The sequence below is a fragment of the bacterium genome (genome assembly GCA_030685015.1).
Lineage (GTDB): Bacteria > CAIWAD01 > CAIWAD01 > CAIWAD01 > CAIWAD01 > CAIWAD01.
Map to the genome: position 1 here is coordinate 57672 of JAUXWS010000067.1, position 83725 is coordinate 141396.

70 protein-coding genes and 1 pseudogene (1 of these 71 running past the window's edge) are annotated in these 83725 nt (G+C 70.1%); 55 read left to right on the forward strand and 16 right to left on the reverse strand.

All coding sequences use genetic code 11. The features are described from left to right. The 9 genes in view from Q8O14_09650 to Q8O14_09690 are tightly spaced (at most 37 nt apart) and all read left to right on the forward strand, a layout consistent with a single transcriptional unit that may run on beyond the window. Positions 1–3378 carry the 3' portion of a hypothetical protein gene (locus Q8O14_09650; GenBank protein MDP2361003.1) on the forward strand. The gene continues 702 nt to the left of window position 1, outside the view, so only the last 3378 of its 4080 coding nucleotides appear in the window; its start codon lies off the left edge, out of view; its stop codon occupies positions 3376–3378. Further along, a complete protein-coding gene (locus Q8O14_09655; GenBank protein ID MDP2361004.1) occupies positions 3375–5084 on the forward strand; it encodes a hypothetical protein in 1710 nt (569 codons plus the stop codon). The genes Q8O14_09650 and Q8O14_09655 overlap by 4 nt, the downstream gene beginning before the upstream one ends. A 37-nt stretch (positions 5085–5121) precedes the next feature. Next, a complete protein-coding gene (locus Q8O14_09660; protein ID MDP2361005.1) occupies positions 5122–5895 on the forward strand; it encodes a MotA/TolQ/ExbB proton channel family protein in 774 nt (257 codons plus the stop codon). A gap of 7 nt (positions 5896–5902) precedes the next feature. Continuing rightward, complete coding sequence (locus tag Q8O14_09665; protein ID MDP2361006.1) at positions 5903–6283, forward strand: hypothetical protein; 381 nt, start codon at positions 5903–5905, stop codon at positions 6281–6283. Further along, on the forward strand, positions 6280–6729 hold the full coding sequence (locus tag Q8O14_09670) for a hypothetical protein (protein MDP2361007.1): 450 nt from the start codon (positions 6280–6282) through the stop codon (positions 6727–6729). The genes Q8O14_09665 and Q8O14_09670 overlap by 4 nt, the downstream gene beginning before the upstream one ends. Continuing rightward, the gene (locus tag Q8O14_09675; GenBank protein MDP2361008.1) at positions 6726–7580 is read left to right on the forward strand and encodes a hypothetical protein; all 855 of its coding nucleotides are present in this window, start codon (positions 6726–6728) and stop codon (positions 7578–7580) included. The genes Q8O14_09670 and Q8O14_09675 overlap by 4 nt, the downstream gene beginning before the upstream one ends. Continuing rightward, positions 7577–9088: a hypothetical protein gene (locus tag Q8O14_09680; protein MDP2361009.1), complete on the forward strand. Its 1512-nt coding sequence runs from the start codon at positions 7577–7579 to the stop codon at positions 9086–9088. Before Q8O14_09675 ends, Q8O14_09680 begins: the two co-directional genes overlap by 4 nt. Next, entirely contained in the window at positions 9085–9789 is a 705-nt protein-coding gene (locus Q8O14_09685) for a hypothetical protein (GenBank protein ID MDP2361010.1), read from the forward strand. Before Q8O14_09680 ends, Q8O14_09685 begins: the two co-directional genes overlap by 4 nt. Next, positions 9786–11795, forward strand: a complete 2010-nt coding sequence (locus Q8O14_09690; GenBank protein ID MDP2361011.1) for a hypothetical protein — start codon at positions 9786–9788, stop codon at positions 11793–11795. Before Q8O14_09685 ends, Q8O14_09690 begins: the two co-directional genes overlap by 4 nt. 62 nt (positions 11796–11857) lie before the next feature. Here the strand turns inward: Q8O14_09690 and Q8O14_09695 are convergent, their stop codons facing one another. The 3 genes from Q8O14_09695 to Q8O14_09705 are packed head-to-tail and all read right to left on the reverse strand — an operon-like array spanning position 11858 to position 16222. Next, positions 11858–12328 carry a histidine phosphatase family protein gene (locus Q8O14_09695; GenBank protein MDP2361012.1) on the reverse strand — a complete coding sequence of 157 codons (471 nt, stop codon included), beginning with the start codon at positions 12326–12328 and terminating at the stop codon, positions 11858–11860. Further along, a complete protein-coding gene (locus Q8O14_09700; protein ID MDP2361013.1) occupies positions 12325–13164 on the reverse strand; it encodes a DUF1460 domain-containing protein in 840 nt (279 codons plus the stop codon). Before Q8O14_09700 ends, Q8O14_09695 begins: the two co-directional genes overlap by 4 nt. Before the next feature lie 10 nt (positions 13165–13174). After that, positions 13175–16222, reverse strand: coding sequence for a M1 family metallopeptidase (locus tag Q8O14_09705; protein MDP2361014.1), 3048 nt, complete (start codon positions 16220–16222; stop codon positions 13175–13177). Between the two features lie 177 nt (positions 16223–16399). Here Q8O14_09705 and rfaD point away from each other — a divergent pair, with 177 nt between their 5' ends. The 8 genes from rfaD (at position 16400) to Q8O14_09745 (ending at position 26431) form a co-directional block, all read left to right on the forward strand. After that, positions 16400–17383, forward strand: a complete 984-nt coding sequence (gene rfaD, locus Q8O14_09710; GenBank protein MDP2361015.1) for an ADP-glyceromanno-heptose 6-epimerase — start codon at positions 16400–16402, stop codon at positions 17381–17383. Positions 17384–18031: 648 nt separating this feature from the next. After that, positions 18032–19108 (forward strand): alanine--glyoxylate aminotransferase family protein, encoded by a 1077-nt coding sequence (locus Q8O14_09715; protein ID MDP2361016.1) that lies wholly within the window; start codon positions 18032–18034, stop codon positions 19106–19108. A gap of 10 nt (positions 19109–19118) precedes the next feature. Further along, a complete protein-coding gene (locus Q8O14_09720; protein ID MDP2361017.1) occupies positions 19119–20033 on the forward strand; it encodes a D-2-hydroxyacid dehydrogenase in 915 nt (304 codons plus the stop codon). Between the two features lies 1 nt (position 20034). Beyond that, the gene (locus Q8O14_09725) at positions 20035–21285 is read left to right on the forward strand and encodes a DUF1015 family protein (protein ID MDP2361018.1); all 1251 of its coding nucleotides are present in this window, start codon (positions 20035–20037) and stop codon (positions 21283–21285) included. 288 nt (positions 21286–21573) lie between these two features. After that, positions 21574–22800: a hypothetical protein gene (locus tag Q8O14_09730; GenBank protein ID MDP2361019.1), complete on the forward strand. Its 1227-nt coding sequence runs from the start codon at positions 21574–21576 to the stop codon at positions 22798–22800. 182 nt (positions 22801–22982) lie between these two features. Then, the gene (locus tag Q8O14_09735; protein MDP2361020.1) at positions 22983–24932 is read left to right on the forward strand and encodes a hypothetical protein; all 1950 of its coding nucleotides are present in this window, start codon (positions 22983–22985) and stop codon (positions 24930–24932) included. 64 nt (positions 24933–24996) lie between these two features. After that, positions 24997–25563, forward strand: coding sequence for a hypothetical protein (locus Q8O14_09740; GenBank protein ID MDP2361021.1), 567 nt, complete (start codon positions 24997–24999; stop codon positions 25561–25563). A gap of 4 nt (positions 25564–25567) precedes the next feature. Then, positions 25568–26431 carry a cytochrome c3 family protein gene (locus Q8O14_09745; GenBank protein MDP2361022.1) on the forward strand — a complete coding sequence of 288 codons (864 nt, stop codon included), beginning with the start codon at positions 25568–25570 and terminating at the stop codon, positions 26429–26431. Between the two features lie 169 nt (positions 26432–26600). Here Q8O14_09745 and Q8O14_09750 read toward each other — a convergent pair whose 3' ends face one another. Further along, positions 26601–26969, reverse strand: a complete 369-nt coding sequence (locus Q8O14_09750; GenBank protein ID MDP2361023.1) for a hypothetical protein — start codon at positions 26967–26969, stop codon at positions 26601–26603. 404 nt (positions 26970–27373) lie between these two features. Here Q8O14_09750 and Q8O14_09755 point away from each other — a divergent pair. From Q8O14_09755 to Q8O14_09775, 5 genes and pseudogenes are all read left to right on the forward strand, one after another. Continuing rightward, a pseudogene (locus Q8O14_09755) lies at positions 27374–27463 on the forward strand (helix-turn-helix domain-containing protein). A gap of 131 nt (positions 27464–27594) precedes the next feature. Then, entirely contained in the window at positions 27595–28503 is a 909-nt protein-coding gene (locus Q8O14_09760) for a formylglycine-generating enzyme family protein (GenBank protein MDP2361024.1), read from the forward strand. A 144-nt stretch (positions 28504–28647) separates the two neighbouring features. Next, positions 28648–29163 (forward strand): HRDC domain-containing protein, encoded by a 516-nt coding sequence (locus Q8O14_09765; protein ID MDP2361025.1) that lies wholly within the window; start codon positions 28648–28650, stop codon positions 29161–29163. Continuing rightward, the gene (gene avd / locus Q8O14_09770) at positions 29156–29497 is read left to right on the forward strand and encodes a diversity-generating retroelement protein Avd (protein ID MDP2361026.1); all 342 of its coding nucleotides are present in this window, start codon (positions 29156–29158) and stop codon (positions 29495–29497) included. The genes Q8O14_09765 and avd overlap by 8 nt, the downstream gene beginning before the upstream one ends. Continuing rightward, the gene (locus Q8O14_09775) at positions 29481–30557 is read left to right on the forward strand and encodes a reverse transcriptase domain-containing protein (GenBank protein ID MDP2361027.1); all 1077 of its coding nucleotides are present in this window, start codon (positions 29481–29483) and stop codon (positions 30555–30557) included. The genes avd and Q8O14_09775 overlap by 17 nt, the downstream gene beginning before the upstream one ends. Positions 30558–30815: 258 nt before the next feature. Here the strand turns inward: Q8O14_09775 and purB are convergent, their stop codons facing one another. Next, complete coding sequence (purB, locus tag Q8O14_09780; protein ID MDP2361028.1) at positions 30816–32258, reverse strand: adenylosuccinate lyase; 1443 nt, start codon at positions 32256–32258, stop codon at positions 30816–30818. A gap of 276 nt (positions 32259–32534) precedes the next feature. On the opposite strand from purB, the gene Q8O14_09785 reads away from it, so the two are divergent. The 19 genes from Q8O14_09785 to Q8O14_09875 all read left to right on the forward strand — a co-directional run bounded on the left by Q8O14_09785 (position 32535) and on the right by Q8O14_09875 (position 52695). Next, positions 32535–32852: a hypothetical protein gene (locus tag Q8O14_09785; protein ID MDP2361029.1), complete on the forward strand. Its 318-nt coding sequence runs from the start codon at positions 32535–32537 to the stop codon at positions 32850–32852. A 59-nt stretch (positions 32853–32911) separates the two neighbouring features. Next, positions 32912–34195 (forward strand): phosphopyruvate hydratase, encoded by a 1284-nt coding sequence (gene eno / locus Q8O14_09790; GenBank protein ID MDP2361030.1) that lies wholly within the window; start codon positions 32912–32914, stop codon positions 34193–34195. Beyond that, positions 34195–34569 (forward strand): hypothetical protein, encoded by a 375-nt coding sequence (locus Q8O14_09795; protein MDP2361031.1) that lies wholly within the window; start codon positions 34195–34197, stop codon positions 34567–34569. Before eno ends, Q8O14_09795 begins: the two co-directional genes overlap by 1 nt. Before the next feature lie 3 nt (positions 34570–34572). Next, complete coding sequence (locus Q8O14_09800; GenBank protein MDP2361032.1) at positions 34573–35232, forward strand: DUF502 domain-containing protein; 660 nt, start codon at positions 34573–34575, stop codon at positions 35230–35232. After that, a complete protein-coding gene (locus Q8O14_09805) occupies positions 35229–37169 on the forward strand; it encodes a hypothetical protein (GenBank protein MDP2361033.1) in 1941 nt (646 codons plus the stop codon). The genes Q8O14_09800 and Q8O14_09805 overlap by 4 nt, the downstream gene beginning before the upstream one ends. Positions 37170–37645: 476 nt before the next feature. Further along, positions 37646–38797, forward strand: a complete 1152-nt coding sequence (locus tag Q8O14_09810) for a cysteine desulfurase family protein (GenBank protein ID MDP2361034.1) — start codon at positions 37646–37648, stop codon at positions 38795–38797. Continuing rightward, positions 38794–39891 carry a tRNA 2-thiouridine(34) synthase MnmA gene (mnmA, locus tag Q8O14_09815; GenBank protein ID MDP2361035.1) on the forward strand — a complete coding sequence of 366 codons (1098 nt, stop codon included), beginning with the start codon at positions 38794–38796 and terminating at the stop codon, positions 39889–39891. The genes Q8O14_09810 and mnmA overlap by 4 nt, the downstream gene beginning before the upstream one ends. Before the next feature lie 11 nt (positions 39892–39902). Further along, positions 39903–40715 (forward strand): 3-methyl-2-oxobutanoate hydroxymethyltransferase, encoded by an 813-nt coding sequence (gene panB / locus Q8O14_09820; protein ID MDP2361036.1) that lies wholly within the window; start codon positions 39903–39905, stop codon positions 40713–40715. A 75-nt stretch (positions 40716–40790) separates the two neighbouring features. Beyond that, positions 40791–41687, forward strand: a complete 897-nt coding sequence (gene panC, locus Q8O14_09825; protein MDP2361037.1) for a pantoate--beta-alanine ligase — start codon at positions 40791–40793, stop codon at positions 41685–41687. A gap of 19 nt (positions 41688–41706) precedes the next feature. After that, positions 41707–42477, forward strand: a complete 771-nt coding sequence (locus tag Q8O14_09830; protein ID MDP2361038.1) for an NTP transferase domain-containing protein — start codon at positions 41707–41709, stop codon at positions 42475–42477. Continuing rightward, the gene (locus Q8O14_09835) at positions 42474–42986 is read left to right on the forward strand and encodes a hypothetical protein (GenBank protein MDP2361039.1); all 513 of its coding nucleotides are present in this window, start codon (positions 42474–42476) and stop codon (positions 42984–42986) included. The genes Q8O14_09830 and Q8O14_09835 overlap by 4 nt, the downstream gene beginning before the upstream one ends. 24 nt (positions 42987–43010) lie before the next feature. Further along, positions 43011–43676 carry a LytR C-terminal domain-containing protein gene (locus Q8O14_09840; GenBank protein ID MDP2361040.1) on the forward strand — a complete coding sequence of 222 codons (666 nt, stop codon included), beginning with the start codon at positions 43011–43013 and terminating at the stop codon, positions 43674–43676. 10 nt (positions 43677–43686) lie between these two features. After that, on the forward strand, positions 43687–44124 hold the full coding sequence (gene rsfS, locus Q8O14_09845; GenBank protein MDP2361041.1) for a ribosome silencing factor: 438 nt from the start codon (positions 43687–43689) through the stop codon (positions 44122–44124). Between the two features lie 54 nt (positions 44125–44178). Then, the gene (locus Q8O14_09850; GenBank protein MDP2361042.1) at positions 44179–45093 is read left to right on the forward strand and encodes a PfkB family carbohydrate kinase; all 915 of its coding nucleotides are present in this window, start codon (positions 44179–44181) and stop codon (positions 45091–45093) included. After that, positions 45093–46166: an S-methyl-5-thioribose-1-phosphate isomerase gene (mtnA, locus tag Q8O14_09855; protein MDP2361043.1), complete on the forward strand. Its 1074-nt coding sequence runs from the start codon at positions 45093–45095 to the stop codon at positions 46164–46166. The genes Q8O14_09850 and mtnA overlap by 1 nt, the downstream gene beginning before the upstream one ends. Continuing rightward, positions 46163–47353 (forward strand): tetratricopeptide repeat protein, encoded by a 1191-nt coding sequence (locus Q8O14_09860; protein MDP2361044.1) that lies wholly within the window; start codon positions 46163–46165, stop codon positions 47351–47353. The genes mtnA and Q8O14_09860 overlap by 4 nt, the downstream gene beginning before the upstream one ends. Positions 47354–47434: 81 nt before the next feature. Next, positions 47435–48166: a polyprenyl diphosphate synthase gene (uppS, locus tag Q8O14_09865; protein ID MDP2361045.1), complete on the forward strand. Its 732-nt coding sequence runs from the start codon at positions 47435–47437 to the stop codon at positions 48164–48166. Next, the gene (locus Q8O14_09870; protein MDP2361046.1) at positions 48163–52356 is read left to right on the forward strand and encodes a hypothetical protein; all 4194 of its coding nucleotides are present in this window, start codon (positions 48163–48165) and stop codon (positions 52354–52356) included. The genes uppS and Q8O14_09870 overlap by 4 nt, the downstream gene beginning before the upstream one ends. A 99-nt stretch (positions 52357–52455) precedes the next feature. After that, the gene (locus Q8O14_09875; GenBank protein ID MDP2361047.1) at positions 52456–52695 is read left to right on the forward strand and encodes a CDGSH iron-sulfur domain-containing protein; all 240 of its coding nucleotides are present in this window, start codon (positions 52456–52458) and stop codon (positions 52693–52695) included. A gap of 57 nt (positions 52696–52752) precedes the next feature. On the opposite strand, the gene Q8O14_09880 is transcribed toward Q8O14_09875, so the two are convergent. Both Q8O14_09880 and Q8O14_09885 read right to left on the reverse strand, forming a co-directional pair. Continuing rightward, the gene (locus tag Q8O14_09880; GenBank protein MDP2361048.1) at positions 52753–53559 is read right to left on the reverse strand and encodes a DUF6252 family protein; all 807 of its coding nucleotides are present in this window, start codon (positions 53557–53559) and stop codon (positions 52753–52755) included. A 323-nt stretch (positions 53560–53882) separates the two neighbouring features. Then, a complete protein-coding gene (locus Q8O14_09885) occupies positions 53883–58523 on the reverse strand; it encodes a C25 family cysteine peptidase (protein ID MDP2361049.1) in 4641 nt (1546 codons plus the stop codon). Positions 58524–58684: 161 nt separating this feature from the next. On the opposite strand from Q8O14_09885, the gene Q8O14_09890 reads away from it, so the two are divergent. From Q8O14_09890 to Q8O14_09900, 3 genes are all read left to right on the forward strand, one after another. Continuing rightward, positions 58685–59524: a ZIP family metal transporter gene (locus Q8O14_09890; protein MDP2361050.1), complete on the forward strand. Its 840-nt coding sequence runs from the start codon at positions 58685–58687 to the stop codon at positions 59522–59524. A gap of 218 nt (positions 59525–59742) precedes the next feature. Then, entirely contained in the window at positions 59743–63588 is a 3846-nt protein-coding gene (locus Q8O14_09895) for a C25 family cysteine peptidase (protein MDP2361051.1), read from the forward strand. Positions 63589–63870: 282 nt separating this feature from the next. Further along, entirely contained in the window at positions 63871–64485 is a 615-nt protein-coding gene (locus tag Q8O14_09900; GenBank protein ID MDP2361052.1) for a cob(I)yrinic acid a,c-diamide adenosyltransferase, read from the forward strand. Positions 64486–64518: 33 nt separating this feature from the next. On the opposite strand, the gene Q8O14_09905 is transcribed toward Q8O14_09900, so the two are convergent. Both Q8O14_09905 and Q8O14_09910 read right to left on the reverse strand, forming a co-directional pair. Next, complete coding sequence (locus Q8O14_09905) at positions 64519–65232, reverse strand: hypothetical protein (protein MDP2361053.1); 714 nt, start codon at positions 65230–65232, stop codon at positions 64519–64521. 35 nt (positions 65233–65267) lie between these two features. Continuing rightward, positions 65268–66173, reverse strand: coding sequence for a cation diffusion facilitator family transporter (locus tag Q8O14_09910; GenBank protein ID MDP2361054.1), 906 nt, complete (start codon positions 66171–66173; stop codon positions 65268–65270). A 385-nt stretch (positions 66174–66558) separates the two neighbouring features. On the opposite strand from Q8O14_09910, the gene Q8O14_09915 reads away from it, so the two are divergent. After that, a complete protein-coding gene (locus Q8O14_09915; GenBank protein MDP2361055.1) occupies positions 66559–67203 on the forward strand; it encodes a fatty acid desaturase CarF family protein in 645 nt (214 codons plus the stop codon). 18 nt (positions 67204–67221) lie between these two features. Here the strand turns inward: Q8O14_09915 and Q8O14_09920 are convergent, their stop codons facing one another. Then, positions 67222–68688 carry a C10 family peptidase gene (locus Q8O14_09920; protein ID MDP2361056.1) on the reverse strand — a complete coding sequence of 489 codons (1467 nt, stop codon included), beginning with the start codon at positions 68686–68688 and terminating at the stop codon, positions 67222–67224. Positions 68689–68922: 234 nt separating this feature from the next. Between Q8O14_09920 and Q8O14_09925 the strand changes: the two genes are divergently transcribed. From Q8O14_09925 to Q8O14_09955, 7 genes are all read left to right on the forward strand, one after another. Next, entirely contained in the window at positions 68923–70140 is a 1218-nt protein-coding gene (locus Q8O14_09925) for an ATP-binding protein (protein ID MDP2361057.1), read from the forward strand. A gap of 139 nt (positions 70141–70279) precedes the next feature. After that, a complete protein-coding gene (gene ffh / locus Q8O14_09930) occupies positions 70280–71695 on the forward strand; it encodes a signal recognition particle protein (GenBank protein MDP2361058.1) in 1416 nt (471 codons plus the stop codon). A gap of 16 nt (positions 71696–71711) precedes the next feature. Beyond that, positions 71712–72206 carry a 30S ribosomal protein S16 gene (gene rpsP / locus Q8O14_09935; GenBank protein ID MDP2361059.1) on the forward strand — a complete coding sequence of 165 codons (495 nt, stop codon included), beginning with the start codon at positions 71712–71714 and terminating at the stop codon, positions 72204–72206. A 36-nt stretch (positions 72207–72242) separates the two neighbouring features. Then, positions 72243–72809 carry a ribosome maturation factor RimM gene (gene rimM, locus Q8O14_09940; protein ID MDP2361060.1) on the forward strand — a complete coding sequence of 189 codons (567 nt, stop codon included), beginning with the start codon at positions 72243–72245 and terminating at the stop codon, positions 72807–72809. Continuing rightward, complete coding sequence (gene trmD, locus Q8O14_09945; GenBank protein ID MDP2361061.1) at positions 72806–73525, forward strand: tRNA (guanosine(37)-N1)-methyltransferase TrmD; 720 nt, start codon at positions 72806–72808, stop codon at positions 73523–73525. Before rimM ends, trmD begins: the two co-directional genes overlap by 4 nt. 12 nt (positions 73526–73537) lie before the next feature. Next, positions 73538–73885 (forward strand): 50S ribosomal protein L19, encoded by a 348-nt coding sequence (gene rplS, locus Q8O14_09950; protein MDP2361062.1) that lies wholly within the window; start codon positions 73538–73540, stop codon positions 73883–73885. A 74-nt stretch (positions 73886–73959) separates the two neighbouring features. Next, the gene (locus Q8O14_09955) at positions 73960–76026 is read left to right on the forward strand and encodes a hypothetical protein (protein MDP2361063.1); all 2067 of its coding nucleotides are present in this window, start codon (positions 73960–73962) and stop codon (positions 76024–76026) included. Between the two features lie 162 nt (positions 76027–76188). Here Q8O14_09955 and Q8O14_09960 read toward each other — a convergent pair whose 3' ends face one another. From Q8O14_09960 to Q8O14_09985, 6 genes are all read right to left on the reverse strand, one after another. Beyond that, positions 76189–77394 carry a YeeE/YedE thiosulfate transporter family protein gene (locus tag Q8O14_09960; GenBank protein MDP2361064.1) on the reverse strand — a complete coding sequence of 402 codons (1206 nt, stop codon included), beginning with the start codon at positions 77392–77394 and terminating at the stop codon, positions 76189–76191. Next, positions 77391–77900 carry a YeeE/YedE thiosulfate transporter family protein gene (locus Q8O14_09965; GenBank protein ID MDP2361065.1) on the reverse strand — a complete coding sequence of 170 codons (510 nt, stop codon included), beginning with the start codon at positions 77898–77900 and terminating at the stop codon, positions 77391–77393. Before Q8O14_09965 ends, Q8O14_09960 begins: the two co-directional genes overlap by 4 nt. An 80-nt stretch (positions 77901–77980) precedes the next feature. Continuing rightward, positions 77981–78946 (reverse strand): NrfD/PsrC family molybdoenzyme membrane anchor subunit, encoded by a 966-nt coding sequence (nrfD, locus tag Q8O14_09970; GenBank protein MDP2361066.1) that lies wholly within the window; start codon positions 78944–78946, stop codon positions 77981–77983. A 9-nt stretch (positions 78947–78955) separates the two neighbouring features. Beyond that, positions 78956–79483: a 4Fe-4S dicluster domain-containing protein gene (locus tag Q8O14_09975; protein MDP2361067.1), complete on the reverse strand. Its 528-nt coding sequence runs from the start codon at positions 79481–79483 to the stop codon at positions 78956–78958. A gap of 17 nt (positions 79484–79500) precedes the next feature. Continuing rightward, positions 79501–81738: a molybdopterin-dependent oxidoreductase gene (locus tag Q8O14_09980; protein MDP2361068.1), complete on the reverse strand. Its 2238-nt coding sequence runs from the start codon at positions 81736–81738 to the stop codon at positions 79501–79503. Next, positions 81735–82046, reverse strand: a complete 312-nt coding sequence (locus Q8O14_09985) for a helix-turn-helix domain-containing protein (protein ID MDP2361069.1) — start codon at positions 82044–82046, stop codon at positions 81735–81737. The genes Q8O14_09980 and Q8O14_09985 overlap by 4 nt, the downstream gene beginning before the upstream one ends. 207 nt (positions 82047–82253) lie before the next feature. Between Q8O14_09985 and Q8O14_09990 the strand changes: the two genes are divergently transcribed. From Q8O14_09990 to Q8O14_10000, 3 genes are all read left to right on the forward strand, one after another. Beyond that, positions 82254–82403: a hypothetical protein gene (locus tag Q8O14_09990; GenBank protein MDP2361070.1), complete on the forward strand. Its 150-nt coding sequence runs from the start codon at positions 82254–82256 to the stop codon at positions 82401–82403. Between the two features lie 14 nt (positions 82404–82417). Beyond that, positions 82418–82591 carry a hypothetical protein gene (locus tag Q8O14_09995; protein MDP2361071.1) on the forward strand — a complete coding sequence of 58 codons (174 nt, stop codon included), beginning with the start codon at positions 82418–82420 and terminating at the stop codon, positions 82589–82591. A 206-nt stretch (positions 82592–82797) separates the two neighbouring features. After that, complete coding sequence (locus Q8O14_10000; protein MDP2361072.1) at positions 82798–83562, forward strand: hypothetical protein; 765 nt, start codon at positions 82798–82800, stop codon at positions 83560–83562. Positions 83563–83725: the final 163 nt, after the last annotated feature.

Genomic DNA, 83725 nt, shown 5'->3' on the forward strand with positions numbered 1-83725 from the left:
GGCGTGCGCGTGCTGGCCCGCACCGGGGCGGACAACAGCCCCGTCTTCACCCAACAGGTGCTGACGGACGGCTCCTACGCCGGATCCCCCAAACTGGCCCGGCCCATCCGCATGGTGCCCGGCCATCTCTGCCAGGACCTGCTGGTGGCCACGCGCGGCGGCGACCTGGTCCTCTTCCCCGCCCGGGACGACTGCGCCCAGATCGAGGCGGACTCCGCCCGCGTCCTGGCCGGCGGCATGGGCGACCCCCTCGACCTGCTCATCATCCAGGGCACGGCGCTGGCGCCCGGCGCTTTCCGCGACTACGTCCTGCTGCTCGAGGCCTCGCCCACGCCCCTGCGCATGCTGGTCTGGAACGGTTCGACCCTGACCCAGGCCTGGAGCGCCCCGCCCGACACCCTGCAGGGCATGGAGCGCCTGGAGCCGTGGAGCGACGGCGACGCGGCGGGCTGGCCGGATCTCATCGCCTGGAACGGGGACGGCCAGGTGGTGGTGGTGAGCAACATCGACGTGGCCAACCAGCGCGCCGCCGTCCACGCCTGGACCTACCCGGAGCCGCTGCGCGACGTGGAGGCGCTCCCCGACGGGCGCGTCGTCTTCGCCGGCTGGTCCTCGCTGACGGTGGCGATGGATCCGCGCACCGGCGAGCTGCAGCCGCTTCTGGCGGAGCTGCCCGCCGCGCCCCGGCGCCTGCGCGCCTACGACGTCAACGCCGACGGCGGCCATGACCTGGCCCTGCTCTATCAGGACGGCCGCCTGGACATCCTGCTTGACGAGCCGGTGGGCGCCGCCCGCCTCGAGCTGCCCACCCGTCTCGAGTGGCGGGAGGTGGCGGCGGGCGACACCCTGCGCGAGACAATCACGCTGCGGCACCGCGGCCATGCCGGCACGATGGTGGTGGATGTGTCGGCCCCGCCCGCCCATCCCGCCTTCCCCTTCTCCTGGGATGACCTGCCCCCCGCCGCCCTGCAACCCGGCGACAGCCTGGCCGTGGAGCTGCGCGTGCACCCCGCCCTTCCCCTGGACAGCTGCTGGAGCCAGGCCCAGTTCAACGCTTGGTGGAGTTTCCCCGACTGCCCCGGCCAGGTGGGACAGGCCTGGACGGTCCTCTGCCTGCAGGCCGGACTGGCGGCTCCCGTGGCGTCCGTGGACAGCCTCGACCTGGGGGTCGACTGCGGCGGACATGCCCAGTGCGAGCCGGAATGCCCCGCCGCCGACTTCTGGCTGCGCAACACGGGCACGGCCGTGCTGCGGCTCGGCCAGCCCATGTTCGAGGCCCATCCCGACGACTCCCTCAGCGCCCCGGAGAGCTTCTGCCTGCTCGAGTGGCCATCGGCGCCCATCGCCGTGGGCGACAGCGCCCGCCTGCGCCTCTCCTTCTGCCCGCCCATGACCGGGCCGTGGCCCTGGCGCCAGGGCGCCCTGCTCGCCCTGCCCACCAACGCCCCGGGGGCGGACAGCCTGCTCATGCTGCCCGTGCTGGGTCTGCTCAGCTGTCCTTGGGCGGCCGAGTTCACGGACGATCTGCCGCCCATGACCGAGGACATCGCCGCCTGGCTGGACCTGGCGCCCATCATCCGCGACCTCGATGACGAGATCGCCACCCTCCAGCTGACGGTGCACGGCGTGACGGGAAGCGGGGGCCTGCCCGCCGACAGCCTGCTGACCGTAACGGGGCAGGACGGGCTGCGCCTGCATTTGCGCCCCGGACGCGACGTCAACAGCCAGCGCTTCCCGCAGCTGGGCCTGGACCTGGAGTTGCTGGACGGCTCGGGCAACCTGACACGGGACACCCTGCTCTGCCGCATCCTGCCCGTGGACGATCCGCCGGCCTGGGCCGCCCGCCCGGACACGCTGCTGACGGTGCGCGAGGGACGGACCCTCCGCCTTGACTTCACCTGGCGCGAGGTGGACGGCGATCCCCTGGCGCGCAGTTTCGGCCTCTACCGCGACGCCGCCCATCTGCAGCCCGTTGAGGAGCTGGCCTTCGGCGGCGAGGGCCAATGGCGCTACGAACGGCCGCTGGCCGAGGGGGATTCCGCCCTCTTCGGCGGCCGCCTGTGGTGGACCTGCCGGCTGGCCGACCTGGCCGGGACGCAGGGTTATTGGATCGGCGCGGGCGGCCGGCTGGATCTCACCAGCCGACGCGACACCCTGCGCATGACGGAGGACCAGGAGCTGGTGCTCAATCTGGCCGACTGGCTGCTCAGTCCGGGCGAGGATGCGGCGGGCGCCACCTCCCGCCTGCTGGGCATCTTCGGCAGCGGGGATCTGCCACCGGCGGAGGCCCTGGACGTGGAGGACCTGGGCGGCCTGCTCTACCGGGTGCGGCCCGCCCCCGACCTCAACCGCCACCGGGTGCCGGGACTGGGCCTGCTCTTCGAGCTGGTGGAGATGCAGGGCACCCGGCGCGACAGCCTCCAGGTCGCGCTGGCCCCCGTCGACGACGCCCCCCGCCTGGTCGTGCGGCCGGCGGCCGACACGCCGCTGCGCGAGGGCGTGGAGACCATCCTCTCCTGGGAGCTGGCCGAGGTGGACGGCGACGGCTTCACCGGCCACCTGCTGCTGGGCCACGACGCCGCCTTCAGCGACACCCTCCTCCTGGCCGGGCTGGATCCGGACCAGACCGGCCTCACCCTGGCCTACCGCCCCGAGGTGGGGGACTCGCTGCGCCTGGGCGGCCGCCTGCACTGGCGGGTCAGCGCCGCCGACCTGCCCCCCGGGGCGGGCCTCCTGCACGTCCAGGAGGCCATCGCCATCACCCAGTCGCCCCAGGACCTCCGCCTCAACCTGGCCGCGGCGCCGCGCCAGACGGCGCACCACGGCGACACGCTGGCCCTGGCGGCGCGCATCTTCTCGGCCACCGGCTACGTGGGCGGACTTGTCCTGCGCCTGGAGCAGGACCTGCAGGAGGTGGCCCGCGCCGACTGGCCCTGGACCGACCTGGCGGCGGGGGAGGCGATGGACACCACCCTCGTCCTGGTCATGCCGCTGGGCGGGGCCCGCAGTTGCTGGGTCCTCACCCTCCATCCCGCCAACCCGGCGGAGGATCCGGCCAACAACCGCCTGGAGGAGTGCGTCGAGCTCTCGCGCGAGCCGGTGGGCGTCGAGCGCGCCGCCTTCTCGCCCAATGGCGACGGAATCAACGACCAGCTGCGCTTCCTCTTCGGGGCCCATCCGCCGGCCCGCGGCTTCCGCGTGGAGATCTTCGAGGCGGGCGGGCGGCGGGTCGTCGCCCACGACCTGGCCCCCGGCGCCCAGGAGTGGTCCTGGGACGGCCGCTCGGGCGGCCGCGAGCTGCTGCCCGGCGCCTACGCCTGGATCCTGCTGGACGGCGAGCGGGTGCTGGCGCGCGGCCAGCTGGGGGTGGTGCGATGAAACACCTGCTGCTGGTCCTCACCCTGTTGTGGTCCGCCAGTGGAGCCCGCGCCGAGCTGCGCTTCCCCGGCAACCCGGCCTTCGTGGAGCGCGCCGACGCCATGCGCGTCAACCCGGCCCTGGCCGCCTGGCAGCCCCTGGCCTTCACGGCGGACTGGCAACTGCTCAACTCCGGCCTGGCCGGCGGCCCGGCCGCCATCGGGCAGGGCGGCTTCCAGCTGAGCGCGCCCCGCTACAACCTGGTCCTCCTCGCCGACCTGCGCGACACCGACCTGCTCGCCGAGAGCGAGATCTGCCTGGACTGGGGGATCGCCCTGCGCCCCAACCTGTCGCTGGGCCTGGAGGCGGGTCTGCGCCGCTTCGGCTGGAATCGGGACCGCCTGGGGGCCGATGTGCTGGACGATCCCGTCTTCCGCGACGGCCTGGACCGGCTCCAGCCCGTGCTGGGGGCCGGCGCCTTCTGGTCGCCGCTGGTGGGTCTCAAGGCGGGCCTGGGTTTGAAGCGGCTGAACCGGCCCAGCCTCTCCCTTGTCTCCGGCGCGCCCCGCGCCCCGGTGCGCGGCTACGCCGGCGTGGCCTGGAGCGGTGAGCAGCTCAGCCTGGGCCTGGCCGTGGACAACCTGCGCCTGCAAACCACGGGCGATGGCCTGGCCGACGAGCTGGGGCGCGATCTCCAGCCCAGCCTGCAGGCCGGCTGGCGCGCCCTGTCCGAGCTGGACCTTCACGCCGACCTGCGGCGCGAGGGCGTCGCCCTCGAGTTCGCCGCCCGGCCGGGGGGCGGACACGAGGTGGCCTATGCCTACACCTTGCCCCTGGGCGAGTTGGCCGACCGCTCCGAGGGGAGCCACCGCCTCTCCTGGCGCTACAGCCTGGGCGGCGCCTTGACGCCGGGCGGCCCCGACGCGCTGCGTCCCTCCACCCTGCCGGCCGACCGCTGGCGGGAGGGACCCTCCTGGCTGGACGCCCTGCGGCGCCGCTGGCGTCCGGAGCGCGCCCCCCTCCTCCTGACCAGCCGCAGCCATGCGATCGAGACGGTGGAGTTGCACCTCCACGTGGAGCCCGCCCTGCTCGAACGCCTGCGCCAGATCGGCACCGACCCGGCCTCCCTCGCCGCGGCGGGCCTGGGCGGCGACGGGCGCGCGCTGGCGCCCGGACAGTCGGGCGTGGTGCGCGGCACCTGGTCCGGCGCCTGGTGGGAGCTGTCGGGCTGGCTGGAGCGCCTGGCCTGGGAGGAGGGCCTGCGGCCGGTCATCCATGTGGGCAAGCGCGAGGAACGCCTGGAGGACCTGGCCAACCTGCTGGGGGCCACGCTGGAGGTGCAGCCCCTGCCGGCCCTGCCCCGCGACGGGCGCCTGACCACGCCGGACAGTCTCTGGCTGGATCTGGCCCTGCCCGAGGAGCTGGCCCGGCTGGCGGGAGGCTGGCGGCTGCTGGCCCGGCTGCCGGGGGCGGACTACAAGATGGACGGCCATGGCTTCGCGCCGCCGGCGCGGCTGGCCGTGCCGCTGGCGGGCTTCACCCTGGTCCCGGGCGAGGCCCACTTCCGGCTGGAGGTCGAGGATCGGCGCGGTCGCCTGCTGGCGGTGCGCGAGTTGAACGTGCCGGTGGTGCGCCGCGTGCGCAGCGTGCGGCTGAGCGAGCAGCCGGCCGGGGCCGTGCCGCCCGGCGGGGTGGACGGCATCCGCATCCACCTGAGGGAGGAGTGACCGCGCCGCCCGCGGGCGGCGGGTCGAGGACAAGCGCATGGACAATCACATCTGGAAGAAGAGGTGTCCGATCATGCTGAACGACCTGCGTCGCGGCGCAAGGGCCGCCGGGCTGACCCTGGCGCTGGCGGGAGCGCCCGCCGCCCTGGCGCAATCCCCCCTGGAGAGCGCGCCGGCCTCCACCATGCCCGTGCTGGAGATCCTGGCGATGGGCGGCTGGATCATGTGGCCCATTTACGCGGCCTTGGCCGCGGGGCTGGCCCTCAGCATCTCCCGCTTCCTCATGATCCGCCTGGACCAGGGGCGCGAGGCCCCGCTGCAGGAATGGAGCCCCTGCGCCAAGAGCGCGGCCGACGCCCTGCAGGCGCTGAAGGGCTTCGAGAGCGGCACGCTCAGCCGGGCCGCCCTCGACATGCTGACCCAGTTCCGGGCCACGCGCAACCCCGAATCCATGAGCGCCCAGATCGAGCGGCACCAGACGGTGCGCCAGGACTGGTTCAAGCCCTACCAGAACTGGCTCTTCTTCCTGAGCGAGAGCGCCGGGGCGCTGGGCTTGCTCGGCACCGTCCTGGGCATGTTCCAGACCTTCTTCGGGGGGACGCTGGACAAGGACAAGGTGCTCCACGGCATGGGCCTGGCCCTCATCACCACCCTCACCGGACTGGTGGTCAGCCTCATCCTCAATTTCACCATGACCGTGGTGCGGAACTACTTCGACCGCAGCCTGGACCGCCAATTCCAGAAGCTGACGGAGATCCGCCAGGCCATGCTCGAGGCGGGCGCCCTGACGGAAACGGAGCGGAAGAACTGAGGATGCGATGCTGCGCCTGATCGACATCGTGCTCATCCTGCTCTTCGGGTTCATCTCGATCAGCCACTTCGACCGCGGGCTGGAGGTGGACCTGCCGCGGGCCGGCCATCTGCCGCGCCTGCAGGCGGATTTCGAGAATCTGGTCCTGATCAGCCTTGACGAGGCGGGCGGCATCGTCTGCGGCATGGAGCGCCGTCCCGCCGCCGGCGAGGAGGAGCTGCGCGCCTGGCTGGCCGGGGAGAAGGCGGCCGGCGCCGTCCAGGTGCGGCTGCGGGCGGACCGCGCCCGGCCCTCGGCCGAGGTGGCCCTGGTGCGCGACCTCTGCGCCGAGCTGGACTTGGGCCTGACCCTCGAGGTGATCCGCCAGCGCGAGGAGGAGCGGCCGTGACGCTGAAGCGGGGCTACATGACGCGGTTGATCGACGTCACGCTGATCATCCTCATCGGCTTCCTCGCGGTGGCCGATCTGGACGACCGCGCCGCCCTCCAGCTGCCGCGCGGCATCAGCGAGGCGCTGGACACGCTGGACCTGGGCCAGCGCCGCCTGACGATCACGGCGGCCGGCCCCGCGCGCTTCCTGCTCGAGCTGCAGAGCGCCACCGGGCTCAACCGACCCCTGGGCGCCGTGAGCGGGGCCGACACCCTGCGCGCCGTGCTGCTGCGCCTGAAGAGCGAGCACGGCCTGGGCGCCGCCGACGTGGAAGTGCTGGCCCACGCCCCGGTGCAGACGGCGGTGGACGCCGTGGACGCCTGCGACCTGTGCGAGCTGCCGCGCGAGATCCGTTTCCAGCGCCGCTGGACGGAAGCGGCCGACGGGCAGGGGGAAGCGCCGTGACCGCCTGCGACCAGCGCGAGCGCCAAGTGCGCCTGGCGGGCTGGGGCACCAGCGGCGCCTTCATGCTCGTCCTCTGGCTGATCCTGGCCCAGCTCAGCGTCGACCGCCCGCGCCAGAGCGCGCCACCCACCGAGGAGATGCTGAGCTGGGTGCGCACCATCATTCCCACCCCGGCGCGGGACCAGGTCATGCGGCAGCGGGTCCGTGAACGGCTGGAGCGGCAGCTGACCCGGGTGGCGCCGCGCCCGCTGACGGAACCGGAGCGCGCCCTGGTGCGCCCCCGCCCCGACTTCGGCGGCGAGCGGACGGGCGGCGTGGAGCGCCGTGCCCTGGATCTGCCCAGCCTGCCCGGGCGCGAGGGTGTGCGCGGCCTCAGGCTGGAGCGGGAGTCGGGCGGACGGGCCCTGGCCCCGGAGCGGGAGGGCCTGCGCGGCGGCGGCGGCCTCGACCTGCGCACGGAAGCGGTGGAGCGTCCCCAGGTGCGGGTGGCGGCGGGGGCCGGTCCGCGCGAGCGGGCCCTGGCCATGCCGCGGCAGGGGCTGGACCCGGTGCTGGCCAATTTCCTGGGCTGCCCTTCCCGCGACCTGCCCGGGGCGATGCTGGCCCTGGCCGGCGGCAGTTGGCAGGCCTGGTTTTGCGGCGAAGGGGGCGGCTTGCGCGTCCTGCTGCGACAGGGGGATGATCTGCGGCTGCTGGTGCTGACGGGGGCCGATCTGCACCTGCAGGGCTTCCAGCGCGGCACCGTCTCCCGCGGGCGCGGCGACCTGATCGTGCAGTCGGAGCGGGCCCGGGCGGGAGAGGGGACGGGCCTGCGGGACGGCCTCCTCGAAGCGCTGGAGGAATGGCGATGAATGGGAAGAGAGCTCCCGCCTGGCTGCCGGCCCTGGCGGCCATCCTGCTGCTGGCGCTTGGCCCGCCGCCGGCCGCCGCCCAGACAGGCGGCCAGGGCGGTGGCGTGACCCGGCGCGTGGACGAGATCCTGGCGGGCAGCGAGGGGCAGGTGCCCCGCGTGGGCGCCAAGCGCCGCGCCGAGGCCCGGGCCCGGTTGAACGAAGCCGCCGAGCTGCGGCGCAAGTCGCAGGACCAGGCCTGGGTCGTCTGGCGCCTGGATTCCCTGCGGCGTGCCGGCCACACGGATTCCACCGCCTGGTACGACCTCTACGACCAGGCCCTGCGCCAAGTGCAGGGCGCCCTCAGCCTGACGGGCGACCGTTATCCGGGCGACATGTCGGCCCGGGAGCTGGCCGCCGTCAAGGAGTCCCTGCGGCGGCAGGCGGCCGAGGGCTATCGCCAGGCCCTCGCCACGCTGGAGGCGGCGCTGGCCGCCAACCCCTGGGACGACTCGGTGCTGGCCGCCATCGGCGGCGTGCTCGAGGACCTGGCCCGCCTCTACACCAGCCTCAATTTCCGCGACCGCGCCATCGAGCTGACCCAGAAACGCCTGGCCCTGGACGCCTCCAACTATTTCGCCCACTGGGACCTGGCGGACCTGCTGCGCGCCGCCGGCCGGCGCGAGGTGGCGCTCGAACGCTACCAGAAGGCCTGCCGCGCCCTGCGCGCCTTCGCCTGGGAGGACGAGGGTGGCAGCGAGGAGCGTCCGGTGGGGCGGCGCCGGCAGGATCTGATCCTGCTGCTGCGCGAGCGGGTCTCCCTGGCGATGGAGCTGCAGGACGAGGCGGAGTTCCGGCGGGCGGTGGGCGAGTGGGAGCCCCTGGCCGAAGCCTCCGACCAGAAGGAGCTGACCGAGCTGAAGCGCTGGCTGCAGCGGGGCGGCGGCAGCCTGGGCCAGGCCCTGCGCATCGACCGCGCCTGGAAGCTGATCGAGCAGGGGCGCGGCATCGAAGCGCGCGAGCTGCTGCAGAAGGCGGTGGAGGAGAGCGGCAGCCCGACCGACCGCGCCCGCAACACCCTGGCCCTGGCCGATCTGGAGTTCAGCCGCCTCGACCTGCAGGAGGTTGGACTGGAGCGGGTGCGCTCCCTGTTGGCCTCCGGGGACCTGGGCCGGGGCGACAGCCTGCGCGCCGAGGCGCTGGACTCCCGCTCCCGCATGACCCTGGAGCTGTCCGCCACGCTGGAGGAGGAGGATCCGCAGCGCGCCTGGACCCTGCTCGAGGAATGCCTGGCCGAACCCGGGCGCTGGGAGGCGGCCCTGGCCCTGCGCCTGGCCGGCCTGCTGCTCAACCGGCCGGAGGAGGCCCTGGCCTGGCTGCGCCGGGCGGAGGCGGCCTGCCGCGGCGGCGCTTGCCGCGCCGAGGAGCAGGTCGAGCTCCATCACCTGCAGGCCGAGGTCTACCGTCGCCTGGGCCGGTCCGAGGAGGCCCGCGAGGCCATGCGCCAGGCGCGGGAGCTGAGGCCATGAGCGGGCGGCGGCCTTGGCGTGGGCGGCCGGCGGCTCCGGCCCTGCTGGTCCTGGCGCTGCTCTGGCCCGCCGCCGTGCGCCCGCTGGGGGCGGCGGGGCCGCAGGTGGAGGCGCGCATGCTGCTGACGGCGCGGGTGGAGGATCCCGTGCTGGTGGAGCGGATTCTTGACCAGCAATTGCTGGACCTGGCGGCGGACCGCGTCGACGCCCTCGAGTTGACGGACCTGACGAGCGACGGCTTCGGCGAGGGGGATCTCCTCGTCGCCCGCCCGGGCGGCCAGACACAGCTCCTGCGTCCCCTCAGCCGCGAACTGCGCGAGACCCTGGCCGGCTGGAGTTTCGCCTCCCACCATGAGATCCATGCCTCGGCCGGTGTGCGCGAGGAGGACCTGCGCCGCCTGGAGCAGCCCACCGCCTCCATGCTGGCCGACCTGCTGGCCGCGGCACGGCGCCATCTGGGCCTCTCCCGCTTCGAGTTGGCCCTGGACGTGGCGGAGGGCGGGCTCACCCTGCGCGTCTGGGATTATCCGGGAGACAGCCTCTACGCGCGGCCCGGCGGCGAGGGCCGGCGCGTGATGGACGTGGTGCAGATCCTGCGCCAGGATACCACCTACGTTGTCGATCGCGTGCTGCGCGACCTGCTCATTCTCGAGAGCCAGGTGGTGGACACCGTCTACCTGCAAGCCCGACCACGCCCATGAGCGCGCGAGCCGGCGCCCTGCTGCTCCTGCTGGGGATGGCGGCCACCACCCAGGCGGCCACAACCGTGCAGGTCCAGGGCTGCGACAGCCTGCGCCTGGTCGGGGCCCATCCCGGCTGGCAGTGGCTGGAGGCGGACGAGGGGGAGGGCTTCCTGCCCCTGGCCGACCTGCCCGCCGACGGCGCCTTCCGCCTGACCCGTCCGCTGCCGCCCCATGGCCGCACCATCGCCTGGCGCCCCGCCCGCCTGGACGCCCAGGGCCTGCCCGACTACGGCGACGAGGAACTCTGGAGCCGGCCCTTCCCGCCGCTGGAGGCCCGGCTCAACGGCGACCGCCTGAGCGGACGGGTGGCGGAGGACGGATCCTGCCCGCGGCCGGACCTGCTGCTGCGCATCGAGCGGGACGGGCGCGTGGTCGATCTGCTGCGCCTGCCCGCCGGTCCCGAGTTCAGCCTGAACCTGGCCGGCCGCGCCTACAGCGCCCTGCGCCTCTCCTGGAGCGGGCAGGATTGCGCCCTGCGCCTGGAGCGGCCCGGCCAGCCGCCGGCGGCGGCCTTGCCCTTCCTGCCGGCGGAAGAGACGCCGGCCGCCCCCGACCTGCTCGCCCTCGAGGAGGAGACCCTCCTGCTGGGCAGCGCCCTGCCCCTGGTCATCACCCAGGGGGAGGGGCGGCTCGAGCCGGCCGGAAGCGGGCGCTGGCGTCTGCGGCCGGGGCGCGGACCCCTGGCCGTCGCCGCCCAGGATGCCCGCGGCGTCCGCTCCCTGCCCTTCCTCTGGGAGGGCGAGTCCGATGAGGCGCGGCCCCTCGTCACCCGCAGCGGACCCGGCTCCCTCCATGTGAAGGCCCCCGCCGGGGCGGAGGGCCTCGCCCTCGCCTGGCTGGACGGCCGGGGCCGGCAGGGCCGCGCCCAACTGGAGGCGGAGGGATTGAGCCTGGAGGGCCTGGGCGGCCTCTGCCGCCTGCAGCTCCTGCGCGGCGATGAGCCGGTCTGGAGCCAGACAGTGGACCTGGAGTGGCCGGCGCCTCTCGGCCTGCGGCCCTCCTCTCGCAGCGACACGCTCCTCTTCCTGGAGTTGGAGGATCCCCGTGGCTGGAGCGCCAGCTGGGAGCTGGAATGGCGGGAGGACGGCACCCTCCGTCGGCAGCCCCTGGCCGCCTCGCACCAGCTGCGGCCTGGCGAGGCCGACCAGATCTGGCTGCGCTGGCGCGCAGGTTTGCCGCCCGCCCAGAGCCGCTGGTCGTCCTGGCACAGCTTGTCGCTGCAGCCCGATCCGCCCCGCGGCCTGCGGGCCCGCCCCGCCCCGGGGGGCATCGCCCTGGCCTGGGAGCCGGGTCCCTGGCTGCAGGACCGCCTGGAGCTGCAGCGGGTGGCGGCGGGCGACACGCTGCGCAAGGTGCTGCCCGCCCAAGCGGGACAGTGGCTGGACGCGGCCCCCGCCGACCTGGTGGTCGAGTACCGCCTGCGTTCCCTTTGCCATCGCCGCGCCAGTGAGTGGAGCGCGCCCCTCCACGGCGCCCGCCCGCTGGAGTGGCCGGCCGGCGCCGGCCCCCGGCTGGCCCGCCGCGCCCTGTCGCTGGCCGAGTACCAGGCCTATGCCGACGAGACGGGGCGCGAGCTGCCGCCCATTGCGGAGATGGCGGAGGGCTGGTCGCCCTCGCTCCGGGCGGACCGGCGCCTGACCGGGCTAAGCCCGCGCGAGGCCATGGCCTACGCCAATTGGCTGAACGAGCGGCTGGGGATGGACGGGCGTGGCGACCCCGCCACCGGCCGCTGGCTGCCCGGTCGACGCGGCGGCTATCGCCTGCCCCAGCACGAGGGCGAGCTGGGTGGCGGCGATGCCGTGGAGCGCTGCTGGCTGCTGGGTCCGGATGGTGCCCGCGCCCCGGGTCGCTCCCTGCTGCGGCCGGATGGATCCAGCCGGCGCCTCTACAGCCTGGACGCCCGCCAGCCGGACGTGGGCGCGGCCTTGGTGCTCGACACCAATCCCCAGGGGACGGCTCCATAGGAAGCGCGACCGGCCGGTGGTCGGGTGGGAAGAATCTGCTTCCTGTTCCATTTCCTGGGGGATCAGCCCTGCAGCAAGCGCCAGGAGCGCGCCGCGAGGTCCACGTAAAGACCCTGGCCGCGGGCGAGGCCCGGTGGCAGAACTCCCGGCAAGCCAACATGCTCGGCCAGCAGGGAAGGCAGGGTGGCGCAGATTTCGAGATGGGTGATCACGACCAGCAGATCCACATCACGACCCCAGGCTTCCATGCGGTCAAGCAGCCACCATGGATCATTCTCCCAACTATCCGGCGCGCCGTCCGGTCCACTCCACAGGCGGCGTTCTTCCAGGGGCCCGGAAAGGCCCAGGAAGGAGCAGACTAGAGAGGCGGTCTGCCGGGCGCGGGGGGCCGGACTGGTCACCACCCGGGGCTGCCGCGGCGTCGGCTCCAGGTCGCGCAACTGGCGGCCCAGCGCCGCGGCCTGGCGCTCGCCCAGGGGGGACAGGTCGCGACCCGAGCTGTCTCCGTGGCGGAGGAGCGCCAGGCGGGTCACTTCAGCCTCCCGGGTGATGCGGGGTCGTCCGCGGATGTGCCCGGGCCGGTCTGCCCGGGCAGACGGAAGACGAGGATCCCTCTCTTCCACGCAGGGTGCTCCGCCAGGGGCTCCAGGCGGACCCGCATGGCGCGGCTGGAGGCGTTGAGCAGCATGACGCGGCCCTCCTCGCGCACGATGATTCCCACATGGGTCACATCCAGCCCGGGCTTGGCCGCCCATAGGCCGATGAGGTCGCCGTCGCGCAGGCTGTCCAGGGTGCCGGCGGCGGGCGGCACCCACCACAGCTCCTGCCGGCGGCAGGGCAGACCCTTGACCCAGGGCTTGGCCGCCCCGCGGTTGAGATCAAGCACGCGCCGCTCGCTGCCGCGGAAGGAAGGGCCGGCGTCGACCAGGCGGGGGCCGGAGTCCAGCCAGTCCCCGAAGAAGTGGTGGCGCTCCAGATGGTTGGCGCGTCCGTGCCGGAAGCGCACCTGGAGCAGGGCGCGGGCCAGGCTGTCGGCCCGTCCCGCCCCCGGCCGTCCGGCCAGGGTGTTGCCGGCCAGCAGCCACTCGAGCAGGATCATGCAGTCCACCTGCTCGAGGCTGAGCACCAGCCCGGTGGCGGGATCCTTCGGTCCCCGCAGGGCGCCCTTCAGGTAAGGCGTTCCCAGCAGGCCGCGCCCCAACTCCACCAGCGTGGCGGGACCCGGTCCGGGCAGGGCGGCGGCGCGGGCGGCGAAGGCTTCCACCGAGGTCTCCGCGGCCAGGGCCGGCGCCCGGAAAGGCAAGAAGGCCGCCAGGCCCAGGAGGAGGACGAGCGCCGCCCGGGCGCCCGTCCAATGATCGATGTCCATTCGATCCATCCTACTGCAGCAGCATGAGTTTCTGCGTGGCCGCATGGCGGGCGCCGTCCCGCGTCTCCAGGACAAGGCGCGCCAAATAGAGGCCGCTGGCCAGGCCCGTCGGCTGCCAGCTGAGGGAGCCGCTTCCGGCGCCCACCTGGCGCGGCTCGAAACTCGCCACCCGCTGGCCGGCCAGGTTGAAGACCTCGCCGCGCAGGGAACCGGGCACGCGGCTTTCCCACACGAGGCGGGTCGTCGGGTTGAAGGGATTGGGCTGCGCCCCCGCCAGGCTGAAGAGGGAGCCGGGCCGCGCGAGGGCCGGCGGCTCGACGGAGGTCTCGCCGCGGCTCCAGGCAACGAGGCGCTCCAGGGTCTGGTTCAGGGTGAGGCCGTTGCCGATGGGAGCCACGCCCTCCAGGCCGAAGCCGAACACCATCAGCCCGCCGTCGCCGCAGAACAGCTCCTCGGCGGCGCTGCCCGTGGCCAGGTTGTGGTAGGTGGCCTGGGGCGCCATGCAGTCCAGCAGGCCGCTGATCACATCCATCTCGCTCTGGTTGCCGGCGCCGCCATTGAACAGGTATAAGGTCCGATCCGCGAAGATGCCGCCCGCCGTGCCCACCGCGGCGTTGTTGTCATAGGAGGGGTTGAGCACCTCCACGCCGCAGTGCGAGGCAAGGGCGGCCGCGTCCTGGGCGTCGGCGAAGTTCTGGCCGGTGAAGACGAGATGGCCGCCGCCGTCGACGTAGTCCGACACCACGGCCCATTCGCCAGCCGCGAGGGCGCGGCGGTTGTTTCCGGTCATCCACACGACCAGCCCGTAGCCGGTCAGGTCGGCGGGCAGCTCCTCCGTCGTCACCGTGACAAAGTCGATGGCGCCGCTCATGGCGTCCTCGAACCAAGTCTGGTAAGAGGCGCCACCGTCGTCGTCCACCAGCAGCACCTCGGGATGGCCGGCGGGGAAGAGCCAGGAACGGACCAGATCGCCTCCCTCCCAGGCGACGGAGAGGGCCACGTTCACCATGCCGCTGAGGCCGGCCTGGGTCGAACCCTCCACCAGGAAGGCGGCATTCGCGGCGAAGCCCAATCCCGGGTGGGCGGGAATGGGCAGGAACTCCACGCCGGGATGGGTCGATTGGACGCTGAGCTGCAGCGGCCCCGAGAGGGCGCCCATGTTGGCCAGCTCGAAAGCGAAGCGGAAGGCGCCGCCTTCCGGCAGGCGGTCCAGGGGCTGGCCGGCCCCGTCCTCCAGATGGCCGTTCGTGACGACGATCTGCGTGGGCGGCGGCGAGGCCAGCTCCGTGACCTGGCGCAGGATCCAGCGGTCGGGATCCAGATCCACGTCCACCGGGGCGGAAGGCAGCAGGAGCTGGAAGCTCTGCGCGGCGCGGTCGTTGAAAAGGACGAAGGTCTCGCTGCCGCCACCGGCAAAGGTGACGCGCAGGTCGATGGGCATGGTGAAGGTCTGGCGCGCCGGCACCTGGGTCTGGACGAGGGCCACGGTGAGCAGCTGCCCGCCGCCCTGGGGCTCCACCGTCCAGTGGTAGGAGTAGTTGGGCCAGTACTCGCCCATGATCCACTGGTCGAAGAACCAGGAGAGGTCGTCGCCGTGCTCGGCCTCCATGAAGGCGCGGAACTCGTCGGTGTCGGCCGTGCGGTGGAAGGCCCGCTCGTTGGGCCCCAGGTAGGCGTGGACGGCGGCCCAGAAGGCCTCTTCCCCCATCACGTGACGCAGCATGTGCACGACCCAGCCACCCTTGGCGTAGCTCAGGTTGCCGTCGAAGATGTTGTCCGTGTAGGGGTTCTCCACGAAGATGGTGCCCGGTCCCCAGTAGGCCTCGTAGCTCATGTACTCGTGGAGGGCGTCCTGGCCCAGGAAGTGTTCGAAGTAAAGGGCCTCGCTGTAGGTGGCCCAGCCCTCGTTGAGCCAGATGTGGTGGAAGGTGTCGCACGTGATCTTGTCCCCGAACCACTGGTGCGACAGCTCGTGGGCGATGACCGCCTCGTTGTAGAAGCCCATGGAGCTGCAAGTCTGGTGCTCCATGGCGCCGCCCCAGGTGTACTGGGCGTGGCCGTACTTCTCGTTCCAGAAGGGATAGAGGCCATACCAGTCCGAGAGCGCGTCCAGGGCCATCAGCCCCGCCGCCAGCACCGTCTGCTGGTCCCCCGTGCTGAGGCCCCAGGACCAGTCGTGCAGGGGCATGCTCACCTCGTTCCAGGTCCAGGTGGTCTGCTGGTGGTTGTACTCCGTCACGCAGAGGGAGACGAGGTAGGTGACCATGGGCCAGCCCTCGAACCAGGTCGCCGTGCGCGTGCCGTCGCCGTTGTCCACGTTGGAGCGCAGCACGCCGTTGCTCACCACGGTGTTGAAGTTGTTGGTGGTGACGCGGATGAGGGTGGAATCAGCCTTGTCGCGCGTGTCATCCTTGCAGGGCCACCAGCAGCGGGCGTCGAAGGGCTCGGCCTGGGTCGTGATGGTGTGGACGCCCTGGCCGGTCTGCACGTTGGTGCGCCAGGTGCTGAGCACGCCGCAGCCGCTGAACTGGGCCGTGTAGGCGATCTCCAGCGCGGTCGTCCCGCCCTCGTCCAGCACGTCGGCCAGCTGGACCGTCAGCACCTGGCCGCTGCGCGTGAAGGGAACCCCGACGTTGTCCTGCAGCACACTTGTGATGCTGAGATTGGAGGCGGCGTGGAGCAGCACCTCGGACAGGCCGTCCACGCGGCTGGCCAGGCGCAGGGTGACCACCCCGTTCAGGGCGGTGGCGCCCTGGAAGACCTCCAGGTCCAGCTCGTAGAAGGTGATGTCGGTCCAGGTGAAGGGGTCGTCCTCGCGGCTCGCCTCGGCCACGGGGTCGGACAGGTCGGGACGCAGGCCCTGCTTGCCGTGGATGCAGGCGTCGCGGGCGGCGCGCCGCTGTCCGGGATCTGGCAGGCGGGTACCGGGCGGGCTCCCCTGCCAGGAGACGTGCTCGGACGCGATGAAAGGGGTGTCCGACGCCTGGGCGCGGACCGCATGGATGGGCATGGCCGCCGGCATGACGGCCAGGAGGACCAGCAAACGCAGGGTGGACATGGAGCCTCCGGAAAGGGGGCAGGCCTGGGCCATCCGCCGGATCACCCGCCATCGGTCTGCCTGGCTTGAATGCGGGATCAGGATATGGAAGCCCGCCAGGATCCGCAAGGATTCCTTTCGGGGCGGACCGGTCAACTGCTACGTTGGGAACGCGGTTGACAGATGCGGGAGGACGCCATGATCATCGTGACGGGCGGAGCCGGTTTCATCGGCAGCGCCGTGGTGTGGGAGTTGAACCGCCACGGCGAGGACGACCTTCTCGTGGTGGACCGACTGGGTTCCACCGAGAAGTGGCACAACCTGGTCAACCTGCGCTACCGCGAGTACCAGCACAAGGACCACTTCCTGCAGCGCCTGCACGCCGCCGGACTGCCGGCCGGTACGCGGGCCGTGCTGCACATGGGGGCCTGCAGCTCCACCACCGAGCGCGACGCCGATTACCTGATGGCCAACAACGTCCACTACAGCCGGGATCTGGCGCGGGCCTGCGCGGCGGCGGGCGTGCGCTTCGTCTACGCCTCCAGCGCCGCCACCTACGGGGACGGCGCCCAGGGCTACGGGGATGACGACGGGACGCTGGAGCGCCTGCTCCCCTTGAGCATCTACGGCTACTCCAAGCACCTCTTCGACCTGTGGATGCGGCGGGAGGGTTTGCTGACACAGGCCGTGGGCTTCAAGTTCTTCAACGTCTACGGCGTCAACGAGTACCACAAGGGCGAGATGCGCTCCATGGTGCTCAAGGCCTTCCATCAGATCCGCGAACGCCACCGCGTGAAGCTTTTCGCCAGCCATCGGCCCGGCCATGGCGACGGTGACGAGCGGCGGGACTTCCTCTACGTCAAGGACGCCGTGGCGGCCGTGGTGCGCGCCCTGGAGCCGGACATCCCGGGCGGCATCTACAATCTGGGCACCGGGCAGCCACGCAGTTTCCTGGAGCTGGTCACGGCCGTCTTCGCCGCCCTGGGCCTGGAGCCGGAGATCGACTGGGTGGCCATGCCCCCCGAGCTGCGCGACCAATACCAGTACCACACCTGTGCCCAGATGGAAAAAGCCCGCCGCGTGGGGCTGCCCGTGCCGGCCACGCCGCTGGAGGACGCCGTTCGCGATTACGTGGCAGGCTACCTGGTGCGCGGGCATGCCCATCTGGGTGACGAGGCCTAGCAGCCTGACGAACGCGGCCGCCATCGCCCCGATGGCCCGGACCATCCGCAGCCTTCTGCACATGCAACCGGCATGCGATGCGGAATCCCCAGAACTGGTCTCGATCCGTACGCGAACCTCGTCATAGGCTGCAATCCGACAGACTCCAGTGGCGGCAATTCCTGCCAGGGTGTCCGACCATGGGTCGGACACCTGTTTCGCCAGCTTGACAATCCGCGTGTCGGTGGGCCGTCGTGTCAATCCAATCACCCGCTGTTTCTGGCGGAGTCAGGGCGCCGGGGTCATTCAATGGAAAACGGAATACTCCCCCAGGGAGCACCTGCCGGCTGATCCGATTGAGGTGAAGGGGCAGGCGCTGTCTGGGGCGCACGCGTGGCGGCCGTCCAAGTCATCCATAACACGTCCGAACCAGGCAATGTTTGCCAAGGTGTCCGACCATGGGTCGGACACCTGTCCGGGCCGCTCGACACAGCTGATTGTCGGGTTCATCAGTTGGCGGACGTGTTAAGAAGTCCGACCTTTTTCACGACCCGGCTTCCTCCCGCTTTCCGGAGGAAGCCCGTATGCAAGCAAGGGATCACGCCCTCCCCTCACGCCGTCGCGCTGGGTGTGCGACGCGAGGGGAGCGGCCCTGGCAAGGAGGTTCGCATGGCACATAAGAAGCTCTTCATCCCCGGTCCGGTGGATGTCCGTCCCGATGTCCTGGCCGCCATGGCCACGCCCATGATCGGGCACCGCAGCAAGGACGCCAGCGCCCTGCAGCGCGCCGTCTCCGAGAAGCTGCAGCAGGTCTTCCAAACCAGGGAGCAGATCCTCCTCTCCACCAGCTCCGGCAGCGGCCTGATGGAAGGCTCGATCCGCTCCTTCACGCAGAAGGGCGTCGCCGTCTTCAGCGTGGGCGCCTTCGGCAAGCGCTGGTACGAGATGGCGGTGATGAACGGCAAGACGGCCGACCTCTACGAGGTGCCCCAGGGCCTGCCCACGCTGCCCGAGGTGGTGGAGAAGGCCCTGGCCACGGGCAAGTACGACACCTTCACCATCACCCACAACGAGACCTCCAGCGGCGTGATGAACCCCGTCGCCGAGATCGCCGAGGTGCGCCGCCGCCACCCGGACGTCCTCTGGCTGGTGGACGCCGTCTCCTCCATGGGCGGCGTGCCCATTCCGGTGGACGAGCTGGGCATCGACTGCTGCATCACCAGCAGCCAGAAGGCCCTGGCCCTGCCCCCCGGCCTGGCCTGCTGCAGCGTCACCAAGCGGGCCATCGAGCGCGCCCGCACCGTCAAGGAGCGCGGCTTCTACTTCGACATGGTCCAGCTCTACGACTTCATCTTCAAGAAGGACTACCAGTATCCTTCCACCCCCACCCTCAGCCACATGTACGCGCTGAACCTGCAGCTGGACCTCATCCTCTCCATCGGCCTCGAAAGCTACTGGAAGCGTCACCAGGAGAACATGCAGCTGACCCGCGACTGGGCGGCCAGGCACTTCCGCCTGCTGGTGGAGGATACCTACGCCAGCCGCACCGTCACCGTCGTGCACAACACCCGGGAGATCAACGTCAGCGACCTCAACAAGGCCCTGGGCGAGCGCGGCTACCAGATCGCCAACGGCTACGGCGACCTCAAGGACAAGACCTTCCGCATCGCCCACATGGGCTGGCGCACCAAGGAGGAGCTGCAGGGGCTGTTCGGCCACATGGAAGAGATCCTGGGCCTCAAGTAGGAGCATCATCATGGCACGCATTCTGTTGAACGACGGCTTGGACGCGGCCGCCGTGCAGGCCTTGCGCGACAAAGGCCACGAGGTGGACACGGCCCATTACGAGGGCGATGAACTCAACGCCCGGCTGAAGACGGTGGACGCGGTGGTGATCCGCAGCGCCACCAAGCTGCGCGAACCCAACATCCAGGCCGCCCTCGAGACGGGCCGCCTCAAGCTGATCATCCGCGGCGGGGTGGGCATCGACAACATCGACCACGTCTTCGCCCGCGCCCGGGGCCTCGAGGTGCGCAACACGCCCACGGCCAGCAGCGCCTCCGTGGCCGAGCTGGCCCTGGCCCACATGTTCGCCGTCAGCCGTTTCATCGCGCACGCCAACGTCACCATGCGCCAGGGCGAATGGAACAAGAAGCAGTACAAGGGGGTGGAGCTGGGCGGCGCCGTGCTGGGCATCGTCGGCATCGGCCGCATCGGCCAGGAGCTGGGCAAGCGCGCCCTGGCCCTGGGCATGACCGTCCTCTACACCGACCTGCCCGGCGTTGAGTGGAAGCAGGCCGGCGCCACGCGCGTGGAGCTGGACGAGCTGTTGGCCAAGAGCGACTACATCAGCCTCCACGTGCCCTTCGACAAGGCCAAGGGCGCCCTGCTGGGACCGGACCAGTTCGCGCGGATGAAGGACGGCGTCCGCCTGGTGAACTGCAGCCGCGGCGGCGTGGTGGACGAGGCGGCGCTGCTGGCCGCCCTCGAGAGCGGCAAAGTGGCGGGGGCGGGCATCGACGTCTTCGCCGAGGAGCCCACCAGGAACCTGACCCTGGTGGGCCACCCCAAGGTCAGCGTCACCCCGCACATCGGCGCGGAGACCAAGCAGGCCCAGACGCGCATCGGCGCCGAGGTGGTGGCCATCCTGTGCGAACGGCTGGGGGGCTGAGATGGCGGTCTTCACGCCTTTCGAGGGTTTCCGGCCGCGGGCCGACCTGGCGGCCCGGGTCGCTTGCCGGCCCTATGACGTGCTGAGCAGCGCCGAAGCGCGGGAGGAGGCCAGGGGCAATCCCCACACCTTCCTGCACGTGGACAAGTCGGAGATCGACCTGCCGGAGGAGATCGACCTCTACGACAACCGCGTCTACGCCAAGGCGCGCGAGAACCTGGACCGCTTCATCGCCCAGGGCGTGCTGGTGCAGGACGATTGCGACTGCTTCTACATCTACCGCCAGCACATGGACGGCCGGGTGCAGACGGGCCTGGTGGGCTGCTGCAGCGTGGACGACTACCTCCAGGACGTCATCCGCAAGCATGAACACACCCGCGCCGACAAGGAGAAGGACCGCATCCGCCATGTGGACGAGTGCGACGCCAACGTCGGCCTCGTCTTTCTCACTTACCGCGGCCAGGCCCGCCTGGACCAGGTGACGGAGCAGTGGACGACCGGGCATGCCCCTGTCTACGACTTCGAATCGGGCGGCGTGCGCCACCAGTGGTGGGTGCTGGACGACCCGCGCCTGCAGGCGGAGATCGCGGCCGCCTTCGCCAAGGTGAAGCACCTCTACGTCGCCGACGGCCACCACCGCAGCGCCAGCGCCGCCAGAGTGGGCGAGCAGCGCCGGGCGGCCAATCCCCGGCACACGGGTGACGAGGAGTACAACCGCTTCCTGGCCGTCTGTTTTCCAAGCGAGCAGCTGCACATCATGGATTACAACCGCTTGATCAAGGACCTGGGCGGCCGCACGTCGACGCAGTTCCTGGCGGAGCTGGAGCGGGCCTTCACGGTGGAGCCGGCCGGGGAGCGGGGCCAGCCCTTCCGCCCGGAGGAACGTGGCCAGTACGGCCTCTATCTTGAAGGCCGGTGGTACCGGCTGTCGGCGCGGCCGGAGGTGGTGCCCGCCGACGATCCCGTGGGGCGCCTGGATGTGGCCGTGCTGCAGGAGCACCTGCTGACCCGGATGCTGGGCATCACCGATCCGCGCACGGACAAGCGCCTGGACTTCGTGGGCGGGATCCGCGGCCTGGGAGAACTGGAGCGCCGCGTGGAAGAGGACGGCTTCGCCTGCGCCGTGGCCATGCATCCCACCGCCATCGACGACCTGATGGCGGTGGCTGATTCGGGCCAGGTGATGCCGCCCAAGAGCACGTGGTTCGAACCCAAGCTCTACAGCGGCCTGGTGGTGCACCGCCTCGGTTGACCAGGCATGCCTCCTCATGCATGAATGAATCGAAGGATCGGGCGCCGCGAGGCGCCCGATCCTGTCCCGCAAGGCCGGCCGCCTCCCGACGCGCCTTGCCGCGACTTTCCTGCCAGGGGTGGAAAAAGCCGGGTGCGGCGGTCGGGAACAGACACATTCCCCTCGCCGCCTGACGCATTGGCCGGGGACGCCGTGCACCGGCGCCGGGTCGCCCCCCGGGAAGACTTCCCGTCGCAGTCTATCCGTCAGGCGCTTCCTTTTTGATGGGTGTTCCAGATGCCGCACTGCATGATGTCCTTGCTGATCCTGATGCTGATCCTGCCGGCGGGGGCCGATCTCCTGCCGTTGACCCGGGTGGTGCCGGGCGGCCTGTCCCCGGAGGACAGCCTCATCGTCGTCATGGACCGTTCCACGCCCGAGGGAAGTGGACTTGGGCGCGGCGAGCTGCTGATCCTCGCCCAGACCTGCCGCGGCGCCGTGGCCGGTACCTTGGCCACCCGCGGTTACACGCTGTTGTCGGAGGAGGCGACCCGCGCGGCCCGGCGCGGGTTGGGCCTGGAGGCGGATTCCTGCGGTGAGGAGGGCGAGCGGTTGCTGGCCCGGGAGCTTCAGGCGGATTGGCTGCTGACCCTGCGCGTGGATCAGGCCGGGCCGCACTGGAGCGTGCAGGTCACGCTGCGCCGGGTCGCCGGCTGGATCCAGGTGGACGAGCGGACACGCCGCGGCACGGCCCGGCGCGAACTGGGCCCCCTGCTGGAGGAGGCGGTGGGCGACCTCTTTGCCAGCCACCTGTTGCCAGGGGAGGACCGGGGTCGAGAATCCGTTGACCCTTCATTCGCGCGCCCCTTTTTCCGATCCCTGCTCGCCCGGCCCGACGCCGCCGGAAGCTCGTGGACCGGAACCGGCCGCCCCCCGACCAGACGCCGGCCGGGCCCTTCCGGCATCCGCAACCAGATCTATCTGGAGGCGGGATTCAGCCCGACCTTCTTCTATCCGCGCCCCAAGACACAGCAAGCCACGGGAACCGTCGCCTGGGGCGGCGGCCTGCGTCTCGCCGATCCCACCCGCTCGCGCTACGACCTGGTGCTGGATTGGTGGCGCGCCGACGAGGACGAGCTGGGCTACACCATGCTGCGGGCCCTGGCGGAGATCACGCCCCTGCATGTGGGGCCCATCTATCCTTACGTGAATGCGGGCTACCAGGTCATCAAGACCAACACCCGGCAGGATGAACGCCTGCTCTTGGGCGGCGCCGGCCTCGAGTTCCGCACCCGCGGCATGCTGGCCGTCGCCGGCGGCATGGATTTCATGAAGGATCGCAAGAGCAAGATCCGCTTCAGCTCCGTCAACCGCTGCTGGCACGCGGAACTGGCCCTGGCGGGAGCCAACTTCGGCCTGGGGGTCGTGGGCCTCTTCGGCGCCGACATCCGCTCCAACGCCTCCGTCTCGGCTCGGCTGCGCGTCTTCCACCAACGTGGCACGGGCCTGCCGGGCTGGCTGGGGCGCGGGCGTTAAGTCGGGATCTGCGGCCTGACCAAGGGCCGCGGGCAGGGAGTTGATACATTGGGCCACCCCCCGCTTAGCGTCGAGGACCCGCCATGACACGCCGAATCCAAGCTCTCGGAGCAGGGCTTTGCCTGCTTCTGGCCCCCCCCCTTGGAGCGCTTCCCGCCGGCCGCCTGGTCGGGTGGGGCGCCATGACCCAACCCATCGTGGAGCCAGGCACCCGCTACACGGCCGTGACCGCCGGTCCAGTGGGTGGCATGGCCCTGGACCGGCAGGGGCGTCCCGTCGGCTGGGGACACTTGCCGCCGGATTCCCCGCCCACCGAGCCGCTGGTGGCCGTTTCGGCGGGCGGTCGGCATGTTCTGGGCCTGACCGCCGCAGGCCGCGTGGTGGCCTGGGGAGACGACGGTCAGGGGCAGTGCCAGGCGCCCTCCAGTTCTGATTTCGTGGCCGTGGCGGCGGGCGGATTCCACAGCCTGGCCCTGCGCGGCGACGGCAGCGTGGCGGCCTGGGGCAGCAACCTGGACATGTATGGGGAGCCTTCCGGCCAGTGTGACGTGCCGGCACCAAACATGGATTTCGTCGCCATCGCGGCCGGGGCGGTGCACAGCCTGGGGCTGAAGCGGGACGGCAGCATTGTCGCCTGGGGGGCGAACACGGGTGATTTCTACTACCCCATCGATGATCCCGGCCAGTGCCTGGTTCCGGAGCCCAACGAGGGTTTCGTGGCCGTGGCCGCCGGCCACTTCCACAGCATGGGGCTGAAACAGGACGGCTCCATTGTCACCTGGGGATACTTCGACAGCACGGTCCATCCCGTGCCTGCGCCCAACAGCGGTTTTGTTGGCATCGCCGGCGGCCTTTTCCTCAACTTGGGGCTGCGGGCGGACGGCAGCCTGGTGCAGTGGGACTGGGGTGGGATGCCACGTCCAGTGCCGGACCCGGGGCCGGGCTTCACGGCCATCGCCGCCGGCGAGAACCATGCCCTGGCCCTGCGCTCCGATGGAACCCTGGTCGCCTGGGGGGACAATACCTTGGGGCAGTCCATGATTCCCGATCCGGCCCCGTCCCTGGTCGCCGTGTCCGCCGGGGGATTGAACGCCCTGGCCCTGGGCGAGGATGGCATCCTGCGGGGTTGGGGCCAGGCCATGGATTGGGTCGGCGGTCGTGTGCCCATGCCGCTGCCCCAACCCAACCAGCAGATCCGCGCTCTGGCCGCCGGTCCCACCCACAATCTGGCCGTGGGCTTGGACGGGGTGGTGCGCTGCGGCGGCTGGGACTTTTTCGGCGAATGCAGCGTGCCGCCGCCCAACCAGGGCTATCTCGAGGTGGCGGCCGGCTGGCACTTCAGCCTTGGCCTGAGGGAGGGCGGCGTTGTTGAGGCCTGGGGCAACGACGATGAGGGGCAGTGCCAGGTGCCCGCCGCTGCCCAGAACGCCGTGGCCCTGGCGGCTGGCTGGGCCCACGGCCTGGCCCTGCGCGGCGACGGCTCGATTGTCGCCTGGGGCGATGACGGCAACGGGCAGGGCCGGCCGCCGGAGGACAACAGGGGCTTCACGGCCATCGCGGCGGGGGCGTGGCACAACCTGGCGCTGCGCGATGATGGCTCGATCACGGCCTGGGGCGCCAGCCATGCCGGCCAGTGCGCCGTGCCTGTACCCAATGAAGGGTTCGTGGCGGTGGCGGCCGGGGAGGACCACAGCGTCGGGTTGAAGGCGGACGGACGGGTGGTGGCCTGGGGGGCCAACGACCGTGGCCAATGTGCGGTGCCGGATCCCAGCGGCGGATACATGGCGATTGCGGCGGGCTGGGGCTTCACCGTGGCGCTGCGGGCGTCGGAGGCGGTGCCGCTGGCCCCGGTGACGGACCTGCGTGCCAGCTGGACGGTCGGCGGTCTGCGGCTGGACTGGTCGGCGCCGGCCACGGATGTCAATGGTGCGGCGCCGGTGGTGGTTGAAGGCTACGAATTGCACGCCTCCAGCAGCCCCTGGTTCACGCCGCAGGCAGCGACACGGCTGGTCGTGCTGGCGGAGCCCGGTTGTTGGCTTCCGGCCGGCGCCTCGGGGCCGCCGGCGCAGTTTCTGCGGGTGGTCGCCCTTGGCCGCGGTCCCTGGCTGTCCCGCGCCGCCCAAGCTGAATGACGTGGTCCGGAATGATGGCGGGACTGCCGCCGCGCCCTCGCCTGCCACGAAACGGGAGATCCGCATGCTGAGCTATCTGACCACGCGCCTACTGCCCTCCATCCTGATCTTCGCGGCGCTGCTGGGCGCGGCGCTGCTGGCAGACCTCCTGCTCCACTGGTCCGGCTTGGCCTGGGTCGGCCGCTGGCTGGGGCCTCTGGGCACGGGACTGCTGGCGGTCTCCTTCCTTCATTCACTCCGGCGCCGAAAACGGATCCGCATGGGCTCCCCCAAGGGCCTGTTACGGCTGCACGAGGTGCTGGGCTGGCTGGGCGGCCTGGTCCTGCTCGTGCATGGCGGGATTCACCTGAACGCAGTGATTCCCTGGCTGGCGCTGCTCGCCATGGTGGTCGTGGTGGCCAGCGGGCTCACAGGCAAGTTTCTGCTGGCAGAGGCGCGGGGCAGCGTGGCGGCGCGGCGCGGCGAGTTGGCGTCGCAGGGCCTCGAAGAAGCCGAGGTGGAGCGGCAGCTGATGGGCTTGGCCTTGTTGACGAGCGTCATGCAGCGCTGGCGAAGCATCCACATGCCGTTGACAATGACCTTCGCCGGCCTGGCCCTGGTGCACATCGTCCTCACCCTTTTGCTCTGGTGACCTCATGAATCGCAGCTTGCTCACTTTCCTCCTGGTTCTGATCGCAGCGTCGATCTTCGCATGGACGGCTCCGGGACCAGCTTTACAGCCCGGCCGGCTGCTGGCGGCCCACGCCAACCTGCGCAACGAGTGCTTGGCCTGCCACGCCATCGGTCGAGGCGTCCAGCGGGACAAGTGCGCAGCATGTCACGCGCCGGACGGCATCGGCCTGAGAAACGCAGCCGGCATGGTACTGGCAGTTTCCCGGCCTGCTGTGCAGGGCTTGCACCAGCGCAGCGACAAGGTGTCGTGCGCCGTGTGCCATGCGGAGCACGCGGGTCGGCTGGGCGACAAGACCGCGGCACGCTTCTCCCATGACCGGCTTCCACGCGATCTCGCCGGTGACTGCGCGGCCTGCCACAACGGGCAAATTCCAGAAGATGCCCTGCACCATGATGTTGGAGGCAGTTGCGGGGATTGCCACGGCATGGCGTCCTGGTCGCCGGCAGACTTCGACCATGCCCTGCTTGGTGCCGCGCCCGCTTGTGGAACCTGCCATCTCGCGGACAAGCCGGTCGATGACCTTCACCGCACATTGGATCCTGTTGCCAATTGCACACCCTGCCACCGGACCAAGGCCTGGAAGCCCGCCGACTATGACCACACACCCTGGTTCCGCTTCGACCGCAATCACCCGGCGCGCTGCGCGGACTGCCATATGCCGGGAAAGGGGTATCAGGACTACTCATGCACGGGCTGCCACATCCACAGCCCCGCACGTGTAGCCGCCGAGCACCGCAAAGAGGGCATCGTCGACTGGCGGAACTGCGTCGAATGCCACCGCAGCGGTGACGAGGACGAGGCGCGCGCCGCCAAGCATGACAGGTAAGGTGACAGGGAGGAAGGGCGCGATGACGACTGATCCCCTGCTGTTTATCAGAAGGATCCGTGATCGTGCGAGGTCTGCGTGGCATGAGATCGATCAGTGTATGGGTTCCCTGACAGGTGTCCGACCCATGGGCGGGCACTACGGCGTTGGCTGCCACCCTCCGCCCACCCTACCCTTGTACGCGGCCATCGCCGCAGTGCGGGCAATTGTTCAAGCCGGGGGCCAGCCAGGAGCGGACGCCACAGGCGGGGCAACTGCCGCCCACCAGGCCACGCTCCGGCAGTGGGGATCCGATGGTATCATCCTCTTGCCCGGCAAGGGATTCCACCAAGCCTGGGAGCTGCCCGAGGCAATCCTCGAGGGTGGCCCACATGGCCCAGACCTCCACTTCGTGGGAAACCAGGGGCTGCAGTCCCCCGTGGGTCTGGCCGCAACCCGGGCAGTGCGGTCCGCCCCCGCCACCCGGATCGCCGTCGCCCTCCAGGGCGAAGCGGGTCCGGCAAGCCGGGCAGCGGTAAGCGATCAGACTGGTCGTCATGGGCCACCTCTCGACGCTGGGACGCGGAAGCAAGGTGGCGGGAGGCTGGGACGGCGGAGGTGATGGGCGTCACCATGGCTCGGTGAAGGTCAGCTTGGCCCATCTTCCGGCCAAGCTGTCGAGATCAGGCCGCGGGCCGCAGCGGCCCGGCGGGAGGGCGTCGATCGCCGAAGCGGCCCTGTGCGACGGGGAGGAAGCCTGCCCCCCAATCCGCGGCTCAGACGCGCAGGTCCTCCGACCCGCCATGCCTCCTTCGTCAATTCATTTGCCTACCCACATTGCAGTTATTGCACAGCAAAGTTCAAGCTCGGCCGACTCAAGAATCAAGTACAAAACTCATCGTAAGGTGTTGCCATGGAAAGGACATACCAGCATCTTTCGCCTGAAGAACGCACCGTCATTTCCTGAAGCGTTCAGAGGGCAAAGGTCCTCGGGCCATTGGCCGAGTCCTGCACCGCGATCCCGGCACGATCAGCCGGGAGCTGAAGGGGAACACCTGGCTGACAAGCCCTATGACGCCAGGCGTGCGGGGCTGCGCGCATCGCCGGGACTTTGATGCTGACATGAGTTGAGACTTGGGTTGGGAGTTGCACTGACCAAGGTTGGGGGTTGTATGCGGATGACCATGCGCACGGTGTTGCCAACTGCCCTGCTGGGCGCCCTGCTCGCGGGATGCGGAGGGGGATCCTCCGAAACGAGCGCTCCGATCCTTGGCTTTGCTTCGAGCGAGCGCGGACCCCTGCCGGGCATGCGCTTCGTCAAGATCAAAGCGGGATCCTTCATGATGGGCAGCAGCAATGAAGAGATCGCCTACTGGCAGGCCCATCCCCCGGTGGAGGAGCTTGCATTCTTAAAGGTGACCCCTGCGGATTGGCGTACATGGGTGGCGGTCGAGGGACCACAGCATGAAGTGCGCGTCAGCACCTTCCAGCTGATGACGACGGAGGTGACGCAGGCCCAGTGGCAGGCCTTGATGGGCGACAATCCATCCTTCAACAAGGGTGGCGACTTGCCGGTGGAGCAGGTCAGTTGGCAGGATGTGCAGGGCTTTTTGGCTGAGATCAACCGTCGTGATTCGTCCTTTCACTATCGCCTGCCCACGGAGGCGGAGTGGGAGTACGCTTGCCGGGCGGGGTCGACCGGCTCCTGGAGCTGCGGCAATGACGAGGAGTCGCTGAAGGACATTGCCTGGTATTGGAGAACCAGTGGTGATGTGGTGCTGGGCGGCAACTGGGACGTAGGCCGCATCCGGTCCAACAACCCCCGGACCCATCCCGTGGGGGCCAAGTCGCCCAATGCCTGGGGTCTGTACGACATGCACGGCAATGTCTGGGAGTGGTGCGCGGATTGGTACGGGCCCTACGCGGCGGAGGCGCAGCGGGATCCCACCGGCCCTTACAGCGGCTCCCGTCGCGTCTATCGGGGCGGCGACGCCGCCAGTGGCGCGGCGGGTCTGCGCGCAGCCTACCGCGACTTCCGGGGTGCCGAGCGACCGCGCCGGTGGCCTGGGTTTCCGTCTCTGCAGGACCGTTAACCCTTAGCTCTCTTACCCTCTTACCCTTTGCTGCGATGGGCGGGGTGGTCGACCGGGCGCCGCCCGCCCGAGCGAAGCCGGGGCGAGGTGGCGCCCGGTCGACCGCGCGGGTGGACAGGATCGAGCTTTTCTTAGGAGTGACGTGTGACCGTGCGCATCATCACGATTCCCTTCGACCGGGAACGAGGGATTTTTCCAGAGGAGGAGTTGAATCGCTTCTGCGCGGCTCGCCAGGTGCTGCACAAACGGCCGGAGTTTTTCTCGCACCAGGGGCGTGCCTGGTGGACGGTGTGGTTGGAGGTCGAGGAGGTCGAACCGGGTCAATCGATTCCGGAAGGGCTGAATGCGGCCCAAGCAGGTATTTTGAAACGGTTGCGCGAGTGGCGCATGCAGGTCGCGGACAAGGCGGGTCTGCCCGCCTACGTGGTGTTGACCAACCGGGAGCTTGAAGAGGTGGCCCGACGAAAACCCGGCACCCTGGAGGCGCTACGCGGCATCCATGGCTTGGGTCAGAAGAAGCTGGCCCGTTACGGCAAGGCCATCCTGGCCCTGGTGTCGGAGACGGGTCCGCCCACGCTCGAGGTCACGCAGGCAATGGACCGTGAACCGCCTGCTGAAGCTGAGCCACCCGCTGCCACGGAGACGGCTGAGCATGCATGAGGCCGCGCCGCTTCTGGAGCATTGGAATCGCTTCCTCGACTGGCTGCTGGATCGCCTGGAGCGCTTTCCCCGGGATGCGCGCTTCACCATCAGCCAGCGCATGGCCAACTTGGCCCTGGACGCCTTGGAGGCCATCATCGAGGCGGCCTACACCAAGGACCGTGTGCCCATTCTGCGCCGCCTGAATTTGATTCTGGAGAAGCTTCGCGTGATGGTGCGGATCAGCCATCGACGCCGCTACCTCAGCACGGACCAGTACGAACATGCTGCCGAGAACCTGCTCACCATTGGCCGCATGGTCGGCGGTTGGTTGCGACATGCTGCCGCAGGGTGATTTGTTTAACCAGCTCGCGTCCTTCGCCTGGCTGCTGGAGGCATGGCGTCGAGTGCGGCGGGGAGCCGGCAAGACACGGGTATCCGTGGAATTCGAGTTCAATTTGGAGCAGGAGCTGCTCGACCTGCGCGATGAGCTGCGCAGCGGCACATGGAAGCCCGCAGGGTATCGTTACTTCACGATCAAGGAACCAAAGGAACGCTTGATCGCCGCGGCGCCCTTGCGCGACCGCATCGTACACCACGCCGTGGTCGGGCTGCTGGAACCGATTTATGAGGAGCGTTTCATCGAAGACTCCTACGCGACGCGCAAGGGAAAGGGTATGCACCTGGCAGTGTGCCGCGCCCAGGAGTTGGTGAGGCGGCATCGCTGGCATTTGAAGGTCGACATTCGCCAGTATTTCCCCAGCGTTGATCTGGATCGTCTCGGCCTGCAACTGCGCCAAGACATTGGTTCGGATCCCATCATCGATGTCCTGGAGCGCATCCTGCGCTGCGATCCGAGTCGACCCGGCCTGCCCATCGGCAACCTGACCAGCCAGTTTCTCGCCAACGTCTACCTGAACGGGTTTGATCACTGGGTGCAGGATGAACTGCGTCCGGCAGGCTATGTGCGCTACATGGACGACATGGTCTTCTTTCATGACGATCGGTCCGCGCTGAAGAAAATGTTGCCGGAGGCGAGCGGGTGGTTGACCATGCAGCGCGGTCTGCGCTTGAAGGAATCGGCCACTCGAATCAACCAGCGGAACCACGGCCTGGGCTTCCTGGGTGTCAGGATCTTCCCGGAGTTGATCCGGGTGCGGAGAGAGAGCTTGCGTCGGTGTCTGCAGCGATTGTCGCGACGCGAGTGGCAATATCAATCAGGGTGGCTGTCCGAGGACGAGCTTGCCGTCTGTGCGCAGAGCGCCGTGGCGCACCTCGCACACTGGAACAGCCATGCATTACGACGATCGATCTTCAAGGGCGATCATCATCGGCGGCTCCCATCGCGTCAATCGGGGCGGCGACTACACCAATGCCGCGGCGAATCTGCGCGCAGCCAACCGCGACAACAATGAGCCGAGCAACCGCGACAATGACCTGGGTTTCCGTCTCTGCAGCACCGTTGACGGGCTGATTCGCAACCTCCATGGATGTTGCGACCGTGTGGCTTGACCACGTTCCACCAGCGGTCCCGATGATCGTCCCGCCCTGCTGACATAGGCAGGCAAAGAGAGGCACCGGCTCTCAACATCAGAGGGTCGGTGCCGATTTCCTCTCAAGGGTGTGCTCCAAGACCTGCTTGGTCCCGGTTGAGAACCTTCTGCAATCAGGGTTTACACCCTCAGGTCCTCCTCCTCGCCTTCCAGCGCCTCCCGATTGGCGTCCAGCAGGGGCTGGACCTCGCGGCGCAGGTAGTCCTCCACCTGGCCGGCGGCCCGGCCGGTGAAGGTGCGGGGATTGCAGAGCACGCGCAGGTCGGTCAGGGTGAAGGGAATGCTGGTGTCCTCGGCCAGCAGCTCGAGCAGGTTGTTGTCCAGCCCCTCCTCCTTGACCCGCCGGGCGGCGCGCATGGAAAGCTGGCGGATCGCCTCGTGCAGCTGCTGGCGGTCGCCGCCGCGCTTGACCCCCTCCATCAGGATGGTCTCCGTCGCCATGAAGGGCAGTTCCGCGTCCAGGCGGCGGCGGATCACCTCGGGGTAGACCACCAGTCCGCTGAACACGTTCTCGAGGATGAGCAGGACGGCGTCGGCGCACAGAAAAGCCTCGGGCACGACCAGCCGCTTCTGGGCGCTGTCGTCCAGGGTGCGCTCGAACCATTGGGTGGCGGCGGTCATGCCCACGCCCTGCGGATAGGCCATCAGCACCTTGGCCAGGCTGGCGGCCCGCTCGCAGCGCATGGGATTGCGCTTGTAGGCCATGGCGCTGCTGCCGATCTGCTCCTGCCCGAAGGGCTCCTCCACCTCCTTCAGGTGCTGCAGGAGGCGGATGTCCCCCGTGATGCGGTGCACGCTGCGCCCCAAACCGGCCAGCCAGTCCAGGATGCGGGCGTCCTCCTTGCGCGGGTAGGTCTGGCCGCACACGGCGTAGTCCCGGGGGAAGTCCATGCGCTCCAGGATGAGCTGATCCAGCTGGCGCACCTTCTCCTCGTCGCCGTCGAAGAGGGCCAGGAAGCTGGCCTGGGTGCCGGTGGTGCCTTTGCAGCCCAGGAAACGCAGGGTGGCGAGCCGGTGCTCCAGGTCCTCGAAGTCCAGCATCAGGTCTTGCAGCCAGAGGGCGGCCCGCTTGCCCACCGTGACGGGTTGGGCTGGCTGGAAATGGGTGAAGCCGAGGGTGGGCAGCTCCTTCCAGCGGTCGGCGAAGGCGGCGAGGCGGGCAATGACCCGCAGCAGGCGGCGTCGCAGCAGGCGCAGGGCCCCGCGCAGCTGGATGAGATCCGTGTTGTCGCCCACGTAGGCGCTGGTGGCCCCCAGGTGGATGATCCCCGCCGCCGCCGGACACTGCAGTCCCCAGGCGTGGACGTGGCTCATCACGTCGTGGCGGGTGACGCGTTCCCGGGCCTCGGCCACCTCGTGGTTGATCTCCTCCGCGGTGGCGCGCAGCTCCTCCAGTTGCGCCTCCGTCACGGGCAGCCCCAGCTCCCGCTGGGCCTCGGCCAGGGCGATCCACAAACGCCGCCAGGTGCGGAACTTGGTCTCGGGACTGAACAGGCGGCTCATGGCGGCGCTGGCGTAGCGCTCCAGCAGCGGATTCTCGTAGCGGTCGCGCGCCCTCTCCATCTGCAGCCCCCGTTTCTGGTCCAGTGCCTTGGCGTGCCGCGGCCTCTCCGTTCCACTCCCGGCGGGAAGGGGGCGTGAGGCCCGTTCAAGTTCGAAAACCCGGCGCAGAGGAGGGATGCCCGGGTGGGGGAAACTGGGGGGCGATGCGGTCGCGTGCACAAAGGAGGCGCCCAAGGGGACAATCCGACCCTTCGCATTTGCCCCGCCGATGGGACTTTCTGACCTTTCATCCCGCTGTCATTCCATGGTTTCGCCATAGCTCGGGGGATTCCCTTGATGTCGCACCGCGTGCTGAACGCCGCCTTCACGGATCGGCGGGAGCTTGAATCCCTGCTCAAGGAGATCGAAGCCGAGGGGCTGACCGTGGCGGCCCTGGGAGACGTCACCGGGCCGCGCATCATTGTCCGGCGGGAGGCGCGCAAGTACGACCATCAGGTGGTGGCCGTCACCGGGCGGGACGACGCCACCCTGAACAAGATCCTGCGCCAGCGGGAGCGCGACGGTTGGGTGGCCTGCGGGCTTGGCCCCTGTGGCGGCGCCACGGTGATGATCCTTCGTCGCGAACTGAGCAACGGCGCGGAGACCAGCATCTGACCCCGCTCCGCCCCCGTGTCCGACCTTGGTTGATCCTGTCATCCATCCTGGAGGGTTCCATGTTCGAGATCCTCGATGTCCATGCCCGCGAGGTGCTGGATTCCCGCGGCAATCCCACTGTCGAGGTCGAGGTGTCCCTGGCCGATGGCGCTTTCGGCTCGGCCATCGTCCCCAGCGGCGCCTCCACCGGCCAGTTCGAGGCCGTGGAGCTGCGCGACGGCGACAAGCAGCGCTTCCTGGGGAAGGGCGTGCTCAAGGCCGTGGAGAATGTCAACGACATCATCATGCCCGAATTGCTGGGCATGGACGCCTCCAGCCAGGTGGAGATCGACCGCATGCTCTGCCGCCTGGACGGCACGCCCAACAAGAAGAAGCTGGGCGCCAACGCCATCCTAGGCGCCTCCATGGCGGTGGCCAACGCCGCCGCCGATGCCGCCGGCCTGCCGCTCTACCAGTACCTGGGTGGCGTGCACGCCCATCTGCTGCCCGTCCCCATGATGAACGTGCTCAACGGCGGCGCCCACAGCGACAACAACGTGGACTGCCAGGAGTACATGATCCAGCCGGCCGGCGCCTCCTCCTTTGCCGAAGCCCTGCGCATGGGGGCCGAGACCTTCCACGCGCTGAAGAAGGTCCTCCAGGCCAAGGGCTACGGCACGGCCGTGGGTGACGAGGGCGGCTACAGCCCCAACCTGAAGGACAACCGGGAGCCCCTCGACCTCATTGTGCAGGCGATCAAGACCGCCGGCTACAAGCCGGGCAAGGACATCTTCATCTGCCTGGATCCGGCCGCCAGCGAGTTCTACGACGCCAAGAAGAAGCGCTATGTGCTGAAGGGCGAGGGGCGCAGCCTGACGGCCAAGGAGATGGTCGCCTACTGGGCCGATCTGGTCGCCGCCTATCCCATCTCCTCCATCGAGGACGGCATGGCGGAGAACGACTGGGAGGGCTGGAAGCTGATGACCGACAAGCTGGGCAAGCAGATCCAGTTGGTGGGCGACGACATCTTCGTCACCAACGTCAAGCGGCTGCAGATGGGCCTGGACAAGGGCGTGGCCAACTCCATCCTCATCAAGCTGAACCAGATCGGCACCATCACCGAGACCCTGGACACCATGCGCCTGGCCACCCGCCACGGCTACACGTGCGTGATCAGCCACCGTTCCGGGGAGACGGAGGACACGACCATCGCCGACCTGGCGGTGGCCACCGGCGCCGGCCAGATCAAGACCGGCTCCCTCAGCCGCACCGACCGCATCGCCAAGTACAACCAGCTGCTGCGCATCGAGGAGACGCTGGGCGAGGCGGCGCACTATGCCGGTCCGGAGACGATGCGGACCTGATGAACCGCATGCAGCGCGTCAAGCAGGCGCTCGCCTTTCTCCTTGGCCGGGCCGGAGGGGGGCGGGCGCCCCTGTCGCCGGCCCTGGGGCGAAGCTTGCTGGCCCTGGCGGCGGCGGGGGCCCTGGTGTGGTTCGTCCTGCGCGACCACGGCCTCCTGGATCACGCCCGCCTCCGCCGTGCGCTGGATTCACTGGATGCCCGCTCGCGGCACCTGGAGACGCAGATCGTCTGGTACCGCGAGCGCAACCGCCTGCTGCAGGCAGGCGATCCCTTCACCCTGGAGGAGGAGGCCCGCCGTCTGGGCATGGGCCGGCCGGGAGAGGAGCTGTTTCGCGTCGTGCTGCCGGAGGACACGGCCACCGCCAAGGAGTGAGACATGGTCAAGCGCCTGCGCAACATCTTCATGACCGGCGTGCTCACCATCACGCCGGTGGCCATCTCGGTCATGGTGCTGGTGGGCATCTTCAACTGGCTGGACCAAGTGCTGGGCCAGATCATCCTGCGCATCCTGCGGGACATGGGCCTCCCCTACATCCCGGGGCTCGGATTCATCCTCCTCGCCCTCCTCATCCTCCTGGTCGGCCTCCTGACCCAGCACTACCTGGGCCGACAGGTGCTCCGGCTGGGCCAAGCCGTCGTCGAGCGCATCCCCTTCCTCAGCAAACTGGTGCGAGCCGTGCGCCAGATCATGGACTCCTTCGTCACCTCGAAGAGCGAACTCTTCCGCCAGGCCGTCCTGGTGGAGTATCCACGCCGGGGGACCTGGTGCGTCGGCTTCCTGACCCGGCGGGCCGGGGGCGAGGTGCGCGAGAAGCTGCGCCCGCAGCAGGACAACCGGCTGCTCTCCCTCTTCATCCCCACCACGCCCAACCCCACCAGCGGCGTGCTCATCTTCGTGCCCGAGGAGGACACCATCCTGCTGGAGATGAGCGTGGAGGAGGCCGTCAAGCTGGTGGTGTCGGGCGGCGCCCTCTTCAAACCGACGGGCTCCGATCCGGTGGGCCGGCGCGCCGCGGCCCCGCCACCGCAGGTGTGAGCCGGACGGTGGGTCTCACGGCCAGCTCCCCCACGTCCGCACCTGCCACCGCGCCCTTGAGCCCGCGGCGGACGACCGGCCACGCGCCCACTCGATACCAACCCACTCGGCGTGGCTGGCTGCCCGGCCTGCTGCTGGCGGCCCTGGCCGGACTGGCCAGCAGCCGCCTGCCAGCCCTGGAACTACAGCACCAGGCCTTGCGGGGCCTGGAGGACCACAGTTCGCGCCTTATCCTCGGACACGCCCTGGCCGGACCCCGCGACAGCCTGCGGCTTGATCTGCGCGCCGAATGGCGGGGGGGCTACCGCGACTACAACCGGGACAGCCGCCGCCTCCTCGAGCAGGCCTCGCTGGACGGCACCCGCCGCCTGGACGGACCCTGGCGCCTGCGCTGGGCGGCCCGCCAGGCCCTCTTCAATGAGCGTCGCTCCCTGCGCGAAACGGTCTCCTCCTCGCTGGACCTCGGCCTGCGCCACGCCGGCCTCCTGGACGCCGAAGCGCTGGGAGGCTGGATGCAGGATCGCCGCCAGACCGGCTTCGACAGTGGCCCCCGTCTGCGCCTGGGACTGGGCGCCACCAGCCCGGGTGAGGACGCAGGCCTGTCCGGGCGTGGCGACTGGCAGCTGGAGGCGCCGGGCCGGCGACGCAATCAGCGGCTGGATCTTGCCCTGCGCAGTGATTGGCAGGGTCAAGACGGCACCGTCCATGAGGCGCGGCTGGCTCTGCGCGACCAGCGTGAGGACACCTTCCCCGATCCCTTGCGGGAAAGGCTGGAGCGCCGGCGCGGCCTGGAGATCACGCTGGAGGACCGCTTTCGGGGGCGGTTGGGCCGGCAGGCTCGTCTCGCCGCCGATCTGCGGGCCTGGAGCCGCAACCAGGATCGCCGGCCGCGGACGGCGACCGACTCCCTCCTGGACACGCGGGGCTCGTTGCTCGACCGCGGCCTGGAACTGCGCACCGAGCCCTCTCTCACGCAGGGCGGCCTGGAATCAAGCATCGCCTACACCTTCCAACGCCAGCAACAGGATACCGAGTACGGACCCCTGAGCCGTCTCAGCCGCACCCTGAGCGACATCGCCCTCAACCGGCTGGAGGCGCGCCTGCTCTGGAGTCCGGCGGCGGACAGCCTGCTGGCCAGGGGCGCCGTGGAACTCCGGCGCCGCGACACGGATTTCACCGGCCCCGTGCGACGCGATCCCGACTACATGGACCAGGCCCGTCGCGAGGGTCACCTGCGCTGGAGCCACGCCCTGGGGGGCGGTTCCCTGGTTGCCCTCGAAGGCGGCCTCACCCTGGCCATCGAGCGGCACCAGCAATCGAGCCGCAGTCGGGCAAACTACCTCAACCGCACTTGGCGCAGCGCCGCCGAGCACCGCCTGGCACTGGGCGACTGGCGCCTGGCCGGGCGGGGCGTGCTGGTGGCCGACTACCGGCTTTACGATTTCGATGATCCCCTGCAACCGCGCAGCTGGATCCAACGGCGGCTCCTGCTGACGGAGCGCGCCCGTCACCCGCTGCCCGTCCCCGACCGCCTGGACGGCTGGCGCCTGGCGGGCGAGCTGGGTGGGCGCTGGATGGAGGAGGACGGCGGCAGCTTCCTGCGCCAGGACGGCCGCGAACGCCTCTCCGATTCGGCGCAAGAGTGGCAGGCGGGGGGAGCGCTGGAAGGGCGGCGCGGCCGCTGGACCCTCAAACCGGGCTGGGATTGGGTGGAGCGGCGGGACTGGCGCTGGTCGGCGGCCGAGGGGCGGCGGACAAGCCACCTGGTTCGGCATCTGCGGCGCCAGGGGCCGCTTCTCGCCGTGCAGCGTGTCGCCCCGGGTGGCCGCCTGGCCCTCAATCTGCAGTGGGAGTGGGTTCGCGACGGTGCGGGAGAGACGGTGCGCAGCCGCCGCAATGTGTGGGGTCGACTGGATTGGAGCTGGCATGGGCGCTGAGTCCTGGTGGCCCCGCCGGGGCCTCTCCCGGCGCCGGGTTATCTAAGTTGAGCGCCCCGCTGCCAAGTGGTTCGCCCGGGTGCGAGGCTGCCTGGACATGAAGGGGGGCGGAATGCGAGGCGGCGGACCGGCTGTGGTCCGCAGGGTACACCGCTTCGAAGAAGTTTCCCCGCGTGGCCCTGTACGGGGATCTTTCTGGAGAACCCAGCATTAACCCCGGGCGGGAGGGGGGCGGTGGGAGGGAATACCAACAAATTTCGGAAAACAGTAGACTGGAGTTCGTCGATAGTGGGAGCCAGGCCATCCATTCCGCCTTCAGCGGCCCGCATCCAAGACAGGATGCGTGCCCATCCCACAAGGACCCGCCGGGGGATCTCCCCGGCTCCAGCAGCGCGATGGATGCAAGCCCCCGCAGCAGCTAGGGCCCGACAGGTCCCGGCAGCGGGAAGATCCGCCGGTCGCGACGAGGGAAGGGGATGAGAAAGGTCTTCCTCGACCACGCCTCCACCACGCCCCTGGATTCCCGCGTCCTGGCGGGCATGCTGCGCCTGGCCGGCGAAGCCTTCGGCAACCCGTCCAGCGGGCACCTCTTCGGACGGCGGGCGCGCGCCCTGCTGGACGACGCCGCCGATCAGGCGGCGGGCGTGATCGGCGCGGCGCGGCCCGAGGAGATCGTCTTCACAAGCGGCGGCACCGAGGCTGACAATCTGGCCTTGCGCGGTGTCCTGGCCGGCCTGCCCGCGGCCAGCTCCCTGGTCGTCTCCGCCGCCGACCATGCCGCCGTGCTGGACACGGCGGCGGACCTCGAGGCGGAGGGCCGGAGCGTGATCCGCCTGCCGGTGGACGGGCGTGGGCGGGTGGATCCCGAAAAGTTGGCGTGGGTGCTGGAGCAGGGGGGCGTGGGCCTCGTCAGCATCATCTGGGCCAACAACGAGCTGGGCTCCATCAATGAGCTGCCGGCCCTGGCCGGGCTGTGCCGACGGCACGGCGCGCCCTTCCACACCGACGCCGTGCAGGCCCTGGGACGACTGGCCGTGCGGGTGGACGAAGTCCCCATCGATCTGCTCAGCGGCAGTGCCCACAAGTTCGGCGGCCCCAAGGGCGCGGGCTTCCTCTACGTGCGGCGCGGCACCGCCCTGCGGCCCCGGCAGACAGGGGGCCTGCAGCAAGGGGGGCGGCGCGGCGGCACCGAGAATGTGCCGGGCCTCGTCGGGCTGGGTCTGGCCATCGAGCTGGCCGAGAGCGGCCGCGTCGAGGCGGGGGTGCGGCTGCGCGCCCTGTCCCGCCGCCTGGGCGCGCGCCTGGCGGGGGCGCCCGGTCTGCGCCTCCTGGGCGACGGCGCCGCCGCGGACCAGCTGCCCGGCCATTTCTCCCTCTGCTTCGAGGAGGTGGAGGGCGAGGCCCTGCTCCTCTCCCTGGACCTGGACGGCATCGCCGTGAGCAGCGGCAGCGCCTGCCACACCGGCAGCATCGAGCCCAGCCATGTGCTGCTCGCCGCCGGGCTCAGCCGACGCCAGGCCAAGGGCACCATCCGCCTGGTGCTGGGACGCGATACGACGGAGGAGGATCTGGACTACGCCGCCGCCCGCCTTCTGGAGCACGCCGCCCGCCTGCGGGGAACCCAGTGAGCCGCCGGGGGCGCGTGGTGGTGGCCATGTCCGGCGGGGTGGACAGCGCCGTGGCCGCCGCCCTGCTTGTGGAGCAGGGCCACGAGGTGGTCGGCCTCACCATGAAGCTGCACGGTCATCTCGACACGGGAACCGTGACGGCCGAGCGGGGTTGCTGCGACCTGCGCGCCTACAGCGACGCCCGCCGCGTCTGCGACCGCCTGGGCATTCCCCACCAGGTGGTCGATCTGTCCGCCGAGTTCCGCCGCGACGTGATGGACGTCTTCGCCTCCGAGTATTTCGCCGGCCGCACGCCCAACCCCTGCGTCCTCTGCAACACGCGCCTCAAGTGGGAGCACCTCTGGCAGAGGGCCGCGCAGGTCGAGGCGGAGGCGATCGCCACCGGCCACTACGCCCGCGTGGAGCGGGAAGGGGCGGCTTGGGTCCTGCGGCGCGCCGCCTCGCGCGACAAGGACCAGAGCTACGCGCTGTGGGGCATCCAGCGGGAGCGTCTCGCCCGCACCCTCTTCCCGTTGGGCGGGCTGGAGAAGGCCCAGGTGCGCGATTTGGCGCGCGGCCTGGGTCTGAGCGTGGCCGACAAGGCGGAGAGCCAGGACATCTGTTTCGTGCCGGACGGCGACCATGTCCGCTTCTTGCGCCACCACGATCCGGTGGCCGCCGCTGCCGCCGGCGGCGGCGAGGTGGTGGGGCCGGACGGCGCGGTGCTGGGCCGCCACGACGGGGTGGCGGCCTACACGGTGGGTCAGCGGCGGGGCCTCGGCCTGGCCTTGGGCCGGCCCCACTATGTCAGCCGCATCGATGCCGCCACGGGGCGTGTCCACTTGGCGAAGGAGCAGGATCTTTACCAGTCGATGCTCACGGCCGACGGTCTCAACTGGCTGGTGCAAGAGCCGGGCGGGGAGCTGTCCTGCCAGGCCGCCATCCGTTACCGTGATCCGGGCAGCCCCTGTTTGGTGAGGGTGCGGGAAGGCGTGGCCGAGGTGCGCTTCGCCCGGCCGCGGCGGGCCATCGCGCCCGGGCAGTGTGTGGTGTTCTACCAGGGCGACCAGGTGCTGGGCGGCGGCTGGATCCGCTCCGCCCGGGACTCCGCCTGAGGGAGGTTGCGATGTCGAAGGAAGGACGGGGCCGCGCCCTCACCACCACCGGCCTGCGCCGGATGAAGGAAAAGGGCGAGCGCATCGTCGCCCTCACCGCCTACGACGCCCTCTTCGCGCGGCTGGAGGACCAGGCCGGCGTGGACCTCATCCTGGTGGGGGACAGCGTGGGCATGGTTTACGGCGGGCGCCCCGACACCCTGGCCGTGACCGTCGAGCAGATGGTCTACCACACGGCCTGCGTGCGCCGCGGCGTGGAGCGGGCCCTCCTTGTCACCGACATGCCCTTCCTCAGCGTGCAGGGGAACGCGGACGAGGCCCTGCGTCACTGCGGCCGCATGCTGGCCGAGGGCGGGGCCCAGGCCGTCAAGGTGGAGGGCTGCCGCCCGGTGCTGGAGACGATCCGCCGCCTGGTGGACTGCGGCATCCCCGTCATGGGCCACCTGGGGCTGATCCCCCAGAGCATCCACCGCCTGGGCGGGTGGGGGCAGCGCGGCCGGGGCGCCGCCGAGGCGGAGCGGCTCTTCAAGGAGGCGCGCCTGCTGGAAGAGGCGGGCTGTTTCTCCCTGGTGCTGGAGAAGGTGGAACCGGGCCTGGCCGCCCGCATCACGGCCTCCCTGGCCATTCCCGTCATCGGCATCGGCAGCGGATCGGATTGCGACGGCCAGGTGCTGGTCAACATGGACATGCTGGGGCTCTATGAGGAACTGCAGCCTGCCTTCGCGCGCCGCTTCGCTTCCCTGGCCGCCGAGGTGCGCGCCGCGGTGGAGGCCTACGGCCTGGCGGTGCGGGAGGGGAACTTCCCGGGACCGGAGGAGATTTGAGGGCCTTCGCCGGACGCGACGGCCGTCCGCCGGAGACCCACGGGCAGTTGGGATGACCAGGCAAGGGAGCACGCGGTGGAGCTGCTGACCAGCATCCGGGAGATGCAGAGCCACGCCGGTGGACTGGAGCGCCAGGGCCGGCGCATCGGCCTGGTCCCCACCATGGGCTATCTGCACGAGGGCCACCTCTCCCTGGTGCGGGCCCTGCGCGGGCGCTGTGACAGCCTGTGGCTGAGCAGCTTCGTCAACCCCGCCCAGTTCGGGCCCGCCGAGGATCTGGAGCGCTACCCACGCGACCTGGAGCGCGACCTGGCCCTTTGCCGCGAGGCGGGCGTGGACGGCGTGCTGGCGCCGGCGGCGGCCGAGGTCTACCCGCCCGGCTTCTCCACCTGGGTGACGCCCGGTCCCGTCGCCGACCGCTACTGCGGCGCCACGCGGCCGGGCCACTTCCGCGGCGTGCTCAGCATCGTGCTAAGGCTCTTCCTGTGGACGCGCTGCCGGGTCGCCGCCTTCGGGGCCAAGGACGCCCAGCAGCTCTGGCTGATCCGGCGCATGATCCGTGACCTGGATCTGGAGGTGGAGGTGGTGGAGGGCGCCACCCTGCGCGAGGCGGACGGCCTGGCCATGAGCAGCCGCAACGTCCACCTGGGACCGGAGGATCGCCGCAGCGCCCTGGCCATCAGTCGCGCCCTGCGCCTGGGGCGCGACGCCCTCGCGGCCGGGGCCGGGGCCGGGCACGCCCTGGATCTGATGAGGGCGGAGCTGGACCGCGAAGCCGCGCTGACCCTCGACTACCTGCATGTGGCCGACTGGTCGACCCTGGGCTCCCTGGCCGGGGTTCCGGAGCGGCCCCAATGGCGCGAGGCGCCGGACGGAGGCGGGGAGCGCGAACTGGTGCTGCTGGCGGCGGCCCGGGTGGGCGCCGTGCGCCTCATCGACAACATGCGGGTGACGACCAAGCACGGGGATTGAAAGTCAGGAAAGGAAGGCCGTGGCACTGGAACTCTCGGTCATCGTCCTCGCCGCCGGCAAGGGCACGCGCATGAAATCGGACCTGGCCAAGGTGCTGCACCCCTGCCTGGGCCGGCCCCTCATCGACTGGGTGCTGGACCAGGCCGACGCGGTGGGGGCCCGCCATCAGGTGGTGGTGGTGGGGCATCAGCGGGAGGCGGTGATGGCCGCCGTGGGCGCCCGGGGGGTCACCTTCGCCGTCCAGGCGGAGCAGAGGGGCACGGGACATGCTGTACAGATGTGTCGGGAGGCCATGGCCGGGCACGGGGGGGATGTCCTCGTTTTGTCGGGAGACGTGCCCCTGCTGGGGGCCGACACCCTCCGGGCCCTGCGTCGGCACCACGAGGACGGGGGCTGCGCCGCCACGGTCCTGACCGCCATCTTCGCCGATCCCACCGGCTACGGACGCATCCTGCGCGACGCCGCCGGCCGCGTCGCCCGCATCGTGGAGCACAAGGACGCCAGCGAGGAGGAGCGTGGCGTGTCCGAGATCAACTCGGGCATCTACCTTTTCAACACGGAGCGCCTCTTCGCCTGCATCGACCGCCTGCGGCCGGACAACGCCCAGGGGGAATTGTACCTGACGGACATCATCCGCTTCCTGGTGGAGGACGACCTGCCCGTCTCCGCCCTGCCGACGGAGGATCCGGCCGAGATCCATGGCATCAACACAGTGGAGCAGCTGGCCGCGGTGGAGGCCGAGCTGAGGCGCCGCGCCGGCGGCGGGAACCGTCAAAAAGCGCTATCATGAACACTGTCAACGAGAAGGAGTTCCGCATGACCGGTCAGAACATCATGCGGGGCCTGCTGGTCGCGCTGTTGGCGCTGGCCGCGCACGCCCAATTCAAGGATCGGGCCGAGGTCCAGCCCCTGGCGGGCATGGTCCTCCAACCTGGCGTGGGCCTCAACCTGCAGGGGCCCTTGCTCGACCCGAACCGCCTGCAGATCCGCCAGTCCGTCGAGATGGGTTTTGCCAGCGGCGGAGGCGGCGCCGTCGGCGCCGGCCTTTACCTCAACCAATTGGACTATCAGCTGTCCAGCACCCTGGACATGAGGGTCGAGGTGGGGGTCAACAGCATCTTCCACAACAGTGTGATGCCCGGCGCCACCGGCCAGAACCTGGTGGGCGGGGCCGAACTGCGCTGGCGCCCCACCGACGACCTGGAGATGCGCCTGTCCGCCTCGCGCGGGCTGGCGCCGCGCCGCTCCTGGCCGGGTGGCTGGTCCTCGCCCATGGACGGCTGGGGCTTCACCGAGTGATCCAGCGCACGAGAGCCTGATTCCATGTCCATCCGTCGTACCGCCGCCTCTTCATCCGGCTCCCACGGTGCGGGGGGAGCTTTTTGGACCTCCCTTGCCGCCTGGAGCGCCCTGGTGATCGGCCTGGCCAACCTCGCCTTCATCATGTTCCTGTGGAACCGATTGCCCGTCAAGGATCTGGAGGACGAGGCGGGAGACCTGCTCCAGCGTGGGCAGGCCATGGTGGAGGACGTGGCGGATCGCTTGCCGGAGTCCGCCCCGGAGAGGGGGGGGGAGCCGGCCCCGGCCGTCGCCACAGGGACATTGGCCGGCCGGGAGGAGCCCCTCAGCCCGGCGCCGCCCACCGAGGCGGAGGCCCAGGCCCAGGCGGCCCCCGAGGACGCCCGTCCGGGCATCCGCCTGCAAGTATTGAACGGAACCGGCGTGCGGCTGGTGGCGGCCCAGGCCGCCGATGGCCTGCGCCGCTTGCGCTACGACGTCCGCGAGACGGGCAACGCCCGCGAGCCATTGGACAAGACGCGCATCGTCAGCCGGGTGAAGGATCCGGCGCCCTCCCTCCGGCTGGCCCAGGACCTGGGCCTCTCCTCCGCCCGGATCAGCTATGCCGCCGATCCCAACCTGGTGGACGTGGATCTGACCCTGATCATGGGAGCCGACTACCGCAAGCTGCCCGTCATGGGCAAACGATGAGGACCAGGACGTGAAAGGCATCCACCTGGCGCGACGCATCGCGCGGATGGCGTGGGCCAAGAAGGCCGAGGACGTGGTGATCCTGGATCTGCGGGGCCTGACGGACACGACGGATTTCTTCGTGATCTCCACCGGCCAGGTGGGCATGCACGTGCGGGCGATCACCGACTTCGTCATGGACCAAGCCCGCGACCTGGGCGAGCGGGCCCATGTCTCGGAGAAGGACTCCGACGAGTGGATGGTGGTCGACTTCGTGGACGTCATCTTCCACTGCTTCCAACCGCAGAAGCGCCGCCACTACAACCTGGAGCGGCTGTGGTGCGACGCCCTGCGCCTGGAGGTGGACCCCGCCTCGGGCACGGCCGGCACCCTCAAGGCGGCGCGCGAGGATCTGGAGCGGCGCCGCAGCCAGCCCGCGCGCAAGCGCCAGCCGGCCCGGCGCGCCTGAGCCCGGCCGCCCTTCCCTGCAATCACCAGGCAATCAGTCCGGCCGGGAGATGACATGCCGCAGGAGATACTGGTCGTTGGCTCCACCGCCCTGGACAGCATCGAGACGGCCCATGGCCGCGTCCAGGAGGTCCTGGGCGGCAGCGCTTTCTACTTCGCCGCCGCCGCCGCCCGCTACGCGCCGGTCCTGGTGGTGGGCGTGGTGGGGGAGGATTTCCCCCGGGCCAGCCTGGAGCCGCTGAGGGAGCTGGGCGTCTCGCTGGACGGCCTCGAGAACGTGCCCGGCCGCACCTTCCGTTGGGGCGGGCGCTATCACGACGACCTGATCGGCCGCGACACGCTCTTCACCGAGCTGGGCGTTTTCCAGGAGTTCCGGCCGCGCATCCCGGCCGCCGCCCGGCGCCGCCCCGTGCTCTTCCTGGCCAACATCCAGCCCAGCCTGCAACTGGACGTGCTGGATCAGATGGAGGCCCCCGCCCTCGTCGTCACCGACACGATGAACCTGTGGATCGACATGGCCCTGCCCGACCTGGTCCGCGTCATCGCGCGCAGCCACATCCTCATTGTCAACGACGAGGAGGCCCGCCAGATCACGGGCCGGCGCGCCCTCCTGCCCGCCATGCGGGCCCTGCAGGCGATGGGGCCGCGCACGGTGGTGGTGAAGAAGGGCGAGCACGGCGCCCTCATGGGGCACGGGGAGCGCCTCTTCGCCGCCCCGGCCCTTCCCCTCGAGCAGGTGGTGGACCCCACGGGGGCGGGCGACACCTTCGCCGGCGGCTTCGTCGGCTCCCTGGCCGCCGACGGACGGGTGGACGACGAGACGCTGCGCCGCGCCGTCATCCGCGGCTCGGCCCTGGCCAGCTTCAGTGTCGAGGCCTTCAGTCTCGACCGTCTGCTGGCCGTCACCCCCGGTCAACTGGCGGAGCGCCTGGCCCGCTTCACCGACCTCACGAGCTACTCGCTGACGTGATGGAAGCGCTGCATTGGCGGGACGGCGCCCTCGAGATCATCGATCAGCGCCTGCTGCCCGACCGCCGGGAGAGCCGCCGCCTGGAGACGGTGGCCGCCCTGGCCGAAGCCATCGCCGTCCTGGCCCTGCGCGGCGCGCCCGCCCTGGGCCTGGCCGGCGCCTGGGGCGTGGCCCTCGCCTGCCGCGAGGCCGGCTCCGGCACCCGGCCCGACTATCGGCAGCGGGTGCGCGACTTGGCCCGGCAGGTGGCGGAGGCGCGCCCCACCGCCGTCAATCTGGCCTGGGGCGTGGCCCAGGTCCTGGACCGGCTGGAGGGACGGCCCGCGCTCGAGTGGGCCGGGCGGGCCGAGGAGGAGGCGCGGCGCCTGCACGAGGCGGACCGCGCCGCCGGCCGCGCCATGGGACGGCTGGGCGCCGATCTCATCCGTCCGGGGGGCCGCTACCTGACGCACTGCAACGCCGGACCGCTGGCCACGGGCGGGGTGGGCACGGCCCTGGCCGTCTTTATCGAGGCGCGCCGCCGCGGCCTGGATTTCGAGGTGCTGGTGGACGAGACGCGACCCCTGCTGCAAGGCGCCCGCCTCACCATGCCGGAGCTGGCCGAGGCGGGGGTGCGCGCCCGTCTCATCGCGGATTCGATGGCGGCCTTCGCCATGCGTCGCCTGGGGGTGGACGGCGTCTTCGTGGGGGCGGACCGCATCGCGGCCAACGGGGACACGGCCAACAAGGTGGGCAGCTATGGCCTGGCGCTGGCGGCCAAAGCCCACGGCGTGCCTTTCCGGGTGGTGGCTCCCCTTTCCACCATCGACCCGGCCTGCCCGGACGGGGAGGCCATTCCCATCGAAGAACGGGATGGGGCCGAGCTGCTGGGCCACGGGTCCTGCCGCTGGGCGCCGCGGGACGCCGCCACATGGAACCCCGCCTTTGATGTGGTGCCCGCGGACTTGATTCAAGATATTGTGACGGAAGCCGGCCTGCTGCGCGCGCCCTTTGCCGGAAGCATCCGGGACGCGCTGGACACGCAGCGACGGGCGGCGGCCGATGGCACCTGTGCAAGGGAGACGGATTCATGAGAAAGCATATGGTCCCGGGCGTCCTGGCGACGCTCCTGGCTCTGTTGTTGATGAACTGCGCGGCGATGGCGGGCAAATCCATGGAGCTGCGCAGCGCCAACACCTACTTCAACCAGGGGGACGTCAAGCAGGCCCTCGATTGGTACGAGAAGGCGGATGCGAAGGGCACGGGCGAGGCTCAGGTCTACGCCCGCCTGGTGGAGATCTACGCCGAACAGAAGCGCTGGCCGGAGATGAGCCGCGCCTTCGCCAAGATCGACCAGTGCCTTGACAAGGAGAAGGACAGGAGCAAGTACAAGGAAGAGGCCTCCATCGTCATCGACCAGCTGTGGATGGGCCTGTGGAACGGATCCATCGAGCAGACGCATCTGGCCGAGGAGAACCTGGCGGCGGGGGACAGCGCGGCGGTGGTGGACCATTTCCGCCAGGCGCGCGACCGCATCGCCACGGCGCTGGAGATCCTGCCCGACCACGTGGAGTTCCACAAGCGGATGGGGGATCTCTACATCACGGAGTTCAACTCCCTGCACGCCGACCAGGAAGGCTTCCCCCTGCTGCAGAAGGCCGCGGAGTCCTACGCCCAGCTGGTGGCGGCCTACCCGGACTCGGTCGATTACGCCATCGTCCTGACGCAGCTGCACTACAACTCGCGCCATTACGACCAGGCCCGCGCCACGGTCGACGAGGCGCTGCGGCACAACAAGGGCAACGCCGACCTGCTCAATTACGCCGGCAAGGTGCGCATCCAGCAGGGCCTGGCCCTCAAGGACGCCGAAGGAGCTGTCCCGCCCGAGGGGCGCCGCCTCATGAGCGAGGCGATCACCTTCCTGGACGATGCCATCGAACTCGACCCGAACGATCCCATGCTGGTCTACAACCTGGCCCTCCTCTATCGGGACATGGAGGAACCCCACCAGGCGATCAAGACCTTCAACCGCATCGAGGCGCTGGCCGGAGACCGCCCGGACCTGCTCTTCGACAGCTGGTACTCCATGGCCGTCCTCTATTTCCAGGATCTGCCGGAAGAGGAGCAGGATCCCGCCAAGGCGGCGGAATACTTCGAGAAGTGCCTGGGCCTGCAGCCGGACAACGCCGGTCTCAAGTTCAACCTGGGTGTCTCCCTGATCCGCACGGGCGACAAGGACAAGATCGTCCGGGGCAAGGCCTTGATGTCCGACGGTCAATAGACAGGAACCACAGGCGGAAGCGGCGCGGCACGGCGGGAGGACCGCCGGCCGCGCATCCGCGTTGAAGAGGTGCCGTCACCCATGACGCCCCGCGCCGGCCGCGCATCCCAGCGGCCCGACCTTCCCCGCCACGTGGCCATCATCATGGATGGCAACGGACGCTGGGCCCGCACCCGGGGCATGAACCGGGTGGCCGGCCACCGCGAGGGGATCCACTCCGTCCGCGAGGTGGTGGAGGTCTGTGGCGAGCTGGGCATCCAGGTGCTCACCCTCTACACCTTCAGCTCCGAGAACTGGCGGCGCCCGCCCATGGAGGTGCGCGCCCTGATGAGCCTCCTCATGCGCACCATCAGCGCCGAGGCGGACCGCCTCCACGCCAACAAGGTCCAGGTGCGGGCCATGGGCTGCCTGGAGGACCTGCCGGTCCGGGCGCGCCAGGGCATGGAGCAGGCCATCGCCCTCACCCGCCACAACGAGGGGCTCATCCTCAACCTGGCCCTCTCCTACGGCGCGCGGCAGGAGATCCTCCGCGCCGTCAACCGCCTGTTGGCGGAAGGGGTCGAGACGGTGGACGAGGCGGCCTTCGCCGCGCGGCTCTTCACGGCCGGCCTGCCCGACCCCGACCTGCTCATCCGCACGGGCGGCGAGTACCGCCTCTCCAACTTCATGCTCTGGCAACTGGCCTACACCGAGCTCTACATCAGCGACAAGCTCTGGCCCGAGTTCCGCCGGGAGGAACTGGAGCGGGCCCTGGCCGCCTATGCCGGTCGGGAGCGGCGCTTCGGCCGCACTTCGGAGCAGCTTCAGCCATGAGGCCACGGCGCTGGATCCTGGTCCTGGCGCTGGTTCCCGCACTAAGCATCCTGGGATTTCTGGCCGCCTGGCACCTGCTGGATCTGGACGAGCACCTGCGGCGGGACCTGCTCGCCCGCCTCGAGGCGCGCGGACTGGAGGACGTGGCGCTGCGGGAGCTGCACCCCGCCTGGGTGGGGCTGGACCTGCGCGGCCTGGCCTTCACCTTGCCGGGAGGCGGTCTGCGCCTGGAAAGCCGCTCGGCCCGCCTGCGCCTGGGGCCGCTTTCCTGGCTCAAATCGCCGGCCCGCCTGCTGGCCGCGCTGGAGTGGGTGGAAGTGGCGGACTTCTCCCTCCGGGCCGACAGCCTGCTCCTGGCCCGGCGGGAGGCCGCCCCCGGCCAAGCCGACTGGCTCCCCTGGCTGAAGCAGCACGCCTCCACCCTCGCCCAGTTGCCGGAGATCCGGCTCCGTGGGGGAAGGATCCTCTGGCAGGGTTCCGCCGGGGATGATCTGGTCCTGGTGGAGGATCTGGAAGGCCTGGTCATCCGCCGCGGCCAGGTGCAGGAGCTGCTGCTGCGCAGCCGCCTGCTCGGCAACCGCCACCAAGCCTTCCACGCCGGCATGGAGCTGGACCCCGCCGCCCTCGACGGCAGCTTCCATCTCACCCTGGACAGTCTGCGCCAGTCGACGCGGCCCTCCGCCTGGCTGCCCGGCGTGGAGGAGTTCACCTGGCGCGGCTCGCTGGACATGGGCGGACGGCTGCGCGCCGGGAGCTTGGATTCCCTGGCCGGCCACGGCGACCTGGTGTTGGAGGAGATGCGGCTGGCCGCGGGCGGCACCCTGCGGGGGGCGTGCGCCTTGCAGGTCGGCGCCGACAGCCTGCGTCTCAAGGATGGGCGGCTGGTCTGGCAGGAACAGGACTTTGAGTTCCAAGCGGCCCTGCCCTGGCGGCTGGAGGGATCCGCCGGCTGGCTGCGCGCGGCGGGCCTGGACCTGGGCCGGATGGGGGCCGGGGCGGGCATCACCGCGGCGGGCGCCTGGCCCGCGCTGGACGGACAGCTGGACCTGCTTGCCCGCGGTCGCTGGCAGAAGGAGCCCCGCGTGGAGCTGGCCTTGCGGGCGCGGGGTCTTGGACTGGCGGGAAAGGCCTTGGGCGAAGCTGAGCTGGACGGCAGCTGGGTGCCCGGCCGCCTGGTCCTGGACCGGCTGTGGTGGCAGCACGGGCCGGGTCTGCAGGCAAGAGGCAGGGCCGTCCTGGCGGGTCGGGGCGACGCCCTGGCCGTTGAACTGGGGGCGAGCCTGGCCGTTGAGCTGGACAGCCTGCCGCGCCTGCGCGGCCTCCTGGCCGACAGCGTGCGGGCCGACCTGCGCCTGGACCTGCGCGCGGAGCGGGGCGGAAAAGGGTGGCGGCTGAGCTCGGGAGGCACGACGGGCGGCCTCAGCCGGGCGGGCTTGCCCTTGCTCGATGTGCAAGGCGGGCTGGTCGCGGGTCAATTGATGGACGGCCACCTGCCCGAGGGCGAACTCGACTTGAGGCGGCCGGGAGGCGGATCCCTGGGCCGCCTGCAGTGGCTGGACGGCGCGGCACGCCGCTGGGAGGCGGAGCTGGCCGTGCAAGGCGGCATCCTGGGTGGGCTGCTGGGATTGCGCACCTTCCAGTTGCCGGAGGACCTGGCGGGCCTGATCCGCCTGGAGGGCGCCGGGCTGCAGACGGAGGCCCACGCTGATCTGGCGCTGCGTGGCCGGCGCGCCGTGCTGGATGGACAGCTGGCCTGGTCGGACAGCCTCCGCACGCTGGAGGCCGACCTGGCGCTGGAGGGCTGGCGCGGCAGCCGGCTGGAGGGCCGCCTGCGGGCGTCCCTGGCGGGCCGGCGGCTGGACTTGCTGGTCTTTCGCCTGGAAGGCATGGACCTGAGCGGCTGGCTGGATCTGGACGAGCGGCGCTACATGGCCGAGCTGGTGGCGGACGATCTGCCGCTGGCCCCTTTCTGGGACTTGCTCATGGAGGATCCCGCCCCGGCGGATCCGGGCATCCTTAGCCTGCTGGCCGCCGGCGAGGGCAGCCTGGACAGCCTGGGCTTCCGGGGCGGCCTGGAGTGGCGCCAGCGTCTGCTGGACCGCCATGGCCGGCTGTGGGCGGACCTGACGGTGGACCGCCAGGTGGCCCGCCTGGAACGGGGCAGCCTGAGCCTGGACGGCGTGGAATGGGCCAGCCTGGACCTCTTCTGGAGCCTGGGCCAGGGGCCGCGCGAACTGCTGCTGCAGTTGTTGAATCGCGACCTGGGCGAACTGGGCGCGGCCGGCCGGCCCTTCTGGCTGAGGGGAAGAGCCACCGGCCACCTGCGGGTCGATTTCGCGGCGGGCCGCAACAGGGGGCTGGAAGGCAGGCTCCAGGTGGCGGAGCCGCGACTGGGCGGTCTCACCTTCGACGAGCTGAGCCTCAGCCTGTCACGCGGGACCACGCCCGGACGCATTTCCCTGGACAGCCTGGTGCTGGCCCGCGGCGGCGCGGCTCCGCTCCGGCTGGACCTGCGGGGCGACCTGCCCTTCGGCGCCGGCGAGCTGGACCTGGACCTGTCCATCGTCGGCGATCTGCTCCATCCACTGACCGTCACCTCGTCGGGCACCCCGTCCCGCTTTTTCCACCATGCCTCGGGACGGGGAGATCTGCGCCTGGGCCTGGGCGGCGGCCTGCTGGAGCCGCAGATACGCGATGGGCGCCTCGAACTGCGCCGGGGCAGTCTGGGGATGGCCTCGGTCTTCCGGCGGGTGCGCGACCTGGAGGCCCGCCTGGAGATCCAGGGTGGCCGGCTGGTGATCGAGCGCTGCGATGCGAGGGTGGGCGACACGCGCCTGCGCATCGGCAACACCTGGGAAGCGGTGGCGGACGGACATGCCCTTGATTCCTGGGCGCTGGAGCGGCCTGAGCTGGATCTGGGGGTGCTGGTGCTGGAGACCCTGGATCCGCGCGGACAACCGGGAGCCATTGAGCTGAACCTGCCGGGATTGATGGAGCCGGACTGGAGCGCCCGGGTCGTCCTGCTGGGTGCGGCGGCGGGCGAACGATTCTTCGTGGCCGGACCGATGGAGCGGCCCCAGGTCCGCGGCCGGGCCCAGGTGGACCACGCCGAGTTCACCTATCCCTTCATCAAGGGCGACGAAGCGCCCACCCCCCTGCTGGCCGCCACCATCTCCCTGCTCAACTCCATCGAGTGGGACCTCGCCCTGCAGGGCGGACGCAACATCAACTACTGGCGCAAGCTGCAGGGCTTCGACGACACGCCCGTGATGGACCTGGTCAAGGGCTATCTGGACCGCATCACGCTGGACCTCTATCTCGATCCCACCATCCAGCCCCTGCGCATCACGGGACAGATCGACGACGAGAGCTTCCGTCTGGCGGGCGACATCACCTGCTCGCGCGGCACCGTCCTCTTCCTTGACAAGGATTTCGAGGTGGAGGAGGCCGGCCTCAGTTTCGACGCCTCAACCCTGTTGCCCGTGGTCTGGGGCCGGGCCGTGCACAACGTGATGCGGGCGACGGACGACCCCGGCCTGCAGTCCCTCTTCAGCCAGGATGCCCGCCAGGTGGGCCTCCAGTTCAGTGCCGAGGACGAGTTGGGCAACCGCCAACTGCGCGGACGATGGGACGAGATCCGGGTGGAGCTGGTGGGCGGGCAGTCCCAGGGCCAGGATGTCTTCACCCGCGGCCAGGAGGAATTGCTGGTGGAGATGGGGCTCAACCCTTATGATCCCGGCGCCTCCATCGAGTCCCTCCTGCCCGATGTGGTGGCCGGATTCTGGGAGATCCCGCTGCGCCCGATCGAGAGCCGCATCCGTCGCCGGCTGGGGTTGGACGAGGTGCGCATCTTCCTGCCCGTGTTGCGCAACACGGTGGAGGAATTGCTCTCGGCCCAGAGCACGCAGGAGCGGGTGAGCCAATCCTACCTCGACTATCTGCAGGGGACGCGCGTCATCCTGGGCAAGACGGTCAGCCGGCGCACCTTCGCCAGCTGGACGGGGCAGCTGGTGGCCTCGACCCCGGTGGAGGGACGCAGCCTGGTGCGGGTCTTCCAGCGCTGCAACCTGAACTACGAGGTGAGCCGCAACCTCAGCCTCACGGGGGAGCTGGTCTTCGACCCGCTGCGCGAGGCGGGGGCCCTGCGTGGGGATCCCCGCGTCCTTCTGCACTACCGGCAGCGCTACTAGCAGCCTGTCGGGCTTGGACCTTCAGCTGGTGGCAAGCGGGGCGGGCGATGGCATCCGCAGCCACGCTGTCAATGGGAATCAAAAGGAAGGGGATGACGGATGAACCATCACGGACCGATCCGCCTGGAGCTTGAAGAGAAGACCTACGCCTTCTGCACCTGCGGGCGCAGCCAGAACCTGCCCTTCTGCGACGGCGCCCACAAGGGCTCGGAGGACCGCCCCCTGCTGCACGCCTGCGAGCGCGCCGGGGCCGTGGTCGTCTGCGGCTGCCGACGGAGCGGCAAGTTCCCCTGGTGCGACGGCAGCCACCGCCCCGCCGGCGCTACCCCGGACGTCTGAGCGGGTCCACCTCGAATGAGCGGGGGGCCGCCGCGGCCCCCCTGATTGTGCTGCCGGCTAGTTGCGCGTGATGTCCACCACGCCGTTTGTGACCTGCACCGTCTGCATCGTGCCCACGTTCATGGCGGTGAAACTGAAGGTGCCTGCGATGTGGGTGGCCGTGACCGTGGAGAGGGTCAGCGTGCCCTCGGCCAGGGCCATGACTGTGGTGAACAGGACGGTGGGCGTGGCCGTGTCCGGCACGTAGATGGCCATGTTGCTGGTGCCCAGCGGATAGGTCCCGGGCTGGTCGCCCATCACGTTGAACTGCAGCTGGCGGGTGCCGCCGTTGCCCCAAAAGGCCAGGATGCCGCTGTCGCTGCCGCCGTAGATGAAGGTGCTGAACGTCATCGCCGTGCCTCCCACGGTGGCGCTCAGCGTGCCGCTCCAGAGATCGCCCGTGCCGCCGAAGTCGTAGTCGTCGCAACTGACCATGGCATTGATCCGCGTGTAGGCGGTGGGGCCGCCCTGCGGATCGATGATGGTGAGGGTATTGCCGCTGTGGGCGTAGGCCATGACCCAGGTCAGGCTGCCCATGGTGCTGTGGATGCTGTCCTCGTCGGCCGTCCAGGACCCGTTGAAGCTCATGCACTCCTCGTCCACGTAATCCGCCATCACGTTGACCCAGGTGCCATTGCTGTTGATCTGCAGGGTCTGTTGGGAGACAGTCGTGCTGCCCTGCATCTCCGTGTACTGCCAGACGCCCGTCGGTGCGCTGCCGCCGCCGTTGTCGTCGTCGCTGTCGCTCTCGCAGCCTGCCAGGAGCAGGCTCGTCACCAACAGCAAAGTGCCGACGCCCCTGCCCAATCCCTTCAAGAGTTCCATGATGGCTCCATGATCTGGTGTGTGGTGCTTGCCCCCACGTGCTTCGTCCACGGGGTGGCCATGGGTCATTGTAACTCAGGTCGATGACACCGTCCATCGGCTGGACGCCCACAACTCCCGGCTTGCGCCGGTGCTGCCGAAGATGTTGTCGTCCCCGTCGACCAGGGTCGCGATGAAGGCGAAGCTCGCGTTCCCCGTCCGGTTCCACACCCTGGCCGCCATGTCACCTATCGGCAGGTCTCGTCCCTGCGGCACGGGACCCGCGGGGAGATGAAAAGGCCGCCCCTGCGGGCGGCCTTTGGCGAGTTGCCGTCGGAGGATGGCTATTTCATCAACATCAGCTTCAGTTCGTCGCGCGTACCGCCCGCCTCCAGCACGGCCAGGTAGAGGCCGGAGGCTTGCCGTCCCGCATCCCAGGCGGCCTGGTGCTGGCCGGCGGGAAGAACGGCGCCGTTGATGAGGCGGGCCACCTCCTGCCCCAGCAGATTGTACAAGGTCAAGCGCACCGGGCCGGCCTGGGCCAGGCTGAAGGAGATGCGCGTGCCGGGGTTGAAGGGGTTGGGCCAGGCGCCGGCCAGGGCCGTGCTCAGAGGCTGCTCGCCTCCGCCCGCCACCTCGTTGCCACTGACCTCCATCGAAACCGGGATCGTCACCTGCATGTTGTCCAGGTCGTTGCAGGTCAGAAGCAGGCCAGTGCTGTAGACGCCGTTGGGCAGCGGGAAGCCCGGCACGGTGGTGAACTGGAAGTGCACATAGGTGGAATCCCCACCCGCCACCAGTCCGTTGGTCGGACCCAGGGTCTCCACCCAGGCCGGGGGTGTCAGGCGCACGGCCCAGGGAATGCTGGCCGAGACATCCTGGTCATGGATGAAGGTGAAGCCTTCCACGCCGGCCTGGCCTTGCAGACCACAAGTGCCGCTCTGATTGTAGGGGTAGATGCCACCGCCCACGTGGCCGATCTGGATGGTCACCTCGCCGTTCGCCTTCATCACGATCTGGGCCTTGATCGGACCCCCGCTGATGAAGGGGTTGAAGTGGGGCACCATGTCCCAGCCGACGATGAGCGAATCCTGCTGGTTGGTCCAGTACCACACCGCCATGGGATTGTTCGGGTCCGGCTTGAGGTCGTCCCACCAGGCCGCCACCATGTGGGCGGGGGCGGCCAGGGCGGGCAGTTCGATGTTGCCGGAGCCGGCCGACTGCGCCCCGAAGACGATGAAGCCGTTGGGGCTGACCCGCACCTGGTCGAAGGACGCGCCGTACAGGTACTGGAGGTAACCCAGCGGGAGAGACTCGCTCATGGTGTCGTGGTCGACGAAGGTGATGGGCATGCGCTGGTCTGGCGACAGCCAGTTGTAGACGGGGCCGCCGTCCTCTGTGTTGTCCTTCCAGATGTAGCCGAAGGCGTCCGGCCCGCCCGTGTCGCGGCTGGCCAATCCGCCGTCCACCAGCGCGGCGCTCCAAATGAGGGGCAGCTGCCCGTCGTTGCGGATGAGCAGGCTGTCGGCGCCGGGAGTGCCCGATTGCAGCTCCACCATCACTTCGGCGGCACCCAGGACCAGTTCGGGCGGCGTGAGGGAGCTGGCCGCCGAGGTGGTGAAGAAGACGGCCGTGCCGCTGGCGGGGGTGCGCATGGTGGAGGCGTTGTTCTGGACGTTGCGCAGGGTCATGCCACGAAGGCTGGTGTGGTCCTTGATGCCGATGGAGCAGTAGTCGAAGTCCGTGCCGGCGCTCTGATTGTCGTTGAAGGTGTTGTACTGGAAGAGGAAAGGCCCGTCCCCCGTCATCGTGGGATGGAAGAGGGGATCGAGCAGGATCAGCTGGAAGGTGTTGGGCCCGCCGTTGTTGGGGTTCATGGGCAGGTTGTGCCAGGTGATGACGAAGCGGTGGTGGACCTCGTCGAACCAGGTCCAGACGCCCGCCGCGCCCGTGGTCAGGTGGTCGTCCCACATGGGGGCGATCATGGCGTCCGGCCCCATGCCGCTGGGCAGGTAATGGTTGCGGAAATCCACCTCGCCGAACCCGCTGTCATCGAAACTGATGAATCCGTTGGAGCAGACCATCGCCGAGGTGTAGGTGAGTCCGTAGTAGGTGAAGGGGAAGGGCAGGTTCACTCGACGCGACTGGTCCTGCTCGTTGCCGTTGTCATTGAGGGGGACCTCGATGCCCTGGCCGCCCTCGGAGGGGACGATGGGCACCCAGCTGTAGGTGGGCGCCATGTCGTAGGTGTTGTCCAGGTTCTCGAAGGCCCAATAGCCGTAGCCGTCCGGGCCGGTGGGATCGCCCAGGGCGGGAGTGCCCACCACGGCCAGCAGCTCGCTGCTGCCGGTGGCGCCGTCGGAGGTGCTCCAGGTCAGGCCCAGGGGCAGTTGGTAGCCGATCATGGTGGTCGTGTTCACCAGGATGTTGAAGTCCACCGTGGCCGTGCCGCCGGGCGCGAGATCGCCGGCCGCCTGGGGCGGACTGGCCACCTGGCCGTAATAGGCGTTGTTGCTGGCAAGGCCCACCAGCAGATCCTCCGCCGTGCGCGAACCCACGTTCTGCAGGTGCAGACGCAAGGGGCGGGTCTCGCCTGGAGCCAGCGGCCCGCCCGGCGTGCTGGTGGAGACCAGCGAAGGCAGCGGCGCCGCCACAGGCAGCCAGGCCGAGCGCGTCAGGCTCACTGGTCCCGTCAGGGTCAGCATGAGCGGAACCAGGTCGCCGTCGGTCAGGCCGGAGGCGGGGCTGAGGGCGATGCCCTCGATCGTGGTCAGGGCGCCGGGCGCCAGGTTCGGCAGGGTCTGGGGCGGAGCCACCAGCGAGCCGAAGCGCGGGGCCAGGCTGAAGGTGATGGTCTCGCCGTTCAAGGCCTGGGTGCCGACGTTGGTCAAGGTGAGGGAGACCGCCTGATTGGAAGCTCCCGGAAGCAGGGTACCGGGCCCGGAAATGGAATGGCCGGTGACGGCCAGGTCGGTGTCGACCTGGGCCACCGTCAGGTCCAGCAGCTGGGGCACATGGCGATGGTGCGTGGCCGTCACTTTCAGCACACCGACCTGCAGACCGGTGAGGGGCAGGAGGACCTGGCCGGCCGCATCGGTGAGCAGGGCGATTTGCAGCAGCTGCCCACCGCCCTGATTCTGGTACGCGCAGAGGGCCACGTCCTTGACTGGCTGCCCGCCCGAGGTGACGGTGAGCGCCAGGTGGTCCGTGCCGACGCCCAGCGTGGAGGGCAAGCCGGCAACGGCGAGGGGGGCCGGCACGCCGGCCCATTGGCAGGTGCCGGGGTCGCCCATCAGGTTGCCCCAGTTGGCGAAGTTGGAGGCGCTGCCCTGGTCGCCGGGGGGCAGGGTCTGGTACAATTCGTACTTGCCCTGGAGCAGGCAGGCGCCGATCTCCGGGATGTCATGCTCCAGCAGGCCGGAGTAATAGCCGCCCACCACCACGTTGTTGTAGCGGGTGTGGGTGCTGGCCGTGGCGAAGCCCATGGCGGCCACGGCGCCGCCCGGCGTGGCGGCGCTGCCCGCCATGAGGAAGACCTCCGAGGCGTCGTCGGCCCCACCGTTGAAGTCGCCCGTGGAGCAGGTGAAGATGGTGGCCACCGGCGTACGCGGCCCCTGGGACAGGTTGAGGACGGCGTTGTAGTCCAGCCCGTCCATCCCGATGTAGCCGCGGTAATTGTAGAAGCTGATGCCGGAATTGAACCAGCTGATGATCTGCGAGGAGTTGACGCAGAAGTTGGTGTCGATGTCGTCGTAGCCGCGCCGGCTGACCAGCTCGGCGGCGATGTTGCGGCTGAGGATCTTCATGGAGAGGGCGCAGAAGCTGGCCCCCACGTGCAGGCTGGCGTGGGTCAGCCAGCTGTCGTTGTCCAGGTAGGGCGTGCTCTCGTAGGTGACGATCTTGTTGCAGATGGCTGAAAGCTGCGCCGCGTTGTCGCAGGTGAGGCGGCCCACCGCCACGTCGCCCAGGATGTCGTTGCCCACGATTTTGGCGTAGTAGTGGTCGTAGGAGCCGCTGTCGGTGGGCAGGGCGTAGGTGCCGTCCGTGTCGCCCACCAGCAGGACGAAGTCCACCGGGTCGGCGCCGTTGTACTCGGCGATGATCCGGTTGCGGATGCTGGTCGTGTTGAAGGTGATGTCCGCGCTGCTGACCACGGTCACCTTGTGCCCGCGGCGGCGCTTCCACTCGATCAGGTTCTGCAGTGCCGCCACGCCCAGGGCCTGGGTGTTGGCGAAGACGAGGTAATGGCCGGGCAGCCGGCCCGGATTGAAGGCGGTTACCTCCATCGCTTCCACGTCGTCGGCAAGGGCGGAGATGAGCTGGGGCCGGATCATCTGCTGGAGCACGGGAGTCGGGTCGTTGAGCGGACCGCTGCCCGCGTTGACCAGGTTCTCCCCCTCGAACTCGAAGCGGACCCGCAGGTGGCGCAGATAGCGGCCCTCGCCGGTCAGCGGGTTGACCTGGACCGGGTAGAAGCCGGCCTTGACCACGCGGGCGTCCCGCATGAGCATGGGCTCGTCCAGCTCCCACAAGCGGCCGGGGAACTCGGCGTCCACCTGGTAGACGTCCTCGTCCTCGAGCCAGGCCAGGGGCAGCTCGGAGCGGGTGTCATGGAAGCGCTCCTGGTTGGGCATGGGATTCAGGCCGTGCAAGGGCACGAAATCCGCCTCCAGCACCGTCACCTGCACATCGCTGCGGTCCGGAATGCGGATCAGTTTGTAGTAGGCGGGGAGATCGGGCGCGCCAGCCAGGCCGACAAAACCCGAACCCGGCATCTCAAGCCTGTCCCAATCAACCCGGCCCAGTCTCTCGCGGCTCAGCTCGAGCGGGGGGAAGTCCAGGTCGACAATCAGGCCACCTTGCTCACTTCGGGTGGAACGGGCCTGGACCCCGGCCAGGGCCTCAGAGTAGATCCCGACCAGGAGCAGGACCGCCGCCAGGGCCGCGATGCCGCGGCCCAACACAGTGCGGGCGCACAAGAACATATCCACTCCGGCTGCTTGGGCTCCCACCCCGGTTCCGGGCGGGAGGGCTAGTGTGCTGTCAGCCTGTACCGCAGGCTGGGGCTTGACGCCACGAAGTTGGCAAGCGATCGCAAGAATCGTACCATGCCCCGCGCTTTGTTTTGAACTTGACAGGAGTATTCATGATTTCGACATGGCTCTACGCCGTGGGCAGCGTGCTGGTGGTCAGCGGCGTCTCCCTGGTGGGCGTGTTGACCCTGGGCCTGGGGATGGCCCGGTTGCGAAAACTGCTGCTGATCCTGGTCAGTTTGTCGGTGGGCACCCTGTTCGGCAGCACCTTTTTCCACCTGCTGCCCGAGGCCTTTGCCAACCAGGGTTTTGGTCCCGCGGTGCCCGCCTGGACCATCGCCGGCATCCTCCTCTTCTTCATCCTGGAGAAGTTCATCCACTGGCGTCATTGCCACGTGCCACCCTCGGCGGACCACCCGCATCCGGTGGTGTTCATGAACTTCGTGGGGGATGCCCTGCACAATTTCGTTGACGGCATCCTGATCGGGGCCGCCTTCCTCGTCTCCGTCCCCACCGGCATCACCACGAGCGTGGCTGTCCTGGCCCACGAGATCCCCCAGGAGATCGGAGACTTCGGCACCCTCGTCTGGGGTGGCCTGAGTGTGAAAAAGGCATTGATATTCAATTACTTAAGTGCATTGTCGGCCTTGCTGGGGGTGGTCCTGGTCCTGACCCTGGGGCCGCATGTGCAAGGCATCGAGGCGCAGATCCTGCCGTTGACGGCGGGCGGCTTCATCTATATCGCCGGCAGCGACCTCATCCCCGAGCTACACAAGAATGCAGGGGGACGCGCCTCGGCCATGCAATTGGCGGCCATCGTGGTCGGCCTGGCCATCATGTTCGCCCTCACCCATTTCCTGGGGCATCAGCATACGCATTCGATCGATTGCGATCACGATCACGGTGCCCTGATGCTTCATCCCGTCATGACGGTTAACCAGCTGAACTGTTAAGAGAGCCTGACAGCCTGTTGCCTACACGGGACGGGACATGGCGGCAAGCCTGCCTTGCGGTCGGTTCCGGAAAGATCCTACGCAGCCGGTGGACGCTTTTGGAACTGGCAAGGTCCGATTATCTTGCCCCGCGCTGGCATGATGGATGCTGGCCCCTGGCCGCTTCGCATGTGAAGGTATCCTCAACTGGTCCGGCTGATCGGTGGAAAGGAGCAGCCATGCCTCGTCGCCTGCTGGTTCGGGTCTTGTCCGGCACCTTGCTTCTGCTGGCCGGACACAGCGCCGTCGAGGCGGATGTCGACGGGCCCTTCCCGGCCCGCTGGGTGGCGGGTCAGGCCGCGGGTCCCGCCCTGACCTGGGATCTGCTGGCCGAGGATGCGGCCGGCCTCACTCTGCGGCTGGACATCCACTGGGTCGACCTGCGCGCCGGGGAGGCGGGCGCCTCCTTCCACATCCCGGGCGAAGGCTGGTCGGGCGGACCGGGCGATCCGGACCTGCCCGCCCTCAGCCGCCTGCTGGCCGCTCCCGGCGACGCCGCGGCGGAGCTGCAAGTGCTGGACCTGGCCACCGTCAGCCGCTTCGACCTGCGGCCGCTTCCCCGTCCCGCCCCCCGATCGGAGCATCCCGAGGCCTTGCCCGAGGCGGCAGGCGTCCTCTCCGCCGTCCATGCGGAGGGCCAAGCCTGGCCCCCCCACTGGGTCCTGGCGGGTGAGAGCCATCTCTGGCTGGGCCAGCGCGTGCAGGCCCTGGATGTCCACCCCCTGCGTTGGCATCCAAGGGAGGATCGCCTGGAGCTGCTGCAATCCTTGACCGTGCGGATCGCCTGGCAGCGTGGCCGGCTGCCCGCACCCGCTCCCCGCCCTAATTTCCCCGAGGCGGAGCGTCTCCTGCGGGGACGGACCCTCAACCCGGACAGCCCCTGGCTGGAGAGGGCCGATCGCATGGGTGGGGACGGACGGCCCGGCAGCTATCTGGTGGTCGCGCCCGACGCGGCCCTGCCCTATCTGGCGGAGTGGATCCTTTGGAAGCGTCGCCAGGGACACGAGGTACGCGTGCTGGCCGAGAGCGCCATCGGCGGCCAGGAGACATCCACCGCCCAGCTGCGCGCCGCCATCCAGGCGGAGTTCAGCGCCGCGCCCTTCGAGTACCTGCTGCTGGTGGGGGACACCGACCGCTATCCTGATTCCACCGAACTGTCCTGGAACCTGGCCACCGATTTCGTGGCAGGCGGACAGTACGCCGAGAGCGGGTGGGCCGGCCGCTGCGGCGGCAGTTATTGCATCGCCACCGACCACCCCTTCTCCCTGCAGGAGGGCAGCGACTACTTCGCCGACCTGCTGGTGGGCCGCTGGTCGGTGGACACGGCCAACGACCTGGCCAAGATCGTCCGCCGCTCCGTGGACTACGAGGCGGCCCCCTTCCTGGATTTCGGTCCGGATTGGCTGCAGCGCGGCCTGATGATCTACGACGTGGCGGACGCCGCCAGCCGGCGCGAGACCAAGCTGGCCATCCGCGACCTGCTGGAGCAGGAGTTGGGCTACACCCAGGTGGACACCATCCGCAACCACTATTGGGACGCCCCTGTCTCGCCGGAACTGGTCCGCCAGCGGGTCAACAACGGCGTGGGCATCATCAATTACCGGGGCTATGGCTTCCGCCACCAGTGGTACGGACCGACCTTCGGCACCAGCCATGTGGCCACCTTGAACAATGTGGGGCGCTGGCCCCTCGTCTGCTCCATCGTCTGCGGCGGCGGTGATTTCGCCTCCGTGGGCACCGACCCCAGTTTCGGCGAAGCCTGGCTGCGCGCCGGCTCCAATCCCAGCGAGCCCACGGGGGCGATCGGCTTCATCGGACCCACCGAGCTGGACACGCACACGGAATGGAACAACGCCATCGACGAGGGCATCTTCAACGGCCTTGCCCGACAAGGCCTGCGCAGCCTGGGGGCCTTGCTGGACGCGGGCAAGCTGGAGCTCTGGCGCGCCTATCCCAACGCCCGCAACTGGGGCCAGCCCACCTACAGCGTGCCCTTCTACTTCCATGCCTACAACCTGCAGGGGGATCCCGGCCTGCAACTGCGCACGGCGCCGCCGCGCGCGCTGGCCTGCCAGACCCCCGACACCCTGGCGACGGGCCTGGCCGGCTGGGAGCTGGAGGTGGCGGCGGCGGACGGTCATCCCCTGGAGGAATTGCGCGGCTGCCTCCATCATGAGGAGCTGGATCTGGCCCTGACGGCGCGCGCCGACGAGGCGGGCCGCCTGCGCTTCGCCATGGACCACCTGGCCGAGGGTCTGCCCGCCGGCGTCTGGACGCTGACCTTGTGGGGGGAGGATCTCCTGCCCCTGCAGCGGACCTTGATCGCCGCGGTCCGGCCCAGCCTGCTGCGCCTGCTGACCTGGTCGGTGGCCGAGGAGGTGGAGGACGGCCTCTTCCGGCCGGGGGAATGGCTCGCCCTGCGGCCCCGCCTGGTGGAGAACGGCAGCGCGGGTTGGCCGGAGACGCGCCTGCTGGAGCTGGCCACCCCCGCCGGCGGCCTGGAGATCCTGGGCGCCGGCGCCCCCATCGGGCCCACGGCGCCGGGACAAGTGCTGGAACCACTGGCGGGGCTGGAATTCCGCCTGGAGGAAGGCACGCCCTTCGGCGAGTCGCTGCCCATCGACCTCAGGTTGGACGGTCAGCTGCTGGGGCGAGTGGCGGTCCTGCCCTCGCGCCCATCCTTCCAACTGACGGCCCTGGAGGTGGTGGAGGGCTCGCTGGAACCCGGTGCCACCGGCCAGCTGCGCCTTCAGCTGCGGGGCCAGGGCCTGCCCTTCGCCGGCACCTTGCGCGCCCGCCTCGGCTGCTTCCACGACGCCGTGGGCGTGACGGCGGACTCCGCCCTCCTGATCGCCCCGGCCCCCGACAGCAGTGCCTGGGTGGAGGGATTCCAGGTGGTGGTGGATGCCGCGGCGCGACGGGGAAGCCTCGCCACCTTTGAACTGGGTCTCTGGCCGGAGGGGCCGGGGCGGATGGTCGAGCTGCTGCACGGGCAATTGCCCCTGGGCGACCTGCGTCTGGTGGATCCGGTGGGACCGGACGCCGGCGGCTACCTGGCCATCCACAGCGGCGACGAGCACGAGCAGGCGCCCCTCCACATCTGGGAGAGCATCTCCGCCACCGGGCAGGAGCTGGCGGTGGCGGACTGGTCCGATCCGTGGACGGACAATCCCGACGGCGTCTCCCGTGTCCTGCCGCTGCCCTTCCCCTTCCGCTACTACGGGGAGGAGTTCACCGAAGCCACGGTCTGCACCAACGGCTGGCTGGCCTTGGGCGACCAGGCCCACCTCTACACGGCGCTCAACACGCCCATTCCGGCGGCGCAGGGGCCCTCCGCCATGATCGCCCCCTTCTGGACCGACCTGGTGAACTCCAACGGCGGCGCCCAGCTCTTCGGCCGCCTCTACCATGAAGCGCGGCCGGAGGAGGGCCTCTTCATCGTTGAATGGAACCATTTCCGCCCGGTGGGCAGCTCGTCCAACCTGGACTTCCAGCTCGTCCTGCGCGATCCCGCCCTCTGGCCCACGGCCAACGGCAACGGTGAGATCCTCGTCCACTACCGCGACATCGCCCTCGTCAGCGACCACAACGGGGTGACGGTGGGCATCGAGGCGCCCGACGAGCAAAGCGGCCTGCTTTATGGCTGCAACAACCAGTGGGCGGCGGGAGCGCAGCCGCTGGCGGACGGCCACTCGCTTCTCTTCACGCCGGCGGTGCTGGACCAGAACACGGTGGCGGCGCCGCACCCCGCCTCGCCCCTGCTCCTGGGCGTCCATCCCAATCCCTTCAACCCGGTGACGCGGCTAAGCCTGGAGCTGCCCGTCGCGGCGCAGATCCGCTGGCGCCTGAGCAACCTGCGGGGGCAAACCGTGCGGGAGCAGGCCTGGGAGGCCCGCCCGGCGGGGCGGCTGGAGGCGGTGATCGATGGCGCGCGCCTGGCCAGCGGCGTCTACCTGCTGGAGGCGGAATGGCGGGCGGGCGGCCAGGGAGGCCGGGTGGCGGAGAAGCTGCTGCTGCTGCGCTGAGGATTCAGGCGGGAGGAGCCGCCCCGGGAGCGTCCTGCGGGCTCCGCCTAGTGGACCGATTCTCGTGAGATGACGGATGATGAAGTGCAAAGGCCGTCCAGCGCAAGGCGCCCGCGCCGCTGGCGCAGTGGGGCTGCGTCAAGGCGCGGCAACGCAGCGATGGGCGGCCTGGGCGCTTCCCGTAGGGTTTGCGAGGTTACCGACGTTCCATCTCCCATGCATTTTGCAGCAAACAGCATCCGGCAGATCACGGGAATTGGTCCACTAGCGGGAGACTAGGTCTTGGTACGCTTGACCCGCATCACGACCAAAGGCGGCGACGCCGGCCACACCAGCCTGGGTGACGGCCGGCGCGTGCCCAAGCACGACCTCCGGGTGGAGGCCTACGGCGAGGTGGACGAAGTCAACGCCGTGCTCGGCCTCGCCCTGATGGAGCTTGAACGGGACACGTCCCTGCCCTCGTCCCGCCGCGAGGCCCTCATGGAACACCTGAGGCATCTGCAGAACGACCTCTTCGATCTGGGGGCCGACCTCTGTGTGCCGGGGGCGGCCGGCGAGCGGCTGCGCATCCCGCCGGACCAGGTGGCCCGGCTGGAGGGCTGGATCGCCGCATGGAACGCCGAGCTGCCGGCCCTGGCCAGTTTCGTCCTGCCGGCCGGACCGCCCGCCACCTGCCAGCTGCATCACGCCCGCACCGTCTGCCGACGGGCGGAGCGGGCCTTCCATCGCCTGCGGGAGAGCCTGGAAGCCGCTGCAACACCGGGCGCCGGGCAAGTGCATGAAGTGGTGAACCCGTTGGCGGGGGTCTACCTCAACCGCCTCTCGGACCTGCTCTTCGTCATGGCGCGGGCCGCGGCGGGGGCGGAGGGCGAACGGCTCTGGCGGCCGGGGGGGTGATCCGCGTGGACAGGCTCCCCGCCAGTCCGCCGCTCACTCCGGCAGGTGGATGCGCAGCCCGCCCGCGGCCAGGGTGTCCAGCCCGAGCGGACCGCTGGCGGCCAGCCAGCCGTCTGTCCCCGCCACATGGACGCGCACGCGCCGCTCCAGCTCCCAGCTGCCCAGGGTCAGCCCGGCCGGATTGACCAGGGTGAAGGTCAGATCGTGGCGGAAGGGAAGCTGGCTCTCGGCGATCTGGAAGGAGCCGTCGGCCGCCGTCACGGCCTGCACGCGCCAGGGTGCGCCGGCTTCGTGGGGATCGGGATTGACCAGCGATAGATAGCCGAAACGCTGGCCCAGCGCCACCAGGCTGAGCAGGTAGACATCCGCCGGCAGCAATTCGCCCGCCCGGTCCCGCAGGTCCCACTGGATGGTGTTGAGGCCCGCCGGGCGCAGGGTGTCCAGCAAGGTGTCCAGCACGACGCCGCTCTCCGCCTCGTGGACCGTGATGATGGCGTGGCCGGCGGCGGGCAGGTGGAAGCGGATGGGCGAGGAGCTGCCGCCGGCGGCGTTGGCGATGAGCGTGTCGCCCGCTTCACTGGGATAGGGCAGTTCGAGGCTGACCAGGATTCCCAGCCCGGCCGCGCCTGCGCCGTCGGCGGTCAGCACCCGGCCCTGGATGGCGGGGGCGGGCGGCGACAGGGCCTCATCCTCGCAGGACAACAACAGGATGGTCAGCGCCAGTGGCAGGAGTCGTCCCAGGCCCATGCATCCTCCCATCCGATTTGCTCCATGGACCAGGACTATCGATCCAGATACTGGTCCTGGAAGGAGGCGGGTTCGTCCAGGGGCTCCAGATGCGTGAAGACCGTGCTGCCGGTCAGCACGGCGCGGATCTCGGCCTCGATCTCCTCCACCAGTTCGTGCCCCCGACAGACGGTCCAATGACCGGGCACGAGGACGTGGACGCTGATGAAGCGCCGCCCGGCCGCCTGTCGGGTCAACAGGGCGTGGAACTGGAAGCCCTTCGCCTCGTAGCGGGCCAGCACCTCCAGGATCCGCTCCCGCTCCTCGGTGGGGATGACCCCGTCCATCAGACCCAGGATGGCGCCATGGAGCAGTTTGTAGCCGGTCCACAGGATGTTGGCGGCCACGGCCAGGGCCAGGAGGGGGTCCAGCACGCGCCAGCCGGTGAGCGCCACGGCGCCCACGCCGACGATGACGCCGACGCTGGTCCAGACATCGGTCATAAGATGCTTGCCATCGGCCTCCAAGGTGATGGATCGATGCACACGGCCGGCCTTGAGCAGCACACGCGCCACCGCCAGATTGATGCCCATGGCCACCGCCGAGACGAGCAGGCCGGCGCCCACCAGCTCCAGGTCGCGGGGCGCCAGCAGACGCAGCACCGCCGCCCAGCCGATGGCCAGGGCCGCGCCCGTGATGAGCAGGCCCTCCACGCCGGAGGCGAAGTACTCGGCCTTGCTGTGCCCGTAGTCATGGTGCTCGTCGGGGGGGAGGGCGGCAACGCCCAGCATGATGAGGGCGAAGATGCCGCCCGCCAGGTTGACCAGGGACTCCAGCGCGTCGGACAGCAGACCGACGGAGCCGGTCAGTTTCCAGGCGACACCCTTGATCAGGATGGTCGCCACCGCCGCGGCGATGGAAAGCCACGCGTAGCGCTTCAGGTGGCGGCGGTCAGCGCTCATCGGGGACGGAATCCTCGGCTTGACGGGTTGGCGCACTCGGTCCAGCCTGCGCCAAGGTGACGATTTTCCCTTGGTCGCGCCCGTCGCCGCAAGCCTGGCCGCTCCGCCGGGCGGCGCCCATGATCCGCGGCTTCGACACCAGGCCGGCCCGCGCCGTGATGGATGGCGCTTCCGGTCAACCAGGCCAAAGGCCGCCACCTGACATAGACGTGGATCTCCCGGGGCGGCGGATCCCCATCTTGGCCGCCGTCTGATCCAAAGCCCGACGGGGCGGAAGGGAGGCCTCCTGAGCCTGGAACACTCACAGCGGCAGTTCCGGCAAGCCCTGACCCGCTACGAGACGGATCCCTTCTACCGCCGCCTGGGCCATCTCGTCTCCGGCCTTGTGCTGGCCGGGCAGGCGGCCCTGCTGGCCCACACGCTGGCCCGGCCCCTGGACTGGGCCGGGGGCCTGGCCGCCTTCCTGCTCGCCTATGTGCTGGCCGACCTCCTCAACGGCCTCATCCACCTGGCCATGGACCATTGCGCGCGCTACTCGGGCTGGACCGGACCGCTCGTGGCCGCCTTCCACCTCCACCACCGCACACCGCGCTACCAGGACAAGGCGCTGTGGCGCGTCTATGTCCATGAAAGCGGTTTCAAGCTGTGGTTGCCCGCCTTCCAGGCAGGGATCCTCCTCCTCATTTGGAACCCCGGCCTGCCGCCCTTCCTGCTGCGCGTGCTGGCCCTCTGCGCCGTCCTCTCCAGCTGGGCGGAGCTCTCCCACTATCTGTGCCACAACCGGCGCGGTCGCCTCTTGAATCTGCTGGCGCGCTGCGGCCTGCTGCTGGACATGCGCCGCCACGCCCGCCACCATCGCGAGGACAACTGCTCCTACGCCTTCCTCAACGGCTGGACCAATCCCCTCATCGACCTGGTGGCCCGCCGCTGCTTTCCCGGCTACAAACAGGGCACGGACCTGCATTACCAGGACAGCGGGCAAGGTGGCGCCCCGGTCCGTGAAATGGATGGACCGCCCGGGGGCGGCTGAGCCGGGGCCGGCCTACGCCTATTTCGCCACCACCACGCGTCGGATCGCCTGGGCACCGGTGTCCAGGTGCCGCAGCCGCGCCAGGTAGACGCCGGAAGCCACGACGGGCGTCCAGGGCAGGTGATGGCGGCCCGCGCCCAGCATGCCCTGGTGGAGCGTGGCCACCCGCTGGCCGAGCAGGTTCAGCAGATCAAGTTCCACCTGGCCGGGGAGGGCGAGGTCGAAGGAGAGGGTGAGGAGGGGGTTGCAGGGATTGGGCCAGGCCGCCAGCGCCCACTGGGGTTGACGCTCCCGGCGCGGCGGCAGGCTGGTCTCCTGGGGGATCAGATCGACGATGACGCCCTCCAGCACGGTCAGGTTGTAGGGCATCTCGTCGGGCAGCAGGTACCAGCCGTCGTAAGGGCCGCCCCAGCCGAAGTTGAGGTGGAAAAAGCCGTCCGAGTTCCAGCCGTCCACCACCACGTTGTGGCCGGCGTTCCAGGTGGGGGTCACCACCGCCAGATGGGCCGGATGGCCGTTCATCATGTTCTGCGCCAGGATGCTGTAGACGGCCGCGTTGGACGGACCCAACAGCCGGGCCTCCCCGTAACCGAAGCGTTGCCACGCCGTGAAGGCCTGGTTGACGCCGAAGGTCCCCGAGCCCTGCGGGTGGTAGACCTGGCGGGCCGCCACGCCGCAGGCGAAGACAAGGGCCGCCTTGTCGGTGACGGTCAGGCTCGTGCCGGCGGCCCAGTGGGCGTCCAGCGTGTCCAGGTGCGTGTTCAGGTCGGGGAAGCGGGGGAAGTCGTAGCTCTCCCAGGCGTCGTCGATCCAGTACTGATTGCCGCCGTAGTTGTGGTAGTAGCGGTCGCCCGCCTCGAAGCGCGTGCCACGCGTGTCGCGATGCAGGGTGAGCAGCTGGGCCATGGCCACGGCGGGGCAGCCGGCCACGCTGCGATTGCCGGACACGGCGTCCAGCGGGCAGAATGCGTTGTAGGGAGCCCCCTGGCCCCAGCGGACCTCGATCCAGCCGCCGGTGGAGGTGCTGCCCTCGGGCGGCCAATAGTCGGTCCGTTCCCCCTCCCGCGCCGCACCGGTGCGCAGCCGCTGCCACTCCGCCCGCCGCGCCCGCCGGACCGGCTCCGCCACCAGCTCCAGGTGCGCCTTCCGGCCGGCCAGATCGGCCTCGATGAGGTCCAGCAGCGGATTGAGGGCCGGGTCCAGCGCGCCGAACCCGGCCTGCCGGGAGTAGGCGAGCACGGGCGGCAGGCGCTCGTCGGCGGACACCACCACGTAGCCGGTGGGGGAGAGGCGGACGACGTGGGCCAGGCCCGAGGGGGTGGCGTCCACATCCTGGATCGACCAGCCCTGGCCGTGGCCGGGCTGGTCAAGCAGATGCCGCTGGGCCGTCAGCCTGGCCAGGTCGGATGTGACCGGGCGCGGCAGGGCCAGTCCGGGCAGGGCCAGCAGGAACAGGGCGGACGCGACAAGACGAAGAATCCACATGGCTGTCCTCATCAGGTTGGAGCGGTCTCGCGGGCAGGGCGCCGGTGGACCGGCCACCCCGCCGGGATGCCTGAATATGTTAATGGATTGCCATGCCGGCGCGCCGCGGGCGACGCCAGACCGTCTCTGGCCCAGAAGCGGAAGCGTGAACGACGGAGGATCCTGGCCCTTGCATGTGCGCGCTTCATCGTCTATTTTGCATTTGTTTTGCAAAATGGACGATGGACAATGGAAATGGTTGACCGTCATCTGCAAACGGCCGTTCGGCGCGTCAGCGAGCAGTTTCCCGTGGTCCTGGTCACGGGGGCCAGACAGGTGGGCAAGACGACCTTGCTGCGACACGCCGCCTCGGCGGACCGGCGTTACGTGAGCTTGGACGATCCTCTGCTGCTGGAACAGGCCCGCCGCGAACCCGAGCTGTTTCTGGAGCGCTATCCCGGGGACTTGCTCCTCGACGAGATCCAATACGCGCCGGGCCTGTTGCCCCTGATCAAGCAGCGAGTGGATGCCGACGCCCGGCCCGGACGCTACTGGCTCACAGGTTCGCAGCCCTTCCACCTGATGCGCGGCGTGTCCGAATCCCTCGCCGGGCGCGTGGCCGTGCTGCAACTTCATGGACTGTCGGCGGCGGAACTGGACGGACGGCCCTGCGGGCCCTTCTTGCCTCCTTCCGCGTTGGACCTCGGCGACTGGCGCAAGGCGCCGCCGCCCCTCGCCCTGCCAGAGCTCTACCGTCGCATCTTCCTGGGCAGCTTCCCCGCGCTGGCGCTGGGCCAAGTGCAGGATCGCGACATCTTCTACGGAAGCTACCTGCAGACCTATTTGCTGCGCGACCTGCGCGACCTGGCCCAGGTCGGGGATCTGACCGCCTTCCTGCGCTTCCTGAAGGCGGTGGCGGCACGGACCGCCCAGTTGCTGAACCTGAGCGACCTGGCGCGGGACGCGGACGTGGCCGTCAACACCGCCAAAGCCTGGCTGTCGATCCTGGAAAGCATCGGGTTGGTGCTGCTGCTGGATTCCTGGCACAGCAACCGCACCAAGCGGCTGGTCAAAGCGCCCAAACTGCACATGCTGGACACGGGCCTGTGCGCCCACCTGGCCGGCTGGAGCAGCCCCGAGACCCTGGAAGCGGGCGCCATGTCCGGCCCGATCCTGGAGAGCTGGGTGGTGGGCGAGATCCTGCGCAGCTGGCGGCACCATGGGCGGGAGGGCCGCCTCCACCACTTCCGCGACAAGGACCAAGTGGAAGTGGACCTGCTCATCGAGCAGGACGGGCAACTGCATCCGGTGGAGGTCAAGAAGAGCGCCCGCCCGGTCCCGGACGACGTCAAGGCCTTCCGGCGCCTGGCCGCCCTGGGGTTGCCGCTGGGACCGGGCGCCCTGGTCTGCCTCTGCGCGGAGGCCATGCCCCTGGGCAGCGGCGCAACCGCCCTGCCTGCCGGAGGTCTGTAGCGGGCGCCCGCGTCCGGGTGGTGAATGGGTCGGCGGGATGCCGGGAAGTCCTGTCCCGCTCACCTTTTCCGCCGCTTTCCTTGAATCAACAGATCGCCAATGCTAGACTCTCGGGTTTCCGTTTTCGGAGATGACGGGCATGCTGGACGCTCTGCAGGAGCGCTTCGACGGAATTCTGCGCAGCCTCAAGGGGCAGGCGAAGATTTCCGGGAGCAACATCGACGAAGCTGTCCGGGAGATCCGGCGCGCCCTGCTGGAGGCGGACGTCAGCGTCCAGGTGGCGCGGGATTTCGTCGCCCGCGTGTCCGAGGAGGCCAAGGGCGCCGAGGTGCTCAAGGGCGTGCTGCCCGGCCAGCAGTTCGTCAAGATCGTCCATGACCAGCTGACGGCCCTATTGGGCGGCGAGCACCAGCCCATCGCCTTCGCCAAGGACGGACCCACGATCATCATGATGGTGGGACTGCAGGGCAGCGGCAAGACGACCTCCGCCGCCAAGCTGGCGCACCTGCTCAAGCGCCGGATGGGTCGCCGGCCCTTCCTGGTGGCCGCCGACATCTACCGGCCCGCCGCCGTGGAGCAGCTGGCCGTGCTGGGGCGGGAGTTGGACGTGCCGGTCTTCCGGCCGGTGGACAACGACGCCCTGCGGACGGCGCACGAGGGCCTGGCCGAGGCTCGGCGCGGCCGCTTTGACACCGTCATCCTGGACACGGCCGGCCGTCTGCACATCGACGACGGCATGATGCAGGAGCTGGAGCGGATCCGGGCGGAGCTGAATCCCCACGAGATCCTCTTCGTCGCCGACGCCATGATCGGCCAGGACGCCGTGCGCGCGGCGCGGGACTTCCACCAGCGCCTGGCCTTCCACGGCGTGGTGCTGACCAAGCTGGACGGCGACACGCGCGGCGGCGCCGCCATGAGCATCCGCGCCGTGACGGGCGCCCCGGTGAAGTTCACGGGCGTGGGCGAGAAGCTGGACGCCCTCGAACCCTTCCATCCCGAGCGCCTGGCCCAGCGCATCCTGGGCATGGGCGACGTGGTGGGCCTGGTGGAGAAGGTCCAGGAGCAGGTCGAGCGCCAGGACGCGGAGCGGATGGCCGCCCGCATGGCGCGGGCCGAGTTCGACCTGGAGGACTTCCTCTCCCAGCTGCAGATGATCAAGCGGCTGGGTCCGCTGGAGGGCCTGCTCAAGATGATCCCGGGCGTCGGGTCCAAGCTCAAGGACATGGACCTGGACGCCGGGCAGCTGACGCGCACGGAGGCGATCATCCAGTCGATGACCCTGCGCGAGCGCCAGCAGCCGGCCATCATCAACGGCAGCCGCAAGGCGCGCATCGCACGCGGCTCCGGGGTGAAGGAGAACGACGTGGGTCTGCTCCTGCACCAGTACGAGCAGATGAAGGGCATGATGAAGCAGATGGGCGGAATGGGGATCTTCGGCGGCATGAGTCCCCGGCGGGGGGCGGCCGAGGCCAGGTCCCAGCCCCAGGTCAACCCCGTCTCGGCCGGATTCGCCGCCCGGCGGGCGCAGAAGAAGACAGGCAAGAAGAAACGATAGTTCGAAGGAGGCTGCCGTGGCAGTCAAGTTGCGTCTGACCCGCATGGGTCGCAAGAAGCGCCCCTTCTACCGCATCGTGGCGGTGGACTCCCGCGTGCGCCGGGACGGCCAGTACATCGAGGCGCTGGGCACCTACAACCCGCTCACCAACCCGGCCACCCTCGAGGTGGACCAGGCGGCCGCCATGAAGTGGCTGGAGACGGGCGCGCAGCCCACGGACACGGTGCGCAGCCTGCTCTCCAAGGCCGGCGTCCTTCTGGCCCACGATCTCACCCGCCGCGGCGCCAGCGCCGAGCAGGTGGCGGAGAAAGTGGAAGCCCACCAGGACCGTCACGCCGGGAAGAACCGGCAGGTCCTGGAGACCAAGCGCCGCGCCGAGGAGGCCGCCCGCAAGGCCCAGGCCGAGGCCGCCCGCAAGGCCGCCGATGAGAAGGCCGCCGCGGCCGCCGCCGCCAAGGCCGAGGCGGAGGCTGCCGCCAGCGAAGCGACGGAAGCCGCCGAGGGCGAGTAGCGCCCTCGACAGGCCACCAGCGCCGTGCAGGACCACGTGGACATCGGCTGGGTCTCCCGGCCCCGCGGGCTGCGCGGCGATGTGTGGCTGGCCGCCTTCAGCGACGATCCGGAGCGCCTGCTCACGCTGAAGGAGTTCCGCCTGCTGACCAAGGACGGGCCGCGCCTGTTGCGCCTGGCCGGCGGCCAGTGCCTGGGAGGGCGGCTGTCCCTGCTCTTTGAGGGGATCGCGGACCGCACGGCGGCCGAGACGATCTGCGGCCACATGCTGCAGATCCATCGCCGCGACCTGCCGCCCCTGGCCGAGGACGAGGTCTTCCTGGCCGACCTCATCGGCCTGGAGGCCCGCCTGCCGGGCGGCGCCGTGGTGGGCCGGGTCGAGAGCGTGCTCGAGTTGCCGGCCGGACCGGTGCTCGAGATCCGCGCCGGTGGCCGGGAGGCCCTCGTGCCCTTCCACCGCCGCTTCGTGCCGCGCCTGGAGCTTTCCCAGGGCTGGATGGAGCTGGACGTGCCGGAGGGACTGATTCCGGAGGAGATGCTGGGGTCGGGTGCGGCGGGGGAGAACCCCCATCCCGGCCTTCCCCCTGGGAGGGGGAAGGGATGATCATCGACATCGTCACGCTCTTTCCCGAGATGTTCGACGGCCCCCTCGACGAGTCCATCGTCAAGCGGGCCCGGCAGAAGGGACTGGTGGAGATCCGCCTCCACGACCTGAGGGAATGGACGCGGGACAAGCACCGCAAGGCCGACGACGAGATGTTCGGCGGCGGGGCCGGGCTGGTGATGAAGCCCGAGCCGCTCTTTCACTGTCATGACGAGTTGCTGGCCCGCGCCCGCGCCCACCGGCCCGGTGCGGCCAAGCCCCTGGTCGTGCTGACCAGTCCGCAAGGGCGCCTGCTCTCCCAGGCCCTGGCGCGCCGGCTGGCCGCCGACACCGGGCATCTCGTGGTGGTGTGCGGGCATTACAAGGGCGTGGACGAGCGCTTCGTCGAACGCTGCGTCGACCTGGAGCTGAGCATCGGGGACTACGTGCTGAGCGGCGGGGAACTGCCCGCCATGGTGCTGGTGGACGCCCTGGTGCGGCTCTTGCCGGGCGCCATGAACAGCGCCGAGTCCGCCGAGACGGACTCGCTGGAGGACGGACTGCTGGACGCCCCCGTCTACACGCGCCCCGCGGAGTTCCGCGGCATGGCCGTGCCCGGGGTGCTGCTCGGCGGCCATCATGCGCAGATCGAATCCTGGCGCGCCGCGCAGCGCCTGGAGCGGACGCGCCGCAAGCGCCCCGATCTGCTGGAAGGACAATCAAAGGACGAAGGATAGGAGAAGGCGATCATGAGCCTGCTGAAGAGTGGCTTCGAACCCGAGCTGCGCACCGACCTGCCCGAGTTCACGGTGGGTGATGCGGTGGACGTGCATGTCCGCATCATCGAGGGCAACAAGGAGCGGATCCAGATCTACTCGGGCGTCGTGATCGCCCGCCACGGCGGCAACAGCGCCACGGCCACCTACACGGTGCGCAAGGCGCTCAAGGGTTTCGGCGTGGAGAGGATCTTCCCCCTGCACAGCCCGAAAATCGAGAAGCTGGTGGTGAAGCGGTCCGGCCGCGTGCGCCGCGCCCGCCTCTACTTCCTGCGGACCCGCAGCGGCAAGGCCGCCCGCCTGCGCGAGCGGACCAGCTGAACCCTGCCGCGCCAGGCCCCGTCGGCGGGGCCTCCGGCCTGATCCGGACCCGCCGGCCGCCAGGGGGAGCACCAATGGCGAGCGCCGACCGAGGAGAATCCTGGCCCGCCCTGTCCGGGTGGAGCATGGTGCTTCTGCTGTCGGCGCTTGTTGTGTTCCCGCCGGCCGCGAGGGCCCAGGACAAGCCGGCCCTGCCCCCGCCTCCCGCCCTGGTGGAAGAGGACAGCCTGGGCCGATCCGCCCGGCCGGCCGCCACGGAGGAGACGCAGGGCCTTTCGCCCCGCCCTGCCGCGATGCCCGACAGCCTGGGCGGTCTGGCCGACAGCCTGACAACCGCGGCGGACTCGGCCGCTGCCCGCTCTGTCCTGAGCCGGGCCTGGAGCCGCTTCTGGCGCCGCCCCGCCCACTGGCCGGCCCCCGCCCGCCTGCATCCGCCCAACCGCCGTCCCCTGCCGACCCCCGCCGCCCCGCCCGACCGCCCGGCCGAGGATCTGGCCGATGGGCTGCTGCCCCTGGCCGCCGGTCTGCTCTACGACCAGGCCCACCTAGGCCATCGCCAGCTGCTGGCCCTGGACGGCCTGCGGCCCGGCGCCTCGACCCTGGAGCTGGACGGCCTGGATCTGGCCAGCCGCATCAGCGGCCTGGCCGACTTGAATCTGGTCGCCGGCGGGCTGGTCGAGGAAGGAAGGACCGCGGCCTGGGAGCGGCTGGGCAACCGGCCGGGGGGCGCCCTCGCTTTCCACAGCCTGCGCGCCACGGACGACAGCGTGTTGACGCGCCTCCGCTGGGCGGACGGTTTCCTCGGCCTCATCACGGTGGAGGGGGATTTCCGCCGACCCGTGCTGGGCGGGCGGGCCACCCTGGCCTCCCGCCAGAGCTACACCCACGAGCGGGTGCCGGGGGCCCACTACCGCGGCAACCTCTTCCTCTGGAACTGGGACCGGCCGCTGGGGGAGAGGTGGCTGCTGCAACTGGACCAGCGCCTGCTCCACGACCGCAGCGAGATCCTGGACTTCGACCGGAGCCAGCGGCGCCTGGACCAGAGCCTGCTGCGCGGCCGCGTGACACGCCTGTTGACTGATCAGAGCGCCCTGGGACTGGACCTGTGGCGGCGGGAGGACCGCCTGGGCTTCCAGCGTCTGGCGCGCGTGGATGATCGCGAGACCCTGCGGGGCGCCACCCTGCACCTGGACCGCAGCTGGGCGGGAGGCGGCTGGCGCGTCGTGAGCGGCCTGGAGCGGCAGGAGCTGAGCGCCGGGTCCTGGCGGATGGAGCGCGGCGTCGCGCGCCTGGCCGGCCGCGCCGCCTGGACCATTCCCAGCAGCCTCGGCCGCCTGGTCCTGGAGCCGGCCGGCGAGCTGCGCCGCTTCACGGGGGACGACCTGCGGGGCTGGTCCTTGGGCGGGCACGCCGGCCTGCAGCGCGGGGAGGGTTGGGGCGACCTCATCCTCCAGGCGGGCCAACTGCCTCCCACGCCCGAGCAGTTGCATTTGACGCGGCTGCCGGCGCAGCAGGACGCCATGATCGATCCCTGGCTGCGCGAGGCCGCGCTGCCCCTTCTCCCCGACTCCACCCTGGGCGGCAGCCGCTGGCTGCGGCAGGAGCTGCGGCTGGGCACGAGGCTGGCGGAGGGAAGGCTGCCGCTCAGCCTGCGGGTCTGGCGCGTGGCGCTGGCCGACGACCCGCGGGCCGCCCCGGCCACCGACAGCAGCTGGATCTGGCGCGGCGAGGACCACGTCAACTGGGGCGTGCAGCTCTTCGCCGACCTCGCCCTCACGCCCCGCTGGCGCCTGCGCACGGCCCAGGGCTGGTTCATGGACAGCCGCGGGCTGGTCTCCCGCGAGTTTCCATCCTACCTGCTGGACGGCGCCCTCACCCATGAACGGCGCCTGTTCGGCGAGGAACTGCTCGTGCAGGTCACGGCGGGTCTCCATCACGAGCATGGCGGCGTCGATGCCCAGGGCAGGGCGCTCTGGGAGATGCCCGAGTTCTGGCTCAAGGCCGAGGCCACCCGCGGCCGCTTCACCCTCTGGTGGGCGCTGCGCAATCCCTTCAGCCTGGCGGAGAACCAGCGGGTGGAGGGCCGCCCCCTGCACGGCCACGAGGAGTGGCTGGGCATCCGCTGGGGCTTTGTCGACTGATTCCCGCCACCACGCGCCACGCCTTCGAGCGGGGGACGCTCAATGGTCCCGCGGATGAAGGCCACCTCGGCGCTGGCTGCCATGGTGGAACGGGGGCCAATGTACCACGGCGCCAGGCCCGCGCACCTGGCAAAGGGCCAGCGTTAAGGGTTCATCAGTGGCTCAGCAGCCACCACCGGCTTTCTTCCTCCGCGCCGTGCCACTTCCGGCTGCCGGCGGCGCCGCCGCGACGGGGGCCGCCTCGCTTCCGCTGAACCAGGCGGCGATCTGCGCCCGGCGCAGGGCGCGCTCGCGCTCGGAGGTCGAGGCGTCGGCGGCCGGGGTGGGCCGCGGCTCCTGCACCTCCCGCCGCCAGGCCTCCATCCCGCCGTCCAGCCAGTAGTAGTCGAGGGTGCGGGGCCAAGCCTCCGGCACGGCTGCCTCCTCGCCCACCTCCCCGATGAGCAGGACGCGCGTCCCCGTCGGCGCCTCGCCCACCTGCGGCGGCGGCAGGGCGGGATCGGCCACGGCCAGCGCGCCGGGGATGGCCGCCTCGGCACCGGCGGAGTGGCGCAGGTCCAGCAGCAGCCAGCCGGCCTCGCGCTGGATGAGGAGTTCGGCCAGATCGCTGGCCGCCATGATGCGGGGCGGGTCGGGCGAGGCGGGGGCGGGCGGGGCGGCGGGCGTCAGTCCGGCCGCCAGGCAGAGCAGGGCGAGGCTCCCGGCCAGCACGAACTTGCCGCGGCGGTCGGGGACGGGGGTGGACTCCCGGCCGCTGTCGGAGCCGGCCGCCCGGCGCCGTGCGACGAGGGCCTCCACCCGTTCGGCGGCGATGAAGCAGCCCAGCGCCATCAGCACCACGGCCAGGGCCAGCCAGGGTGCGGGCAGGCCGAACAGGTCGTGGAGCAGGAGGGTGCCGGCGGCGGGAGCCGTGTAGAAGGCCTTGAGGAAGGGCAGGGTCTCCAGCCCCACGCCGAAGAGCAGGGTGCCCAGGAAGACGCCGCCCAGGGCGTAGAGGGCGTCGAGCTTGCCCGAGGCGAGGGAGACGAAGCCCGTGCCCGGACAAAGACCGCTGATGATGAATCCGGCGCCCAGCAGGAAACCGCCCGCCAGCTGCGGCCCGAGGAAGGTGGGGTTGATCCACACCTGGGAGAGGTCCACCAGGCCCCAGGCGGCCAGGGCGTAGAGCCCGCTCATGGCCGTGATGATGGCCGTGAACATCACCTTGAAGACGGTCATGTCATGGAGATAGAACTGGGCGGCCAGCTTGCGCGCGTTGCCGAAACCGGCTCGCTCCAGCGCGAAGCCGAAGAGGAAGCCGATGGCGAGGGCGCTGAGCAGTCCGCCCTCCGCGCCCAGGGCGTTCTGGGGGACGAGGGGCAGGTTCATGTCCACTGCCTCCTCATCAGGCGGGCCAGGGCGTAGCCGCCGGCGAAGACCATCATCATGAAGGCCCAGCTGCCGGCCGCCAGGCTGGCGCCGCCGCTGAGGGCCTGCCCGCTGGTGCAGCCGCGGCCCAGTCCGGCGGCGATGCCCATGATCGTGCCGCCCACCAGGGCGAAGAGCCAGCGCCGGCGCACGCTGATGCGCGGCCCGCGCACCGTCTCGGCCTTGAGCCGGCCGGCGCTGAGGGCGCCGATGAAGCCGCCCAGGAAGAGGCCCGCCACTTCCACCACCAGCCAGTCGCGCAGGGGCTGTCCGCCCTGCACATAGCGCCCGAAGGCCTCGCTCCGCTCCGTCCAGGCCGGCGCCACCAACTCGCAAGCGCCCGCCAGCACCCGTTTGGGGAAGGCGCTGGCGCCCAGGCCCTGTCCGGCCACGACGAAGGCGGCGAGCAGGGCCAGGCCCAGCACGAAGCCGGCCAGGTAGGGATTCCAATAGGGTCGTGCCGTCATGGCCCAGCCTCCCACTTCGCCGCAGAGAGTCGCGGCTCAACATCCCGGGCGCGACGGGCTCCCGCCGCGGCCCGACTCACTCATTTCAACAGGGCCGTCACCTGCTCCACCCAGCGGGATTCCTGCCCGGCGAAGACCAGGATCCAGCGCAGGCTGAAACCGCCCGCCAGCACCAGCAGGGCGGTGGCGCGGCCGGGCGGCAGTCCGTGGCGGCGCTCGATGAGCGCGGCGGCCAGCGGCGCCAGCAGGCCCGTGGCCACCACCAGGGTCCAGAAGGCCGCCGTCCAGGGTCCGCCCAGGATGAGGGCGAGGGCTTGGCGGCCCGCCTCGCCGCCCACGGCCAGGCCGATCATCCAAAGGGCGAGCAGGCCGATCTCCCCGCCGATCAGTCCCAGGTCGGCGCGGCCCAGCCACTGTCGCTCCCCTTCCGCCAGCCTGAAGAGCAGGAGGAAAGCCGCGCCCGTGGAAAGGCCGGAGACGAGGAAGAGCGGACCCAGCAGCGCGCTGTTCCAGAGGGGCCGCGCGCTGGAGGCCGCCAGCAGGATCCCTGTGTAGAGGCCCAGCAGCACGCCGGTGAGGATGCTGAGGCGGGCGAAGAGGGGGCGGGCGCGCAGGCTCCAGTCGGCGAGGCCGCGCAGCCATCGTCCCGGCAGGAAGCGGCGCCACTGCTCGCGCCGCGCGGCGGGGAGTCCGGCCCAGGCGAAATGGGCGGCCACCGGGTAGACGAGGAGCAGGATCCAGGCGCCCCAGCTCATGGGGGTCTGCGGACGCAGGATGAGGTAGAAGCGCCAAGCGTTCCAGCGGTTGGCCAGGTCGAGGAAGAGGCAGAGCATGCCGGCGCTGATGAGGAGCAGGCTGGTCCAGGGCAGCCAGCGCAGGGCGGGGCTGGCCTCCTCGTCCGGGTGGCGCAGCCGCCGGAGGCCGGTGAGGATCATGATGCCGGCCGCGACGCCTCCCAGGAAGAGGTAGAGGGCCACCTCGCCGTGCCAGGCGTGGAGCAGCGGGTCGATGCCAGGGTTGGCGCGGGTGGTGCTTGTCTCCAGCACGGGCGCCTCCTATGTCAGGTAGTATTGCCGGGGCCGGGTGCCGGCGCCGGGCTTGAGCACGTGCCAGTCCCGCGTGCGCAGCAGGCGCGACAGCTCGCTGTCCGGATCCGCCAGGTCCCCGAAGACGATGGAGGAGGTGGGGCAGATTTCCTGGCAGCTGGTGGTGGCCAGGCCTGCGGCGCGGCGGTGGGCGCAGAAGCTGCACTTGTCCACCGTGCCGTGGCGCGGATCCACGAAGCGCGCGTCGTAGGGGCAGGCCGTCATGCAGGCCTTGCAGCCCGAGCACTTGTCCCGCGTCACCTGCACCGTGCCGTCCTCGGCGTAGTGGGAGGAGCCGGTGGGACAGGCCCGCACGCAGGGCGCGCGGTCGCAGTGGTTGCAACGCTCGCTGCGGATGGTCATGGCCAGGTCGGGGAAGGAGCCGCGCGTCTCGGTCACGATCCAGTCCCGCACATGGCCCTCCGCCACGTCGTTCTCCGTCTGGCAGCCGACAACGCAGGCGGCGCAGCCCACGCAGGTGCGGGTGTCCACGGCCATGGCCGGGCGCGGGCCGCTCACGCGTCGCCCCCGCCCGCCGCCGCGGCGACGCCCTCGGAGGGCACGAGGGTGACGAAGTTCACGTTCATGCCCGTTCCTCCCATGATGGGGTCGGTGCGGCTGCGGCTGATCAGCTCGGCGCTGTCGATGCCGCGCCCGAAGACGAAGCGCAGGCCCTTGGCCCGCCGCCCGTAGCCGTGCACGATGTAGACGGCGTCCGGCCGGATGCGCTCGGTCAGCTTGACCGGCGCGTCGAAAGTGGAGAGCACGCCGTCCTGGTTCTGCAGGCGGACGCGGTCCCCCTCCTTCAGGCTCCAGCGCGCCGCCGCCCGGCGGTTCACCCACACCTCGTTCTCGCGGTAGGTGGTGGAGAGGAGGCGGTTGTTGGTGGTGCGTCCGAAGCTGTGGGTGGGCGCCCGGCCGAAGAGGAGGCGGAACCAGCCGGCGGGCGGGTCGCCGTGGTCGGTGTAGACGGGCATGGGGTCGAAGCCGAGGGCGGCCAGGGTGGCGGAGTAGAGTTCGATGCGGCCGGAGTCGGTGGGGAAGTCGGCCGGCGCCCCCTCCTCGAAGTAGAGCGGCTGGGGCGGCCCCAGGGCGACGCCCTCCTCCTGCAGCTGCTCGCAGGACAAGCCGGCGGCGGCGACGCGGGCCTTGGCGTAGTCCATGGAATCCGCCCAGGGGAAGTGCTCGGCCAGGCCCATGCGGGCGGCCAGCCCGCGGGCGATCCACCAGCCCGGCTTGCTGTCGTGGAGCGGGGGCACCACCTCCTGGCGCACGGCGACGAAGGGCTGGCGCCAGGGCGGGGCGTGCAGGTCGTCGCAGCGCTCCAGGTAGGTGGCCTCGGGCAGCACGATGTCCGACCAGCCGCAGATCTCGGCGGGGAGGACGTCCACCGTGACGAGGAAGTCCAGGCGCTGGATCGCCTCGTGGACGCGGGCCGGCGCGGGCAGGGTGGTGGGCAGGTTGCTGCCGTAGACCATCCAGGCGCGCAGGTTGCGGCCCTGCAGCCCCGGCACGGTGGCGTCGCAGAGGCCCTGGGCCAGCACCTCGTCGGCCAGCGGGTAGTGGCTGGGGGCCGGCTTGTCCAGCGCCTCGCCGTTGGACGGCGGCTTGCGCGCGCCCGGGTAGCCGGGCAATTCCAATCGAGACGGGATGAAGAAGCCGCCCCGCCGGCCCCAGCTGCCCAGCAGGGCGCCCAGGATGGCAATGGCGCGGCTGCGCTGGGTGTCGTCGCCGTACCAGGTGACGTGGCGGCCGGGGTGGACCAGGGTGGCGGGGGCGGCCCCGGCCATGAGACGGGCTGTCTCGCGGATGAGGGCCGGCTCGATGCCGGTGCGCGGGTAGGCCCACTCCGGACTGAAGGGCGCCACGTGGGCCTTCAGCTGCTCGAAGCCCGTGGTGTGGCGCTCCACGTAGGTGGCGTCGTGGCGGTTCTCGCCGATGATGACGTGCATCCAAGCCAGGAGCAGGGCGAGGTCGCTGCCGGGACGGATGGGCAGCCAGTGCCGCGCCTTGGAGGCGGCCACCGAGAAGCGGGGATCCACCACGATGAGGTCGGCCCCGCCCCGGATGGCGGCGGCGAAGTCCTGCACCTGGGTGTTGTGCATGTTCTCGCCCAGGTGGCTGCCGATGAGGACGAGGCAGCGCGTGTGCTCCAGGTCCGTCACCTCGGGGGACCCCACGCCGTGGCCGTAGGTGAGGGTGAAGCCCACGTCGCGCGGACCGCGGCACTGGGCGTAGCTGGGCGCCGCGATGTTGGGACAGCCCGCCGCCGTGAAGAGCTGCTTCATCCAGTTGGCGCCCCAGCCATGGTAGAAGAGGCCCAGCGCCCCGGCGCCGTGCTCGGCGATGATGCGGTTGAAGTGGTGGGCCGTCTCGTCCAGGGCCTCGTCCCAGGAGATGGCCGCGAACTCCTGCCCGCCCCGCTTGCTGACCCGGCGCAGGGGCGTCTTGAGGCGGTCGGGGTCGTAGAGCAGGCCCGTGCCGCCGGCGCCCCGCGGGCAGAGCCGCCCCCGGGAGAGGGGATGGCGCGGGTTGCCCTTGAGCTTGGTGACGCGCCCGTCCTTGACGTGGGCCAGCACGCCGCACCTCCAGAAGCACAGCTCGCAGAAGGTGGGCACCACGCGCTCGCCCTCGGTGGCGGGATCCTCCACCGGGTCCGCGTAGTGCCCGTACCAGTTGCTGCCCAGGCCGCCCAGCACGGCCGCCCCTGCCGCCCCCGCCGCGCTGATGCGGATGAAATCGCGGCGCTTCATGGGGCGCTCCGCCCGTCCCCGGCGTGGACGAGGTCGCACATGGCGTCCAGCATGCGGGCCAGCACCTGGCCTTGGGCGCTGAGGCGCAGCTCCGCCCCCTGGCGGACGCCCGCCACCAGGCCGCAGGCGCGCAGGGGCTCGAGCAGGCGGGCCACGCTGGACTGGGGCAGGCCCAGCTCCTCCACCAGATGCTTCTGGCTGGGGCACTCGCCCTCCATCAGCTGGCAGGCGATGCGCAGGCGCTGGGGGTGGCCCAGGGCCTTGAAGACCTCCGCTGCGCGACGGATCTCCTCGACAGTGCGTTGCATGGGCGGCCTCATGATCGAACCCGGATAATCGGATATGCGGGAGGGAGGATAGGATTTGCCGGAACGATTGTCAAGGGATTGACAGGAAGAGGGTGCGCAGGGGTGACGCTTCGGTTCTGCCTGCCCGTCCCGTCCGCGCTGAAGCTCCACAGGCGATGCAGGGAAGAATTGCTTGCATGTTCGCCACGGCGTGGCGAATAACACGCCATGATTTGGCGAAACATCACATCCGCCGTGGAGCAGGCCCTGGCCGACACGCCCGTCCTGTTCCTGATCGGGGCCCGGCAAACGGGCAAGAGCACGCTGGCCCGCGCCGTCGCCGAAGGGCGCCAGGGACGTACCTGCCCCTGGAGGTGAAGGCGGCGGACACCGTGCAGGGGGCCGACCTGCGCGGACTCAAGACCCTGCGCGACCAGCTGGGCGGGCGCCTGGCGCGGGGTGTGCTGCTCCACGGGGGCCGGGATGTCGTCCCTCTGGGCGAACGCCTGTGTGCCCTGCCCCAGGCCCATCTCTGGCAGACGCCGGCGCCGCCCCCGGAGTCCTGAGGCGCCCGGGAGACACGGGCAGAGCGCCCCTGGCCGCACTATCTCGAACCCTGCCATTTTTCTGTTGCAGGACTGCCGGGGCTTCTGCATGCTCTGGGGACCGGGGAGAGGCAGCTTGCCCATTGGGTGCGCCGAATCCGGGGGGAGATTCAAGTCGATTCACCGACAGATTGCATAATCAGAAGTTCGGCGGACTGGAGACTGCAATGCTGAAGGTCGCTTTCATCTCCAACCGGCATCCGGCAGATTCTGACTTCACCATCCTTCTCAGCCTCATGATGCGGGCGGGCTGGGTGGTGAATCCCACGGTGAGCGAAGGACTCGCCTTGGTTCTGCGAGACGGAGTCCCTGTTTCGGACGATGCGGGAACGCCCAGCCTGGTGGCTTCTGGCCATGGCTCTGCCCACACGGTTTACCTCCGCGCTATTCCGGATCGCAACCATCCCGAGGAAGCCATCGACAGGTTCCGTGGCCTCGGTTTCGAACTCGCCTGCGTCCGTGGAGCCAATCTCCACTTGGGCAAGATCCGCCTCTCCAATAGAAATCACCCGGATTCGAAGTTTGATGTAGTCGTTGAGAAGGTGCGGTTCCCCGACGGCATCTGGGGCGGGTGCGGCGAGATGGTCGTCGAGCGACTTGAAGCCTCGTCGCCATTCGCGCTGTGCCCAGAGAGCGGCGGCTTCCTTCCCCTCCTGACCGCCCCGCTCGAATGTCGGCTCGAGCCCCCGGAAACGCATCCATTCGGTCTTGCGAGGCGTCCGTTCAGTTTCGCGGGTGTCGCCTGGCGACCTACACCCCGCGTTCTCTTTGCCTGCGACATGTTCAGCGACCGCATGATTCACAAGGGTGAGAACGCCGTTCTGCTCCGCCACCTGCTGTCAGAGTGCGTTGCTGCCCATCTGGATGGCGAGATGCGGAGAATCGCCCTCGGGGTCCTTTCGGCAACGCCTCTGCAAGAGGGTGACGGATGAAGTTCGCCGACGGGCCGCCGAACACTGCTGGCCAACATCTATCTGCATACGCTGGATACGATGTGGCAGCAGAAGCACGGGGACGTGGGTCGCCTGGTTCGTTACTGCGACGATTTCGTGATCGTGTGTGCCTCCCGCCGCCTGGCGGAACAGGCCCAGACGA

What these genes read in the sequence shown, in the direction of transcription:
- Q8O14_09655 (MDP2361004.1), top strand. Translation starts at nt 3,375, where the DNA reads ATGAAACACCTGCTGCTGGTCCTCACCCTGTTGTGGTCCGCCAGTGGA.
- Q8O14_09660 (MDP2361005.1), top strand. Translation starts at nt 5,122, where the DNA reads ATGGACAATCACATCTGGAAGAAGAGGTGTCCGATCATGCTGAACGAC.
- Q8O14_09665 (MDP2361006.1), top strand. Translation starts at nt 5,903, where the DNA reads ATGCTGCGCCTGATCGACATCGTGCTCATCCTGCTCTTCGGGTTCATC.
- Q8O14_09680 (MDP2361009.1), top strand. Translation starts at nt 7,577, where the DNA reads ATGAATGGGAAGAGAGCTCCCGCCTGGCTGCCGGCCCTGGCGGCCATC.
- Q8O14_09685 (MDP2361010.1), top strand. Translation starts at nt 9,085, where the DNA reads ATGAGCGGGCGGCGGCCTTGGCGTGGGCGGCCGGCGGCTCCGGCCCTG.
- Q8O14_09690 (MDP2361011.1), top strand. Translation starts at nt 9,786, where the DNA reads ATGAGCGCGCGAGCCGGCGCCCTGCTGCTCCTGCTGGGGATGGCGGCC.
- Q8O14_09700 (MDP2361013.1), bottom strand. Translation starts at nt 13,164, where the DNA reads ATGGACATCGATCATTGGACGGGCGCCCGGGCGGCGCTCGTCCTCCTC.
- Q8O14_09705 (MDP2361014.1), bottom strand. Translation starts at nt 16,222, where the DNA reads ATGTCCACCCTGCGTTTGCTGGTCCTCCTGGCCGTCATGCCGGCGGCC.
- rfaD (MDP2361015.1), top strand. Translation starts at nt 16,400, where the DNA reads ATGATCATCGTGACGGGCGGAGCCGGTTTCATCGGCAGCGCCGTGGTG.
- Q8O14_09715 (MDP2361016.1), top strand. Translation starts at nt 18,032, where the DNA reads ATGGCACATAAGAAGCTCTTCATCCCCGGTCCGGTGGATGTCCGTCCC.
- Q8O14_09720 (MDP2361017.1), top strand. Translation starts at nt 19,119, where the DNA reads ATGGCACGCATTCTGTTGAACGACGGCTTGGACGCGGCCGCCGTGCAG.
- Q8O14_09725 (MDP2361018.1), top strand. Translation starts at nt 20,035, where the DNA reads ATGGCGGTCTTCACGCCTTTCGAGGGTTTCCGGCCGCGGGCCGACCTG.
- Q8O14_09730 (MDP2361019.1), top strand. Translation starts at nt 21,574, where the DNA reads ATGATGTCCTTGCTGATCCTGATGCTGATCCTGCCGGCGGGGGCCGAT.
- Q8O14_09735 (MDP2361020.1), top strand. Translation starts at nt 22,983, where the DNA reads ATGACCCAACCCATCGTGGAGCCAGGCACCCGCTACACGGCCGTGACC.
- Q8O14_09740 (MDP2361021.1), top strand. Translation starts at nt 24,997, where the DNA reads ATGCTGAGCTATCTGACCACGCGCCTACTGCCCTCCATCCTGATCTTC.
- Q8O14_09745 (MDP2361022.1), top strand. Translation starts at nt 25,568, where the DNA reads ATGAATCGCAGCTTGCTCACTTTCCTCCTGGTTCTGATCGCAGCGTCG.
- Q8O14_09750 (MDP2361023.1), bottom strand. Translation starts at nt 26,969, where the DNA reads ATGACGACCAGTCTGATCGCTTACCGCTGCCCGGCTTGCCGGACCCGC.
- Q8O14_09760 (MDP2361024.1), top strand. Translation starts at nt 27,595, where the DNA reads ATGCGCACGGTGTTGCCAACTGCCCTGCTGGGCGCCCTGCTCGCGGGA.
- avd (MDP2361026.1), top strand. Translation starts at nt 29,156, where the DNA reads ATGCATGAGGCCGCGCCGCTTCTGGAGCATTGGAATCGCTTCCTCGAC.
- Q8O14_09775 (MDP2361027.1), top strand. Translation starts at nt 29,481, where the DNA reads ATGCTGCCGCAGGGTGATTTGTTTAACCAGCTCGCGTCCTTCGCCTGG.
- purB (MDP2361028.1), bottom strand. Translation starts at nt 32,258, where the DNA reads ATGGAGAGGGCGCGCGACCGCTACGAGAATCCGCTGCTGGAGCGCTAC.
- Q8O14_09785 (MDP2361029.1), top strand. Translation starts at nt 32,535, where the DNA reads ATGTCGCACCGCGTGCTGAACGCCGCCTTCACGGATCGGCGGGAGCTT.
- eno (MDP2361030.1), top strand. Translation starts at nt 32,912, where the DNA reads ATGTTCGAGATCCTCGATGTCCATGCCCGCGAGGTGCTGGATTCCCGC.
- Q8O14_09795 (MDP2361031.1), top strand. Translation starts at nt 34,195, where the DNA reads ATGAACCGCATGCAGCGCGTCAAGCAGGCGCTCGCCTTTCTCCTTGGC.
- Q8O14_09800 (MDP2361032.1), top strand. Translation starts at nt 34,573, where the DNA reads ATGGTCAAGCGCCTGCGCAACATCTTCATGACCGGCGTGCTCACCATC.
- Q8O14_09810 (MDP2361034.1), top strand. Translation starts at nt 37,646, where the DNA reads ATGAGAAAGGTCTTCCTCGACCACGCCTCCACCACGCCCCTGGATTCC.
- panB (MDP2361036.1), top strand. Translation starts at nt 39,903, where the DNA reads ATGTCGAAGGAAGGACGGGGCCGCGCCCTCACCACCACCGGCCTGCGC.
- Q8O14_09835 (MDP2361039.1), top strand. Translation starts at nt 42,474, where the DNA reads ATGAACACTGTCAACGAGAAGGAGTTCCGCATGACCGGTCAGAACATC.
- Q8O14_09840 (MDP2361040.1), top strand. Translation starts at nt 43,011, where the DNA reads ATGTCCATCCGTCGTACCGCCGCCTCTTCATCCGGCTCCCACGGTGCG.
- Q8O14_09850 (MDP2361042.1), top strand. Translation starts at nt 44,179, where the DNA reads ATGCCGCAGGAGATACTGGTCGTTGGCTCCACCGCCCTGGACAGCATC.
- mtnA (MDP2361043.1), top strand. Translation starts at nt 45,093, where the DNA reads ATGGAAGCGCTGCATTGGCGGGACGGCGCCCTCGAGATCATCGATCAG.
- Q8O14_09860 (MDP2361044.1), top strand. Translation starts at nt 46,163, where the DNA reads ATGAGAAAGCATATGGTCCCGGGCGTCCTGGCGACGCTCCTGGCTCTG.
- uppS (MDP2361045.1), top strand. Translation starts at nt 47,435, where the DNA reads ATGACGCCCCGCGCCGGCCGCGCATCCCAGCGGCCCGACCTTCCCCGC.
- Q8O14_09870 (MDP2361046.1), top strand. Translation starts at nt 48,163, where the DNA reads ATGAGGCCACGGCGCTGGATCCTGGTCCTGGCGCTGGTTCCCGCACTA.
- Q8O14_09875 (MDP2361047.1), top strand. Translation starts at nt 52,456, where the DNA reads ATGAACCATCACGGACCGATCCGCCTGGAGCTTGAAGAGAAGACCTAC.
- Q8O14_09880 (MDP2361048.1), bottom strand. Translation starts at nt 53,559, where the DNA reads ATGGAACTCTTGAAGGGATTGGGCAGGGGCGTCGGCACTTTGCTGTTG.
- Q8O14_09885 (MDP2361049.1), bottom strand. Translation starts at nt 58,523, where the DNA reads ATGTTCTTGTGCGCCCGCACTGTGTTGGGCCGCGGCATCGCGGCCCTG.
- Q8O14_09890 (MDP2361050.1), top strand. Translation starts at nt 58,685, where the DNA reads ATGATTTCGACATGGCTCTACGCCGTGGGCAGCGTGCTGGTGGTCAGC.
- Q8O14_09895 (MDP2361051.1), top strand. Translation starts at nt 59,743, where the DNA reads ATGCCTCGTCGCCTGCTGGTTCGGGTCTTGTCCGGCACCTTGCTTCTG.
- Q8O14_09905 (MDP2361053.1), bottom strand. Translation starts at nt 65,232, where the DNA reads ATGGGCCTGGGACGACTCCTGCCACTGGCGCTGACCATCCTGTTGTTG.
- Q8O14_09910 (MDP2361054.1), bottom strand. Translation starts at nt 66,173, where the DNA reads ATGAGCGCTGACCGCCGCCACCTGAAGCGCTACGCGTGGCTTTCCATC.
- Q8O14_09920 (MDP2361056.1), bottom strand. Translation starts at nt 68,688, where the DNA reads ATGTGGATTCTTCGTCTTGTCGCGTCCGCCCTGTTCCTGCTGGCCCTG.
- Q8O14_09925 (MDP2361057.1), top strand. Translation starts at nt 68,923, where the DNA reads ATGGTTGACCGTCATCTGCAAACGGCCGTTCGGCGCGTCAGCGAGCAG.
- ffh (MDP2361058.1), top strand. Translation starts at nt 70,280, where the DNA reads ATGCTGGACGCTCTGCAGGAGCGCTTCGACGGAATTCTGCGCAGCCTC.
- trmD (MDP2361061.1), top strand. Translation starts at nt 72,806, where the DNA reads ATGATCATCGACATCGTCACGCTCTTTCCCGAGATGTTCGACGGCCCC.
- rplS (MDP2361062.1), top strand. Translation starts at nt 73,538, where the DNA reads ATGAGCCTGCTGAAGAGTGGCTTCGAACCCGAGCTGCGCACCGACCTG.
- Q8O14_09955 (MDP2361063.1), top strand. Translation starts at nt 73,960, where the DNA reads ATGGCGAGCGCCGACCGAGGAGAATCCTGGCCCGCCCTGTCCGGGTGG.
- Q8O14_09960 (MDP2361064.1), bottom strand. Translation starts at nt 77,394, where the DNA reads ATGAACCTGCCCCTCGTCCCCCAGAACGCCCTGGGCGCGGAGGGCGGA.
- Q8O14_09965 (MDP2361065.1), bottom strand. Translation starts at nt 77,900, where the DNA reads ATGACGGCACGACCCTATTGGAATCCCTACCTGGCCGGCTTCGTGCTG.
- Q8O14_09975 (MDP2361067.1), bottom strand. Translation starts at nt 79,483, where the DNA reads ATGGCCGTGGACACCCGCACCTGCGTGGGCTGCGCCGCCTGCGTTGTC.
- Q8O14_09980 (MDP2361068.1), bottom strand. Translation starts at nt 81,738, where the DNA reads ATGAAGCGCCGCGATTTCATCCGCATCAGCGCGGCGGGGGCGGCAGGG.
- Q8O14_09985 (MDP2361069.1), bottom strand. Translation starts at nt 82,046, where the DNA reads ATGCAACGCACTGTCGAGGAGATCCGTCGCGCAGCGGAGGTCTTCAAG.
- Q8O14_09990 (MDP2361070.1), top strand. Translation starts at nt 82,254, where the DNA reads ATGATTTGGCGAAACATCACATCCGCCGTGGAGCAGGCCCTGGCCGAC.
- Q8O14_10000 (MDP2361072.1), top strand. Translation starts at nt 82,798, where the DNA reads ATGCTGAAGGTCGCTTTCATCTCCAACCGGCATCCGGCAGATTCTGAC.